Consider the following 113,162-nt stretch of genomic DNA (forward strand, 5'->3'; position numbering starts at 1 on the left):
CGCCGCTTGGCGCCGGAAGCCGCTGTCGCGGCTTCATGCAATCTCAGTCGTCGAAGTCGCCGATGCCGGGATCGGGCATCTCGTCGATGAAGCCCTCGGTCCAGTCGCCGGTATCCTCGAAGGTGGGGCCGCCGGGGACCGGGCCGGCCGGCGTCGGCGCCTCCGGCTCGTCGCCGAACTTGACGTCGACGATCTCGGCGCCGGGAAACAGGCGGAAGATGGCGGCGACCACCGGATCGGCCAGCGCGTCGTCCACCGCTTCGCGGCGACGCGCCTCGCGCGTCTCGTAGAGCGTCGGCCGCCCCTCGTCGCGCGACACGGCGACGATCCAGCGGCGGCCGGTCCAGGCGGAGAGCTTGCGGCCAAGCTCGCCGGCGAGGCCCGGATTGGCGCCGTCGACCGGCGAGAACTCGATGCGCCCGTCCTCGAAGCGGACCAGGCGAACGTGCCGCTCCAGCGCGAACTTCAGGCCGATGTCGCGATTGCTCTCGGCCAGCGCCACCACCGCCTCGAAGCTGTCGAGGCGCGGGCCGGCCGCCGCCTCGGGCTCGGCGCGGCGCAGGGCGGCGCCGGAAAAGCCATTGGCGGCGCGGGCGCGCGGACCATCGCCGCCCGGCGACGGACCGCCGACCGGTGGGGTCAATCCGGGAAACGTGCCGTCCTTCAGCATCCTGAGGGCTTCGTCGGGCGTCGGCAGGTCGGCGGCATAGGCGAGGCGCACCAGCACCATCTCGGCGGCAGGCAGCGGCCGCGGCGCCGTCTGCACCTCCTGGATGCCTTTCAGGAGCAGCTGCCAGGCGCGGCTGAGCACGCGCACCGACAGCCTGTCGGCGAAGTCGCGGCCGCGCGTCCGCTCGGCCTCGGTCAGCGACGGATCGGCCGCGCCCTCCGGCATATGCTTGAGGCGCGTCACCAGATGCACGAAGGCGGCGAGGTCGGTCAGCACCGCCGCCGGGTCGGCGCCGGTGTCGTACTGATCGGCAAGGATGGCCAGCGCGCCGGCGACGTCGCCCTTCATCGCCGCCTCGAACAGGTCAACGACGCGCACGCGATCGGCAAGGCCGAGCATCGTCCGGACGGCGGCAGCAGCGACGTGGCCGCCGCCATGGGCGATCGCCTGGTCGAAGATGGTCAGGCTGTCGCGCACCGAGCCCTCGGCGGCGCGGGCGACCAGGGCGATGGCTTCCTCGTCGGCGGTAACCTGCTCGGCGGCGGCGATCTTCGTCAGATGGGCGGCCAGTTCGCCGGTCGGCACGCGGCGCAGGTCGAACCGCTGGCAGCGCGACAGCACGGTGATCGGCACCTTGCGGATCTCGGTGGTGGCGAAGACGAACTTGACGTGCTCGGGCGGCTCTTCCAGCGTCTTCAGGAGCGCGTTGAAAGCCTGCGTCGACAGCATGTGCACTTCGTCGATGATGTAGACCTTGTAGCGGGCCGACACCGGCTTGTAGCGGGCCGCCTCGATGATGTCGCGCACGTCGTCGACGCCGGTGTGCGAGGCGGCGTCCATCTCGATGACGTCGACGTGCCGGCCCTCCATGATGGCGCGGCAGTGCGTGCCCTCGCGGTCCATGTGCACGGTGGGGCGGTCGACCTCGCCGGGAATCTCGTAGTTGAGGGCGCGGGCGAGGATGCGGGCGGTGGTGGTCTTGCCGACGCCGCGCACGCCGGTCAGCATCCAGCCTTGGGCGATGCGTCCGGTGTCGAAGGCGTTTTCGAGCGTGCGCACCATGGCGCCGTGGCCGATCAGGTCGGCGAAGCTCTCGGGGCGGTATTTGCGGGCGAGGACCCGATAGGGCGAGGCTGCCGTCTGATCGGCGGGCGTCAGAGTGTCCGGCATGCTCGCAAACCTGGGAAACGGAGGGTGGGAGGTCGACAGATGACCCGAGCCGAAACTCGTTGGGGCTGCTTCCTTCCGGACCTGACCCGGTTGGCGAGTGGTTCGTCCACCGCCAACCTCCCGCGCCACATATCGCGGTGTTGCCGGCAAAATGCAAGGGGTGGTTTTTGCAGGGCGCGACCTTGGAAGGCGGCTTCGGGAACCGCTTTCGCGCGAAGCCATTGCCTTCGCGCCGCAATGATGGAAATTTCGGGGAAATGCCGTTCGAGCGGGGATACGCGATGATTCGACCTTCCGGCCTCTGGACGCGGCGCCTCGTCGCCGCCTGCCTCGCCGCCCTGCCGCTCGTCCTCGGGGCGCCGGCCCTAGCCGACGAGCCGGCCTGGCGGACGGCGACGGCGCTCGGCGGCGAGCCGCGCTATTCGCAGGGCTTTACCCATTTCGACTACGTCAACCCCGACGCCCCCAAGGGCGGCGAGGCGCGCTTCGGCGCCGAGGGCAGCTTCGACAGCACCAATGTCTTCCTCGGCATCAAGGGCACGCCGACCGGCGCCGTGGCCCTCGCCTACGAGACGCTGTTCACCGCCTCGCTCGACGAGCTGGACATCTCCGCCTCCTATCCGCTTGTCGCCGACGCCATGCGCTACCCGGACGATTTCGCCTGGGCGGAATACCGGATCGATCCGGCCGCCCGCTGGCAGGATGGCCAGCCGGTGACCGTCGACGACGTCGTCTGGTCGTTCGACACGCTGAAGGAGATCTATCCGACCTTCACCAGCTACTACGCCCATGTCGTCAAGGCCGAGCCGGCCGGCGAACGCATCGTGCGCTTCACCTTCGACGCGCCGGGCAACCGCGAGCTGCCGCACATCCTCAGCCAGCTCTACGTGCTGCCCAAGCACTGGTGGCAGGGCACCGACGCCGCCGGCAAGCCGCGCAACATCCGCGAGACGACGCTGGAACCGCCGCTCGGCTCCGGCCCCTACAAGGTGACCGCCGTCGATCCCGGCAAGCGGGTGGTGCTCAGCCGCGATCCCGCCTATTGGGGGGCGAAGCTGCCGGTCAATGCCGGCGCCAACAACTTCGACCGGCTCTCCTACGAGTATTATCTCGATCCGACGGTGATGATGGAGGCCTTCAAGGGCGACAAATACGACTTCCGCGCCGAGCGCTCGGCCAAGATGTGGGCGACCGGCTACGATTTCCCGGCCAGGGCCGACGGCCGCGTCGTCACCCTGACCTTCCCGCGCTCGGCCACCGGCGTGATGCAAGCGCTGGCGCTGAACCTCCGGCTGCCGAAATATCAGGACCCGCGTATCCGGCGGGCCCTCAACTTCACCTTCGACTACGAGACGCTGAGGCGGACGGTATTCTTCGACCTCTACGACCGCATCGACAGCTATTTCTTCGGCACCGACCTCGCCTCGAAGGGCCTGCCGGGACCGGACGAACTCGCCCTGCTCGAACCACTGCGCGACAAGCTGCCGGCGTCGGTGTTCACCACCCCCTATGCCAACCCGGTCGGCGGCACGCCCGAGGCGGTGCGCGACAATCTCCGCCAGGCGGTGGCGCTGTTCGCCGAGGCCGGCTGGACCATCCGCGACGGCAAGATGCGCAACGGGAGCGGCGAGCCGTTCCGGATCGAGTTCCTGACCAACGACCAGCTCAACGAGCGCTACATGTCGCCCTACGCCAAGGCGCTCGCCCGCATCGGCATCGACCTCGACTACCGGCTCGTCGACGACGCGCAATACCAGAACCTCATGCGCGACTTCCGCTTCGACATGACGACGGCCATCTGGGCGGAGTCGCTGTCGCCGGGCAACGAGCAGCGCGAATACTGGGGATCGCAGGCGGCCGACCGGCCCGGCTCGCGCAACACGGCCGGCATCAAGGACGCGGCCATCGATGCGCTGATCGACAAGGTGGTGTTTGCCACCGACCGCGAGGCGCTGGTCACCGCGACGCACGCCCTCGACCGGGCGCTGCTGGCCGGCGACTACGTCATTCCGCTGTTCTACTCGCGCAACAACTTCTACGCCTACTGGAACCGCTTCGGCCATCCGGCAGACCTGCCGAAATATTCGGTCGGCTTCCCCGACATCTGGTGGTACGACGCGGCCAAGGCGGCGGCGACCGGCCTCTCCCGCTGATCGCACCCACACGAGGGCTCCCCGCTTCATGGCAGGCTACATCCTCCGCCGCCTCCTCCTGATGATCCCGACGCTGATCGGCATCATGGCCATCAACTTCGCCGTGGTGCAGTTCGCGCCCGGCGGGCCGGTGGAGAAGGTGATCGCCAAGCTGCAGGGCACCGACGTCGGCGCCACCGATCGCTTCACCGGCGCCGGCTCCGACCTCGGCGGCCACAACGCGGCCCCCGACCAGATGGCCGGCGAGGCGGTGACCTCGAAATACCGCGGCGCCCAGGGGCTCGACCCGGAGTTCATCAAGAAGCTGGAAAAGGAATTCGGCTTCGACAAGCCGCCGCTCGAACGCTTCGGCCTGATGCTGTGGAACTATGCCCGCTTCGACTTCGGCCAGAGCTATTTCCGCTCCATCTCGGTGATCGACCTGATCAAGGAGAAGCTGCCGGTCTCCATTTCGCTCGGCCTGTGGATGACGCTGATCTCCTACGGCATCTCCATCCCGCTCGGCATCGCCAAGGCGGTGCGCGACGGCTCGCGCTTCGACGTCTGGACCTCGTTCGTCATCGCCGTCGGCTACGCCGTGCCGAGCTTCCTGTTCGGCATCCTGCTGATCGTGCTGTTCGCCGGCGGCTCCTTCTGGTCGATCTTCCCCTTGCGCGGCCTCACCTCCGACGGCTGGGCGCTGATGAGCTGGCCCGAGCGCATCGCCGACTACCTCTGGCACATGGCGCTGCCGCTCGCCGCCATGGCGACGCACGCCTTCGCCACCACGACGCTGCTGGTCAAGAACTCCTTCCTCGACGAGATCCGCAAGCAATACGTGCTGACCGCCCGCATGAAGGGGCTGTCCGAGCGCCGCGTGCTCTACGGCCACGTGTTCCGCAACGCCATGCTGATCGTCATCGCCGGCTTTCCCGGCGCCTTCATCGCCTCCTTCTTCGCCGGCTCGCTGCTGATCGAGACCATCTTCTCGCTCGACGGCCTCGGCCTCCTGTCCTTCGAATCGGTGATCAACCGCGACTATGCCGTGGTGTTCGCGACGCTCTATGTCTTCTCGCTGATGGGCCTTTTCATCAACATCCTCTCAGACCTCACCTACATGTGGATCGATCCGCGCATCGACTTCGAAAGCCGGGAGGTCTGACGATGGCCGCATCCCCTGCCCGGCGCCCCTGGCTGTCGCCCGTCAACCGCCGCAGATGGCAGAACTTCAAGGCCAACCGGCGCGGCTGGTGGTCGTTCTGGATCTTCATGGTGCTGTTCGTGGCGACGCTGCTCTCCAACGTCCTCGCCAACGACCGGCCGCTGATCGTCTCCTACAAAGGCGAACTGCTGTTTCCGGTGCTGGTCGATTATCCGGAGGAGAAATTCGGCGGCTTCCTGGCGATCACCAACTATCGCGACCCCTATAATCGCGACGAGATCGAGAGCAACGGCTGGATGATCTGGCCGCCGGTGCGCTACTCCTTCGATACGCCCAACACCGAGGCGCCGACGCCGGCCCCGTCGCCGCCGGCCTTCCTGCTGACGCCCGCGCAGCGTTGTTCGGCCTATCCGCAAGGGTTGGGCGACCGCGACTGCGTGTTCGGCAACATGAACTGGCTCGGCACCGACGACCAGGGCCGCGACGTCATCGCCCGCGCCCTCTACGGCTTCCGCATCTCGGTGCTGTTCGGCCTGACGCTGGCCGTCGTCTCGTCGGTGGTCGGCGTCGCCATCGGCGCCGTGCAGGGCTATTACGGCGGCCTGACCGATCTCCTGATGCAGCGCTTCATCGAGATCTGGAACGCCGTGCCGACGCTCTACCTGTTGATCATCGTGTCGTCGGTGATCGCGCCGTCCTTCCTGGTGCTGCTGTTGATCCTGCTCGCCTTCTCGTGGACGCATCTGGTCGGCGTCGTGCGCGCCGAATTCCTCAGGGCGCGCAACTTCGAGTTCGTGCGGGCGGCGCGGGCGCTCGGCGTCGGCAACCTGACCATCATGCGCCGGCATCTGCTGCCCAACGCCATGGTGGCGACGCTGACCTTCCTGCCGTTCATCCTCAACGGCTCGATCACCACGCTGACCTCGCTCGACTATCTCGGCTTCGGCCTGCCGGCCGGCTACCCGTCGCTGGGCGAGCTGCTGCGGCAGGGCAAGACCAACGTCTTCGCGCCCTGGCTGGGCATCACCGGCTTCATGGTGGTGGCCGTCATGCTGAGCCTGCTGATCTTCATCGGCGAGGCGGTGCGCGACGCCTTCGACCCGCGCAAGACCTTCCAATGAGGCCCGCCATGCCTGATGCCGCCGGCGGCGCCCGCCTGCTCTCCGTCCGCAACCTTTCGGTCGCCTTCCACCGGGAGGGAGGCGAGACGCTGGCCGCCCGCGGCGTGTCCTTCGACCTCGACAAGGGCCGCACGCTGGCGGTGGTCGGCGAAAGCGGCTCGGGCAAGTCGGTGACGGCGCTGTCGGTGGTCCGCCTGCTGCCCTATCCGGCCGCCCGCCATCCCGGCGGCGAAATCCTGTTCAAGGGTCGTGATCTCCTCAAGGCCGACGAGGCGGAATTGAGAAAGATCCGCGGCGCCGAGATCACCATGGTGTTCCAGGAGCCGATGACCTCGCTCAATCCGCTGCACTCGATCGAGCGGCAGATCGGCGAGATCCTGAAGCTGCACGGCATGAGCGGCGAGGCGGCCGTGCGGCGGCGGGTGGTCGAACTATTGACCGAGGTCGGCATCCCCGACCCCGAGAGCCGGCTGTCCGCCTATCCGCACCAGCTCTCGGGCGGCCAGCGGCAGCGGGTGATGATCGCCATGGCGCTTGCCAACGCGCCGGACCTCCTCATCGCCGACGAGCCGACCACCGCCCTCGACGTCACCGTGCAGGCGCAGATCCTGACGCTGCTCAAGACATTGCAGGCCCGGCACGGCATGGCCATCCTGTTCATCACCCACGATCTCGGCATCGTCGAGCGCTTCGCCGACGACGTGGTGGTGATGACCGGGGGGGAAGTGGTGGAGGCCGGCCCGACGGCCGAGGTGTTCGCGGCGCCGAAGCACGCCTACACGCGCCACCTGATGGCGGCGGCGCCGAAGGGCGAGCCGCCGGCCGAGCAGCCGGGGGCGCCGGTGGTGGTCGAGGCCGACGATCTGCGCATCTGGTTCCCGATCAAGGCCGGCTTCCTCCGCCGCACCGTCGGCCACGTCAAGGCGGTCGACGGCGTGTCGCTGACGCTCAAGGCCGGCGAGACGCTGGGCGTGGTCGGCGAAAGCGGCTCGGGCAAGACGACGCTCGGCCTCGCCCTCCTCCGCCTCATCTCCTCGGAGGGGCCGATCGTCGTGCTCGGCCGCCGCATCGACGGTCTCGACTCCAGGGGAATGCGGCCGCTCCGGCGCGACATCCAGGCGGTGTTCCAGGACCCCTACGGCTCGCTCAGCCCGCGCATGACGGTGGCCGAGATCGTCGGCGAGGGCCTCGCCGTGCACGAGCCCCGGCTGTCCGCCGAGGCGCGCGACGGCCGCGTCGTCGAGGCGCTCATCGAGGTGGGTCTCGATCCCGAGACGCGCCATCGCTATCCGCACGAATTCTCCGGCGGCCAGCGCCAGCGCATCGCCATCGCCCGCGCCATGGTGCTGAAGCCGAAGTTCGTCATGCTCGACGAGCCGACCTCGGCGCTCGACATGAGCGTGCAGGCGCAGGTGGTCGACCTGCTGCGCGATCTTCAGGCCCGGCACGGCCTCGCCTACCTGTTCATCTCGCACGACCTCAAGGTGGTCAGGGCGCTCGCCAACCATCTGATCGTCATGAAGTCGGGCAAGGTGGTGGAGGCGGGGCCGGCCGCCGAGGTGTTCGCGGCGCCGAGGGAGCCCTACACGCGGGCGCTGATGGCCGCCGCCTTCCGCCTCGAGAGCATCAGCGGGGCGACGTGACGGCGGCAGCCGCGTGGAACAGCGTTTCCCTATAGCCGCCGGCGGCGATATCGCGGCAGAGCGGCTGCCACTCGCAGAGGGCGCAGGCCGGCGCGAAGGCACCGGCCGCATAGGCGGCGCGCAGCCGGGCGCGGATATTCTCATCGAGAACAAGGCGGTCGCCGGTACCGAGCGGCCGGCCGAGCGCCGCGGCGACCAGGGTCAGCGCCTGGCGGTCACGTTCCGGCACCGTCGCCTCGTGGCAATGGGGATGCTGTTGTTCGGCGCAGAGCGGCGCGCAGATGTCGTCGGCTCCCTCGACGATCTCGGCCGTGGCGCCGGCGGCCAGCCGGGCGGCGATCGCCGTCATGCCCCGGACGAAGGCCGGCGAATAGCCAAGGCCCCTGTAGGTCAGGAGGCAGAGGAGGTGATGCCCCCTCAGCCTCACCGTGCCGTCGCCGGCCATGCCGGCAGTCAGCCGGCCGCCTTGCGGTCGCGCTCGCGGCGACGCTCGGCCGACGGCTGGTAGGCGATGCGGGCGTGGAAGGCGCAATAGGGAATGCCGACGTCCGACTTGCGGCCGCAGAAGAAGAAGTCCGGCTTGCCGGGGTCGCCGACCGGCCATTTGCAGGTGCTTTCGGTCAGCGACAGGATGGTCACCTTCTCGAAGGCCGGCGGCTCGTTCTCGGCGACGGTGGCCACCGCCAGCGCTTCATCAGCCTGGGCGTCCGCCTTGAGGGCGGTGGCGCCGATGGTGATCGGCCGGGCCGGGCTCACCGGCCGGCCGACGGTCGGCTGGCCCTGCGCGACCGGACGGCTGGCGGCAGACTTGACGCGCGGCGGGGCGGCGACCGTCGGCCTCGACGGCTGCACCTGCGGCTTCGACCGGCCGGACAGGCCGAGCCGGTGCACCTTGCCGATCACCGCGTTGCGGGTCACCGCGCCGAGTTCGGCCGCGATCTGGCTGGCGCTCAACCCTTCAGACCAGAGCGTCTTGAGACGTTCGACGCGTTCGTCGGTCCAGGACATCTTGTCATCCTCTCTTCACCGCCCGCCCGAGCATTCCGCCGCGGAATCCTTCGGGCCACGCCCGGTCCATCTATCGGTCCGGCAACGCAAAACACATGCGATTGTATCGCTGGAGCGTCCCGCCACGACATCTCGTGGCGACGACTGCTAGGCTACAATGGCCGCTCTGCCGCGCGCAATGACTGCGGAGTCACGCCTTACGGCCGTTCACGACTTTTCAACACATATCGTGGCAGCGGCGCCACGCTTCAACGGGCGCCGCGCCGGCTGATTCGCAGGCGTCCGGAAGACGCGTCCGCCTGCCGCCAATTCGGGCGACAGATCCGCAAAAACCTTGACAGTTCCGGCTTTTTTCATGTTATAGAGCCGCTTCGTGAGAGGCCGCGCCGCTGGATACGAACGGGGGCGCGGCCTGCTTTTTTCGTCCCGCGCCTCACGACAGCGGCGGGCCGCCCGCGACGATCCCGTCGCCTTACCGACAAGGAAAACCCGTCATGACCGCCCCCGGTTCCACTTCTCCGCTCTATGCGACCTTCGCACGCGCGGACGTGGCCTTCGAGCGAGGCGAGGGGGCATGGCTCATCGACACCCGAGGCAATCGCTGGCTCGATTTCGGCTCCGGCATCGCCGTCAACGCCCTCGGCCACGCCCATCCGCATCTCGTCGCGGCGCTGACGGCGCAGGCCGGCAAGGTCTGGCACGTCTCCAACGCCTTCCGCATTCCCGAGCAGGAGAAGCTGGCCGAGCGGCTGGTCGCCAACAGCTTCGCCGACCGCTGCTTCTTCACCAACTCCGGCGCCGAGGCGCTGGAATGCGCCTTCAAGACGGTGCGCCGCTATCACTGGGCCAAGGGCCATCCCGAGCGCTACCGGCTGATCACCATGGAAGGCGCCTTCCACGGCCGGACGCTGGCCACCATCGCCGCCGGCGGCCAGGAGAAATACCTCGAAGGCTTCGGCCCCAGGGTCGACGGCTTCGACCAGGTGCCGTTCGGCGACATCGCCGCGGTGAAGGCGGCCATCACCGAGGAGACGGCCGGCATCCTCGTCGAGCCGATCCAGGGCGAGGGCGGCGTTCGCGTGCTGCCGCCGGAGAGCCTGCGCGCCCTCAGGCAGATCTGCGACGACAACGGCCTGTTGCTGGTGTTCGACGAGGTCCAGTGCGGCTACGGCCGTACCGGCCGCTTCTTCGCCCACGAGTGGGCCGGCGTGACGCCGGACGTGATGGCGGTGGCCAAGGGCATCGGCGGCGGCTTCCCGCTCGGCGCCTGCCTCGCCACCGAGGAGGCGGCGTCGGCGATGACGGCCGGCGTGCACGGCACCACCTATGGCGGCAATCCGCTGGCCATGGCGGTGGGCAACGCCGTGCTCGACGTGCTGCTGGAAGACGGCTTCCTCGACCGGGTGCGCGCTGCCAGCCTGCGCTTCAAGCAGGCGCTGGCCGGCGTCGTCGACCGCCATCCCGACGTGTTCGAGGAGGTGCGGGGCGAGGGCCTGCTGATCGGCCTCAAGTGCCGCCGGCCGGTGGCCGAGATGAACGCCGCCTTCCGCGACCAGCTTCTCTTGACCATGGCGGCCGGCGACGGCGTGGTGCGCCTGCTGCCGCCGCTGATCGTTGGCGACGACGATATCCTCGAAGCCGTGAAGCGCATCGATGCCGCCGCCACCGCCCTTTCCGCCGCGCCGCACGCGGCCGCCGCCAAGTCGGCCTGAGCGAGACCCATAGAGATGACCGAGACCACTCCCAAGCATTTCCTCGACCTCACCCAGCTCTCCGGCGACGACCTCCGGGCCATCCTCGCTCGCGCCAAGGACCTCAAGTCCAAGGTCGACGGCTGCCGCCCCGGCGTCGGCCCGCTCGCCGGCAAGGTGCTGGCGATGATCTTCGAGCGGCCGTCCACCCGCACCCGCGTCTCCTTCGACGTCGGCATGCGCCAGCTCGGCGGCGAGACCGTCATGCTGACCGGCGCCGAGATGCAGATCGGCCGCGGCGAGACCATCGCCGACACCGCCCGCGTCATGTCGCGCTACGTCGATGCCATGATGATCCGCATCCTCGACGTCAACGCGCTGCACGAGCTGGCCGAATACGCCACGGTACCGGTGATCAACGGCCTGACCAAGGTCAGCCACCCGACGCAGGTGATGGCCGACATCATGACCTACGAGGAGCACCGCGGCCCGGTGGCCGGCAAGACCTTCGCCTGGACCGGCGACGGCAACAACGTCTTGAACTCGCTGGTGCACGCCGCCGCCCGCTTCAACTACACCATGCGCATCGCCACGCCGAGGGAGCTGGCACCGGCCGAGGGGCCGATCGAATGGGCACGCGCCAACGGCGGCCGCATCGAGGTGACCAGCGATCCCTTCGAGGCGGTGGACGGCGCCGACGCGGTGTTCACGGACACCTGGGTGTCGATGGGCGACGAGGAGGGCGAGCGCCGCCGCCACAACCTCCTCAGCCCCTATCAGGTCAACGACCGGCTGATGGCCGCCGCCGACAAGGACGCGGTGTTCATGCATTGCCTGCCGGCCCATCGCGGCGACGAGGTGACCTCGTCTGTTATGGACGGGCCGCGCTCGATCGTCTTCGACGAGGCCGAGAACCGGCTGCACGCCCACAAGGGCATCCTCGCCTGGTGCTTCGGAGCGATGGCAGACTGATGAGCAGCATCGACCACTCCTCCGCGCCGATACCGGGCGACGACAGCGTGCTGCCGTTCGCCGTCGAGGCGCTCGACCTGCGCGGCCGCCTGGTGCGGCTCGGGCCGGCGGTCGATGCCATTCTCGGCCGCCACGACTATCCCCCTTGCGTGTCGCGCCTCCTCGCCGAGGCGGTGGCGCTGACGGCGCTGATCGGCACGTCGATGAAATTCGACGGCCGTTTCATCCTGCAGACGCAGTCGGACGGGCCGGTGGGAATGCTGGTGGTCGATTTCTCGGCCCCCGATGCGTTGCGTGCCTGCGCCCGCTTCGACGCCGCCGCCGTGGCGGCCGCCGTCGAGGCCGGCCGCGACCGGCCGGAGGACCTCCTGGGCCGCGGCCATCTCGCCATGACGGTCGACCAGGGCGCCGAGATGAGCCGCTACCAGGGCATCGTCGAGCTGGACGGCCGGTCGCTGGAGGAAGCGGCGCACGGCTATTTCCTGCAATCGGAGCAGATCCCGACCCGCGTCCGCCTGGCCGTCGCCGAGGTGCTGACGCGCGATCCCGGCCGCGAGCCGCGCCGCGCCTGGCGGGTCGGCGGCCTGTTCCTGCAATTCCTGCCGGCGTCGGCGGAGCGGGTCGGTCATCGCGACCTGCATCCCGGTGACGCGCCGGGCACAGCGGCGACGCCCGACGAGGACGACGCCTGGGTGGAGGCGCAGAGCCTTGCCGGCACCGTCGAGGACGTCGAGCTGACCGATCCCGCCGTTTCCGCCGAGACGCTGCTCTACCGGCTGTTCCACGAGCGCGGCGCCCGTGTGTTCGAGCCGCAACCGCTCGTCGAGCGCTGCCGCTGCTCGCGCGACGCCGTGCGGGCGATGATCGCTTCGTTCTCGCCGGCCGAGCGGGTGGACATGGTGGAGAACGGTCGCATCGGCGTCACCTGCGAGTTCTGCTCGACGCGCTACGACTTCGATCCCAAGGAATTCGAGACGCCCGAGGAAGGCTGACCGTCGCCGAAGCCTTTGCCTCTTCAGGCCCGGTATGGTCCTTCCCACGCGGACCATGACGGCGGATTTCTTATATAAATCAATTGAATAACTGTCATCCTCCGCCAAGGCGGAGGACCTCGCCGAAACGACATGCGACGCGGATATCGAGCGTTCTTGCGGCGTGACACCAGCCGACCCGATGGCCCGTCAGGCGCCGGGGCCGCGCAGCGCCAGCGTCTCCGGCCCTTCCGGCGGCCGCTGCCGCTCCACCTCGGCCTTGAGGCGGGCCGCCTCGCGGCGGCTCTGGCGGGCGGCGCGGCGCACATGGCCCTGGCCGAACCACGAGCCGACGCCGCCGACCAGCACGCCGAGCGCCAGGCTGGCGAAGAAGATCACGTAGAGCGGCACGGTCAGCGAGAAGAAGGGCGCCACCGGGTTGAACGGGTCGAGCACCAGCTTTACCGGCTGGTTGTTGACCACGGCCAGCGCCACCACCACGATGGCGATCGGGCCGAGGATGACGATCCGGAGAAAGGTTTTCACGGGGCGGGACTCCTCGGGCGGCGGCCGCCCGGAGGATCGGCCTCACCCTCACTCACTGTTGCCGGCCTGTCCGGCGGACCGGAACAACGCGCATCCTCGGGATGCGTTCCGTTGCGTCCTCTTCCTGCCAGACCACGCACCCGTTCGGGGCCCGATCGGGCCGGTGCGTTCCCTCGCGCATCGGCTTGTCCGAAAAGCGCCTGCACTTCCCGGCCTGAAGCGTCAGCTCACCTTGCCGTCGTTGAGACGCTCGCGCATTTCCTTGCCGGTCTTGAAGAAGGGCACGAACTTCTCGGACACCGGCACCTTCTCGCCGGTGCGCGGGTTGCGGCCGGTGCGGGCCGGGCGGCTCTTCACCGAAAAGGCGCCGAAACCGCGGAGTTCGACGCGGTCGCCGTTCTTCATGGCGTCGACCACGGTGCCGAGGATGGTGTTGACGATATTCTCGATGTCACGCTGGTAGAGGTGCGGATTTTGCGCCGCAATACGCGCAACCAGTTCAGACTTGATCATGGACGCATGCTCCCAGCCGGCCGGCCAAAGGAAAAAATCATGGAAGGTCCGAGCCTTGAGGGTGCCAAACCGACACGAGGCCGTCAAGCCGACCTTCGCTGTTCCATGCTGAAAGATCGAGCCCGACGAGGCGGCCGGCCGCTGCCATGGCGCGATCGGCGAGGCTGAAGCCGCCGTAGGGCCTCTCCGGCTTCCAGTCGACCACCTGAAGGTCCTTGGCGACGCCCTTCTCCTTCTCCAGCCAGGCGACGGCGGCGTCCTCGCCGCCGATCTCGTCGACCAGCTTCAGGCCGAGCGCCTGCCGGCCGGAGTAGATCGAACCGTCGGCGACCTTCAGCGCGTCGGGCCGCGACAGGCCGCGCCGCTCGGCGACGATGTCGACGAACCAGGCGTAGGTGTCGTCGACCAGGCGCTGGATCATGGCGGCGGCGCCCGGCTGCTCGGGATAGGTGAAGGGCGACGGCTCTGCCTTCAGCGGCGCCGACTTCACCGTCTTCACCTCGACGCCGATCTTCTGCATCAGTTCGCCAACCGAGCCGTACTGGAACAGCACGCCGATCGAGCCGGTGATGGAGGTGCGCTCGGCGAAGATGCGGTCGGTGGCGATCGCCGTCATGTAGCCGGCCGAGGTGGCCAGCGTGCCCATGGTGGCCGCCACCGGCTTCTTGCCGGCGATGGCCCTGAGGCCGTCGTAGAGTTCCTCGCCGCCGACGGTGGTGCCGCCGGGGCTGTCGATGGCGACGATCACCGCCTTGACGGCGTCGGACTCGGCGATGTCCTTCAGCATCTTGCGCTGGGCGGGGTCGGCGAGGATCATGCCGGAGACGGTGACGCGGGCGATGTGGGGGGCGCCCTTGCCGCCAAACCGGTCGCCGCCGGCGTAGAAGCCCAGCGCCGCCACCAGCACCAGCGCCAGCAGGAGGGTGAGACCGCGCCAGAGATAGAGCCGGCGCCTCAGGCGCCGCCGCTCGACGATGGCATCCGCATCCAGGATCATGGGCGCCGCTCCGCTAATCGGTTTCGATCGCCCTGAGGTAGCAGTCCGGCAACCGGCCGGCAAGTCGCAAGCCGCGTTCCGGCCTCAAATGCGTCAAGCCGCCACCGGGAGTTGAGACGAAGTCTAGTCGAGCAGGGAAACAATCAAGAAAAGAAAAAGGGCGTCGTGTTCGGCGACGCCCTCTGTTCTGACCTTGCGATGCCAAGCATCGTTTCAGGTCGGCAAGCCTCGAAGGTTGAGGCCCGTCTTAACGTCCGGACTCGGATCGAGTGGACAGTTACTAATATTGTCCCGATGCTTGCCGCCGTCAAGGATACCTTGGGCGCAATGGTAATATTTCGTACCAAGAAAAAAGGCCCGCGCGGGCGGGCCTCTTCTCGTATGCGGAAAGCCTTGCGGCACCGGCGCTTAGCCGGCGCCGGCCGGGGCTTATTCGCCGTCCTGGCGGGCCTTGAGGGCGGCACCGAGGATGTCGCCGAGCGAGGCGCCCGAATCGGAGGAGCCGAACTGAGCGACGGCTTCCTTCTCTTCGGCGATCTCCAGCGCCTTGATCGACAGGCCGACCTTGCGGGTCTTCTTGTCGAACTGGGTGACGCGGGCATCGAACTTCTCGCCGACGGCGAAGCGATCGGCGCGCTGGTCATTGCGGTCGCGGGCAAGGTCGCCGCGGCGGATGAAGGCGGTGATGTCGGTGTCGACGATGCGCACCTCCAGACCGGCTTCCTTGACCTCGACCACCTCGCAGGTGACGACGGAGTTGCGGCGGATCTCGCCGGCCGATTCCATCGGGTCGCCACCGAGCTGCTTCATGCCGAGGCTGATGCGCTCCTTCTCGACGTCGACGTCGAGGACGACGGCCTTGACGACGTCACCCTTGTTGAACTCCTCGATGACCTGCTCGCCCGGACGGTTCCAGTCGAGGTCGGAGAGGTGGACCATGCCGTCCACGTCGCCGTCGAGGCCGATGAACAGACCGAACTCGGTCTTGTTCTTGACCTCGCCCTCGACCACCGAATTGACGGGATACTTCTCGAGGAAGGCTTCCCAGGGGTTCTGCAGCGTCTGCTTGAGGCCGAGCGAGATGCGGCGCTTGACCGAATCCACCTCGAGAACCATGACGTCGACTTCCTGGCTGGTCGAGACGATCTTGCCGGGATGGACGTTCTTCTTGGTCCAGCTCATTTCGGAGACGTGGATCAGGCCCTCGATGCCCGGCTCCAGCTCCACGAAGGCGCCGTAGTCGGTGATGTTGGTGACGCGGCCGGTGAACTTGGCGCCGACCGGGTACTTGGCCTCGATGGCATCCCACGGATCGCTCTCGAGCTGCTTCATGCCGAGGCTGATGCGGTGGGTTTCCTGGTTGACGCGGACGATCTGCACCTTGACCTGCTGGCCGATCGACAGCACCTCGGACGGGTGGTTGATGCGGCGCCAGGCGATGTCGGTGACGTGCAGCAGGCCGTCGATGCCGCCGAGGTCGACGAACGCACCGTAATCGGTGATGTTCTTGACGACGCCGTCGACGATCTGGCCTTCCTCGAGGCTCGACACCAGCTCGGAGCGCTGCTCGGCGCGGGTCTCTTCGAGCACGACGCGGCGCGACACGACGATGTTGCCGCGGCGCTTGTCCATCTTGAGGATCTGGAACGGCTGCGGCGTGTGCATCAGCGGGGCGACGTCGCGCACCGGGCGGATGTCGACCTGCGAGCGCGGCAGGAAGGCCATGGCGCCGTCGAGATCGACGGTGAAGCCGCCCTTGACCTGGTTGGAGATCTGGCCGACCACCTTCTCGCCCTTCTCGAAGGCGACCTCGAGGCGGACCCAGCTCTCTTCACGGCGGGCCTTGTCGCGGGAAAGCACGGCCTCGCCGAGCGCGTTCTCGACGCGCTCCAGGTAGACTTCCACCGTGTCGCCGACCTTCATCTCGCCGTCGCGGGCCCTGGCGCCGAATTCCTTCAGCGGCACGCGCCCCTCGACCTTCAGGCCGACGTCGATGACGGCGAGGTCCTTCTCGATGGCGACGATGGTGCCCTTGACGACGGTGCCTTCGGCCACGTCCGAAGCGGTCAGGCTCTCGGCGAGCAGGGCGGCGAAGTCCTCACGGGTGGGATTGAGTTGAGACATTGAAACTCCTGGGGTGCCGGCTCGGCCGGCGGCGTCGGCGGTAAGAGTTGCCCCGTCCCTCCGACCCGGTGAACCACCTGACCCCGCATTGCGGGTGCCGACGCGACTTCGACCGGACGAACGAGGATGAACAGCTTCACGGGCGGAACCGGAGGCTCCTCCCGAAAGTCGCGCTTCTATAGCGGAGGACGACCGCCGCTTCAAGGCACAAAAGGGCTGAAACGGGCGATTCCGCCAGCCTGCAACCCGGCTCAGCCGGCGCGGCGCGCCATCACCACGGCAAGGGCGCGGGCGAACACCTCATCAGGGGTGAGCGCCGAGGTGTCGATGACCACGGCGTCGTCGGCCGGCCTGAGCGGCGCCTCGGTGCGGCCGCTGTCGCGGGCGTCGCGCGCCCTCACCTCGTCGAGGATCGCCTCGAAGGCGACGTCGCGGCCCTTGGCGAGGAGTTCGTCGGTGCGGCGGCGGGCGCGCACCTCGGCGCTGGCGGTCACGTAGAGCTTCACGTCGGCATCGGGGCAGATCACCGTGCCGATGTCGCGGCCGTCGAGCACGGCGCCGGCCGGGCCGGCGGCGAAATCGCGCTGGAAGGCGACGAGCGCGGCGCGGACGCCGGGATGGATGGCGACGCGCGAGGCCAGTTCGCCGGCCTCGCGCCCCCGGAGGTCGGGCCGGCCGAGATCGGCCGGCGCCAGCCGCTCGGCAACAGCGGTCGCCGCCTGGGGGTCGTCGAGATCGAGGCCGGCAACCTGCGCCAGCTTGCCGATCGCCCGGTAGAGCAGGCCGGTGTCGAGATAGGGCAGGCCGAGATGGTCGGCCAGCCGCTTGGCCAGCGTGCCCTTGCCGGCGGCGGCCGGACCGTCGATGGCGACGACGAGCGGTTTCCGCGTCTCAGGCATCGGCCGCCTCCGCCGCCTCGAAGGACGCACCGAGGCCGGCCATCAGCGCCTCGAAGGTCGGGAAGGAGGTGGCGATCGGCGCGGCGTCGTCGACGGTCACCGGATTGCCGGACACCAGGCCGAGCACCAGGAAGCTCATGGCGATGCGGTGGTCGAGATGCGTCGTGACGCGACCGCCGCCGGCGATGCGGCCGCCGCGCACCGACAGCCAGTCGGGACCGTCGGCGCAGGCGACGCCGTTGGCCCGGAGGCCGGCGACGACGGCGGCGATGCGGTCGGATTCCTTCACCCGCATCTCGCCGATGCCGAGCATGCGCGTCTCGCCGCTGGCCGCGGCGGCGGCGACGGCGAGGATCGGATATTCGTCGATCATCGACGGCGCCCTTTCGGCCGGCACCGTCACGCCGGCAAGCTCGGCGTGGCGGACGCGCAGGTCGGCAAGGCGCTCGCCGCCGGTCTCTCGCTCGGCCGTCACCTCGATGTCGGCGCCCATGTCGAGAAGCGTGTCGATCAGGCCGATGCGGGCGGGGTTCATCAGCACGCCCTCGACGGTGACGTCGGAGCCCGGAACAAGCGTCGCGGCGACGATCGGGAAGGCGGCCGACGACGGATCGGCCGGCACGTCGATCGCCTGCGGCTTCAGCTCGGGCCGGCCGGCCAGCGCGATGCGGCGGCCGCCGCCCGGCTCGTCGACGATCTCGATGTCGGCGCCGAAGCCCCGGAGCATGCGCTCGGTGTGATCGCGGGTGAACACCGGCTCGATCACCGTGGTGACGCCGGGCGTGCCGAGGCCGGCCAAGAGCACCGCCGATTTCACCTGCGCCGACGGCACCGGCAGCCGGTAGGTGATCGGTAGCGGCAGGCGGGACCCGCGCATGGTCAGCGGCAGGCGGCCGCCGGAGCGGGCGATGACCTCGACGCCCATCTCGGACAGCGGCTCCAGCACCCGGCCCATCGGCCGTTTGACCAGCGAGGCGTCGCCGGTGAAGGTGACGGCGATCGGCTGGGCGGCGGCGAGGCCCATGGTCAGGCGGACACCGGTGCCGGCATTGCCGAAGTCGATGATGCCGGTCGGCTCCATGAGGCCGCCGACGCCGAGGCCGCGCACGCGGAAGGTGCCGTCGTCGTCGCGGATCACCGTGGCACCGAAGGCGCGCATGGCCGCCGCCGTGTTCATGACGTCCTCGGCTTCGAGAAGGCCGGTGACGACGGTCTCGCCGACGGCCAGCGCGCCGAGCATCAGCGCCCGGTGCGAGATCGACTTGTCGCCGGGAACGCGGACACGGCCGCGGAGCGGGCCGGACTTCAGGGCGGTCAGCGGACGGGCGGCGGGACTGGCCATGGAGCGGAACACCTGACACGTCTGCCCCGGCGGGCTGCCGCGGGCTCGCCGGCCCCTCTAGCACAGTCGGACGGCCACGTCACTTGCCCGGCATCGCCGGCAAAGCCCGGCATCCCGGGACCGCCGCAACCAATTCACCTTTGACAGGCGCCGGGATTTGCCTATATGTGCCACCCCGATTTACCTGACACACGCGAGGCCGACCGTGGCGAAACCTGAACTTGGGCTGAAGCGTCTTTGCCCCAGCTGTGGCGCGAAGTATTACGATCTGAACCGCACCCCCATCCTCTGCCCGAAATGCGGCGCCCAGTTCGATGCCGGGCTGGCGGCGCGGGCGCGGCCGGCGACCGCCATCGACGACGAGGACGACACCGAGGAGGAGGTCGTCGAGGTCGGCGCGCTCACTCCGGAGTTCGTCAGCCTCGAGGATGCCGAGGACGCCGACGGCGACGACGTGCCCGATATCGAGGATGCCGACATCGAGGACGAGACGCCGGAGGACGACGTCTTCCTCGAGGAGGAAGACGAGGACGGCGGCGACATGTCCGACCTGATCGGCGGCGTCGGCGACGAGGAAGAGCACTGAGGCTCTTTCGCCCTCGACCTGAGGACATTCGGCCGGCTGGCGCTCCCAGCCGGCCTTTCTTTTTGCGGCTGCCGCGCAAGTCCTTCAAAAACATCGGAAATCCGCCATTCTGCCAAAAAGATGACGGAAAAATCGCCGCGGCCCGAAAAACCTCTTGATCAACGCGGGAATGCTGAGTATATCCCGCCTCGTCGAGCCGGAACCCATGCCGGCGACGCCCGAAAGCGAAAGCCGGACGGCCTCTTCCGAAGACGGAAACGACACCTGATGGGGCTATAGCTCAGCTGGGAGAGCGCCTGCATGGCATGCAGGAGGTCAGCGGTTCGATCCCGCTTAGCTCCACCAAATCCTCTCCGGACATCCCGTATTCCTGTCGCCATCGGCACGCTGCATTGATGCGCGCCCTGGTCGCCATCAGCCGCCGATGATCGCCCTCAGCGTCTCGACGAGCGAAGTCCGGTCGTCGCCCTCGCCGGCGACGACGTCGTCGATCACCGGCGTGCCCTCCTCCTCGATCACCCGGAAGTGTACCTCGGATACGGCGTTGCGTTCGGCGTCGGAGCTGCCCTCGAAGCAGGTGAAGCGCCTGAAGCGGGCGACGACGTCGGTGCCGGCGGCGGTCGCCGTTCCCTCGTCGATGGTCAGATCCTCCAGCGGGCAGCCGTCCTGCCCGGAAATGATCGGATCGTAATCGAAGGGGCTGCCGGTCTCCTCGTCGGTGTCGTAGGCCGGATGCCGGGACGCCTCGGCGTAGAGGGCGCGCAGTCCGGCGCTGAAGTTGCCGATGTGGTCCTCGTCGAAATAGTCGACGGGATCGTTGTCCTCGCCCGACCAGATCGACACCGCCACGTCCATGATGGCGCGCACCGGCGTCGTCGCTTCGGCGGCATGGGCGGGAGCGGCGAGGGCGAAGGCGGCAACCGCCAGCAGGGTCTTCAGCATCGGAGGCATCCTCGGAAAGGCAAGCGGGACTTAAGCATCGGCAGGACGGCAGGACAAGCGCCGCACGGGCACTCCCCTGTCGTCTTTTCGGAGCATAGGCATTTGCCGGAGGTTGTGGCGGCGCTCCCGCCGGTGCGCCTCAGAGGAAGAACACGACGGTGGTCAGCAGGAACAGCGGCAGCAGGATGGCGCCCGACCAGGCCATGTAGCCGAAGAAGCTGGGCATGCGGATACCGGCGCCTTCGGCGATCGACTTCACCATGAAATTGGGGGCGTTGCCGATATAGGTGTTGGCGCCCATGAACACGGCGCCGGCCGAGATGGCGACCAGCGTCGTCGCCATGTCGCCCATCAGGTGGACCGGATCGCCGCCGGCCAGGTTGAAGAAGACGAGATAGGTCGGCGCGTTGTCGAGGAAGGACGACAGCAGGCCGGTCGCCCAGAAATACATGGCGTCGACCGGCGTGCCGTCGGCGGCCGTCACCAGGCCGATCAGCGGCGCGAAGGCGCCGTCGTGGGCGGCGCGCAGCATGGCCAGCACCGGAATGATGGTGACGAAGATGCCGGCGAACAGCTTTGCGACTTCGACGATCGGTGCCCACTCGAAGCCGTTGCGCGCGCGCAGGCCGGCCGGCGTCAGGAGAAGCGAGGCCAGCGCGGCGGCGACCAGCAGGCCGTCGCGCAGGAGGTTCTGCAACTCCACCGCCACGCCGGCGACCTGGAACGCGATGCCCGGCTTCCAGGCGCCCGACATCAGCACCGCGCCGACCACCACGGCCAGCAGGACGAGGTTGACGCGGCCCTCGACGCCGAGGCGGCCGGTATCGGGCGTCGGATCGGCGCGGCCGCGGAAGTCGTCGTCGCCCGCGTAGAGGCGGCGGTCGATCAGGTAGAACAGGCCGAGCAGGATCAGCGCGACGAAGCCGGTCTCCTTCAGCATGTGGAGCGTCGTCCAGAAGAAGCCGACGCCGCGCAGGTAGCCGAGGAACAGCGGCGGGTCGCCGATCGGCGTCAGCGAGCCGCCGATGTTCGACACCAGGAAGATGAAGAAGACGATGACGTGAACATTATGGCGGCGGCCGTCGTTGGCGCGGATCAGCGGCCGGATCAGCACCATGGAGGCACCGGTGGTGCCGATCAGCGAGGCGAGCAGCGTGCCGATGGCAAGGAGCGCGAGATTGGTGCCGGGCGAGCCGTGCAGGTTGCCGGTGATGAGGATGCCGCCGGCGATGGTGAAGAGGGCCCCGAGCAGGATCACGAAGGGCAGGTAGTCGTGCAGCATCGCCTCGGCCAGCGGCTCGACCACGGCCCCTGGTCCGGCAGCGACGGCGAAGGGCAGCACGAAGGCCAGCGCCCAGGCGGCGGCGATCTTGCCGAAGTGATGGTGCCAGAGGCGCGGCATGAGCAGCGGCCCGAGGGCGATCGACAGCAGGATGCCGACGAAGGGCAGCGCCCAGGCGACGCCGAGCGCGGCGCCGTCGAGGCCATGGCCGGCCTCGGCGGCCCGTGCCGGGGGCGAAGCCAGCAGGAGGGCGGCAGCGGCAAGGCCGGCCGTCCGTCTGGCGAGGACAATCCGGTCGGTCACGGCGCGCCTCCCGGTCGGTGATTCAGTTCCTGCCGCGCCGCACGCCGGCGGCGAGATCGGCGACGAGTCCGGCGACCGCCTGGACCGTGCCGGCCGTCGCCTTGCCGCCGTCGAGCGAATCGCGCACCGCGTTGACCAGCGCCGAGCCGACCACCACGCCGTCGGCATGGGCGGCGATGGCCGCCGCCTGCTCGCCGGTCCTGACGCCGAAGCCGACCATCACCGGCAGCGGCGTATGCGCCTTGATGCGGGCGACCGCCGCCGCGACGTCGCCGGCCGCCGCCGACTTTACGCCGGTGACGCCGAGCACCGAGACGTAGTAGACGAAGCCCGAGGAATTCCTGAGCAGCACCGGCAGGCGGGCGTCGTCGGAGGTCGGCGTCGCCAGGCGGATGAAGCTGATGCCGGCGTCGATGGCCGGCAGGCACAGCTCCTCGTCCTCCTCGGGCGGCAGGTCGACGACGATCAGGCCGTCGACGCCGGCCGCCTTGGTGTCGCGGACGAAGCGGTCGACGCCATAGGCGTAGATCGGATTGTAGTAGCCCATCAGCACGATCGGCGTTTCGTCGTCGCCCTCGCGGAAGGCGCGCACCTGCCGAAGCGTCTTCGCCAGGGTCTGGCCGGCGGCAAGCGCCCGGATGTCGGCGGCCTGGATCGGCGGCCCCTCGGCCATCGGGTCGGAGAAGGGCATGCCGAATTCGATGATGTCGGCGCCGGCGCCGGGCAGCGCCTTCAGGATGGCCAGCGATGTCTCGGGATCGGGGTCGCCGGCGGTGACGAAGGTGACCAGCGCCGCCCGGCCCTCCTCCCTGAGCTTGCCGAGGCGGGCGTCGATGCGGGTGACGGGAAGGGAATTCAAAGCTCGACTCCCAGGATCTTGCCGACGGTGAACACGTCCTTGTCGCCGCGGCCGCTGAGGTTGACGACGATGATCTCGTCCTTGCCCATCTTCGGCGCCTGCTTGATCGCCTCGGCGACGGCATGGGCGCTTTCCAGCGCCGGGATGATGCCCTCGACACGGGTCAGCATCTGGAAGGCGTCGAGCGCCTCCCGGTCGGTGGCCGGCACGTAGGCGACGCGGCCCTGGTCGTTCAGCCAGGAATGCTCGGGGCCGATGCCCGGATAGTCGAGGCCGGCCGAGATCGAGTGGCCTTCGAGGATCTGGCCGTCTTCGTCCTGCAGGAGATAGGTGCGGTTGCCGTGCAGCACGCCCGGCTTGCCGCCGTTCAGCGAGGCGGCGTGGCCGTTGTGGACGTCCATGCCGTGGCCGCCGGCCTCGACGCCGACGATGCGCACGTCGCGGTCGTCGAGGAAGGAATGGAAGATGCCGATGGCGTTGGAGCCGCCGCCCACCGCCGCGATGACCAGATCGGGCAGCCGCCCCTCGGCGGCGAGGATCTGCGCCCGCGTCTCCTCGCCGATCACCGACTGGAAGTCGCGCACCATGGCCGGATAGGGATGCGGGCCGGCCGCCGTGCCGATCATGTAATAGGTGCTCTCGACGTTGGTCACCCAGTCGCGCAGCGCCTCGTTCATGGCGTCCTTCAGCGTGCCGTTGCCGGCGGTGACCGGATGCACCTTGGCGCCCAGAAGCTCCATGCGGAAGACGTTGGGCTTCTGCCGCTCGACGTCGGTAGCGCCCATGTAGACCTCGCACGGGTAGCCGAAGCGGGCGCAGACGGTGGCCGAGGCGACGCCGTGCTGGCCGGCGCCGGTCTCGGCGATGATCCGCGTCTTGCCCATGCGGCGGGCCAGGAGGATCTGGCCGAGGCAGTTGTTGATCTTGTGGCTGCCGGTGTGGTTCAGTTCCTCGCGCTTCAGGTAGATCCTGGCGCCGCCGAGATGGGCGGTCAGCCGCTCGGCGAAATAGAGCGGCGAGGGGCGGCCGGTGTAGGTGGCGTGAAGCGCCTGAAGCTCGGCCTGGAAGGCCGGATCGGCCTTGGCCTCGCGATAGGCGCGGTCGAGTTCGAGGATCAGCGGCATCAGCGTCTCGGCGACGTAGCGGCCGCCGAAGATGCCGAAATGGCCGCGCTCGTCCGGACCGGTCCGGAAGGAATTGGGCGTCTGCGCGTCAGTCATCGTTTCCCTGTTCCCCTGCGGCGCGGGCCGCCGTCACGAAGGCGTCGATGCGGACGGCGTCCTTGACGCCCGGCGCGCTTTCGACGCCCGAGGATACGTCGACGCCCGACGGCCGCACCCGCCGCACCGCCTCTCCGACGTTGGTAGGGTCAAGGCCGCCGGAAAGCAAGAAGGGCGTCGGCGCGCCGACCAGGAGCGACCAGTCGAAGGCGACGCCGAGGCCGCCGGGGCGGCTGGCGTCCTTGGGCGGCTTGGCGTCGTAGAGGAGGAGATCGGCGGCGCCGGCGAAGGCGCCGGCGGCGGCGACGTCCTCGGCCGAGCCGATGCCGAGCGCCTTGATCACCGGCCGGCCATGGCGGGCGCGGACCCCGGACACCCGCTCGTGGCTCTCGCGGCCGTGCAACTGGAGAAAATCGGGCGCCACCGTCGCGACGAGGGCATCGAGAAGATCGTCAGGCGCATCGACGGTCAGCAGCACCGTCTTCGCCCGTCCCCTCGCCTGACGGCTGAGCGCGGCGGCAACCTCCGCCGCGACGTGGCGCGGGCTTTTCGGGAAATGCACGAAGCCGACGAGGTCGGCGCCGGCGGCGATCGCCCATTCCAGGCTGTCCGGCGTGGAGAGGCCGCAGATCTTGACGAGGAAACCGGACATCGGGACGCACTCGCGGGCGGCGGCCGGGGGCCGCCGCCGTCTCTCCAGGAAAGGCCGCCGTCAGGCGCCGGTGAAGGCGCGCGGCGCCGCCGAGACCAGCGACGGCGTCGACCCCGTCACCTCGTAGACGGCGAGGCCGCGGTCGTTGGTGCCGAAGGCGTTGAAGCGGAACAGGCCGTTCACCGACGACAGGAAGCCCTCGGGGTTGGTGATCACCGAGAGCTGGAAGCGCTGGCTGCCGGCGGTGCGGGCGAGGCCGGCGGCCAGCACCACCGCGTCATAGGCCAGCGAGGCGGTGAGCGGCGGCTCGCCGCCGTAGGCCGAGCGGTAGTGGCTGGCGAAGGCCGAGAAGCCGGAAATCTCCGGCGACGGGAACCAGCCGCCGACCAATGAGGGGTCGGTGTAGACGGCCGGATCGTTCCAGACGCCGGTGCCCAGGAGCTTGATGCGGCCGAGGTCGACGCCGGCCGTCTTGAGCGACCGGGCGATGGCCGGCGCCACGCCGGCGCCCTCGGGCACCAGCAGGCAGTCGATCTGCGAGGCGACGGCGGCGATGGCCGATGCCGCCTGCGCCTCGCCACCGGCCGGGAAGCGCTGGACGGCGACGACGCGCATGCCGGACCGGCCGGCCTCCTGGCGCAGCGCCGCCTCGGCGAGGTTGCCGAAGGCGCTCTGCGACATGATGGCGGCAATCGACTTGCGGCCGGACCTCGCCGCCTCGGCGACGACGCGGCGCACCTGACCGTCGACCAGGAAGCCGAGGATGTAGACGCCGGCCGCCGCCACCGACGGGTCGGAGGAGAAGGCGATCACCGGCACGGACGCAGCGCGCGCCACCGGTCCGGCGCCACCCACCTCGGCGGCGAACACCGGGCCGAGGATCAGCTCGGCGCCCTCGGCGATGGCCTGCCGCGCCGCGTCGGCGGCGCCCTCGGCGGTGCCGCGGGTATCCTTGACCAGAAGGGTGAGGTCGTTGCCGGAGAAGTCGTTGAGGCCGAGCTGGGCGGCGTTCTGCATGGCCATCGCCAGCGACGCGCCGTTGCCGGGCGCCGTCTTCGGCAAGAGCAGCGCCACGCGCACCGAGCCGGTGCCGAGCACGTCGCCCGACACGGCCGGCCCGGTCGGGGCGGGCAGCAGCGTGTCGCCGCCGCCCTGCCGGATCGTCGGCGAACAGGCGGCCAGCGCCGCGCCGCCCATCAGCAGCAGCACCAGGCGCCGGCTCACCGGCCCCGCCATGCGCGCCGCGCCACCCTTTTCCGAAGACGCGATTCTGCCGGTCGCGCCGCTCGCAACCTTGCCATCGTCACGGGTCATCGTTCCAACCTTCCGCCGCAAAAGCATCCGTTCCATTTCAATGACAAACGGCGGCCGATGCAACTCCTCAAGCGGCATTTACCGGTGGAGAGGCCGCGAATCGGCAGCAGTCACTCGATTTTCCGGTCAAAGTGTGGTTTTGGAGCAGGCAAGCATTGCGCCGGCCCGCCTTTTCCGCGCCCGACCGGCCGAGGGAATCCCATGATCAGGCACGTCGTCTATTTCTCCGTCCGTTCCGAGGCCGACCGCGACAAGGTGCTCGGCGGCCTCCGCCTGCTCGAAGCCAATCCGCACGCCCTCCATCTCGAAGTCGGCGAAAACCTGAAGCTCGACAGCCTCGGCAACGACGTCGACTTCGTGGTCTACGGCGAGTTCGAGGACGAGGCGGCGCTGGAGGCGTTCAAGGCGCATCCGGTCTACCAGGCATCGGTCGCCGCGGTGCGGCCGATCCGGGACCTGCGCATCGCCGCCGACATCGTGGCCCGGTCGCGGCCATGAGCGAGGCGGCCGGCCGGCCGGCGACGACGGGCTTTTCCATCGACGGCACCGCCTTTGCCGGCAGGCCGGTCGAGCCCGGCCTCTATGCGGTGGCGACGCCGATCGGCAACCTCCAGGACATCTCGCTGCGGGCGCTGGAGGTACTGGCCGGCGCCGACCTCGTGGTCTGCGAGGACAGCCGCGTCACCGCCGTGCTGCTCGACCGCTACGCCATCCGCAAGCCGCTCGCCATCTACCACGAGCACAACGCCGCCCGCGAGCGGCCGCGCCTCCTCGCCATGCTGCGCGGCGGCCTGCGCCTCGCCCTGGTGTCCGACGCCGGCACGCCGCTGATCTCCGATCCCGGCTACAAGCTGGTGGAGGCGGCGCTCGCCGAGGGGCTGAAGGTGATCCCCATCCCCGGCGCCTCGGCCATCCTGTCGGCGCTGGTCGCGGCGGGCCTGCCCACCGACACCTTCCTGTTTCTCGGCTTCCCGCCGCACCGCTCGGGCGCCCGGCGCAACCGGCTCGCCGCCTTCCGCGCCGTGCCGGCGACGCTCGTCGCCTACGAATCGCCGCACCGGGCGGCCGAGACGCTGCGCGACATGGCCGACGTGCTCGGCGCCGACCGGCCGGCCGCCCTCTGCCGCGAGCTGACCAAACGCTTCGAGGAGGTGCGGCGCGGCACGCTGTCCGAGCTGGCGGCCGGCGCCGAGGCCGATCCGCCGCGCGGCGAGATCGTGCTGGTGGTCGGCCCGCCGGGCGAGGAGACGGCCGGCGAGGCCGATCTCGAAGCGCTGCTCGCCGCCGCGCTGCAAACGCAGGGCGCCGGACAGGCGGCGGCCGAGGTGGCGAAAGCCACGGGACGGCCGCGCAAGGAGGTCTACGCGCTGGCCGTCAGGCTCAAGGCGGCGCTCGATGCCGGCGGCGACGACACCCCGGACGCCTGACCCGAACGGAGACGTCCGATGCCGCCGACCGACCTCCTGATCACCTTCTTCCTGTCGACGGCGCTGTTCGCCTTCGTGCCGGGGCCGGCGATGCTCTATGCCGCCGCCCGGACGCTGGCCGGCGGCCGGCGGGCCGGCCTGATGGCCGCCTTCGGCGTGCATGTCGGCGGCTATGCCCACGTGCTCGCGGCGGCCATGGGCCTGTCGGCGCTGTTTCACGCGGTTCCCGTCCTCTACACGGTGGTGAAGCTCGCCGGCGCCGCCTACCTCGTCTTCCAGGGCTGGCGGCTGGTCGCCGGCCGCGACGCCGCCACCGAAGCGAGCGCCGGCGCGGGCGAACCCCGGCGCGCCTTCGTCCAGAGCATCGTCGTCGAACTGCTCAACCCCAAGACGGCGATTTTCTTCCTGGCCTTCCTGCCGCAATTCGTCCGCGCCGACGCCGGCGCGCCGTTGTGGCTGCAGTTTCTCGTCCTCGGCGCCATCACCAACCTGATGTTCTCCATCGCCGACATCGTCGCCGTCGTCGGCGCCGGCGGCATCCTGTCCGGCCTGCGCGCCTCGCCTTCGCTCGGCCGGTGGTCGCGGCGGGCGGCGGGGTCGCTGCTGATCGGCCTCGGCGCGCGCCTCGCCTGCGAGCGGAGCTGATGAGCGCCGACCGCCGGGCGCGGGAGGCGCGCGGCCGCGTTGCCGAGGCCATGGCCGCCTGGGCCCTGCGCCTTAAGGGCTATCGCATCCTCGCCGCCCGCTACCGCACGCCGCTCGGCGAGATCGACCTCGTCGCCCGGCGGGGCGGCGTCGTCGCCTTCGTCGAGGTCAAGGCGCGAGCCACCCTCGACGCCGGCCTCGAAGCGGTGGATGCGGGCGGCTGGCGGCGCATCGAGGCGGCGGCCGACCTCTATCTCGCCCGTCACCCGCAACTGGCCGGCCTGACGCTGCGCTTCGACCTCATGGTGATCAGCCCGCGCCGCTGGCCGCGCCACGTCGAGAACGCATCTTCGTGAAGCGCTTTCCCGTTGCGCGGCGGCCGGAAGCCGCCCATAAACGGCGGCACCCCCTCCCGAAGACGAGTTTGCCATGAGCCTTTCCGTCGCCGTCCAGATGGACCACATCGCCTCGATCCGCCTTGCCGGCGATTCCACCTTCGCGCTGATGATGGAGGCCGAACGGCGCGGCCACAGCCTCTTCCACTACACGCCCGACCGGCTGACGCTGCGCGACGGCAAGGTGACGGCGGCGATCGAGCCGGTGGCGGTGCGCGACGAGCCCGGCAACCACTTCACGCTCGGCGTGGCCGAAAAGACCGATCTTTCGACGCTCGACGTGGTGCTGCTGCGCCAGGACCCGCCGTTCGACATGGCCTATCTCTCCACCACCTATCTGCTCGAACGCATCCATCCGGCGACGCTGGTGGTCAACGATCCGGCCGAGGTGCGCGACGCGCCGGAAAAGCTCCTGGTGATGAACTATCCCGAGCTGATGCCGGAGACGATCATCACCCGCGATCCCGACGAGATCCGCGCCTTCCGCGCCGAGTTCGGCGACATCGTGCTGAAGCCGCTCTACGGGGCCGGCGGCCAGGGCGTCTACCGCGTCCGGCCGGACGACGACAATTTCAGCGCCTTCCTCGAACTGTTCCTGACCCAGTCGCGCGATCCGTTCATCGCCCAGCGCTACCTGCCGGCCGTGCGGGCCGGCGACAAGCGCATCATCCTCGTCGACGGCAAGTTCGCCGGCCTCGTCAACCGCGTGCCGGCGGAAGGCGACCTCCGCTCCAACATGGTGCGCGGCGGCGCGGCGGCCGGCGCCGAGCCGACGGCGCGCGACCTCGAGATCTGCGAGGCGATCGGCCCGGAACTCCGCGACCGCGGCCTGATCTTCGTCGGCATCGATGTGATCGGCGACAAGCTGACCGAGATCAACGTGACGTCGCCGACCGGCATCCGCGCCATCCGCCGGCTCGGCGGCCCCGATGTCGCGGCGCTCGTCTGGGATGCCATCGAGGCGCAGTTCTAGAGGATCAGAACTTCTCGTCCGGATAGACGCCCCACAGCGATCCCTGGGCGATCCAGCCGGAGAAGCCCCTGCCGTCGAGACGGCACCAGCTGCCGTCGCATTTCTCGACCGGGGCCTGCACCTTCGGCTCGACGCGGGCGGTGACCCGGCTGGTGTCGTCCGGGCCGGCGTGCAGGTCGATCAGCGTCTTGTCGGCCGCCCAGGGGGCGACGATGGCGGTGCGGGTACCCGACAGCAGCGAGTGGAACACCCAGCCCTCGCCGCCCTCGAAGTCGCGGATGCGCCGCCAGTTCTCGAATTCCTGGGTGATCTCCACCGGCATGCCGGCGCGCACGTAGCGCCAGATCACCGCCTGGTCGCGCGACGGCCCCTGGCGGACGTTGACCGAATCCGACTTGAGGCTGACGAAGCGCGGCACCGGCAGGCCGGAGCTGCCGACCGCCACGTTCTGGGCGACAACCGGTCCGGCAAGCATCAGCCATGCGGAGAGAACCGCCGCCCATCGCCTCGCCGCCCGCATCGTCGTCCCTTCCGCCGCAAAAGATCGCCGCCGCCGCACGCGGCGCAGCCATCATGGTTGCCGGTCGAAGTTAACGTCGCGTCAACGCCGCCACACCCATGTTGCAGGACAGTATCGGACCTCAGCCGGATTGACGCCCGGAGACGGCTGTCCGACACTCACCGCGATGAGGCCGCCCCCGCCGGCGGCCTTCAGGCAAGGACGGAAACGAAAAATGGCCGGCAAGAAGCCCCTGGTGGTGGTGACGCGCAAGCTGCCCGAGGTCGTCGAGGCGCGCATGGGCGAGCTGTTCGACGTCCGCCTCAATCCCGCCGACCGGCCGATGAGCCAGGCCGAACTGGTGGAAGCCAGCCGGGTCGCCGACGTGCTGGTGCCCACCGTCACCGACCGCGTCGACGGCGGCGTCATCGCCCAGGCCGGCCCCGGCCTGAAGCTGATCGCCAACTTCGGCAACGGCGTCGACAACATCGACGTCATCAAGGCCACCGAGCGCGGCATCGCCGTCACCAACACGCCGGGCGTGCTGACCGAGGACACCGCCGACATGACCATGGCGCTGATCCTCGCCGTGCCGCGCCACATGGCCGAGGGCATGCGGGCGCTGCAGGCCGGCGAGTGGCAGGGCTGGTCGCCCACCGGCATGCTCGGCAGCCGCCTGCGCGGCAAGAAGCTCGGCATCGTCGGCATGGGCCGCATCGGCCAGGCGGTCGCCCGCCGCGCCGCCGCCTTCGGCCTTTCCGTCCACTACCACAACCGTCACCGCCTGCCGATCGAGGTGGAGGAGAGGCTTTCCGCCACCTGGTGCGAGAGCCTCGACCAGATGCTGAACCGCATGGACATCGTCACCGTCCACTGTCCGCACACGCCGGCCACCTATCATCTCCTGTCGGCGCGGCGGCTGAAGCTGATGCGGCCGGATGCCTATCTGATCAACACCGCCCGCGGCGAGATCATCGACGAAGCGGCGCTGACCCGCATGCTGGTGGCCGGCGAACTGGCCGGCGCCGGCCTCGACGTCTATGAGCAGGAGCCGTCGATCAGCCCCAAGCTCGTCAAGTGCGGCCGGGCGCTGCTGCTGCCGCACATGGGCTCGGCAACCATCGAAAGCCGCATCGAGATGGGCGAGAAGGTGATCGTCAACATCCGCGCCTTCATGGACGAGCATCACCTGCCCGACCGCGTGCTGCCGTCGATGCTTTGATTCTGGCCTCAGGCGCCGGCGGGCCTCCGGCCCTTGGCTTCCGCTCCGCTTTGCGTCTTTCGGGGCTTCGTCCCGAAAGACCCGCTGCGCGCGGCGCCGCTTGGCGCCGGAAGCCGCCTGAGGCGGCTTCAGCGTTATTTCCGGCCTCAGGCGCCGGCGGGCCTCCGGCCCTTGGCTTACGCTCCGCTTTGCGTCTTTCGGGGCTTCGTCCCGAAAGACCCGCCGCGCGCGGCGCCGCTTGGCGCCGGAAGCCGCCTGAGGCGGCTTCAGTTTCATTTCGGCGGCGGGAAGGCTTTCGATCTCAGGCCGGCAGCTTCAGGCCGCTGTCGCGGGCGAGCTGGGCGAGGCTGACGGCCGGGCGCGGGCCGATGTGGCCGACGCACTCGCCGCCGGCCATGCAGCCGAGCCGCACCGCCTCGTCCAATGACAGGCCCCGGGCGCGGGCAAAGAGGAAGCCGGCCGCAAACTGGTCGCCGGCGCCGGTCATGTCGACCAGTTCGTCGACCGCCACGGCCGGCGCCGAGGCCATCTCGTCGCCCTCGAAGGCCAGCGCGCCGTCGCCGCCCAGCGTCACCACGCCGGCCTTGCAGTCGCGTTTCAGGCACTCGACGGCCGTGTCGAGGTCGTGCGTCTCGTAGAGCGCCTTCGCCTCCTCCTTGTTGGCGAACACCAGGTCGACGGTGCCCGAGCGCATCAGGTCGAGGAACTCGGCCCGGAAGCGGTCGACGCAGAAGCTGTCGGAGAGGGTGATCGACGCCAGCCGGCCGTGGGCGTGGGCGATCTTCGCCGCCTTGCGGAACGCCTCCTTGGCGGCCGGCGGGTCCCACAGGAAGCCTTCGAGATAGGTGTAGCGGGCGGCGGCCACCGTCGCCTCGTCGATGTCGTCGACGGTGAGGTGATGGCAGGCGCCGAGATAGGTGTTCATCGTCCGCTCGCTGTCGGGCGTGATCAGGATCATGCAGCGGGCGGTGGGGGCGCCGTCGAACAGCGGCCGGGTCTCGAAATGCACGCCCTGCGAACGGATGTCATGGGTGAACACCTCGCCGAAGGCGTCGATCGCCACCTTGCCGATATAGGCGGCGCGGCCGCCCAGCGAGGCGACGCCGGCCGCCGTGTTGGCGGCCGAACCGCCGGAGGCTTCCACCGCCGGCCCCATCATGTCGTAGATGCGGCCCGCCTCCTCGGCGTCGATCAGCCGCATCATGCCCTTGGTGACGCCGAGCCGCACCAGGATGTCCTCCTCGGCGGGGGAAAGAATGTCGACGATGGCATTGCCGATGGTCAGCACGTCGAAATCGAGGCTCATCGCGGAAACTCTCCCAAGGGTCGGCCGCGTCGCGGCTGCCGTCTGGCGTGTGCGGCTTTGCAAATGCCGTTTTCAGGTTTGCAAATGGCCTAGACCATTCCCAACTGACCGGCAAGCCGCACTTCCACGGCATGGGACGGGGATTTTTTCCACAATGCTGAACGCCGTGCTGACCGCCCTCCGCGACATCCCGACGCCGCCCTTCCGGACGGTTTTGTGGAAGTCGGTCGGCCTGACGCTGGGGCTGCTCGCCGTCGTCTGGATCGGCACCTGGGCGGCGGCCGACCACTTCGCCGCCGCGCTGCCGGACGGCTGGCGCACCGCCGTCGAATGGCTCGCCGGCATCCTGCTGTTCGTCGGCCTCGGCTTCCTGGTGGCGCCGGTCGCCGCGCTGTTCGCCGGCCTCTACGCCGACGAGGTGGCCGAGGTGGTGGAGCGGACGCGCTATCCCGCCGACCCGCCGGGCACGGCGCAGCCGCTTGTCGCCGGCCTCCTGACGGCCCTGCGCTTCACCGCCTTCGTCGTGCTGGTCAACATCCTCATGCTGCCGCTGCTGTTCTTCCCCGGCGTCAACGTGCCGATCTTCCTGATCGTCAACGCCTATCTGCTCGGCCGGGAGTATTTCGAGCAGGCGGCGATGCGCTTCCGGCCACCCGAGGCGGCGCGGGCGCTGAGGGCCGCCCATTCCGGCAAGGTGATGCTTGGCGGCCTGACGATCGCCGCGTTGCTGGCCATTCCCATCGTCAACATCCTGACGCCGCTCTACGCCACGGCGCTGATGGTGCACGTGGTGAAGCTCGCCGAACGCAAGGAACGGGCCTGACCTCAGGCCGGCGGCGTGCCGTTGTCGGCGAGCACCTCGCCGGCGAGGTAAAGCGAGCCGCAGATCAGGATGCGCGGCGGCGGCCCCGACCAGGTGTCGCGGAGATGGGCGAGCGCCGCCGCGACGCCAGAGGTCGCCATGGCCGTGACGCCGGCGCCGCGCGCCTCGGCGGCCAGCGCCTGCGGTTCGCGTGCCGCGTCGGAGCCACGGATCGGCACGGTGTAGACGCGGCGGGCAAGGCCGGCAAAAGCCTCGAAGAAGCCGGCGGGATCCTTGGTCGACAGCATGCCGACGACCAGCACCAGCGGCCGGGCGACGCGCTCCTCGAGATCGGCCATGGCCGAGGCGATCACCTCGCCGGCGCCGGGATTGTGGCCGCCGTCCAGCCAGACCTCCGCGCCGCCGGGAGCGGCGTCGACGATGGCACCGGCCGTCAGCCGCTGCAGCCGGGCCGGCCACTCGACGCGCTCCATGCCGCGCTCGAAGGCGTCGTGGCCGACGCGGAAGCCGGCTGCCCGCACCGCGGCGATGGCCGTGCCGGCATTGGCGATCTGGTGGCCGCCGGGAAGGCGCGGCCGCGGCAGGTCGTAGAGGGCGTCGCCGTCCTGGAACACCAGGCGACCGCGCTCCTCGAAGGCGGTCCAGTCCTGGCCGCCGATCATCAGCGGGCCGGCGCCGACCTCGGCCGCCACGCGCTCGACCACCGCCCGTACGCCGTCCGGGTTGGGCGACAGCACCACCGGACAACCGCGCTTGACGATGCCGGCCTTCTCGAAGGCGATCTTCTCGACGGTATCGCCGAGATAGGCCTGATGGTCGAGGGAGATGGAGGTGATCACCGACACGGCCGACCGGTCGATGACGTTGGTGGAATCGAAGCGGCCGCCCAGCCCGACCTCCAGCAGCACCGCGTCGGCCGGACGCTCGGCGAACAGCAGGAAGCCGGCGGCGGTCAGCAGTTCGAACAGGGTGATCGCCTCATCGCCATTGGCCGCCTCGACGCGGCGAAGCGCGTCGGCGAAGTCGTCGTCGCCGACGGTGCTGGAGACGCCCGGCCCGTCGGCGAGGCGGAAGCGCTCGTTGTAGCGGACGAGATGCGGCGAGGTGTCGGCGTGGACGCGATAGCCCTCGGCCTCGAGGATCGCCCTCAGGAAGGCCACCGTCGAGCCCTTGCCGTTGGTGCCGGCGACGTGGAACACCGGCGGCAGGCGATCCTGCGGGTTGCCGAGCGCGGCGAGCAGCCGGCGGATGCGGCCGAGCGTCAGGTCAAAACCCTTCGGCCAGCGCTGCAGCAGGCGGTCGATGATGTCGAGCGGCGTTTCCATGGCAAGGTCCGGATGGGCGAAGCGCCCGAAAGAAACGCGCCGCCCTGACGGCGGCGCGGCGGGTCGGCAGGCCGGGCGCGGCGGATCAGGCCGGCAGAAGCGCGGTGCCGCTCGCGTGGGTGAGCAGACGGACGAGGCGGCCGATGGTGGCGCGCAGCTCGTGCCGGTGCACCACCATGTCGATCATGCCGTGGTCGAACAGGTATTCGGAGCGCTGGAAGCCCTCCGGCAGCTTCTCGCGGATGGTCTGCTCGATGACGCGCGGGCCGGCGAAGCCGATCAGCGCGCCGGGCTCGGCGATATGCACGTCGCCCAGCATGGCGTAGGAGGCGGTGACGCCGCCGAGCGTCGGGTTGGTCAGCACGACGATATAGGGCAGGCCGGCCTCGCGCAGCATCTCGACGGCCACCGTGGTGCGCGGCATCTGCATCAGCGACAGGATGCCCTCCTGCATGCGGGCGCCGCCCGAGGCGGTGAACATCACGAAGGCCGCCGAGCGGGCGACCGCCTCCTCGACGCCGCGAATGATCGCCTCGCCGGCCGCCGTGCCGAGCGAGCCGCCCATGAAGTCGAAATCCTGGACGGCGGCGACCACGGCGTTGCCCTCGACGCGGCCGGCGCCGACCAGCACGGCATCGTCGTTGCCGGTCTTGGCGCGCGAATCGCGCAGGCGATCGACGTAGCGCTTCTCGTCGCGGAACTTCAGCGGGTCCTGCGTCACGGCCGGCGTGGCGATCTCCTCGAACTCGCCGCCGTCGAACAGCTTCACGAAGCGCTCCCTGGGCGGCATGCGCATGTGGTAGCCGGAATTGGGGATCACCCACTGGTTGGCTTCGAGGTCGCGGTGGAAAACCATCTCGCCGGTCTCGGGGCACTTCACCCAGAGGTTTTCCGGCACGTCGCGCTTGGCGGACCAGAGGGAACGGATTTTCGGGCGGACGACGTTGTTGATCCAGTTCACGGGGCGTTTCGACCTTATGCTCTGTCGCGCCGGCCGGCCTGGCCGCACCCGGCGCCGGACCGGTCGCCGGTCCTTCGTCGTGGCTCTCATAGCACAACGGTCCCGAGGACCAAAGCCGTTTCGCCGTCCGCCCGATCGCCTCAAAGCGGCCGTACCGACGGCTTTTCCGCCTCAGGCGCCGACGGGTCTCCGGAGCGGCGCGATTGAACGGAACATCGCTTTCCGGCGGCCGGCATTCGGTCTAGCCTCGGGCAATCAGAGGAGAAGCGCCATGCCGATGCCCATCATCGAACGCCGCCGCATTGAGGCGGAGATCGTCGGCCACATCTATCGCGAGCTGGTCGAGCGGATCGGCCGCGAGGCGGCGCGCGCCGCCATCGACGCCGCCATCCGCAAGGCGGCGGTCGCCCATGGCGAGGCATGCCGCGCCGAACTCGGCCGCCCGCCCGACTGCCGGGATCTCGCGGCCATACTGCCCGCCTGGACCGCCGGGGAGGCGCTGGAGATCGAGGTGAAGGAGGCGGCGCCCGACCGCCTCGCCTACGACGTTACCCGCTGCCGCTATGCCGAGACCTACCGCGAGATGGGGCTGGCCGACATCGGCGCCCTGCTGTCCTGCAACCGCGACGCCGCGTTCTCGGCCGGCTACAATCCCGCCATGACGCTCGAACGCACGGAAACCCTGATGGAAGGCGGCCGGCGCTGCGACTTCCGCTATCGCCTGGACACGCCCGGCGGGCAATAGGCCTGCGGCCCCTTTACGGCCGGCTTCGCCCCGAACGCCGCCGGCTGCCGAAATCGTCTCCACCTGTCGCCCAAAGCCTTGCATCCACCCGCCAAATCGGTTGATGAATGGGTGCCCAGAAACGAAAGTTACAAAAGGTCCGCTCGCAAAGGTCGATCTTGGCCCTTGCCGGCTGGCCCTTTTGCCACCGTCATTGGCGTGCGCATCGTCCCGTGGTCCGGATGGTTCATTCCGGGTCGGATATGCGCCGATGCCGGTCGGCATCCGCGGAAAGAGTAGGATGAAAGTCGGGGTTCGCGACATTGCCAGGGAGGCGGGCGTTGCCGTCAGCACCGTGTCGCACGTCCTCAACGGCACCGCCTCGATCAGCAGGGAGGTGCGCGACCGCGTGCTGGCCGTGGCGCGCGACCTCGGCTACCTCGACCAGCGGCGCGCCAAGGCGACCATCGCCACCATGGAGCAGGTGCTGGTGGTGTTCGGCCGCGGCTTCGTCGCCGCCGGCGAGGCCGGCTTCCGTCACCGGGTCGTCTACGAGGGTTTGCGGCGCGAATGCGAGCGGCGGTCGCTGAAGATTGTTCCCGTCATACCCGAGGACGAGGAGATCGACGTCGGCATGATCGTCGGCACGGCGCGGGCGGAGAAAGCCGACGGCGTCATCGTCATCGGCGGCGGCGGCGTGCTCGATCTCGGCGACCTCGTCGACAGCGGCCTGTCGCTGGTGGTGATGAACGGCGAGGAGCGGTTGCGCCGGGCCGACGCGGTGGTGCCGGCCAACGCCTTTGCCGCCGGCGTGGCGGTGCGCCACCTCAAGGATGCCGGCCACCGCCGCGTGGCGATGCTCTCGGCCGCCGGCTGCGATCATCTCGCCGGCCGGCGCGCCGGCTTCGCCGCGACGGTGATCGAGACCGGACTTTCCGCCGCCGAGACGATCGTCGCCGCCGAGGACGGTACCGACGCCGGCGCGGCGGCGCTCGCCCGGCGCCTTGCGGCGCCCGGCGGTCTCGACGGCGCGACCGCGCTGTTCTGCCTCACCGATCCGCTCGCCGAGGGCGCGCTGCGAGCGCTCGCGGCGGCCGGCCTCGATGTGCCGGCCGACATATCGGTGATCGGCTGCGACGGCCTCGGCGAGGTGCGGCCGACGACGCTCGCCACGGTGAACGTCGGCTACGGGCAGCTCGGCGGCCCGGCGCTGGCCATCATAGAATCGCGGCTGACGGTGCCCAAGCCCGTCCGCGCCTGCCTCCATGTCGAATGCGGCACCGAGCTGATTGCCGGCGCCACCGTCGGCCCGCCGCCCGACGCCCGTTCGGGCCGCGACGGCGGCGGAGCGGCAGGGATGCGGCGCCGGCGATACCGTCACGGCAGCATCGGCATGGGAGGGCCGCATGCACGTCTCGTTCCTGATCGATTCCACTGATCTCCGCCGCTGGCAGGGTGAGGCGATCGCTGCCGTGCTCGCCGCCGCCCGCGCCACCGGCGCCGTTGTCCCGGCGGCCGGCGCGGCGCCGTCGTCGCTGCTCGACCTCTGCCTCGCCTTCGAGGCGCTGGCCTTCCGCCGGCCGCGCGGCGGCCCGCTCGACCGTCTGCCGGCCGCCGCCCTGGACCTGCCGGTCGGCGGCGACGGCGCCGATCTGGTCATCGACCTCGCCGCCGCGCCGGATACCGCCGGCGACCGGCTGCTGGTCACCGTGGGCGGCACCGGCCTGGTGGCCGGCGCCGCCGATGCCATCATGGCCGGCAACGAACCCTTTCTCGACCTCGTCGCCGTGACCGATGGAACGCGCCGGCTGATCGGCCGCTGGCACGTCGCCGTCGAGGACCGGCGGCAACTCGGAGTGGGGCTCGGCTCGGCGGCCGGGCGGGCGGTGGAAATGCTGGCGCTGGCCGCCGGCCTGATCGCCGCCGGCACGCCGCTCACGGAGCTGACGCTGCCGCGCGTCGAGGTGGAGCCGCCACCGCGCCGCGCCGGCTGGCCGGCCGGCTTCACCGCCGCCGCCTTCGCCCGCAGCCTCACCGCCCGCCTCGAACGCCTGGTACGGACGCCACCGACCTGGGCGGTCGCCTGGCGCGCCGACGAGACCGGTGACGGGACATTGCCGGCGATCGCCGGCCGACCGTGGCGTCGCCTCCCCGACGACGGCCACCGCTTCTATGCCGATCCTTTCCCGGTGCGTCACGACGGCCGGACCGTTCTACTCGTCGAGGAGTTTCCCTTCGCGACGGAGAAAGGCATCATTTCGGTGGTGAACCTCGACCCCGACGGTCCGGCCGGCACGCCGCGGCCGGTGATCGAGGCCGACTGCCACCTTTCCTATCCCTTCGTCTTCGCCGAGGATGGCGCGCTCTACATGATCCCCGAGACGTCGGGCAGCCGCCGGGTGGAGCTGTGGCGCGCCGTGGATTTCCCGGATCGCTGGGAGCGGACGGCGGTGCTGATCGACGACATCGACCTCGGCGACGCCACGCTGCACCGGGCGGACGACGGCCGCTGGTACCTGTTCGGCACCGTCCGTCCGCAACAGGGCGCCAACTGGGGATCGAGTTGGGACGGCCTTGCCATCTTCACCGCCGAGCGACCGGCGGGACCGTGGGTGCCGCTGTTCTCCGGCCCGGCCAAGGTGGACGTCGCCACGGCGCGGCCGGCCGGCCGGATGTTTGAGGCCGGCGGCGCCGTCATCCGGCCATTCCAGGACAGCGTCGGCGGCTACGGCGCCGGCCTCGGCTTTGCCCGCGTCGACCGGCTCGATGCCGGCGGCTACGCCGAAACGACGCTGCTGGCGCTGAGGCCGGCGCCGCCGCTCTCCGGCCTGCATACCTACAACCGCGGCGGCGGCTTCGAGATGATCGACGTCATCGCCGGTGCCGATGCCGACGTGGTCGTGCCTTGATGATCACCAGCGCGGACGATGGCGGGGCGGACCGCAGTCGACGACCTCCATCCGCTCGTAGCGGATGACGCGACCCCAGGGATCGACCACCGGCCGGTCGACCCAGCGCGAGCGGCACAATGGCGGCGGACCCCAACCTTGACGGGGCGGCGGCGGTCCCCAGCCCCAGCGCGGCGGTGGCGGGCCCCAGCCCGGTCCGGGCGGGGGCGGCGGGCCCCAGCCCCAGCGCGGCGGCGGCGGGCCGTGCGGACCGTCGTTGAAACCGAAGCCGAAGTAGACGCCGTCGGCCGCCGCGCTCGACGCGGTGCCGGCCAGGCCGGCGGCGGCGACGAGCGCCACGGCAAGCGAACCGGCGAGGGTGGCGAGTAGACGCCTGTGGAGCATGGCACGATCCTCCTTGAAACCGGAGCCGGCCAGGCGCTGCCGCCGGGCCGTCCATGTCCCCGTTCTAGGCCGCCGCCGTTGAACCGACCCTGAGGTCGGCGTTCATCGGCCATTCAGCTTTTCGGCCGACAGTCCGGGCAGGAAAGGCCCGACAACAGGCGAGAGACCGATGACCGAACCCGCGCCGCTTCTCACCAGGGCGCCCGACCTTGCCGCCGCCATTGCCGACTGGCAGGACTGGCTGGCCGCCGTCCGCCGCCTCAGCCCGCGCACCGCCCTCGCCTATGGCCGCGACGCCGACGATTTCCTGCGCTTCCTGACCGGCCATCTCGGCGCGCCTCCTGGCGTCGCCGACCTCGGCCGCTTGACCCCGGCCGACTTCCGCGCCTTCCTGGCCCGCCGCCGCCAGGCCGGCCTCGCGGCGCCCAGCCTCGCCCGATCTCTCTCCGGCATCCGCTCGCTGATCCGCTTTCTCGAAAAGCGGGGCAAGGTGGAGAGCGCCGCCGTCACCGCCGTCGCCGCCCCCAAGGCGCCGCGCCGGCTGCCGCGGCCGCTCGGCGTCGCCGACGCGCTGGCCGTGGTGTCCGGCGCCGATCTCGCAGCCGAGGAGCCCTGGGTGGCCGCCCGCGACGGCGCGGTGCTGGCGCTGCTCTACGGCTCCGGCCTGCGCATCTCCGAAGCGCTGGCGCTGACCGCCGCCGGCGCGCCGCCGGAGACCGGCGGGGCGTTGCGCGTCACCGGCAAGGGCGGCAAGACGCGCCTCGTGCCGGTGCTGCCAGCGGTCGGCCGGGCGGTCGCCACGTATGTCCGGCTCTGTCCGTTCCGCCTGGCGCCCGACGGGCCGCTGTTCCGCGGCGTCAAGGGCGGGCCGCTGTCGCCGCGCATCGTCCAGCTCGCCATGCAGCGGCTGCGCGGCGCTCTCGGCCTGCCGCCCACCGCGACGCCGCACGCGCTCCGGCATTCGTTCGCCACCCATCTCCTGGGCTCGGGCGGCGATCTCCGCACCATCCAGGAGCTGCTGGGCCACGCCAACCTGTCGACAACGCAGGTCTACACCTCGGTCGATGCCGAGCGGCTGGTCGCCGCCTGGAAGGGCGCCCATCCGCGCGCCTGAGCCTGCACGCGCGCCGGATCCTTGCGGAAAGCGGGTTTTACCGCCGATCCGATGCCCCGGCCGGCTTTCCAGCGGCCGGCCGATGGCTTATGGCTTGCCTTCCCGCCCTCCCAAGGGAAGCCCATCCGGGCCGCCGCCTCTTGAGTACCCCCTCCCCCGCCGGTCCGCCCTGGCTCGGCTACGCCTTCGCCGCCATCGGCGCCGTGCTGTTCGCCGCCAAGGGCATCCTGATCAAGCTCGCCTTCGCCGAGGGCGTCGACACGCTGACGCTGCTGGCGCTCCGCATGGGCCTCTCGGTGCCGATCTACGTCGCGGTCGGCCTGATCACCTATGGCCGCGGCCGCGACCGCCGCGCGGCGGTGCCGGGCTCGGCCTATCTCAAGGCACTGGCCATCGGGGTGATCGGCTACTGGTTCTCGTCCTATGCCGACTTCAAGGGCCTGGAGACGCTGACGCCGCAGTTCGAGCGGCTGATTCTCTTCACCTATCCGCTGTTCGTGCTGCTGTTCGGGGCGGCGCTGTTCCACGAGCCGCTGCGCGCCAAGCCGCTGGTCGCCTTCGCCGTCGCCTATCTCGGCCTCGCCGTCATCTTCCTGGCCGACTTCCAGACCGGCGGCGGCGACATCGTCGTCGGCGCGCTGTGGGTGCTCGCCGCCGCTGTCACCTTCGCGCTCTACCAGCTGCTCGCCCGCGGCGGCATCGCGGCCATGGGTGCACCGCTGTTCACCTCGGTCGCCATGACCGGCGCGGCGGTGGTGGTGCTGGCGCTGTTCCTCGTCACGCACCCGCTGTCGGCGCTCGCCGTGTCCGGCCGGGCGCTGGCGCTTGCCGTTGCGCTGGCCATCGGCGCCACGGTGCTGCCGAGCTTCTTCATGAGCGCGGCGCTGTCGCGCATCTCGGCGGCCGCCAATTCCACCATCGGCACGCTGTCGCCGGTGGTGACGCTCGTCCTCGCCGTGCTGTTCCTCGGCGAGCCCTTGCGCGGCGTCGACCTCCTGGGCACGGCGATGGTGGTCGGCGGCGTCGGCCTGTTCACCGTCTTCGACCGGCGCCGCCGCTGATCCTCACGAATGGATGGCCCGGCCGTCGACGGCCAGCGCCGCCTCGCGCAGCGCCTCCGACAGCGTCGGATGGGCGTGGCAGGTGCGGGCGAGGTCCTCGGCCGAGCCGGAGAACTCCATCAGCACCGCCGCCTCGGCGATCGCCTCGCCGGCGCCGGCGCCGAGGATGTGCACGCCGAGCACCCGGTCGGTCTTGGCATGGGCCAGCACCTTGACGAAGCCGTCGGTCTTCAGGATCGACTTGGCGCGGCCGTTGGCGAGGAAGCTGAACTTGCCGACCTTGTAGGGCACGTTCGCCGCCTTCAGCTCCTCCTCGGTGCGGCCGACGGCGGCGACCTCCGGCGAGGTGTAGACCACGGCCGGGATGACGTCGTAGTTGACGTGCCCGGCCTTGCCGGCCAGCAGCTCGGCGACGGCGATGCCCTCGTCCTCGGCCTTGTGGGCGAGCATCGGCCCGGCCACCACGTCGCCGATGGCGTAGATGCCCGGCACGCTGGTGGCATAATGGCCGTCGATCTCGACGCGGCCCCTGCCGTCGAGCTTGACGCCGACCTCGGCCAGACCGAGACCCTCGGTGTAGGGCTTGCGGCCCACGGCGACCAGCACGACATCGGCCGCAACCGTCTCGGCGTCGCCGCCGGCCGCCGGCTCGAAGGTCACCTTGCCGTCCGCGACGCCGGTCACCTTGCGGCCGAGGCGGAAGGCGAAACCCTGCTTTTCCAGCAGCTTCTGGAAGGCCCTGGCCACCTCGCCGTCCAGCCCCGGCAGGATGCGGTCGAGATATTCGATCACCGTCACCTCGGCGCCGAGCCGCCGCCACACCGAGCCCAGTTCGAGGCCGATGACGCCGGCGCCGATCACCACCAGATGCTGCGGCACCTTTTCGAGCGACAGCGCGCCGGTCGAGGACACCACCGCCGTCTCGTCGATCTCGATGCCGGGGAGGCCCGCCACCTCGGAGCCGGTGGCGATCAGGATGCTCTTCGCCTCGACGACCGTCTTCTCTCCGCCCTCGGCGGTGACCTCGACCTTGCCCGGCCCGAGGATGCGGCCGGCGCCGCGATGGACGGCCACCTTGTTCTTCTTGAACAGGAAGTCGATGCCCTGGACGTTGCCGCGGATGGTGGCGTCCTTGTGGGCCATCATCGCTTTCAGGTCGAGTTCCGGCCCGCCGACCTTGACGCCGAGCCGGGCGAAGACGTGGCCGGCCTCGTGGAACATCTCGGAGGCATGCAGCAGCGCCTTCGAGGGAATGCAGCCGACGTTGAGGCAGGTGCCGCCGTGGGTGGGCCGCTTCTCGACGACGGCGACGCTCATGCCGAGCTGGGCGGCGCGGATGGCCGCCACGTAGCCGCCGGGGCCGGTTCCGATGACGACGAGATCGTAGGACATGGAAGCACTCCTTGGGGGCTGCGGCGGCTTGTGGCTCGGTATGTCAGTCGGCCCGCGACAGGGCGAGGCGGACGCCGAAGGCGATGAACACCGCGCCGGTGATGCGGCTGATCCACAGGCCGGCGCGCGAGAAGGCGGTCCTGATCCTCGGCATGGTCAGGAAGCAGGAGACCGCCGAGAACCAGGCGATCAGGCAGGCGGCCATCACCAGGCCGTAGCCTCCCTTGACCAGCGCCGGCGTCTGGTGGCTGACCAGCGCCGAGAACAGCGACAGGAAGAACAGGATCGGCTTGGGATTGAGGGCGTTGGTCAGGAAGCCGAGGCCGAAGGCGCGGGCATCGCTCATCGGCGCGGCGCCGACCGGGCCGGCGCCGGGCTCGGGCAGGACCGGCGCCGGCGCCCGCAAGGCCATGATCCCCATGTAGGTGAGATAGGCGGCGCCCGCCCACTTGATCGCCGAAAACAGCAGTAGCGACTGCGAGACGATCAGCCCCAGGCCGAGGATCGTGTAGGAGAGATGGAACAGCAGCGACGTGCCGACGCCGAAGGCGGTGAGGATGCCGGCCCGCCGCCCGTGCGTCAGGCTCTGCCGCATCACCATGGCGGTGTCGGCCCCCGGCGCCACGATGGCGAAGGAGAACACCGCCATGACGCCGGCGAGTTCGACGAGATAGGGAGACATCCGGCTTCCTTTCGCGCGCCGCGCTGCGGGTCAGAGGTCGAGCACGAGGCGCTGCGGCTCCTCGAGGTTCTCCTTGACGCGGACGAGGAAGGTCACCGCCTCCTTGCCGTCGACGACGCGATGGTCGTAGGAGAGCGCCAGATACATCATCGGCCGGATCTCGATCTTGCCGCCGACCACCATCGGCCGCTCCTGGATCTTGTGCATGCCGAGGATGCCCGACTGCGGCGCGTTGAGGATCGGCGTCGACATCAGCGAGCCGTAGACGCCGCCGTTGGAGATGGTGAAGGTGCCGCCCTGCATCTCCTCGATCCGGAGAAGGCCGTCGCGGGCGCGCTTGCCGTATTCGCCGATCTTCTTCTCGATGCCGGCGATGGAGAGCTGGTCGGCGTCGCGCACCACCGGCACCACGAGGCCCTTGTCGGTGCCGACGGCGACGCCGATGTGGTAGTAGTTCTTGAAGACCATCTCGTCGCCGTCGATCTCGGCGTTGACGGCCGGGATCTCTTTGAGCGCCTGCACCACCGCCTTGACGAAGAAGCCCATGAAGCCGAGCTTGACGCCGTGCTTCTTCTCAAAGAGGTCCTTGTAGGACGCCCGGAGCGCCATGACGCCGGTCATGTCCACCTCGTTGAAGGTGGTCAGCATGGCGGCGGTGTTCTGCGCCTCCTTGAGGCGGCGGGCGATGGTCTGGCGGAGCTTGGTCATCCGCACCCGCTCCTCGCGGCCGGCGTCGGCAGCGGCGACCGGCGGCCGCGGCGCGGCGGGGGCAGCCGGTGCGGCGGGCGCGCTCGGGGTCGCGGTCTGGGCGGCGGCGACGGCATCCTCCTTCAGCACCTGGCCGCGCTTGCCCGAACCGCTCTCCACGGCGACGCCGGTCTCGGCGATGACGCGGGCGGCGGCCGGCGACGGCGGCGGCACCGGCGCGGAGGTCTTGGCGGGCTCGGCGACCTTGGCCGGTTCCGCGGCCTTGGCCGGGGCGGCGGGCGCGGCGGTCTTCGCAGGCTCGGGCTTCTTCGCCGCCGCCGTCGCCTCGCCGAGCGAACCCAAGAGAGCGCCGACGCCGACCGTCTCGCCGGCCTCGACCAGGATTTCCGAGAGCGTGCCGTCAGTGGGGGCCGGCACCTCGATGGTCACCTTGTCGGTCTCCAGCTCGACCAGCGGCTCGTCGGCCTTGACGGCATCGCCGACCTTCTTGAACCAGCGGCCGATGGTCGCCTCCGTAACCGATTCGCCGAGCGTCGGAACGCGGATCTCGTTGGCCATTTCAGCGTCTCTCCAGATGGAAGGGGGAGGGAACGGCCGGCGGCCGCCCCCGAGGGCGTCAGCCGAGCGCTTCGTCGAGGAAGGCGGCAAGCTGGGCGAGGTGCTTGGACATCAGGCCGGTGGCGGTGGCCGCCGACGGCGCCCGGCCGGCATAGCGGGCACGCGGTACCCTGGCGCCGATCTGCTTCAGGACCCATTCGAGATAGGGGTCGATGAAGGTCCAGGCGCCCATGTTCTTGGGCTCCTCCTGGCACCAGACATGCTCGGCGTTGGGGAAGCGGGACAATTCGCTGACCAGCGCCTTGGCCGGGAAGGGATAGAGCTGCTCGACGCGCAACAGGTAGACGTCGTCGACGCCCCGCTTCTCGCGCTCCTCCAGGAGGTCGTAGTAGACCTTGCCGGAGCACAGCACGACGCGGCGGATCTCGGCGTCGGGCTTGAGGCGCACCGTCACCGTCTCCGGGTCGGACTGGGCGTGATCCCACAGCAGGCGATGGAACGAGGTCTCGGCCCCGAAATGGGCGAGCTTCGACACCGCCCGCTTGTGGCGCAACAGCGACTTGGGCGTCATCAGGATCAGCGGCTTGCGGAAGTCGCGCGTCAACTGCCGGCGCAGGATGTGGAAGTAGTTGGCCGGCGTCGTGCAGTTGGCGACCTGCATGTTGTCCTCGGCGCAGAGTTGCAGCCAGCGTTCGAGGCGGCCGGACGAATGCTCCGGCCCCTGGCCCTCGTAGCCGTGCGGCAGCAGGCAGACGAGGCCGGACATCCTCAGCCACTTGCGTTCGCCGCCGGAGAGGAACTGGTCGAACACCACCTGGGCGCCGTTGGCGAAGTCGCCGAACTGCGCTTCCCAGAGCGTCAGCGCGTTGGGCCGGGCCAGCGAGTAGCCGTACTCGAAGCCGAGCACCGCCTCCTCCGACAGCATCGAGTTGATCACCTCGAACGGCGCCTGCTCCGGGGAGAGGTTGGCGAGCGGGATGTAGCGCGCCTCGGTCTCCTGATCGTAGAGCACGCTGTGGCGCTGGCTGAAGGTGCCGCGCTCGCAGTCCTGGCCGGACAGGCGGATCTTGTGGCCGCCGAGGGCCAGCGAGCCGAAGGCCAGGGATTCGCCCAGCGCCCAGTCGATGCCCTCGCCGGTGTCGATCGCCTTCTTGCGGGCGTCGAGGAAGCGCTGGATGGTGCGGTGGACGTTGAAGGTCGGCGGCACCGTGTTGATCTTGAGGCCGATCTCCCGGAGCGTCTCGACGTTGACGCCGGACTGGCCGCGCCGCTGCTCGTCGAAGCTGTCGGCCACCTTCAGGCCGGCCCAGGCGCCGTCCAGCCAGTCGGCCTTGTTCGGCTTGTAGGCCTGGCCGGCATCGTATTCCTGGTCGAGCTTCTGGCGGAAGGCCGCCTGCATGCCGATCACCTCGTCCTGGGTGACCACGCCCTCGTTGATCAGCTTGCGGGCATAGATCTGCAACGTCGTCGCGTGCCCACGGATCTTGGAATACATGATCGGCTGGGTGAAGCCGGGCTCGTCGCCCTCGTTGTGGCCGTAGCGGCGGTAGCAGATCATGTCGATCACGACGGGCTTGTGGAACTTCTGCCGGTATTCGATGGCCACCTTGGCGGCGTAGACCACCGCTTCCGGGTCGTCGCCGTTGACGTGCAGGATCGGCGCCTCGACCATCTTGGCGACGTCGGACGGATAGGGCGACGAACGCGAGAAATGCGGGTTGGTGGTAAAGCCGATCTGGTTGTTGACGATGAAGTGGATCGAGCCGCCGACGCGGTGGCCGCGCAGCTGCGAAAGGCCGAAGCACTCGGCGACGACGCCCTGGCCGGCAAAGGCCGCGTCGCCGTGGAGGAGCAGCGGCAGCACCTTGACGCGCTCGCGCAAGGGGATGATGTCGCCTTCCCAGACGGTGGCCGACACGTCCTGCTTGGCGCGCACCTTGCCGAGCACCACCGGGTTGACGATTTCAAGATGCGACGGGTTGGGCGTCAGGCTGAGATGCACCTTGTTGCCGTCGAACTCGCGGTCCGAGGAGGCGCCGAGGTGGTACTTGACGTCGCCCGAGCCCTCGACGTCGTCGGGGGCGTAGGAGCCGCCCTTGAACTCGTGGAACAGCGCCCGGTGCGGCTTGGCCATTACCTGGGTCAAGACGTTGAGGCGGCCGCGGTGCGGCATGCCGAGCACGATCTCCTTGACGCCGAGATTGCCGCCGCGCTTGATGATCTGCTCCAGCGCCGGGATCAGGCTCTCGCCGCCGTCGAGGCCGAAGCGCTTGGTGCCGGTGTATTTCACGTCGAGGAACTTCTCGAAGCCCTCGGCCTCCACCAGCTTGTTGAGGATGGCCCGCTTGCCCCTCTCGGTGAACTCGATCAGCTTGTCCGGCCCCTCGATGCGCTCCTGAACCCAGGCCTTCTCCTCGGGCGAGGAGATGTGCATGAACTCGTAGCCGATGGTACCGCAGTAGGTGCGCCTGAGTATGTCGATCATCTGGCGCACGGTGGCGTATTCGAGGCCGAGCACGTGGTCGATGAAGATCGGCCGGTCCATGTCGGCCTCGGTGAAGCCGTAGCTGGCCGGATGCAGCTCCTCGTGGTCGAGCTGCTTGGCAACGCCGATCGGGTCGAGGTCGGCGTGCAGGTGGCCGCGCATGCGGTAGGCGCGGATCATCATGATGGCGCGCACCGAATCGAGCGTCGCCTGGCGGAGTTCCTGGGCGGTGATGCCGGCCGGCTGCGCCTTGGCCTCGATCTTCTTCTCGAGGATCTTCGAGGCTTCCGGCCAGTTGCCGTCGAGCGCCGATACCAGCTCGCCGTTGACCTTGGGCGGCCAGTCGGGCCGCGACCAGCTCGCGCCGCGCGCCGCCTCACCGGCCGCCCCACCGGAATGGGCGCCGAAGAAGTCGCGCCACTCGGGATCGACCGAGCCGGGGTCGGCGAGATAGCGGGCCTCCATCGCCTCGATGTAGGCGGCGTTGCCGCCGTTGAGGAACGAGGTTGCGGCGAGAGCGTCGTTGTCGGTCTGCGATGCCATCTTGCGTTTCGGAGCCGTCCGCTCCGTCCTCGCGTTCCGGCGGCCGCAGGATGCGCCGCCGTGGATGTAGTCACTCGCGGAGGCGGCTGGCCGGCCTCCGCATTCGGCTGAAAAGCGCGGCGCCTCAGCCCTTGAGGCGCCTGGCGAGCGTGCGGCCGAGCTGGGCCGGCGACGGCGACACGACGATGCCGGCCGCCTCCATGGCGGCGATCTTGTCCTCGGCGCCGCCCTTGCCGCCGGAGATCACCGCGCCGGCGTGGCCCATGGTGCGGCCCGGCGGCGCCGTGCGGCCGGCGATGAAGCCGACCACCGGCTTCATGCGGCCGCGCTTTGCCTCGTCGCGCAGGAACTCTGCCGCCGCTTCCTCGGCCGAGCCGCCGATCTCGCCGATCATGACGATCGACGTGGTCTCGGGATCGGCCAGGAACAGCTCCAGCACGTCGATGAACTCGGTGCCCTTCACCGGATCGCCGCCGATGCCGACGGCCGTCGTCTGGCCGAGGCCTTCGTTGGTCGTCTGGAACACCGCTTCATAGGTCAGGGTTCCCGAGCGCGACACGATGCCGACCGAACCCTTGCGGAAGATCGAGCCGGGCATGATGCCGATCTTGCACTCGCCGGGGGTCAGCACGCCGGGGCAGTTGGGGCCAAGCAGGCGCGAGGTCGAGCGGTCGAGCCGCGCCTTGACCTTGACCATGTCCAGCACCGGGATGCCCTCGGTGATGGCGACGATCAGCGGCACCTCGGCGTCGATCGCCTCGACGATCGAGGCGCCGGCGAACTTCGGCGGTACGTAGACGACGGAGGCGTTGGCGCCGGTCGCTTCCCGCGCCTCGGCGACGGTGTCGAACACCGGCAGTTGCGCCTTGCGGCCGTCGGGCAGCGTGCCTTCCCAGGTGGAGCCGCCCTTGCCCGGCGTGACGCCGGCCACCATCTGCGTGGCGCCGTAGCCGAGCGCCTGCTCGGTGTGGAAGGTGCCGGTCTTGCCGGTCAGGCCCTGGACGATGACCTTGGTGTCCTTGTTGACGAGGATGGACATCGCGTCAGGCTCCCTTCACGGCGGCGACGATCTTCTTTGCGGCGTCGTCGAGGTCGTCGGCGGCGATGACGTCGAGGCCGCTTTCGGAAATGATCTTCTTGCCGAGGGCGACGTTGGTGCCTTCGAGGCGGACGACCAGCGGCACCTGCAGCCCGACCTCGCGCACGGCGGCGATGACGCCCTCGGCGATGACGTCGCACTTCATGATGCCGCCGAAGATGTTGATCAGGATGCCCTTCACGGCCGGATCGGCGGTGATGATCTTGAAGGCGGCCGTCACCTTCTCGCGGGAGGCGCCGCCGCCGACGTCGAGGAAGTTGGCCGGCTCGGCGCCGTAGAGCTTGATGATGTCCATGGTGGCCATGGCGAGGCCGGCGCCGTTGACCATGCAGCCGATGTTGCCGGAGAGCGCCACGTAGGCGAGATCGTGCTTGTGCGCCTCGATCTCCTTGTCGTCCTCCTCGGAGAGGTCGCGCAGCGCCTCGACGTCCGGGTGGCGGAACAGGGCGTTGCCGTCGAAGGACACCTTGGCGTCGAGAAGGCGCAGGTGGCCGTCCTTCAGGACGATCAGCGGGTTGACCTCGAGGAGGCTCATGTCCTTATCCACGAAGGCGCGGTAGAGCGTCGGGAACAGCGTCTTGGCGTCTTCGGCCGCCGGCCCGTCGAGCTTCAGGGCCGACACGATGGCCGCGACGTCGGCGGCGGTGACGCCGGCCTCGGGATCGATGGCGACGGAGACGATCTTCTCGGGGGTATCGTGGGCGACAGTCTCGATGTCCATGCCGCCCTCGGTCGACACGACGAAGGCGACGCGGCCGACGGCGCGGTCGACCAGCAGCGAGCAGTAGAGTTCGCGGGCGATATCGGCGCCGTCCTCGATATAGAGGCGGTTCACCTGCTTGCCGGCCGGGCCGGTCTGCTTGGTGACCAGCGTCGATCCCAGCATCTCGCTCGCGAAGGTCACCACCTCATCCACCGAACGGGCCAGGCGGACGCCGCCCTTCTCTCCGGCCGATGCCTCCTTGAACCGGCCCTTGCCGCGGCCGCCGGCATGGATCTGGCTCTTCACGACCCAGAGCGGGCCGGGGAGGGAACGGGCGGCCGCCTCTGCCTCGCCGGCGGAAAAGACCGGCACGCCGGCGGCGACGGGCGCGCCGAACCCCTTGAGCAGGGCCTTGGCCTGGTATTCGTGAATGTTCATCCGAACGTCCTTGGCTGAGGATTGAGGCTGGAGGATGGGGAGCTGAGTGAAAATGCGGATGGACGCGGCGGAGACGAAAAGGCCGGGTCGCCGTCGGGCGGCCCGGCCAATGTCGTCAAGCGATCAGGCCAGCGCCGGAGCGATGGTCTTGCAGGCGTCGATCAGACCCTTCACCGAGGCGACCGACTTCTCGAAGCCGGCCTTCTCCTCGGACGACAGTTCGAGGTCGACGATCTTCTCGACGCCGCCGGCGCCGATCATGGCGGGCACGCCGACATAGGTGTCGGTGACGCCGAACTCGCCCTTGAGGTAGGCGGCGGCCGGCAGGATGCGCTTCTTGTCCTTGAGGTAGGACTCGGCCATGGCGATGGCCGAGGCGGCCGGCGCGTAGAAGGCCGAGCCGGTCTTCAGCAGGGCGACGATCTCGCCGCCGCCCTTGCGGGTACGGTCGACGATGGCATCGAGCTTCTCCTGGCTGATCCAGCCCATCTTGACCAGCTCGGGCAGCGGCACGCCGCCGACCGTCGAATAGCGGATCAGCGGCACCATGTCGTCGCCGTGGCCGCCGAGGGTCATGGCATGGACGTCCTCGACCGACACGCCGAACTCGTCCGACAGGAAGTAGCGGAAGCGGGCCGAGTCGAGCACGCCGGCCATGCCGACGACCATGTGGGCCGGCAGGCCGGAGAACTTCTGCAGCGCCCAGACCATGGCGTCGAGCGGATTGGTGATGCAGATCACGAAGGCCTTCGGGGCGTACTTGGCGATGCCGGCGCCGACCTGCTCCATGACCTTGAGGTTGATGCCGAGAAGGTCGTCGCGGCTCATGCCGGGCTTGCGCGGCACGCCGGCGGTGACGATCACCACGTCGGCGCCTTCGAGCGCCTCATAGCTGTTGGTGCCCGAGAGCTTGGCGTTGAAGCCTTCGACCGGGGCGGTCTCCGCGAGATCCAGGGCCTTGCCCTGCGGCACGCCGTCCATGATGTCGAACAGGACGACGTCGCCGAGTTCCTTCTGACCGGCCAGGAGAGCCAGCGTGCCGCCGATCTGGCCAGCACCAACGAGAGCGATCTTTTTCCGCGCCATTGATTATTACCTTTCCCTTTACGTAAAGGTTAGTTAGATCGAAATCGATCGGCACCGAATTACAATGATCACCGATCCGGTGCAAGCGAGACTATCGGGGAAAGTCAACTTTTCACGAAGATGAGACCGCCGCCGCACCCGATTGCCGGGCGGCCTCTTCATGGGGTGGGTGACGCGTGCGTCATGCAGTTATCGGTTGTTGAATCGACCGTTGCCGCCCGGCGCAACCAGGCGGTCGAGCGCATCTCCATCAGCCGCGAGGCGGTGCGGGCGAAAGCGAAGGCTTCCTCGCCCTCGGTCGCCCGATAGAGTTCGCCCGGCTCGCCGTCGGCGGTCATCACCAGCATCCGGCCGGCGTCGTAGAGCACGTCGATCAGCGTCACGAAGCGGCGGGCGGCGTTACGCTCGCCAGCGGCAAGACGCGGCACGCCCGTCACCATGACGAGATCGAAATGGCGGGCGATCGCCCGGTAGTCGGCGGCACCGAGCGGCCGGTCGCAGAGTTCGGCAAAGGTGAAGCGGGCGCGCCGGCCGGCGGTGCGCGCCACATGGATCAGCCGGCCCTTGACGCGCAGATCGCAAGGGCCCTCGCCGCCGGCCGCCATCTCCTGCCAGAGGCGTTCGGCGGCGGCCTCGGTAGCCGGCCCAAGCGGCGACAGATAGACGTCGGCCGCCGACAGTCCCTCCAGCCGGTGGTCGGCGCCGGCCAAGAGATGCACCACCTTGCAGCGGGCCTTCAGCAGTTCGACGAAGGGCAGGAAGCTCTGTCGGTTGAGGCCGTTCCAGTAGAGGCGGTCGGGCGCGGCGTTGGATGTGGCGACCAGCGTCAGCCCAAGCTCGAACAGCCGGCCGAACAACCGGCCGAGCAGCATGGCGTCGGCGATGTCGGTGACGAAGAACTCGTCGAAACAGAGCAGGCGCACCTCGGCGGAGAGCGACCGCGCCACGATCTCCACGGGATCGCGCGGATCGCCGGCCGCCATCGCCCGCCGCGCCGCCGCGATGGCCTCGTGCATGTCGGCCATGAAGGCATGGAAATGCTGCCGCCGCTTCTTCTCCACCGGCGCCGCTGCGTAGAAATGGTCCATCAGCAGCGTCTTGCCGCGACCGACGCCGCCCCAGAGATAGAGACCGCGCGGCCCCGGCGCCGGCCCGACCGGGATGAGGCCGAGAAGCCGGCGCCGCGGCGGCGGCGCGGCCAGCCGCTCCAGCAGCCGGTCGAAGGCGAGCGCCGCCAGCCGCTGGGCGGCGTCAGGCGCCAGACTGCCGGCGGCGACCTCGCCGTCGAGCCACAGGGTGACCGCGCCGGCGGCCGGCGCCTCGGCCATCATGCCGGGGATCAGCCGCGGAAGAACTGCACGCCGCGCTTGCTGACGTCGGTCTGGCCGGAGAAGCGCGTCGGGCCCGAACCATAGAGGCGGGCGACCACCGAGCCGGAGGCATCCTTCAGGAGAACCGCCTTGTCCGCCAGGTCCCAGGCGTTGATGGACTTGAGTTCGTCGGAGGCGCAGCCGCGCGTCGAGGCGCGGAGGCCACCGGTCCAGTTGGTGGACGACAGCGACAGCTGGCAGGTTTCACCGGCCGAGGCCAGCGTCCAGCCGCCGACCAGATCCGGCTTGCGGATCTCCGGCGCCGCCGCCGGATTGGCCGGCTGCACCATGGCCATGTCGGTGGTGGGCTGTGCGACACCCGGCGTCGTGGGTGGCGGCAGGGCCTGGCTCGCCACGGGATTGACCGGCTGCGGCGCCAGCGGGACGATACGCTGGGGCGGCGGCGGCGCATAGCTGGCGCAGGCGGCCAGCGCGAGGGCGGAAAGGACGGAGGCGGCGGCGATGATGCGCATCAGGTGGGCTCCCGGAGCGAAGAGACGGCGCCGTGGCTCCCGGCGTGATTCTCTTCAAACAGACGACAAATCATAGCCGCGCCGGCCGGCAAGTGAAACCGCAGGCTGGAAAAAGTTCAATATCAACGAATAGGCAAGGCGGCGGCGTTGCACGGCGGGCGCGAAGGCCGCAAGATGCCGGCGGATGCCCTTTTTGCCAAGGGGTTTCGGGCTGGGGGGAGCGCGGAGGATGCTGTCCTTTGTGGCGCGGATACTGGGACTGGTGCTGTTCGCCATCGGCGTGGTGTCGCTGATCTCCGACGGCATCGCGTCGATCGCCGCCGACAAGCTGGTGATGACGCCGCTGTCGGCCAGCCTGACGCTGATCGCCCCCGACATCGTCGATCGGCTGAAGGCGGCCGCGGTGCCGCTGATCGGCGAGACTGCCTGGGCCGATTGGGGGCCGGCGGTGCTCGCCTGGCCGACGCTGGCCGTCTCCGGCCTCTCCGGCATCTTTCTGATGCTGGCCGGCGCCCGCCGCTCGCCACGCACCGCGAAAAAGCATGCCGGCCTCTCCTCCTGAAGGCGTCGTTCTCGGCATCGACGCCGCCTGGACGGCCAAGAACCCCAGCGGCGTGGCGCTGGCGGCCAAGGCCGGCGGCGTCTGGCGCCTCGTCGTCGCCGCCGCCTCCTTCGAGGGCTTCGTCGGGCCGTCCGACAGGGCCGACCCCACGGCGGTGATCGCCGCCGCCAGCCGTCTCGCCGGCCGCAAGCCCGATCTCGTCGCCGTGGACATGCCGATGATGAATGCGCCGATCGTCGGGCGCCGCGCCGCCGACGACGCCGTCAACCGCGCCTACGCCGGCCGCGGCGCCGGCACGCATTCGCCGACGCCGGAGCGGCCCGGCGCCGCCGGCCGGGCGCTGGAGGCGGCGCTCGCGGCGGCCGGCTATCCGCTGGCGACGCTCGACCTCACGCCGCCCTGCCGCATCGAGATCTACCCGCATCCGGCGCTGATCGAGCTGACCGGCGCTGCAAGGCGGCTCGAATACAAGATCGGCCGCACCGGCCGCTACTGGCCGGGCCTGCCGCTGGCCGAGCGGCGGCAGCGCCTCTACGCGGTATGGACGACCATCGTCGCCGCCCTCGAGGGCGTTCTCGCCGGCAGCGCCGACCTCCTCCGCCTGCCGCCGCTGGAGACGCGCGGCAAGACCCTCAAGGCGTTCGAGGATCGCCTCGACGCGGCGGTCGCCGCCTACGCCGGCGCCATGGCGCTCGACGGCCGGGCGCGCGCGTTCGGTGACGCCGACTCGGCGGTGTGGGTGCCGTTGCGTGGCGGTTGCGGCACCGGCAGTCGTCCACTATAGTATCACGATGACCCCCGCCGACGATATCGACGCGCGCATCGGCGCCCGCATCCGCCTCGAACGGGAGAGCCGCGGCTGGTCGCTGACCGAGCTGGCCGGCCGCGCCTCGGTGTCGCGCGCCATGATCCACAAGGTGGAGCGCGGCGACAGCAGCCCGACCGCCAAGCTGCTCGGCCGGCTGTCCGGCGCCCTTGGCCTCAGCCTGTCGACACTGATGGCGCGCGCCGAGATCGGCGAGGGCCGCCTCTCGCGCCGCGCCGACCAGCCGACCTGGACCGATCCGGACAGCGGCTATCTCCGCCGCCACGTATCGCCGGCCTCCGACCTGCCGCTCGACCTCGTTGAGGTCAGCCTGCCGGCCGGCGCGGCGGTGCCGATGCCGGCCGCCGCCTATGCCTTCGTCAACCAGCTGATCTGGATGCTGGAGGGCGAGCTGGTGTTCATGGAAGGCAACACGCGGCACGAGATGGCGGCCGGCGACTGCCTGGAACTGGGACCGCCCGCCGACTGTGTGTTCCGCAACGACGGCGATCAACCCTGCCGCTATGCCGTGGCAGTGTTGCGCCGCGCTCCGCCGGCTTGACCGTCATCATCCACCATATTAGACAAAGACGGCAAGACTCTCCGGAGACCGGCATGCATATCCGCGACGCGGCACAGGGCGACATCGCCGGCATCACGGCGATCTACAACGACGCCGTCGCCCACTCGACGGCGATCTGGAACGAGGCGACGGTCGACGCGGCCAACCGCCTCGCCTGGCTGGCCGACCGGCAGCGGGCCGGCTATCCGGTGCTGGTCGCCGTGGAGCCCGACGGCGAGGTGCTGGGCTATGCCTCGTTCGGCGACTGGCGGGCCTTCGACGGTTACCGCCATACCGTCGAGCATTCGGTCTACGTCCGCGCCGACCGGCGCGGCCATGGCATCGGCCGGGCGCTGCTCGCCGCGCTGATCGAGCGGGCGCGCGGCCTCGGCAAGCACGTGATGGTGGCCGGCATCGAGGCGGGCAATGCGCCGTCGATCCGGCTGCACGAGAGCCTCGGCTTCGAACGCGTCGGGCATCTCGGGCAGGTCGGCGCCAAGTTCGGCGCCTGGCTCGACCTCGCCTTCCTGCAACTGACGCTCGACGATCGCCCGGTTCCGCCGCCGAGGCCCTGACATCCACCGTCAACCGCCTCGCGACGATGCCGGCGCATCCGGGCATCGAGCCACGGCCGATGCCCCGCCCGCATCAGCGGAGACATCGGCAGGCAGCCCACCAGCCGGCATTTCAATGCTGGCCGGCCTCACACGTCGAGGTTGGCGACCGACAGGGCGTTGGCCTGGATGAACTCGCGGCGCGGCTCCACCTCGTCGCCCATCAGCCGTTCGAAGATGTCGTCGGCCTCCACCGCCTCGTGCACCTGCACGCGCAACAGCGAGCGGGCGTTGGGGTCGAGCGTCGTTTCCCACAGCTGCTCGGCGTTCATCTCGCCGAGGCCCTTGTAGCGCTGCATGGTGATGCCCTTGCGGCCGGCGGCATAGACGGCGTCGAGCAGTGCCCGCGGCCCTCGCACCACCGTCTCGGGGTCGCGCCGGCGCAGCGTCGCCGCCGCGCCGTAGATGGCGGCGAGATGCTCGTGATGGCCGCTGAGCTTGCGCGCATCGGCCGACGACAGCAGCGCCGCGTCGAGGATGCTGGTCTCGGTGACGCCGCGCACCACGCGGCGGAAAGCGAGACTGCCGTTCGGCAGCGCCTCGCCGGTCCAGCCCTTCTCGAACTCGTCGGCCAGGGTGTCGAGGCGGAGCGCCACGCTGTCGGCGGCGTTCTGCGCCGCCTCGGGGTTGTCGAGGAGGCGGGCGTCGAGCGCGCCGGCGATCGCCGCCTGCTCGACCACGTCGTGGCTGTAGCGATGGTGCAGGCCCTCGATCAGGCCGCGCACCGAACGCGCCCGGTCGACGATGGCCCGGAGATCCTGGCCGGCCCGCGCCTCGCCGTCGGCGAGCCGCAGCACCGCCTCGTCGAGCCCCTGCGTCACCAGGAAGTCCTCGAGCGCCCGCTCGTCCTTCAGGTACTGCTCGGACTTGCCGCGCGTCACCTTGTAGAGCGGCGGCTGGGCGATGTAGATGTGGCCGCGCTCGATCAGCGCCGGCATCTGGCGGAAGAAGAAGGTCAGGAGCAGCGTGCGGATATGGGCGCCGTCGACGTCGGCGTCGGTCATGATGATGATCTTGTGGTAGCGCAGCTTGTCCGGGTCGAACTCGTCGGTGCCGATCGACGTGCCGAGCGCGGTGATCAGCGTGCCGATCTCCGCCGACGACAGCATCTTGTCGAAGCGCGCCCGCTCGACGTTGAGGATCTTGCCCCGGAGCGGCAGCACGGCCTGGAACTCGCGATTGCGGCCCTGCTTGGCCGAGCCGCCGGCCGAATCGCCCTCGACCAGGAACAGTTCGGTGTTGGCGGCGTCGCGGTCCTGGCACTCGGCGAGCTTGCCGGGCAAGGACGCCATGTCGAGCGCGCCCTTGCGGCGGGTCAGCTCGCGCGCCTTCCTCGCCGCCTCGCGGGCGGCGGCGGCCTCGACCACCTTGCCGACCACGGTGCGCGCTTCCTGGGGGTGTTCCTCGAACCAGGTGGAGAAGGCTTCGTTGAGCGCGCCCTCGACCACCGGCCGCACCTCCGACGACACCAGCTTGTCCTTGGTCTGGCTGGAGAACTTCGGGTCGGGCACCTTTACCGACAGGACCGAGGTCAGGCCCTCGCGACAGTCGTCGCCGGTCAGCGTCACCTTCTCGCGCTTGGAGATGCCGGCGCTCTCGGCGTAGTTGGTCACCTGACGGGTCAGCGCGGCGCGGAAGCCGGCGAGATGGGTGCCGCCGTCACGTTGGGGGATGTTGTTGGTGAAGCAGAGCACGTTCTCGTGGTAGCTGTCGTTCCACCAGAGAGCCACCTCGACGGTGATGCCGTCCTTCTCGGTCGACACCAGGATCGGCCTGGATATGGCCGGCTTCTTGGAGCGGTCGAGATAGCGCACGAAGGCTTCGAGGCCGCCCTCGTAGTGCAGCTCCTCGACGCGCGGCTCGATGCCGCGGTTGTCCTCGAGCAGGATGCGGACACCGGAATTGAGGAAGGCCAGCTCGCGCAGGCGGCGCTCCAGCGTGGCGAAGTCGAAGTCGGTGACGCCCCTGAAGGTCTCGTGGCTCGGCATGAAGGTCACCTCGGTGCCCTTCTCGCCAACCGAGGTGCCGGTGACCGTCAGCGGGCCGTCGGGCACGCCGTTCGAGAAGCTCATCTCGTGCACCTGGTCGTGGCGCCAGATCCTGAGCTTCAGCCACACCGACAGCGCGTTGACCACCGAGACGCCGACGCCGTGCAGGCCGCCCGACACCTTGTAGGAGTTCTGGTCGAACTTGCCGCCGGCGTGCAGCTGCGTCATGATCACTTCCGCCGCCGACACGCCCTCTTCCTTGTGGATGTCGGTGGGGATGCCGCGGCCGTTGTCGCGCACCGTGCAGGAACCGTCGGCGTTGAGGCGCACCATGACGATGTCGGCATGGCCGGCCAGCGCCTCGTCGATGGCGTTGTCCACCACCTCGTAGACCATGTGATGCAGGCCCGAGCCGTCGTCGGTGTCGCCGATGTACATGCCGGGGCGCTTGCGCACCGCGTCGAGCCCCTTCAGCACCTTGATGGATTCGGCGCCGTAGTCGTCGGGGTCGTAGGCTGTGGTGTCGGTCATGGATGCCTTCGTCTCTCTCTCGGGTCCCGTCCCGCGAACCCTGTCATAGAGGCTGGCGGGGGCGGCTTCAACCACCCGCCGAGGGAGGCCGAAAGCCATTTTCTTTCAATAGCTTGCCGGCAATGTTGCGACGCCGGGACCATGGTGCCCGCACCCTAGACCGCCAATCGGGCGGCAAAGCGGCGAATCAGGCCGGAAAATCCCCGGAAAACAGGGCGCCGGCGTCGGGAACGGCGATGATCCCGGCCTCGTTTCCGAGCCCCTCGAAGGGGGCGGCTTCGGTGCCGGTCATGAAGGCCTGAACGCCGAGCGCCGCCACCAGCTCGACGAGCGCCCGCCGGCGGCGGGCGTCGAGATGGGCGGCCACCTCGTCGAGCAGCAGCACCGGCGGCTGGCCGGTTAGCTCGGTGACCAGCGCCGCCTGGGCGAGCACCAGGCCGGTGAGCAGCGCCTTCTGCTCGCCGGTCGAGGAGGCCGAGGCCGGCATGTCCTTCACCGCGTGGCGGACGGCGAGGTCGGAGCGGTGCGGACCGGCGAGCGTGCGGCCGGCCGCCCGGTCGCGCGAGCGGCCGGCCTTGAGGTCGGCCCTCAGCCAGTCCTCGACGTCGGCGGCGGCCGCGCCGTCGAGCGCCGCGTCGACGTCGCCGGACAGTTGCACCGCGGCGCGCGGGAAGGCGCCGCCGCCGTCCGGCCGCGTCTCGATCAGCCGGGCGAGGCAATGCACGGTCTCGCGGCGGGCGGCGGCGACGGCGACGCCGGTGGCGGCGATCTCGGCTTCCAGCGCGTCGAGCCAGGCGGCGTCGGCCTCGCGCGCTTCGAGGAGGCGGTTACGGCCGGCCACCGCCGCCTCGTAGGACGAGACGCGGCGGCCGTGGCCCGGATCGACGGCCAGCACCAGACGGTCGAGGAAGCGGCGGCGGTCGCCGGCCGGGCCGGTGAACAGGCCGTCCATGGCCGGCACCAGCCAGATGAGGCGCAGGTGGTCGGAGAGGCGCTCGCTGCCCTTCTGCGGCTCGCCGTCGACCAGCAGGCGCCGGCCGGGCTCGCCGGCGACGGCGCCGGTGCCGATGCGCACCGGGCCAAAGGCGCCCTCCACCTCGGCCATCACCGAGAAGCCGCCGGGGCCGCCTTGCCGCGCCATCTCGGCCAGCGTCGCCCGGCGGAAGCCGCGGCCGGGGGCGAGCAGCGACAGCGCTTCCAAGACGTTGGTCTTGCCGGCGCCGTTGGGGCCGACCAGCACCACCGACCGGCCCGGAAAATCGAGCGCGAGGTCGGCGTGGTTGCGGAAGTCGGTGAGGCGAAGGCGGCTGACGCGCACCTTCGCTTCGGGACGGGGCGCCTCAGGACGGGGATCGGTCATAATGCTCCGGCAGGTCACACCCGCATCGGCATCAGCACATAGAGCGTGGCGCCGTCGCCGGCATCCTGGATCAGCGTCGGCGAGCCGGCGTCGGCGAGGTGGAACACCGCCGTCTCCGAGGTGAGCTGGCCGGCGATGTCGAGGAGGTAGCGGGCGTTGAAGCCGATCTCCAGCGGCGCGTCCTCGTAGTCGACCATCACCTCCTCGGTGGCGGTGCCCGAATCGGGGTTGACGACGGTCAGCACCAGCCGGCCGTCGGCCAGCGCCAGCTTGACGGCGCGGCCGCGCTCCGAGGAGATGGTGGAGACGCGGTCGACCGCCTCGGCGAACTCGGCCTTGTCGACGCGCAGCTCCTTGTCGTTGCCCTGCGGAATCACCCGGCCGTAGTCGGGGAAGGTGCCGTCGATCAGCTTGGAGGTCAGCACGACGTTGCCGACGGTGAGGCGGATCTTGGCGTCCGACAGCTCGACCTTCAACTCGGCCTTGGGGTCCTCGATCAGCCGCTGGATCTCGCCCACCGTCTTCCTCGGCACGATGATGCCGGGCATGCCCTCGGCGCCCTTCGGCGCGGCGATGTCGGCGCGGGCGAGGCGGTGGCCGTCGGTGGCGACGGCGCGGAACAGCGGCCCGTCGGGGCCGTCGACGGCATGCAGGAAGATGCCGTTCAGGTAGTAGCGGATCTCCTCGTTGGAGATGGCGAACTGCGTGCGGTCGATGAGACGCTTGAGATCGCCGGCCTCCAGCGTGAAGGCGTGGCTGAGTTCGCCGACGGTGATGTCGGGGAAGTCGCTCTCCGGCAGCATCTGCAACGCAAAGCGCGAGCGGCCCGAGGAGATGGCCAGCGTGGCGCCGTCGGCCGACGCCTCCAGCGACACCTGCGCCCCCTCCGGCAGCTTGCGCACGATGTCGTAGAACATGTGCGCCGGCACGGTGGTGGCGCCCGGCCGCTCGACGACGGCCGGCACCGCCTCCTGCGCCTCAAGGTCGAGGTCGGTCGCCTTCAGCTTCAGCTCGTCGCCGTCGGTGCGGATCAGCACGTTGGAGAGGATCGGAATGGTGTTCCGACGCTCGACGACGCGGTGGACGTGGGTGAGGGAGGCGAGGAGGTGCGACCGCTCCAGCGTAACGCGCATGGAAAAACCCGTCTGTCGTGGCGGCCGCGCCGATCGGCCGCACGGGGTGCGACCGGCGCGGCCTTCCGGAAAATCTGGTGCCCGAGGCCGTTTCTCCCCGTGCCGCCAAGGCGGCCGCGGGGAACAGCACATTACGGCAACTGCCGATTTGCGCAAGCCGGCAGGCCGGCGGCAAATGCGGTTTTCGCCGGCGTTTTGGTATCCGGCCGGCCGTCAGGCCTCCAGCATGCGCTTCAGCACCTCGATCTCCTGCACCAGCGCCTCGTCGGAGCCCAGCATCTCCTCCACCTTGCGCACGGCATGCAGCACGGTGGTGTGGTCGCGACCGCCGAAGCGGCGGCCGATTTCCGGCAGCGAGCGCAGCGTCAGCGACTTCGCCAGATACATGGCGATCTGGCGCGGCCAGACGATCGAGCGGGTGCGGCGCGACGACAGGAGGTCCTGCTTGGAGACGTTGTAGTGCTTGGAGACGACGCGCTGGATGTCCTCGATCTTGACGCGGCGGGTGTCGGTGACGCGGATCAGGTCCTTCAGCGTCGTCTCGGCCATGGAAAGCGACAGCGTCAGGCCGGTCAGCTGGTTGTGGCCGGCGAGGCGCGTCACCGCGCCCTCGAGGTCGCGGCCGGAGGTGGTGACGTTGCGGACGATGAAGTCGATGACGTCGTCGGGCACGGCGAAGCCCGGCATGTGGCGGGCGGTGAGCGCGATGCGGCGCTCGACGATCGCCCGGCGCAGCGCCGCGTCGGGGGCGCCGATCTCGATGAGGAGGCCGCCCGAGAGGCGCGAGCGGACGCGCTCGTCCATGGTCTCCAGCTCGACCGGCGGCCGGTCGGCGGCGACGATCACCTGGCGGGCGCCGTCGATCAGCGTGTTGACCGTGTGACAGAACTCCTGCTGGATCTGCTTGCCGTGCAGGAACTGCATGTCGTCGATCACCAGGAGGTCGATGGTGCGCAGCGCTTCCTTGAAGGCCATCGCCGACTGGGTCTGCAACGACTGGACGAAACGGTACATGAAATGCTCGGCGGTGAGGTAGAGCGCCCGCATCTCCGGGTGCCCGGCCTTCAGGCTGTGCACGAGGCCCTGCAACAGATGCGTCTTGCCCTGGCCGACCGAGGAATGGATGTAGAGCGGGTTGAACTTGACGCCGGAGGCCGAGCCGTCGGCCACCTGACGGGCGGCGGCCAGCGCCAGCCGGTTGGAAGCGCCCTCGACGAAATTGTCGAAGGTGTAGCGCGGATCGAGCGGCGAGGAGATGTCGTCGAACAGGCGCGCCGAGGCGGCGTCGGCCACCGGACGCAGCGGCAGGGCGGCGGCGCGCGGCGGCGGCGCGCTGGCCGGGCGGGCGGCTTCCGGCGTCGCGAAGCGGGCCGGCGCCTCGACCTTGGCGCGCATGGCGGTGCGTACCGATACCTCGACCTTGCGATAGGCCGGGCCTTCGGCCTGCCAGAGGGCGGCCAGCTTGTCGCGGTAATGGGTGGAGATCCAGGTCTTCAGGAAGCGGCTCGGCACCGAGAGCCAGACGGTGCCGCCCTCGATCTGCTCGACGTTCATGCCGGCGAACCAGCAGGAGAACACCTCGTCGCCGAGATCAGCCTTGAGGCGGCCGCAAACGCGCGCCCAGGCCTCGCCGTGACCAGGTGCTGCCCCGGCGATGCCGCCGGTTTCCGCTTCCAACATGTTTCGGCCTCCATCAAACTCGTCTCTTACGCCAAACTCGCGCCGGATGCTTCCGCCAGGAACATCCGCCGCGCGGCCCGGAGGATCCCCCGAACCGCTTGCTCAGCCTTCCGCCCGCGGCCGGAAGGTCCATCATGCCCTCCTTTCGGGGAGGGGGAACAGGCGACCGTCTCCTTTCGGAAAACGCGCCCTCCGGCTGTTCCGATGCCGGCCGCAGTCGCCCTGACGGGTCTCAGCTCTGGATCCAGGGCAGGCCGCCGGCCTTCCAGCCGTCGACGCAGCCCCGGTGTCGGTCCGGGCCGAGCGCGCCCTCGAAGCCGCCCGCCACGTTGAAGGCCCGCTTGATGCCGGCGGCGGTCGCCGCGATCGCTGCCGACCGGCTGCGGGCGCCCGAGCGGCAGATGAAATAGAGCGACGCCTCGTCGCCGACCCCAAGGTCGGCCAGCGCCTCGCCCAGCTCATCGGCAAAGGCGGAGTTGACGGTCATGTCGGGAAAGCGCTGCCATTCGACGAGCAGCACCCGCTTGCCGAGGGCGCCGAGATCGGGCAGGCCGACGAAGTTCCATTCGGCCACCGTGCGGACGTCGACCAGATGCGCCGACGGGTCGGCGGCCAGCGCCGCCCACGTCTCGCGCACGCCGACGTCTCCCGCATGACCCGGATTCTCGTCGAAAGACCCCGTATTCAAGATCGCCCCACCACCCAAAGATAAACCCTGAAGAAAAGACAAAACAAAATCGCGCGCCAAAAGCGCACTTGCAACGATCTGCCTTTCCCGGATTGAGTTGGCTACTTTGCCTCGGCTATCGTATTCGAAGAACTACCGACGGCTAGCCCCCTGCTTTAACTTACATTGGCAGACGAGTGCTTGGCTCGCCGGCGACAACAGGGGTGACCATACACAGCCCCCAAGGGACGGGCAAGAGCCGAATCTCCCTAGGGCGTTAACCCGCTTTTTACCCGGCCGGACACCCTCCGAAAGTCGAACGGCGAAGCCTAGGCGATTCAAAGATTTGCAGCTTTCCATCCGGCGGAACCGCATTTGGTCGTAAGCCGCCGGCTCCGCCATTCCTTAGCCGTGTTTTGGTTTCCATTGCGCCGGAATCGATACCGCCCGGAGCCGACGTATGGCCAACATATTGTTTTTTAACAAGAAAATCTGACACCCGACTCTCGCCCCGCCAGTGCGGCAAACCGCGTCCGCCCAAGCCGGAAAAGCAAAAAGGGCCCAGCGCGACGCCGGGCCCCGAAGGGTCGTCAAAAGCAGGTGCGGGCGTCGGCCCGCGCCCGAAGACAGACAATCAGACGCTGATCGCCTTGAGGCGGGCGGCAAGCCGCGACACCTTGCGCGAGGCGGTGTTCTTGTGAACGATGCCCTTGGTCGCCGCGCGCATGATCTCCGGCTCGACCGCCTTGAAGGCTTCGGCAGCGGCGGCCTTGTCGCCAGCGGCGGCGGCCTCCTCGAACTTGCGCACGAAGGACCGCATGCGGCTGCGACGGGCCTTGTTGACTTCGGTGCGAGCCGCGATCTTGCGGGCCGCCTTCTTGGCCGACGACGTATTGGCCATGCTCCAGCCTTTCTCTCTCCCGGCGACGCCGGGCCTTGTTGTTGGATCGTCGCGGCTGCCGGACCCGGCCACGCGGACGACATAAATCCTGTCGGAGGCCGACGACCGCCGGCCACCGTCCTTGGGGCGGGCTTATAGACGCTGGCGCGGCCGCCGTCAACGCCGTCAGCGCTGGCAGGACGGACAAAAGAAGGTCGAGCGTCCGGCCTGACGCAGGCGCGTCACCGTGCCGCCGCAGCCCGGACGTCGGCATGGCTCGCCTTCCCGGTCGTAGACGGCGAAGCGGTGCTGGAAATAGCCGAGCGTGCCGTCGGTGCGCATGTGGTCGCGCAAGGAGGAGCCGCCGGCCTCGACCGCCTCGGCGATGACGGCGCGGATCGCCGCCGCGAGGGCTTCGGCGACGGCGGCATCGGCCAAGACGGCGGCCGGCCGGCGCGGGTCGAGGCCGGCCCGCCACAGCGCTTCGGCGACGTAGATGTTGCCGAGGCCGGTGACCACCGTCTGGTCGAGAAGGGCCGCCTTCAGCGGCGTGCGGCGGTCCGCGAAAGCAGCGAGCGTCGCCGCCGAAAAGAGGTTGGAGGTCGGCTCGACGCCGAGGTCCCTGAGGCGCGGGTTACGCTCGAGCCCCTCGCGCGACAACAGGTCCATGAAGCCGAAGCGGCGGGGATCGTTGTAGACGACGGCCGCCCCGCCCCGCAGATCGAAACGGACGTGGTCGTGGCGGGGATCGCGCGAGCGGGCGAGCGCGAAACCGCCGGGCGTGCCGGTGGCGTCGCCGGCCGCCTCGATGCGGAAGGAGCCTGACATGCCCAGGTGGGCGAGCAGCGTCTCGTCGCCTTCAAGCTCGAACAGCAGGTATTTCGACCGCCGGCCGAGCCCGAGGACGCGCCGGCCTCCCAGGCGCTCGGCAAAGCGCTCGGGAAAGGGGTAGCGCAGGGCCTGCCGGGCGAGCGTCACCCGCTCGATGACCGCTCCCTCGAACAGCGGCGACAGGCCGCGCCGCACCGTCTCGACTTCCGGCAGTTCGGGCATGTCGTGAAGACCTCCGCATTCTGGCAGCCACGTCGCCGTCCGAGGCCAACATAGCGTCCGTCGTATCGTTGGGCTATGGTCGCTGGCAAGGCCGGCGGCGCGCTTTCGGGCGGCCGGCCGGCACGACTCACGGCGGGACGGGACGGACGATGACGGACAACAGCACTTCCTTCGGCTTTCGCGAGGTCGATCCGCACGACAAGCAGGGCCTGGTCGATCGCGTCTTCCATTCGGTGGCCGGCCGCTACGACCTGATGAATGACCTGATGTCGGGCGGCCTGCACCGGCTCTGGAAGGACGCCATGGTCTCCCGTCTGGCGCCGCCGCGTTCGGGCAAGCGGCCGTTCAAGGTGCTCGACATGGCTGGAGGCACCGGCGACATCGCCTTCCGCATCGCCGAGCGCTCGAACCGCACCGCCGAGATCACCGTTGCCGACATCAACTCCTCGATGCTGGAGGTCGGCCGCGAGCGGGCCAGGGCGCGCGGGCTCGACAGGCTGGAGTTCGTCGAGGCCAACGCCGAGGATCTGCCCTGGCCGGACCAGAGCTTCGACGCCTACACCATCGCCTTCGGCATCCGCAACGTGCCGAAGATCGACAAGGCGCTTGCCGAGGCCTACCGGGTGCTGAAGCCGGGCGGCCGCTTCCTCTGCCTGGAATTCTCGCGCGTCGACGCGCCGCTGGCCGACAAGGTCTACGACCTCTATTCCTTCCATCTGGTGCCGAAGATCGGCCGCGTGGTGGCGAAGGACGAGGACAGCTACCGCTATCTCGTCGAATCGATCCGCCGCTTCCCCGATCAGGAGCGCTTCAAGGCGACGATCGAGGCGGCCGGCTTCCGCCGCGTCGGCTACACCAACATGACGCTCGGCGTGGTGGCGCTGCATGTCGGCGTGAAGATCTGACCGCCCTCCCGCCTTGCCGAACCGGATCGGCCGATCCGGACCGGAGATGGGCGATCCATTGACTCTCAGGCATTGCCCTGCCGATCGGCTCGAGCGGTCCGGTCGGGAAATGCTCCAGGAACCTGCCGGATGCTTCTCGTCGATCTCGCCCGCCTCGTCCGCGCCGCCTACGTGCTCGCCCGCGAGGGAGTGATCAACGCCCTGCCGCTGCCCGAGCCGCGCCCCTTTGCCGTGTCGGCGGCGCTGGTGCTCGCCGGGGCGATCCGCCGGCGCAGCGCCGCCAGCCGGGCGGAACGCCTCTCCATCGCCTTCTCGCGGCTCGGCCCGTCCTACGTCAAGCTCGGCCAGTTCCTCGCCACCCGGCCGGACGTGGTGGGCGCGGCGCTCGCCGCCGACCTCAGCGAGTTGCAGGACGCCATGCCCGACTTCGGTCTCGCCGGCGCCCGGGCGGTGATCGGCGACAGCTTCGGCCTTGACGCCGAGCGGCTGTTTCCCGAGCTGTCGGCGCCGATCGCCGCCGCCTCGATCGCCCAGGTGCACAAGGCGACGGTCATCGAGCGCGACGGCACGCGCCGCGACGTGGCGGTGAAGGTGCTGCGGCCCGGCGTCGCGGGACGCATTGCCTCCGACCTCGCCGGCTTCTACCTGGCCGCCCGGCTGATCGAGAGGGTGGCGCCGCGCGCCCGCCGCCTCAGGCCGGTGGCCATCGTCGACACGCTCGCCCGCTCGCTGACGCTGGAGATGGATTTCCGCCTGGAGGCGGCCGCCCTGTCGGAAATGGCGCAGAACACGGCCGACGATGCCGATTTCCGCGTGCCTACGGTTGACTGGCGGCGCACCAGCCGCGCCGTGCTGACCATGGAATGGATCGACGGCCTGAAGCTGTCCGACCTCGGTGCCATCCGCGCCGCCGGCCACGACCCGCGGAAGCTCGCGGCGACGCTGCTGCAGTCGTTCCTGCGGCACGCGCTGCGCGACGGCTTCTTCCACGCCGACATGCACCAGGGCAACCTGTTCGTCGATGCCGCCGGCCGCATCGTCGCCGTCGATTTCGGCATCGTCGGCCGCCTCGGCCCGCGCGAGCGCCGCTATCTCGCCGAGATCCTGCACGGCTTCATCACCCGCAACTACCGGCGGGTGGCCGAGGTGCATTTCGAGGCCGGCTACGTGCCGGCCGAGCAGGAACTCGAAACCTTCGCCCAGGCGCTGCGGGCCGTCGGCGAGCCGCTGCACGGCGTGCCGGCCTCGGAGATCGCCATGTCGCGGCTGCTCAACCAGCTGTTCGAGACCACCGAGCTGTTCGCCATGCAGACGCGGCCCGAGCTGATCCTCCTTCAGAAGACCATGGTGGTGGTGGAGGGCGTCGCCCGCTCCCTCGATCCCCACCTCGACATGTGGAAGGTGTCCGAGCCGGTGGTCGGCGGCTGGATCGCCCGCAATCTCGGGCCGATCGGCCGGCTGGAGACGGCGGCGACGGCGCTCGGCAATCTCGCCGCCCTCGCCCCGCGCCTGCCGCGCCTGTTCGATGCCGTCGAACTGCTCGCCACCCGCGCCGCGATGGCCGACGGTCGCCGGCGCCGGCGTTTCACCGCCCTGCCGCTCTGGATCGGCGCGCTGGCGCTGGTGGTGATCGCCGCGTCAAGCCTCGGCTGGATTTGAGCCTCAGCCGCGGGCGAGCGCCGCGAGCCGCGCCTCGTCGGTGACGGCGATCTTGCGGCGGGCGCTCTTGACGATGCCCTGCGCCTCCCAGGCGCTGAGCAGCCGGCTCACCGTGTGCAGCGTGGTACCGGTCATCTCGGCGATGTCCTGACGGGTGAGCGGGAAGTCGATGCGGATGCCGCCCTCCTCCGGACGGCCGGCCCGGCGGACGAGCCGCAGCAGCGCGTGGGCGACGCGGCGCTCCACTTCCTCGGTCGACAGTTCGCGGATGCGGGTATGCGCCTCCTGCAGCCGTTCGCCCACCGCTTCGAGGGCGTTGACGGCCAGCACCGGGTTGAGCGCCACGAAATCCGGCCACTGGGTCGACATCCAGGCGAGGACGATGCTCTCGGTCACCGCCTCGGCGGTGGCCGGATAATCGGTGCGGCGGATGGCGCGGGCGATGCCGAACACCTCGCCCGGCAGCACGTGGCGCACCACCACCTGCTCGCCCGACGGCGTCACCTGCACCACCTTGAGATGGCCGTGCAGCAGCAGGAAGAACTCGTCGGCCGCCGCGCCCTGGCTGAACACCGGCTCGCCCGGCTCGACGGTGCGCACCTGCACGGTGGCCAGCACGGCATCGAGGTTGTCCTCGGTCATGTCGCGGAACAGGTCGAAGCCGCGGATCAGCGATCGGTCGAGCTTGCGGGGCGCCATCAGCATAGGTCTCCTCTGCCGCCCCTTATAACAAAGCGTCGGCGAGACACCAGCGCGGTTCGGCTCGGACGTCCGCCCGATCCGCTCCGTCGGCCCGGCTTGCAAAGCGGCGGCGGCGGTTCCATCTTGAAGGACCGATCCGGGGGATGGGAGAGAAGGAGACGCCATGGCCCTCTTCGAGACATTCCGCAAGCCGGCCGTCCTGCCGACGCCGGAGACGGCGCTGCCCGGCCGCCGCGAACCTGTCGCCACCGCCGAACGGCATTTCGTCAACAGCCGGCCGCTCAACGGGCCGCACCCCGAGGGATGCGCCGTCGCCACCTTCGCCCTCGGCTGCTTCTGGGGCGCCGAGCGGCTGTTCTGGCAGTTGCCGGGCGTTTCTGTGACGTCGGTCGGCTACACCGGCGGCATCACCGAAAATCCCACCTACGAGGAGGTCTGCTCGGGCCGCACCGGCCATGCCGAGGCGGTGGAGGTGGTGTTCGATCCCGATGTCGTCTCCTACGCCGACCTCGTGCGGGTGTTCTTCGAGAGCCACGATCCGACGCAGGGCATGCGCCAGGGCAATGATGTCGGCACCCAGTACCGATCGGCGATCTACGTGCACGACGCGGCGCAACGCGCCGTCGCCGAGGCGGCGCGGGCGGCCTATGGCGAGGCGCTGGCCCTCGCCGGATATTCCGAACCGGTCACCACGGCGATCGAGCCGGCCGGCCCTTATTACTTCGCCGAGGACTACCATCAGCAGTATCTCGCCAAAAATCCCGGCGGCTACTGCGGCCTCGGCGGCACGGGCGTCGCCTGCCCGGCGCCGGGACCGGCGGCGCGGCCGTGATCGGCCGGCGGCCGGTCATCCTGCTGTTCGCCGGCTCGACGCGCGGCGGCAGTTGCAACGGCCGCCTGGCGGCGCTGGTGGCGCGGGAGATCGCGCTGCGCGACGCCGAGGCGCGGCTCCTGTCGCTCGCCGACTATCCGATGCCGCTCTACGACGGCGACGACGAGATGGCGCGCGGCGTGCCCGAGGCGGCGCTGAAGCTCGCCGACCAGATGCTGGCCGCCGACGGCGTGTTCATCGCCTCGCCCGAATACAATCATTCGCTGACTCCGCTTCTGAAAAACAGCATCGACTGGCTGAGCCGCGTCCAGGGCGACCGCCGCCGCGGCCTGTGGACCCAACGCGTCTTTGCCATCGGCGCCGCCTCGGTCGACGCGTTCGCCGGCATAAGGTCGCTGATGCAGCTGAGACTGATCCTGGAGAACGCCCTCGGCGCCCGCGTCCTCGTCGAGCAGGTGGCCGTGCCGCACGCCGACGCGGCCTTCGACGCGCGCGGCAATCTCGCGGGCGAGCCGGCGGCGCAAGTGGAGCGGCTGGTCGCCGCGCTGATCGCCGAGGCGGCCCGGCGCTAGCTCCCGCCCCTGGAGCGCCGTTTGGCCGCAGATCTTGGTGGTGCAACTCCCTTGCGGGAAGGAGGGATGCGCCATGGGCCGGTTCTACCCGGCAAGGCCATGTCGATGACCGGCGCAGGCATCGTCCATGCAATCGGGACCGGCCTGCAGCGGAAGAACGCGCCGTCTGGCCACGGTTCCGCACAGGACACTCTATAACCTATAACCGCTTCATCCGCCGGGGCCGGCGGGGTTTCGACCGCATCCGCGCCAGGGGCAGGCGGGCCGGCGTCTCGTGGATCGCCGGACCGAGGCGGCCGGGGCGTGTCCGGCGGAATGCCCCATGAACCGGACCGATCGATTGAGACGGGCAGACTGCGTTCTGTCGAGCATGAAACACTTATTTCATACGTTAGTATGACCGAAGTCGACCTCTCGTTTCGCAGGCAGCAGCGAACCACTCTTATTAGCTGGCGCATTTCAACATTTTGAGCGACTTTTGACCGGCTCGGCGATGGCCATCGGTGGACCGCGGCGGACGGCCGTCCATCGGAAGGGGGCTTGACGGCACAGACCGGATATGGAACTAATCTTCCATTCTAAGCGGGAAAACAGTCGCTTCATTCTTGATTGTGCGGAGCTTGGGAGGAGACCGATCCGGGAGGAGCCGCTCGGTCGATCATGGGGGAGAACCGTCAGGCAGCGACGCCAGTTCCCGGGCGGCGCGGCGACCGGTTGCTCGGCACTGCAATTGAGGTATCGGAAATGGTCGCCGATGGAATCCTGCTGAGAGTCAAGGGCCTGACCAAGAAGTTTCCCGGCGTCGTCGCGCTGGACGGGGTCGACATCGAGGCGCGCGCCGGCGAAATCCACGGCATCTGCGGCGAAAACGGCGCCGGCAAGTCGACGCTGATCAAGATGCTGACCGGCGCCTATACCCCGGATTCCGGCACCATCGAGTTCGACGGCGTCACCTATACCTCCCTCGACCCGCGCCGGGCGATGGGCATCGGCATCGGCTGCATCTACCAGGAACTGAACCTCATTCCGCATCTCTCCGTCGCCGAGAACATCTTCCTCGGCCGCGAGATGTATCTGGCGCCGTCGTTCAACCTGCTCGACCGGGCCCAGATGAACGCCAAGGCGGCCGAACTGCTCGCCGACCTCGGCCTGGCCGTGTCGCCCACCGCGAGGCTCGGCACGCTCGGCGTCGGCCATCAGCAGATGGTCGAGATCTGCCGCGCCGTGTGGTCGAACGCCAAGCTGATCATCATGGACGAGCCGACCTCCAGCCTCAGCGAGAAGGAGGCCCATGACCTCTTCCGGGTGATGGCGCAGATGAAGGAGCGCGGCGTCGCCATCCTGTTCATCTCGCACCGCCTCGACGAGGTGCGCGAGAACTGCGACACCGTCACCGTGATGCGCGATGGCCGCACCATCGAGTCCTTCGTCATGAAGGAGCGCTCCGTCGCCGACATCATCCAGCTGATGGTCGGCCGCAGCATCCAGAACAAGTATCCCAAGGAACGGGCACCGCACGGCGACGTCGTGCTGTCGGTCAGGAACCTCAACCGGAAGGGCGTGCTGCACGACGTCTCCTTCGAGCTGAGGGCCGGAGAGGTGCTCGGCTTCGCCGGCCTGGTCGGCGCCGGACGCACCGAGACGGCGCGCGCCATCACCGGCGCCGATCCCTACGACAGCGGCACGATCGAGGTGTTCGGCAAACAGGTGAAGATCCGCCAGCCGATCGACTCGATCAACGCCGGCATCGCCTTCCTGACCGAGAACCGCAAGGAACAGGGCCTCATCCTGATCCAGAGCGTCGCCTTCAACGCCACCATCGTCAAGATGCACAAGTACGGCAAGGCCGGCTGGCTGAGTCTCAAGCGACTCCGGGACATCGCCCGCAAGATCTGCTCGGAGATGCGCCTCAAGACGTCGGGCATGGACATGCTGGTCGGCAAGCTTTCGGGCGGCAACCAGCAGAAGGTGGTCATCGCCAAGTGGCTGCTGTCCAACGCCAGGATCTTCATCTTCGACGAGCCGACGCGCGGCATCGACGTCGGCGCCAAGGTCGAAGTCTACAAGCTGATCAACCAGCTGGTCGCCGGCGGCGCCGGCGTCATCATCATCTGCTCGGAAATGGAGGAGGTGATGGGCATGGCCGACCGCATCCTCGTCATGCACGAGGGCGAGATCACCGGCGAGATGACGCAGGAGGAAGCGACGCAGGAAAAGATCATGTACGCCGCGTCCGGCTTCAAGCAGGCGTCCTGATCCCAAGCGTCCCGACCAGCCTTTCCCGGCCCCGCGCGGCCGGACCGAATTCCGTGGGAGGAATTTTCCAATGTCCAACGAGGCCCTGACCAACGACAAGCTGCCGGGCGAGAAAACGATCGCCAAGAGCGCGGCCATGACGGAGAAGCTCTACCAGCTCGGCGTCCTCCTCAGCCTGATCCTGCTCTGCGCGGTGATGAGCGTGCTGTCGCCGCGCTTCATGACCATGGACAACCTGATGAACGTCGCCTCGCAGGCGGCGGTCAGCGCCATCGTGTCGATCGGCATGTTCCTCGCCATCCTGACGGCCGGCATCGATCTTTCCGTCGGCTCGGTGCTGGCGCTGTCGACCATGATGATGGGCATCGCCTCCGACCGCTGGGGCTGGGGGCCCTATCCGGCCATCCTGGTGTGCCTCGGCTCGGGCGCTCTCCTCGGCCTCGCCAACGGCCTCCTGCTCACCAAGCTGCGGCTGCCGCATCCGTTCATCTCGACGCTCGGCATGCAGAAGATGGCCCGCGGCATCGCGCTGTTCGTCACCGCCGCCGCGCCGATCAGCATGTTCCCCGAGGAAATCCAGTTCCTCGGCAACAACTCCATCGGTCAGGTGCCGGTGAGCTTCATTCTCGTCGCCATCCTCTACATCGGCATGTATTTCTTCCTGACCCGCACCTCGACCGGCCGCTACATCTACGCCGTCGGCGGCAACAAGGAAGCGGCGCGTCTGTCCGGCATCAAGGTCAACGGCATCCTGAACCTCGTCTATACGATGTCCGGCCTCACGGCGGCGCTGGCCGGCCTGGTGCTGGCCGGCCGCGTCAACGCCGTCTATCCGCTGGCCGGCCTCGACTACGAGACCGACGCCATCGCCGCCGTCATCATCGGCGGCGCCAGCTTCTTCGGCGGCGTCGGCTCGATCGGCAACACGATCATCGGCGTGCTGCTGATCGCCGTGCTGCGCAACGGCCTCAATCTTCTGAATGTCGACAGCGCCTTCCAGACCTTCGCCATCGGCGCGGTGATCGTGGTTGCCGTCGCCGTCGACGTTCTGCGCCAGAATGTCATGAAGTCCGCCCGCTGAAGATAACTCTCGGAGCGGACCACCTGACTAGTTACGCCCGGAAGATGTTCTCGAATATCGAAATGGACGTAATGGGGTTTCGTAGTGAGGAAATGCGAAACCTGCAACAGACCTGCTTAATTGGGAGTGAGACCATGAATCGGAGAACTTTCGTTGCCGCCCTGATGGCCGGTGCATTCGCCGTCGCAGCTCTCCCGGCGATCACCGCCGTCAGCAGCCCGGCCGCCGCCGCCGACAAGGTCAAGATCGCCGTCGTCCTGAAGACGCTGTCGAGCCAGTACTGGAAGATCGTGGCGGCCGGCGCCCAGGCCGCCGCCGAGAAGAACAACGTCGACCTGATCCTGCTTGGCCCCCCGACCGAGGACGCCGTCGAGCAGCAGATCAACATGGTGCAGGACGTGCTCGCCCAGAAGCCCGACGCCCTGATCTTCTCGCCGTCGCAGCCCGGCACCGCCATCAACATCCTGACCAAGGTCCGCGCGGCCGGCGTTCCGGTCCTGCTGGTCGACACCGGCATGCCCGAGGCGTTCACCGACTACTCGACCTTCATCGGCACCGACAACGTGGCGGCCGGCAAGGCGGGTGGCGCGGCGCTCGCCAAGCTGCTCAAGGCGGGCGACAAGGTGCTGCTGCTCGATGGTGCCCCCGGCAACCCGTCGATGACCGACCGTTGCGACGGCGCCAAGGAAGTGCTCGAAGCGGCCGGCATGGTGATCGGCGCCCGTCAGCCGGCCTATTCCGATCGCGAGAAGGCCTATACGGTGACGCAGAACGTGCTGCAGTCGACGCCCGACATCGCCGGCGTGTTCGCCGGCAACGACGAGGAAGCCCTCGGCGCCCTGCGCGCGCTGAAGCAGGCCGGCAAGGAAGTGCCGGTGCTCGGCGTCGACGCCAACACCGACAACCTCAAGGCCATCCTGGCCGGCGACCTCTACGGCTCGATCGCCCAGGGCAACTACGACATGGGCCGCCTCGGCGTCGAGAAGGCGCTCGAAGTGATCGCCGGCAAGACCATCGAGAAGCGCATCGATTCCGGCGCCGCCCTGATCACCAAGGACAACGCCCAGGAACTCCTGGACTTCCGCGCCTCGATCAAGTGATCCGAGGTCCGGAGCGGACCGGCCGTCTCGCGACCATCGCCGGCCCGCTCCAGCCCGCGTTTCGGGCGCAATCCCCGACGGCGGAGCGATGCTCCCGCTTTCCCCGGCATTGCTCCGGCGTCCGACAGGTGCCTCCACCGGCCATCGGGACCAATCCGGGAGGCGGCAACTCGCCCTCCCGCAAGCCCGACGTGCGCCGGCCGATATCCGGCGATCTCTCCGGCAACGGACGGTCGCCGGCCGCCATCCTCCACCGGTACCGCGCATGCGGCCGGGGCGGTTTCGGCCGGTTGCGTCGGCGGGGATTTTGAATCGTTTCTGCCGCCCTTCAGTCCTGGCATCGCATCCATGAACCGCAGGCGCCGGCCGCGCCGGTCCGCCAGGGGACCGGTGCTTCGGCGGTCACATTCCGAGGTATGTCCTTCATGTCCGCTTCCGTCCGCATCGGCATCGTGGGTCTCGGCCGGCTCGGCCGCCGCCACGCCGAAAACCTGGCTCTCCGCGTTCCCGGCGCGTCGCTCGTGGCCGCCGCCAGTCCAATCCCCGAGGAGCGGGCCTGGGCCGAGGCGACGCTGCCCGGCGTCGTTGCCTATGCCGGCCTTGCCGAACTCCTCGCCCATCCCGGCCTCGACGCCGTCTGGCTGGTGACGCCGACCTCGCTGCACGCCGACCAGGTGATCGTCGCCCTCGAGGCCGGCAAGCACGTGTTCTGCGAGAAGCCGCTCGCCCTGGAACCCGCCGACTGCGACCGGGTGATCGCCGTGGCGGACAAGCGCCCCGGCCAACTGGTGATGATCGGCTTCATGCGCCGCTTCGATCCGGCCTATGCCGATGCGAGGCGGCTGATCGCCGCCGGCGATCTCGGCGAGGTGTTCGCCATCAGCTGCCGGTCGGAGGACCCGGTCGATCCCGACGGCTTCTTCGTGCGCTTCGCCCCCACCTCGGGCGGCATCTTCCTCGACTGCTGCATCCACGACATCGACCTCGTCCGCTGGATGCTGGACGGCGCCGAGGTGTCCCAGGTGAGCGCGGCCGGCAGCCGCGTCATGTATCCGGCGCTCGGCGGCTGCGGCGACGTCGACAACGGTTTTGCCACCGTCACCTTCAAGGGCGGACAGGTGGCGACCTTCCACGTCTCCCGCACCTCGCACCGCGGCTACGAGGCGGCGATGACCATTTCCGGCACCAGGGGCGGCCTGGAGATCGGCCGCAACGTACCGCGCCGCCCGGTCACGCTGGAGAGCGGCGGCGGCCGGACGACCGAAGGCCAGGTCGATTTCTTCGAGCGGTTCGGCGACGCCTTCCTGCACGAGGCGCGCGCCTTCGTCGAGGCCGTGCGGAGCGGCGGGCCGACGCCGAGCGGCATCGCCGACGCCCGCGAGGCGACCCGCCTCGCCTGCGCCATGCGCGAGGCGCTGGTGGTCGGCTGACGGATGGAGGGCGGGAGCGCGGACGGGGCGCTCCCTGCTCCTCCCTGAGAAAGCAATCCCCGAGACGGCGACCGTTTCCGGGGTTTCCTTCGTTCCGACGCGAAGACGGTCAGGCCGGCGGGATCATCGCGTCGCGCACGATCGCCGTCAGGTCGCGGTAGGCCTTGATGAAGGCGCGCAGCGTGCGGCGGGTGGCGCCGTAGCCGTCGAAATCCGCAACGGTGAGGCCATCCTCGTCGTAGGCGGCGCGGAAGTCGGGGAACTTGCGGTGGAGTTCGTCGACGATGGCCGGATCGACGCGATCGTCGATGCGCGGCTTCACCGCGATATCGCAGCCGCCGAACAGCACCTGCCAGTCGTAGGGGATGGTCAGGATCAGGTCGCCGCCGATCAGCTCCGACCAGTGCATGTGGTTGCGGTAGGCGGCGGAGAGGAGGCGCGTGCGGTAGCCGCGCGCGTTGAAGATGGCGTAGGCCTTCTTGATGACGGCGAGGCCCGCCCATTCGAGATGCCCCGGATCGACGACGATGCCGTCGCGCCTGGCCACCGCCTTGATCCAGTCGTCGGTGCGGCCGATCATGATGGTGCAGGCCGGCGTCATGCCGGAAACGTCGTGCCCCTCGGCCGCCCGGCGCGTCAGGCCGCGCTCGACCGCCTTGGCGACGGCGACCGCCTGCGGCAGGGTGAAGCTTACGGTGGCGTTGATCACCACGCCGCGTCTGGTCGCCTCCTCGATGGCGGCCATGCCGGCGGCGGTGACCGGGATCTTGACCTGGATGTTGGGCGCGAGGCCGGCGAAGCGCACCGCCTGCTCGACGAGGCGTTCGCTGCCCATGGAGTGGGCCGGCTGGTCTGCATCGACAGCCGGCCCTTCAGCCCCTTCTCGCGCTCGAACACCGGCAGCAGCAGCTTGGCGCCCCTGAGACCCATGGCCTCGATCAGCCGCCAGGCGATCTCGTCTTCGCTGTCCGCCGGATGCTGCGTCACCATCTGCCGCAGCGGCTCCTTTCAGGCGTCGTAGTCCTTCCTGAGGACGGCGAGGACGATCGACGGGTTGGTGGTGGCGACGACCGCGCCGTTGGCGAGCGAGTATCGCAACTCGCCGATCGAGCAGGAGTCGTTCCAGACGTCGGTCGGCGTCGTGGCGACGGTCCTCGCCAGCGGCATGTCGGATCGCAGTTCAGCGCGGGGCATGATGCACGCCTCCTCGGGCCGTTCGTCGGGCGGCCGGGCGCGACAATCGTCAGGACAAGGCAATCCCTTGGCGGAAAATCGAAATTTTTCGTCGCTCGGCCTTGTCGAACAAGGGAAAGGCAAGGATGCGCCCCAGGGGGAAAGCCCCCTGGGGATGCTCGTTCGGGCGCGCGCCGGCCGGGCGGGCGCGCGGCAGCCGTCAGCGGAGGCCGGCCTCGGCCAGATAGCGCTTCAGGTTGGCGACGCCCATGGTGACGTATGTCTTCGGGTTGGCCTTCTCGGGATCCTGCTCGGCCTCGAGCACCACCCAGCCCGAATAGTTCGGCAGCGCCTTGAACAGGCCGACATAGTCGACCGCGCCGTCGCCCGGCACGGTGTAGACGCCTTCCAGCACCGAATCGAGAAACGACCAGTCCTCGGCGAGCGCCCTGCCGGCGACCGCGGTGCGAACGTCCTTGGTGTGGACGTGGCCGATGCGATCGGCGTATTTCCGGGCCATGGCCACGGCATCGCCGCCGCCCCAGGTCATGTGGCCGGTGTCGAGCAGCAGCTTTACCGCCGGGCCGGTGCCGGCCATGAAGCGGTCGACCTCGTCCGGCGTCTGCACCACCGTGCCCATGTGGTGGTGGTAGACCAGTTGCAGGCCGTAGCCCTTCACCAGCTCGGCAAAACGGGTCATGCGCGGCAGGAACACCGCCCATTCGGCGTCGGTCAGCACCGGGCGCGTCGACAGCGGCGCCGACCGGGTGCCGTGGACGGTGCGAGTGCATTCGCAGACCACCAGCACCTCGGCGCCGGCTTCCTTGCGCCACTTCAGCTCATCCTGGGCGGCGGCGAACTCGGCGTCGGCGTCGCGCTCGAGCAGGAAGGTCGAGTACCAGCCGGAGACGAAGACCATGCCGTAGCCGGCAAGCAGGGCCTTCAGCTCAGGGCCGTCGGCCGGCATCTTGTGCCCCTTCTCCATGCCCTCGATGCCGGCGTCGCGCGCTTCGGTGAGGCACTGTTCGAGGCTGATGTCACCGCCGATGTCCCACAGGTCGTCGTTCGACCAGCAGATGGGATTGGCACCAATGCGAATCATGTCTTCTCTCCCAATAGGCGCACCGGCTGGAGCTGTCCGCCCGCCGGGCCGTTCCTCGAAAATGCATCGTCCGGACCTGACGCGAGATCTTCGCGGGCGCCGGCCCCTCTCCGACCGGCGGCAGCACGATGGAACGACCGTTCCGGGCTGGACGCGCTCCGGGACAAGCTTCCCCATTCCCGGACCGCGGCGCAGTCGATCCGGGATGAACGGACGGTATGGCGAATGACCTTCAGGGGCGCAGCCGGTAGCCCGGCCGCGTCGATCCAGTTATTCTTTATTTCATTTTATACGGTATGTAAATTCTGTTTCTCGCGGCTGCGACGAAGGTCGGCAACCGACACCGTCAGCGCCATGGCGACGGTCAGCGTGGCGGCGAGCGAGCGGAAGCCCTCGAAATCGGCCTCGACGATCTCGAACCAGACGCCGTTTTCCGGCACCAGAGGGCTGAATGGACTGTCGGTGATCACCACCAGGGGCGTGCCTTGCGCGGCGACCTGGCGCATGTATTCCACGGTGCCCGAGGCATAGGGCGTGAAACTGATCGCGAAGGCCGCATCCTTGGGGCCGGCGAAATTCAGCATTTCCCGGTCGATGCCGAGCGGCGAGCCGATCAGCGTCGTGCGGATTCCGAGCTTTCCGAAGGCATAGGCCATGTAGGCGGTGATCGGATAGGAGCGGCGCTGGGCGATCAGGTAGACGGTGTCGGCCTCGGAGAGAATCTGCGTCGCCCTGTCCATCACCGCCGGATCGATTCGCTCGCACGCTCGCTCGACCGAGCGGATCGCCGCCTTGCCGAAGCCATCGAGCATCGCGGTGGTTACCGGACGGCCGGACGAATGGGTGTCGAAGGCGTCCAGCCGCTCGTCGTAATTGGACGGACGGTCGCGAAGCCGCTCCTGGAACACCGCCTGAAGCTCAGAAAATCCCTTGTATCCCATTGCTTTGGCAAAGCGCACCAGCGTCGAGGGCTGCACCTTGGCCGCCGAGGCGATGCTGGCGACGGTGCCGAAGGCGATCTCGTCGGGCGATTCGACGGCGTAGGCCGCGACCTGGGCGAGACGGCGCGGCAGCTTGTCGCGACGCCCGATGATGAGGTCGCGCAGGGCGCGAAACTCCTGCGGCGGCGGCCCGCTCCTGTCGATGTCGTCAAATTCCATCGGCTCGCTGTCGTCAGCCATCCCCAACCTCGCTTCAAATCGAATTGGACGTTTCAAGTCTATTCCATCGTTCCGCCCAATGCCAACCCCGGCGAAACTGTAGGCATCGGCAACGAGAAGCCCGATATTTCAACGCCTTGCTTCGACGTCCGGATCATGGGGACAGCCGCCGTGGCCGACAGGCGGCGCTGCCCAGCCATTTCGTCTTCGAGCTTATCCCCTGATAACGATTTGATAAATAACCAATAATCCCAAGCCCACCCGGCGAGGGCCAGCGACGCCCGGCCGGCCGGCGACCACGACATCGACCAAAGGCGGGGGATCGCCCGTCCACGTGCGCCCCTTCATCCGGACAGGAAGGCCTTGACGGAGCGGGATAATGGAACTTAAATTCCATCACAGAAAAAGACTGTTCCATACCGTTCAACTCCCGCGGCCGCCGATCCGGAACCACGGCAAGCGGAACGGACCATGCGACGGTCGATCGCGAGAGCGATCCTGAATCGTTTTTCAACTTTTGGCGCGGCGACGGTCTGAAGCATTTGATCCGCCGGGGTCATCCGCGACGCCGCCCGCGGGAGCAGTCGAGGGAGAGAGATCAATCATGACGCTGAAATTCGGATTGCTGGGCGCCGGACGCATCGGCAAGGTGCACGCCGGTGCTGTCGCCGCCACGCCGGGCGCGAAGCTGGTCGCCGTCGCCGACGCGCTGCCCGAGGCGGCCGCCTTCATCTCGAAGGCGTCGGGCGCCGAAGTGCGGACGATCGACGAGATCATGAACGCCAAAGACATTGACGCGGTGCTGATCACCACGCCAACCGACATGCACGCCGACATGATCGAGCAGGCGGCGCGGGCCGGCAAGGCGATCTTCTGCGAGAAGCCGATCGATCTCGACACCGCCCGGGTGCGCAAGTGCCTCGACACCGTCGCCCGCGAGAAGGCGGCGCTGATGATCGGCTTCAACCGCCGCTTCGACCCCAATTTCATGGAGGTGCGCGCCCGCATCGACGCCGGCCAGATCGGCGCGGTGGAGATGGTGTCGATCACCTCGCGCGATCCGTCGCCGCCGCCGGCCACCTATGTTGCGCGCTCGGGCGGCATGTTCCGCGACATGACCATCCACGACTTCGACATGGCCGCCTTCCTGCTCGGCGAGGATCCGGTCAAGGTGTTCGCGGTCGGTTCGAGCCTGGTCGATCCGGAGATCGGCAAGGCCGGCGATATCGACAGCGGCTCGGTGATCCTGACCACCAGGAGCGGCAAGATCGCCCAGATCTCCAATTCGCGCCGCGCCACCTACGGCTACGACCAGCGGATCGAGGTGCACGGCTCGAAGGGCATGGTGCACGCCGAGAACCTGCGCGCCACCACCGTCGAGGTGGCGGACGCCGAGGGCTACCGCCGCGAGCCGCTGCTCAACTTCTTCATGACGCGCTACACGGAGGCTTATGCCAACGAGATCGCCGCCTTCATCAAGGCGATCGAGGCCGGCACGCCGATGCAGCCGTCCGGCGAAGACGGCCTCAAGGCACTCGCCATGGCCGACGCCGCCGTGACGTCGCTGAAGGAAGGCCGGCAGGTGGACATCGCCTACTGAGGCGAGCCGGCGGCCGGCGCGCCCCGCCGGCCGCCTTTCCGGCAAGGGCCTTGCTGAAAAGTGATGACGCGATGCGCAGCTCCGCAGACCAGCCTGACGACCGGACACCCGAAAAAGCGGCGTTCTCCGGCTATCAGCCCCTCAAGGAGGAGATCGTCCGGCGGCAGAAGGCGCTGCCCAAGCGGCTGTTTCAGATCGCCGCCTTCGCGCTCGACCAGCCCGACGAGATCGCCTTCGGCACGGTGTCCTCGATCTCCAAGAGCATCGGCGTGCCGCCGTCGGCAGTGATCCGCTTCGCCCAGCATTTCGGCTTCGACGGCTTCATCGAGATGCAGCGCCTGTTCCGCGACCGGATGCGCGAGCGCAGCTCGGAATACGCGGAGCGCCTCCAGACGCTGGGCCGCGGCGCCGACCCTCTGGACGGCACCGGCAAGACCCTCGAAGGCTTCCTGGCCGCGGGCCGGCAGTCGATGGAGAGCGCGCTCCGTTCGGTCAGCCGCGAGGTGTTTTCCTCGGCCGTCTCGGTGCTTTCCGGCGGCGAGACGATCTATCTCCTGGCGCGGCGGCGGTCGTTCCCGATCGTCGGCTACATGGCCTACGCCTTCGGCAAGCTCGGCCTGCGCTGCGAGCTGGCCAGTTCGTCGATGGGAACCGACGGCGACCTGTTGCAGTTCGCCGGCCCGAGGGACGCCGCCTTTGCCGTCAGCTTCTCGCCCTACGCACCGGAAACCGTGGCGCAGGCCAAGGCCCTCAGGGAACGCGGCGTGCCGCTGGTGTCGCTGACCGATTCGCCCTTCTCGCCGATCGCGGCGATTTCGAACGTTTGGTTCGAAGTTGTGGAAACTGACTACAGCGGCTTCCGCCCCCTTTCGGCCTCCATGGTGCTTGCCCTGGCGTTGAGTGTCGCCGTTGCCGAGAGAAAACAGTGGAGTTGACCGGGCGGAACGCGCTCGAGCCGCCGGGCGGCGCCTTCCGGGATACTACAGTGGACGCAGAATAATAATTTCATCGATCTTTTCTGTCAGAACATATATTCTTGCAGCCAATGCGCGGCACCGCGCCACGAAGGAAAGCTCAGCGAGGAAAGAATGACAGACGACGCCAGCCCGGCCAAAACGCTCGATCTCATCGCCATCGGCCGGTCGTCGGTGGATCTCTACGGGCAGCAGATCGGCACCCGCCTTGAGGATATCGGCAGCTTCGCGAAGTCGGTCGGCGGCTGCCCCGCCAACATTTCCGTCGGCACCGCCCGCCTCGGCCTCAGGTCGGCGCTGATCACCCGCGTCGGCAACGAGCAGATGGGCCGTTTCATCCTGGAGCAGCTCGGACGCGAGAAGGTCGACACCGCCGGCATCGCCGTCGACAAGGACCGCCTGACGGCGCTGGTGCTGCTCGCCGTGGAGGACGAGGGCGTGTCGCCGATGATCTTCTACCGCTCCGACTGCGCCGACATGGCGCTGTCGGAGGACGATATCAACGAAGCGCTGATCGCCCGGAGCCGGTCGATCGTGGTCAGCGGCACCCATTTCTCGCGCCCCAACACCGAGGCGGCGCAGCGCAAGGCGATCGCGCTTGCCAAGAAGCACGGCGCCAGGGTGGTGATCGACATCGACTACCGGCCGAACCTCTGGGGCCTCGCCGGCCACGACGCCGGCTTCGAGCGCTACGTCAAGTCGGATCGCGTCTCCGGCCTCCTCCGCAGCGTCCTCGCCGACTGCGACCTGATCGTCGGCACCGAAGAGGAGATCATGATCGCCACCGGCGCCGACGGCGTGCTGCCGTCGCTGAAAGCCATCCGGGCGCTCAACCCCTCGGCGGTCATCGTGCTGAAGCGCGGCGCCATGGGCTGCATCGTCTACGACGGGCCGATCTCCGACGATCTTGAGGCCGGCATCGTCGGCAGGGGCTTTCCGATCGAGGTGTTCAACGTGCTGGGGGCCGGCGACGCCTTCATGTCGGGCTTCCTGCGGGGCTGGCTCGCGGGCGAGCCGCTCGCCACCTCGGCCACCTGGGCCAACGCCTGCGGCGCCTTCGCGGTGTCGCGCCTCCTGTGCTCGCCGGAATACCCGACCTGGGACGAGCTGACCTCATTCCTCGCCCACGGCAGCAGCGAGCGCGCCCTGCGCAAGGACGCCAGGCTCAACCACATCCACTGGTCGACGACCCGCCGGCGGGCCCATCCGACCATGATGGCGCTGGCCATCGACCACCGCAGCCAGGTGGAGGATCTCGCCGAGGATGAGGCGACGCTGAAGCGCATCCCCGACTTCAAGGTTCTGGCGGTGAAGGCGGCGCGGCGGGTGGCGGCCGGCCGGCCCGGCTTCGGCATGCTGCTCGACGACAAATACGGCCACAAGGCGCTGTTCGCGGCCGGCGCCGGCAAGGACCTCTGGGTGGCCAAGCCGATCGAGCTGCCCGGCTCGCGGCCGTTGCAGTTCGAGTTCAGCCAGGATCTCGGCAGCCGGCTGATCGAATGGCCGCTCGAACATTGCATCAAGGTGCTGTGCTTCTACCATCCCGACGACCCGGCCGACCTCAAGGCGGTGCAGACGGCCAAGCTCGCCACCGCCTACGAGGCGGCGCGCAAGGTGGGCCGGGAGATCCTGATCGAGATCATCGCCTCCAAGGCCGGGCCGCTCGCCGACGACACGGTGGCCCGGGCGTTGTCCGAACTCTACGCGGCCGGCCTCAAGCCCGACTGGTGGAAGCTGGAACCGCAGGCGTCGGTAGCGGCCTGGCGGGCGATCGACCGGGTGATCGGCGACAACGATCCCTATTGCCGCGGCGTGGTGCTGCTCGGCCTCGAAGCGCCGATCGAGACGCTGAAACAGGGCTTTGCCGCCGCCAGGTCGGCGCCCTGCGTCAAGGGCTTCGCCGTCGGCCGCACCATCTTCGCCGATGCGGCGCGGCGCTGGCTCGGCGGCGAGATCGACGATGAGGCGGCCATCGCCGACATGGCCGCCAAGTTCGGCACGCTGGTTGACGTCTGGCTGTCGCTGGACGCTTCCGCGGCGGCCTGAGCTTCGGCAAGCTGCAGCGGCCGGCCATGACCGGCGACCGGATGAGGACCCAGTCTAGAGCGGCGCATCCCCGCGTGACGAGGGAGCCCGTTTCGGGAGGATGAATATGGTTGGCAAGACAGTGCGACTGACCGTGGCGCAGGCGACGGTGCGGTTCCTCGTGAACCAGAAGACGATCATCGACGGGGAGAAGCTGCCGATCTTCGCCGGCTGCTGGGCGATCTTCGGCCACGGCAACGTCGCCGGCCTCGGCGAGGCGCTCTATCAGGTCCGCGACGCGTTTCCGACGCTGCGCGCCCACAACGAGCAGGCGATGGCCCTGTCGGCGATCGCCTTCGCCAAGGCAAGCTTCCGCCGCCGCTTCATGGCCTGCACCACCTCGATCGGCCCCGGCGCCCTCAACATGGTGACCGCCGCCGCCGTCGCCCACGTCAACCGGCTGCCGCTGCTCCTGCTGCCCGGTGACGTGTTCGCCAACCGCCAGCCCGATCCGGTTTTGCAACAGGTCGAGGACTTCCAGGACGGCACCGTGTCGGCCAACGACTGCTTCCGCCCGGTGTCGCGCTATTTCGACCGCATCCAGCGGCCCGAACAGTTGATCCTGGCCTTGCAGCGGACCATGCACGTGCTGACCGATCCGGCCGAATGCGGGCCGGTGACGCTCGCCATGTGCCAGGACGTGCAGGCCGAGGCCTTCGACTGGCCGGAGAGCCTGTTCGACGAAAAGGTCTGGACGCCCCGGCGCATCCGCCCGGACGAGACCGAGCTTTCGACGGTCATCGGCCTCATCAAGGCGGCGAAGAACCCGATGATCATCGCCGGCGGCGGCGTGCTCTATTCGGAGGCGGCGGCCGACCTCGTCGCCTTCGCCGAGACGCACCGCATCCCCGTCGCCGTGACGCAGGCCGGCAAGTCGGCGATCGACGAGACGCACGAGCTGGCGCTCGGCGCCGTCGGCGTCACCGGCACCTCGGCCGCCAATGCGCTCGCCGCCGACGCCGACCTGGTGCTGGCCGTCGGCACCCGCTTCCAGGATTTCACCACCGGCTCGTGGGCGCTGTTCAAGACCGGCGGCATGAGGATCGTCGCCCTCAACGTCGCCAGCTACGACACCACCAAGCATAATGCCGTGCCGCTGGTGGCCGACGCCAAGGTCGGGCTGACGCTCCTGTCGCAGGGCCTCGGCGGCTGGAAGGCGGCCGGCGTCGCCGACCGCGCCGGAGAGGAGAAAGCTGCGTGGCTCGAAGCCGCCGCCAAGGTGCTGGCGCCCACCAACGCCGAGAAGCCGTCGGACGCCCAGGTGATCGGCGCCGTGGCGCGGACGCTCGGCGGCCCCGGAACGGTGGTGGTCTGCGCCGCCGGCGGCCTGCCGGGCGAACTCGACAAGCTCTGGGTGCCCACGGTGCCGGGCAGCTATCACATGGAATACGGCTTCTCCTGCATGGGCTACGAGATCGCCGGCGGCATCGGCGTCAAGCTGGCCAACCCGGACAAGGAGGTCGTCGTCATGGTCGGCGACGGCTCCTACATGATGATGAACTCGGAGATCGCCACGTCCGTCAGCCTCGGCCAGAAGCTGACCGTCGTGCTGCTCGACAACCACGGCTTCGGCTGCATCAACCGCTTGCAGATGGCCACCGGCGGCGCCAACTTCAACAATCTCTGGCAGAATTGCGCCATGGAAGTGCAGCCGGAGATCGACTTCCGCGCCCACGCCGAGAGCCTGGGAGCGCTCGCCGTCAAGGTGGCGTCGATCGGCGAGCTGGAAAACGCCCTCGAAGCGTCGCGCAACAACGATCGCACCACGGTGATCGTCATCGACACCGATCCGCTCGCCGCCACCGAGGCCGGCGGCCACTGGTGGGACGTGGCGGTGCCCGAGGTGTCGGTGCGCGAGGAAGTGGGCAAGGCGCGCGCGGATTACGAGGCCGCCCGGCAGCTCCAGCGCATCTTCGACTGACGATCCTCGACGAGAAGGAGAACAGCATGTCCAACTCCCGTCTTCGCGTGCAGCCGAAGGCCGCCCGCGGCCTCGTCACCGAGGTGACGCCGGAAAGCGCCGGCTGGTCGCATGTCGGCTTCGCTCTCCATCGCCTCGCGGCGGGCGACAGCCTCGCGGCCGAAACCGGCGGCCGCGAGGTCTGCCTGGTGCTGGTGTCCGGCAAGGCGCGCCTCGCCATCGACGGCAAGGACCACGGCGAGATCGGCCAGCGGATGAGCCCGTTCGACGGCGCGCCTTGGGCGGCCTATGTGCCGGCCGGCGGCCGCTACGCGCTGACCGCCGCCACCGCCGCCGAGGTCGCCGTCTGCTCGGCGCCCGGCGCCGCCGGCTTGCCGGCCAGGCTGATCCCGCCGGGCAGCCATCCGCAGATCACCCGCGGCAAGGGCTCCAACACGCGGCTCGTCACCAACATCATGCCGGAGGACGACGGCGCCGCCCATCAGCTGCTGGTGGTCGAGGTGATCACGCCGGGCGGCAACACGTCGAGCTATCCGCCGCACAAGCACGACCGGGACGACATTCCGGCCGAGAGCTATCTCGAAGAGACCTATTACTACCGCTTCAACCCGCCGCAGGGCTACGGCTTCCAGCGCGTCTACACCGACGACCGCAGCCTCGACGAACTGGTGCTGCTGGAAGACGGCGACGTCGTCATGGTGCCCAAGGGCTATCATCCCGTCGCCACCATCCACGGCTATGACAGCTACTATCTCAACGTCATGGCCGGGCCGAAGCGGATCTGGAAGTTCCACAACGAGCCGGCCCACGAGTGGCTGTTCACCGGCCTCGGCGCGCCGGCCGCCGCGCGCTGAGGGCCCCGCCATGAGGCGGTGACTCCATCCGCCACGGCCCGGCGCCCGTTCCTCCTCCCGCCGGCGCCGGCGGCATCCGCCGCTACCGCCCGTGGCGTCCCCGCCCCGGCGCCGCCTTCGGGCGGCGCGCCAGAGCCCATCCGGCGACCCGGAGCATGCCGGGACCGCCGGATGGGCCTGTTCTTTCGGGGGCCTGCGCCGGCCGCAGGGCGCATCCGCCGGACATGGCCTATCCTGCGCGCCGGACCGCCGCGGCGGTCCGTGCCGACAGGACGATCGCCGGCCGTAAAACGTTTCGTTCGCGCATCCCGAACCGGCGCCCGGAACCCTTCGCCCCTCGCGAAGACCGCCGGCGGCGCGGCCGGTCCGTCGTCCCGACCACTGCGAAACCGAGAATCGGACGATCTTCCAGCGGCTTAATTCCAGACATCCGCGACGGCGCCCCGAGCGCGCCGGCAAAGGGGCATGACGCAATCGTTTTTCCGGCCGGGAGCAGCGGCATGGAACGTTTCGTATCAAGATTGGGTATTGGCGTTCCAAAAGAAATGATATAGGGAATGAATATTCTAATTGCTTTGCGCCTTTGGCCGGCGAATGCTGGCGGCTTCCAGGGACACCCAAAAGGGAGAAGACGATGAACGTGGAAATCCTCAAGCACCAGTCCGGCAAGATCGCCCGCCTCAAGTACCTGGTGAACAACGAGTGGCGCGAGTCCAGGACGACGAAGTACATGCCGGTGATGGACCCCTCGACCGGCCGCCAGATCGCCGAGGCGCCCTGTTGCACGCAGGACGAGGTCGATGCCGCCGTCGCCGCCGCCGCCGCCGCCTTTCCCGGCTGGCGCGACACGCCGATCCCGACCCGCATCCAGCTGATGTTCCGCTTCAAGCAACTGCTCGACGCCCATCTCGACGAGCTGACCGAGCTGGTCGCCACCGAGAACGGCAAGGTGCTGGCCGAGGCCAAGGGCGACGTGCTCAAGGCGATCGAGGTGGTCGAGTGCGCCTGCTCGACCCACTACCTGATGCAGGGCGACACCTGCATGAACGTCTCCACCGGCTACGACACGGTCAGCTACCGCGAACCGCTCGGCGTGTTCGCCGCCATCGCCCCCTACAACTTCCCGGCGATGATCCCGATGGGCTGGATGATCCCGTTCGCCATCACCACCGGCAACACCGTGGTGCTCAAGGCGGCGTCGATGGTGCCGCAGACGGCCATGCGCATGCTGGAGCTGCTGATCGAGGCCGGCCTGCCGAAGGGCGTCGTCAACATGGTGACCTGCTCGCGCGTCGAGGCCGACACGCTGCTCACCCACCCGGCCATCCGCGGCGTCACCTTCGTCGGCTCGACCGGCGTCGGCATGCACATCTACAAGACGGCCGCCGGCGCCGGCAAGCGCGTCCAGGCGCTGACCGAGGCCAAGAACCACGCGCTGGTGCTCAAGGACTGCGTGCTGGAGCGCACGGTGCGCGGCATCATCAACTCGACCTACGGCTGCGCCGGCCAGCGCTGCATGGCGCTGCCCGTCGTCTGCGTCGAGGAGAGCATCGCCGACGAATTCGTGGCGCTGCTGAAGAAGATCGCCGGGGAGCTGAGGATCGGCCCGGCCTACCTGCCGGACAGCCAGCTCGGGCCGGTGATCTCGGCGGCGCAGAAGGAGTCGATCGAGAAGGCCATCCAGCGGGGCGTCGACGACGGCGCGACGCTGGTGCTCGACGGCCGCGGCGTCGCGGTGCCGGGCTACGAGGGCGGCTATTTCGTCGGCCCGACCATCCTCGACCACGTCAAGCCCGGCTCCTATGTTGGCGAGGAGGAAATCTTCGGCCCGGTGACCTCGATCAAGCGCGTCAAGGATTTCGAGGAAGGCCTCGCCATCATGAACGCCAACCGCTTCGCCAACGGCTCGTGCATCTACACGACATCCGGCCGCCACGCCCGCGAGTTCGCCAAGCGCACCGACGGCGGCATGGTCGGCATCAACGTCGGTATTCCCGTGCCCTTCTCGATCTTCCCGTTCTCGGGCCACAAGCAGTCGTTCTTCGGCGACCTGCACACCATGGGCAAGGACGGCGTCGCTTTCTTCACCGAGACCAAGTCGGTCACCTCGGTCTGGTTCTCGGAAGAAGACGCCAAGACGGCGGTCAGCACCTGGGACGGCACGCTGACCCGCAGCTGAGGCGCCGGAGCGCCGGCGGCCTTAGCCGGCGCGAAGGGCTCATCCGACGACTGCAATTCCTCCTCCCGACCGCACTTGGCCGGCCCTCGGGCCGGCCGCAGTCCGCTCAGGCGGCCATGACGCGGTTGATGAAGCCCTCCACCGTCTCGCGCAAGCGGCCGGCCTGCTCGTTCATGTCGTTGGAGGCGGCGGAGACCGCCGACGCCGACCGCGACGTTTCCCCGACGACGCGGGTCAGCGCTTCCGTCTCCTCGGTCGCCGCGCGGGTGCCGGAGGCCGCCCGCCGGGCGTTGCTGGAAATCTCCGCCGTGGCGGTGCCCTGCTCGCTGACAACGCTCGAGATGGTCATCGCCCTGCGGTCGACGTCGACCATGATGTCGGAAATCGAGCGGATGGCGGCGATCTGGGTGGCGGTCGCCTTGATCAGCGTGATGACGTCGCCGATCCGCTCCGCCGCCTCGGCGAGGCTGCCGACGGTGGCGTCGGTGCGTCGCGCCCCCTCCGAGGCCCGGCGGGCGACCTGCGTGGCGTTCTCGGTCTGGCGGACGATCTCGGCGATCGAGGCGGACAGCTCCTCGGCGTGTGTTTCTTCAACACGCTCAAGCGCTTCCGACGCATTGCCTTGCGTTGCGAAAAGACGCTCGCGGCCTCGACGGTTCGTTCATCTCGCCGGCAAGGTGCCTTAGCCGAGATGACTGCGATTGACCGCCCAGGATTTGGTCTCGCATCGCCGTTTCGCCCCGGCCGGATGATGCTCTATTCCAGCCGGGCGATGGCGTGGAAGAAGCTGCCGCTGACCAGGCCGCGCCGCGAGCCGTCGGGCACCGGCGCGCCGCCATGCGCATCCCTGACCTCGGCCAGCGGATCGTCGCCGCCGGTGGTGATGATCGACGCATAGTGGAACTCGTGGCCGGAGAGCACCGCTTCGGCCGGCCCGAGAGGACCGGCGGCAAGGAGGCGCGCCCGACGATAGCCGAGATGCAGCTTGCGCTTCTCATAGGAGGTCTCCAGGCCAATGAGGCCGGCCATGGCGTGGCGGTTGCCGCCGGCGTCGACGAGGCCGGCCCCCAGCACCATGTAGCCGCCACATTCACCATGCACCGGCCGCCTCAGGGCGAAGGCGCGGAGGCCGTCGAGGAAATTCCCCGCCGCCGCCAGCAAGCCGGCCGACAGTTCCGGATAGCCGCCCGGCAGCCAGCAGACGTCGGCGCTCGGGTCGGGCGCCTCGTCGGCGAGCGGCGAGAACGGCACGATCTCGGCGCCGGCCGCCCGCCAGGCGGCGAGATGGTGCGGATAAACGAAGCTGAAGGCGGCGTCGCGGCCGAGCGCGATGCGCTGGCCGGGCGGCGGCAGCGGCGCGGCGGCAGCCGGCGGCGGCAGCGCCATGTCACTGGCCAGCACCAGCAGCCTGTCGATATCGATATGGGTCTCGACGAGATTGGCCAGCGCGTCGAGCCGGCGGCCGAGGTCGCCGGTCTCCTCGGCCTGGACGAGGCCGAGATGGCGCTCGGGCAGCTCGATGGTTGCGGCGCGCGGCAGCGCGCCGAGCACGGCAATGCCGAGCGCCTCGATGGCTTCGGCGGCGAGCCGGCGATGACGCTCCGAACCGACGCGGTTGAGCACGACGCCGAGAAGCGTCAGACGCGGATCGAGCAGCTTCGCCCCGAGCGCCGCGGCGGCGGCCGAGATCGACTGACCCGTGACGTCGAGCACCAGGAGCACCCCGAGGCCGAGGGCGGCGGCGATGTCGGCCGACGATCCGGTGCGGCCGGTCTCATGGCCGACGCCGTCGAACAGGCCCATCAGCGCCTCGGCGACCAGCACGTCGGCGCCGTCCGCCTGGCCGGCGGCCAGCGCCGCCACCTGGGACGGCGTCATCGCCCAGCTGTCGAGGTTGACGCTGGCGCGGCCGGCGGCGGCGGCGTGGAAGGCCGGATCGATATAGTCCGGACCGCATTTGACCGGCGCCACCTTGAGGCCGCGGCGGGCGAGCGCCGCCATCAGGCCGAGGCTGACCGTCGTCTTGCCGGCGCCGGAACGCAGGGATGCCACCAGAAAGCCCTTCATCGCCGTCCCCTTTCCGCTTGACCGGATAGCAGACAGCGCCGACCTTGTCGCCCGAAAGGATCGGGCAGCGCCATGGCAGCAGGGACGGAAAACAAGGAAACGCCCAGCCTGAGGCGCGGCTGGACCACCGGCACCTGCGCGACGGCGGCGACCCGCGCCGCCTTCGAGGCGCTGGCCACCGGCCATTTTCCCGATCCGGTGACGGTGACGCTGCCGGGCGGCCAGACGCCCGCCTTCTCGCTGGCGACCACGGCGTCGGGCGACAATTTTACGCGGGCCGGCATCGTCAAGGACGCCGGCGACGATCCCGACGTCACTCACGGCGCGCTGATTCTGTCGACGGTGCGGCCGGCGGCCGCCGGCGCCGGCCTCGTGTTCCGCGCCGGGCCGGGCGTCGGCACGGTGACGCGGCCGGGCCTGCCGCTGGCCGTCGGCGAGCCGGCGATCAACCCGGTGCCGCGCGCCATGATCGCCCGAACGCTTGCCGAGGCGCGCCACATGGTCGGCGGTCCCGAGGACGTCGAGGTGGAGATCGGCATCGACAATGGCGAGAAACTCGCCGAGCGGACGCTGAACGGCAGGCTGGGCATCGTCGGCGGCCTGTCCATCCTCGGCACCACCGGCATCGTCGTGCCCTTCTCCTGCGCCGCCTGGATCGCCTCGATCCAGCGCGGCATCGACGTGGCGCGGGCCTCGGGCTTCGTGCACGTCGCCGCCTCGACCGGCCACACCTCCGAGCAGGCGGTGAAGGCGCTCTACGGCCTCGACGACGTCCAGCTGATCGACATGGGCGACTTCGCCGGCGGCACGCTCAAATATCTGAGGAAGGCGCCGGTGCCCTCGGTGACGCTGGCGCTCGGCTTCGCCAAGGCGGTGAAGCTCGGCCAGGGCCTGTTGGACCTCCATTCCAAGCGCGGCAGCGTCGATCTCGACGCGCTCTCCGCCATCGTCGCCGAACTCGGCGGGGCCGACGATCTCGTTCAGGCGGTGCGCGGCGCCAACAGCGCCCTCGACGCGCTCACCCGCTGCCGCGCCGCCGGCATCCCGGTGGCCGAAGGGGTGGCCGAGCGCGGCCTTGCAACCGCGGTCGGGGTGATCGCCGGCAGCGGCATGGCGCTGGAGGTCGCGGTGTTCGACCGGCAGGGCGGCCTTCTCGCGACGACCGGCTTCCGCAAGGTCTAGAGCAATTCCAGCAAAAGTGGGAACCGGTTTTGCGTCCGGAATTGCGTCTCAACAATGAGATAGAGCCTTTCCGGCGAACCGGATTTCACTGGAAAGGCTCTAGAAATCATCCCGCCCCCGGAAGCGGCGCTGGTAGTCGGCCGAATAGAGGGCGCTCGGCCGGAAGTCGTCGCTGCCGAGCACCCGCCCGACGAGGATCAGCGCCGTCCGTTCCATCGGCATCGCCTGCAACTGTCCGAGGATGCTCGCGAGCGTGCCGCGGACGATGCGCTCGTCCGGCCAGCTCGCCCGGTAGACGACGGCGACCGGACAGTCCGCGCCGTAGAAGGGCGTCAGCTCCTCGACGATCCGCTCGATGACGTGGATCGAGAGGTGGAGGGCGAGCGTCGCGCCGGTGGCGGCGAAGGCGGCGAGCTTTTCCCTCTCCGGCATGGCCGAGGCGCGGCCGGAGGTGCGGGTCAGCACCAGCGACTGGCCGACCTCGGGCAGCGTCAGCTCGCGGCCGAGCGCCGCCGCCGCCGCCGCGAAGGCCGGCACGCCGGGCGTCACGTCATAGGGAATGGCGTGCTTTTCCAAGAGGCGGATCTGCTCGCCGAGGGCGCTCCACACCGAGAGGTCGCCGGAATGGAGCCGCGCCACATCCTCGCCGGCCCGATGCGCCCTCAGATATTCTGCCTCGATCTCGTCGAGCGACAGCGGCGCCGTGTCGACGATGCGGGCGCCCTCGGGGCAATGGGCGAGGATGGCCGGCGGGATCAGCGAACCGGCGTAGAGGCAGACCGGCGAGGCGGCGATCAGGTCGCGGCCGCGCAGCGTCAACAGGTCGGGCGCGCCGGGGCCGGCGCCGATGAAATGCACGGTCATGACAAAAGCTCCTCGGCGACGGCGACGGTGACGCCCTCTCCGGCCCGGCGCGGCACGATGAGGCGCGCCTTGCCAGCGAAGGCGGCCAGCGCGGCGGCCTCGGCCACCGACGGGATGCCGAAACGCGCCGCCGCGGCCGGCGACGGCGTGATGGTCAGGTGAGCGACGGAGGCGAGCGCATCACGCGGCAGGAAGGCGAGCGGCAGGCCGAGCCGTTCGGCCGCTGCGATCAACCCCGCCTCGCCGCGCTTGTCCGCGACGGTGTAGAGGCCGACGGCGGGCGGCAGGCCGGCCGTCGCCGTGGTGATGTGCCGGACAATCGTTTCTCCGGCGGCGCCCTTGCGGCAGCCGACGCCGATGGCAAGCCGGCCGCTCACGGCTTCACCCAGGTCCACTGGACGACGGGCAGCGCCGGCCGCAGCGCATGGAAGCTGCCGATGCGGTCGAGCCGCGCTATGGCGATCTGCGTGAGATCGCCGCCGAGCCGCGTCTGAAGCGCGAAGACCTCGGCCGTCGTCTCCACCGTCACGGCGTTGATCACCAGCCGGCCGCCGGATTTCAGCCGGCCGAGGCAGGCGTCGGCGACGCCGGGGTCGCCCGATCCGCCGCCGATGAACACGGCATCGGGATCGGGCAGCCCGTCGAGGCCGGCCGGCGCCTTGGCTTCGATCACCTGCAGGTCGGGCACGCCGAAGGCGAGCGCATTGCGGGCGATGCGGGCGGCGCGGACGGCGTTCTCCTCGATCGCAAAGGCGCCGAGCGAGGCGTCCGAGAGCATCCACTCGATGGCCACCGAACCCGAGCCGGCACCGACGTCCCACAGCGTCTCGCCGCGCGTCGGCCGCAGCGCCGCGACGGTCAGCGCCCGCACTTCGCGTTTGGAAATCTGGCCGTCGTGCTCGAACCAGTCGTCGGGCAGGCCGGGCGTGAAGGGAATGACGCGGGCGCCGGGCGTCGCCGCCACCTCGACGGCGACGAGGTTGAGCGGGTCGATGTCCTCGATATCGAAGGCGTCGGCGCGCGCCGAGCGCCGCCGCTCGCGCGGCCCGCCCATCGCTTCGAGCACGGTGAGGCGGCTCGGCCCGAGGCCGCGGCTGGTCAGCAGCGCTGCCAGCCTTGTCGGCGTCGTGCCGTCCCAGGACAGCGCGAAGATGCGGGCGCCCGGCTGGGCGTGCGGCAGGATGCGCTCGAGCGCCCGGCCGTGCAGACTGACGCGGACGACCTCCTGCCCCGGCCAGCCGAGCCGGGCGGCGGCCAGCGCGAAGGACGACGGCGCCGGCAGCACCGTCATTTCCTCGGGGTCGATGATCGCGGCGAGGAGCGAGCCGACGCCGTAGAACAAGGGATCGCCCGAGGCGAGCACCACAACCGGACTGCCGCGCCGGGCGACGATCGCCGGAAAGGCGTCCTGTAGCGGCGACGGCCAGGCAAGCGAGATCGCAGGCTCGGCGTGCACGAGGTCAAGATGGCGACGGCCACCTACGATGAAACCCGCTTGTGCGATTGTCGAAACTGCCGCAGGAGAGAGACCGTCGAGGCCATCCTCTCCAAGGCCGACAACGGTGAGCCATGGGGCAAGGGAGGCTTCAGCCATGGGGGACTCCGGGAAACCGATGCGCATTCTCGTGCTGGGCGGCACCACCGAGGCGTCGCGCCTCTCCGAGCGGCTGGAAAAGCGGACGGACGTCTGGGCCTTGCTGTCGCTGGCCGGCCGTACCCACGAGCCGGCGGCGCAGGCACTCAACACCCGGGTCGGCGGCTTCGGCGGCATCGACGGCCTTGCCGCCTTTCTGAAGGACCAGCGCATCGACCTCTTGGTCGACGCCACTCATCCCTTCGCCGCCCGCATCTCGGCCAACGCCGTGGCGGCCAGCGAGATGACCGGCGTGCCGCTTCTCCGCTACACCCGCGAGCCGTGGAAGCCGGTGCCGGGCGACCGCTGGATCGAGGTGCCCGACCTCGACGCCGCCTGCGCGGCGCTGGGGCCGGAGCCGAAATGCGTCTTTCTCACCGTCGGCCGGCTCGGCCTGTCGGCCTTCGAGGCGGCGCCGCAGCACCATTATGTCGTCCGCTCGATCGACCCGCCGCGCGAACTCAACCTGCCGGACTACCGGCTGCTCCTGGAACGCGGACCGTTCGACGAGGAATCGCAGGCGCGGCTGATGCAGGCCGAGCGCGTCGAGATCATGGTGACCAAGAATGCCGGCGGCGACGCCACCTACGGCAAGGTGGCCGCTGCCCGCCGCCTCGGCCTGCCGGTGATCATGGTGGCGCCGCCCGAGCCTGTCACGGTGACCACCTATCATGAACTCGACGACCTGATGGCCGACATCGAGGCGCGACTCGCTCACGGCGCCCCTCCCGCCGCCTGACGCGGGCTGAGGATGAAGGGCGCCTGCCCCGGCCGCTCGATCAGCCGGCTGGCCGACGAGCCGATGATCACCAGCGTCGCCATGTCGACGATCGACGGATCGGCGGCGGCGAGCGTGGTGACGACGATCTTCTCGTCGGGCCGGCCGACGGCGCGGGCGAAGGCGACCGGCGTCGAGCCGGCCTTGAGGCGTCCGAGCAGCGCGAAGGCGTCGAAGATGCGGCTGGGCCGCGCCTTGGAGGCGGGATTGTAGAGGGCGATGACGAAGTCGCCGTCGGCCGCCGCCCGAAGCCGCTTCTCGACCAGCGACCAGGGTTTGAGGTTGTCGGACAGCGAGATGACGCAGAAGTCGTGGCCGAGCGGCGCCCCCAGCCGGGCCGCCGCCGCCTGCATGGCCGAGACGCCGGGCATCACCGTCACCGGCAGGGCATGGGCGCTCTCGTCGCCTTCGATCGCCTCGACGACCGCCGCCGCCATGGCGAACACGCCGGGATCGCCGCCGGATACCACGGCGACCACCCGGCCGGCGCGGGCGAGAGCGATGGCGAGCCGCGCCCGGTCGAGTTCGACGCGGTTGTCGCTGCCGTGCCGCCGCTGGCCGGGGCGCTCGGGGCAGCGGGCGAGATAGGGCGCATAGCCCACGAGGTCGGTGGCCCGCTCGAGGGCGGCGCTGGCCTCCGGCGTCCGCCAGTGGTCGGGGCCGGGGCCGAGGCCGACGACAAGAATCTCGCCCGTGGCGCTCATGGCCGCCGGCCCTCGCCGCCGATCAGCACCAGCGAGAAATAGGGCGAGGCGTCGTCGATCTTGTCGGCGAGAGGCAGCACGGCTTCGCCGTCCATCGAGCCGCGCTCGATGTAGACGGCGCGCGCCGTGAGGCCGGCCCGCGCGATGGCCCGCCGGACCTTCGGGAAGTTGGAGCCGAGCTTCATGATCACCGCCGCGTCGGTGCCTTTGAGGCGGGCGACGAGATCGTCCTCGGACAGCGTGCCCGGCAGCACGGCGAGCACGTCGTCGCCCCAGGTCATCGGCAGGCCGGCCGCCGCGGCACAGCCGGAGAAGCCGGTGACGCCGGGCGTGATGCGCACGGCAAAGCGATCCTTCAGACGGATGTAGAGGTGCATGAACGAGCCGTAGAACAACGGGTCGCCCTCGGCGATCAGCACCACGTCGCGGCCGGCCGACAGGCGCTCGGCCAGCGCCTCGGCCGCCGCCTCGTAGAAGCTGCCCACCTCGCGCACGTAGAGCGGATCGGCAAAGCTCATCTCGGTGGTGAGCGGATAGTGGAGCGGCAGTTCCTCGGTGCCCGGCCGCACATAGGGCTCGACGATGGTGCGGGCGTGGCCGCGCCGGCCCTTCTTGGCGAAATAGGCGAGCACCGGCGCCGCGCCGATCAGCCGCGCCGCGCGGATGGTGACCAGCTCGGCATCGCCGGGACCGACGCCGACGCCATGCAGCGTGCCGGGAGAGACGAGGGCGGTCATTCGCGGTCGCTCGCCAGCGCGTTGACGGCGGCGGCGGCCATGGCCGAACCGCCGCGGCGGCCGCGCACCGCGATATAGGGCACGCGGCCGTCCGATATCAGCGCCTCCTTGGACTCGGCCGCGCCGACGAAGCCGACCGGCATGCCGATCACCACGGCCGGCCGGGGAGCGCCGGCATCGAGCATTTCGAGGAGGTGGAACAGGGCGGTCGGCGCGTTGCCGAAGGCGACGACGGCGCCCTTGAGGCGATCGCCCCACAGCATCATCGCGGCGGCGGTGCGGGTGTTGCCGACGGCGAGCGCCAGCGTCGGCACGGACGGGTCGTCGAGGGTGCAGATCACCTCGTTGGCAGCCGGCAGGCGGGCGCGGGTGACGCCGTTGGCCACCATGCGCGAATCGCAGATCACCGGCGCGCCGGCTTCGAGCGCCGTTTTCGCCGCCGCCACGGCGCCGGGGGCAAAGGCGATGTCGGCGGCGACCTCGACCATGCCGGCGGCATGGATGATGCGGACGGCGACCTTCTCCTCGTCGGGCGGGAAGCGGGCGAGGTCGGCCTCGGCGCGGATGATGGCGAAGGAGCGGCGATAGATCTCGGCGCCGTCGCGGATGTAGTCGTAGGTCATCGGATGAGCATTCCCGAACGGAGGACGGCCTCGACCGCCTCGGGGTTGAGGCCGGCGAGGCGCGGGGCGTCCCTTGGCCTGCCCTCTAGCACGAGGTCCAAGGCGCCGTCACGGCCGACCAGCGTCACGGCGTGAGCGGCGGAACTGGCGCAGCCCTTGTCGCAGCCGGAAACGTGCAGCCAGACGTCGCCGGCGGCCGGATTCAGCACCGCGAGGCGGCGGGCGAGATCACGCGTCTCGATCGCCGCCGAGGCGCAGGCCGGCGCGCCGGGGCAGGCGGCGACGAAGCGGAGGGGATCGGCGGGCCGGATGATGAAGCCGGCTTCGGCAAGTCGCGGCAGGATGGCCGCCGGCGCGCCCGGCAGCAGCACCGCCCGGAACGGAGTGAGGCGCAAGTCGATGGCGGCGAGGTCGGCGAGCAGACGCAGTTGATCGGCGGTCAGCCGACCGAAGGGCAGACCGACGCCGACATGGGTCGCGAAGGCGCCGATGAGAGGAGCGGCGTCGCGGGACGGCGGCGGGATTTCGACGGGCGCAAGATCGGCGGCGGCGAAGACGGCGTCGGCGCCGAGACGGGCGACCAGCGCCGCCATGCGGCGCGGTGGCGGATCGAGGCGCGGCGCGAGGTTGAGAAAGGCGCGAGCGAGGCGCAGGCTGGCGGAAACGGCTTCCCCGGCCGGCACCGTCGCCGCACCGGCGTCGCCGTCGAGCGAGATCAGCACCACCTCCCGCGTCAGTCGCAGCCGCACGTCGGCCGGCACCTCGGCGAGGCCGAAGCGGCCGCCATCGTCGACGGAGAAACCGAACTTGGCCGGCAGGACGCGCAGCGCTTCATCGGCAACCAGCGCCCCTTCCAGCGCCCGCGCCAGCGCGAAGGCGTCGCCTGCGGCCGTGTCGTCGCGGTCGGACAGCGGCGAGGCGACGACGTTGCGGATGGCCTCGGCGCCGGCGTCGGCGTCGACAAGGCCGAGGACGGCCAATTCAGCGAGGGTGGCAGCGAGACTGTCGTCGCGGAGCCCGCGCAGTTGCAGACCGCCGCGCCGGCCGAGGTCGATCTCGCCGTTGCCGCAGTTAGCGGCGAGGTCGGCGATGGCACGCGCCCTGTCGGACGACAGGCGGCCGCCGGTGATCCTGAGGCGCAGGATCAGGCCGTCGCCGCTCCGCATCGGACGACGGGCGCCCGGACACCAGCCGCGAACCGCCGAATCGCTCATTTGAGGCGGGCCTCCGTGTCGGCGAGCCGGGCGGCCACCGAGTTGCGGCGGACCACCCAGGCGCCGCGGTCGATCACCGTTCTGAGGCGGAGGAGGGCGTCGCGGGTCGCCGCCGGGTTGGCGTCGATCAGGAAGTCGCGCACCCGATCGTCGGCGAAGGTGGCATCGAACAGCCGGTCGAAATGCCTGGCGTCGACCATGTCGGACAGCGCGGCGAAGGCGCAGAGGTTGGCGATGCCCTCGCAGATCTCGGCGGCGCCGCGATGGCCGTGGCGCATCTGGCCGGCGATCCAGCGCGGGTTGGCGGCGCGGCCGTGGACGATGCGGGCGATCTCCTCCCTGAGAGTGCGGGCTTTCGGCGTCTCGCCGGTGGCATCGACGTGGTAGAGCGCCGCCTTGCCGCCCAGCGCCTCGGCGGCCGCCGCGAAGCCGCCCTCATGGGTCGGGAAGGCATCGTTGGAGAGAAGGTCCTGGCCGTCGAGATCCTGCACGTGGACGAAGGCGTCGGCGGTCCGGACGCGCGCCGCGAAGCCCGGCCGGTCGGGCCGGTCCTCGTCGTTGCCATAGGCATGGCCGGAGGCGGCGAGGTAGGCGCCGGCGAGGCTTGCCCGGTCGGCGGCTAGATCGTCGGGCGTCATCTCGCCGAGGCCGCTGCCGAAGGCGCCGGGCGCCGCGCCGTAGACGCGGGACGGCGTCGCCTCGCCCAGCGCTGCGAGCGGGTTGGTCTCGGCGTCCTCGTCAAGGGCGGCCACCGCCTTCACCGCCTCGGCGAACAGGGCGATCTGGCCGGGAAAGACGTCGCGGTAGAGGCCGGAGACGCGCAGCGTCACATCGACGCGCGGCCGGCCGAGCCGGGCGGCGGCCAGCACGGTGAAGCCGGAGACGCGGCCGGAGGCGGCATCCCAGGTCGGCCGGACGCCGATCAGCGCCAGGGCTTGGGCGATGTCGTCGCCGCCGGTGCGCATCGACGCCGAGGCCCAGACGTCGAGCACGATGGATTTCGGCCAGTCGCCGTGGTCCTCGACATAGCGGGCGACCACCTCCTCGGCGGTGCGGGCGCCGATCTCCATGGCGGTGCGGGTCGGGACAGTGCGCGGGTCGACGGCGTAGAGGTTGCGCCCCGTCGGCAGCACGTCGAGCCGCTTCGGCCCCGGCGCGCCGGATGGGCCGGGCGCCACGCGCCGGCCGTCGAGGGCGGCGAGGAGGCCGGTGCGCTCGGCCTCGGCCGAAGCGAGGAAGGCGCCGGCCGCCGAGACGTCGCCGCCGAGCGCCGCGAGATGGGCGGCGACGCGCGCTTGGTCGGGCGGGCGGCCGAAGACGTGCAGGCCGTCGGCGATGCGCATGTCCTTGACGTCGCAGATCCAGGCGTCCAGCCGGGCCAGCTTGTCGGCCGGATCGAGGTCCGAGGACAGGCCGGCCGCCTCGGCGATGCCGGCCGCCTCGGCCTTGTCGATGAGGAGGGCGGCAAGGTGTTTGGCCCGCCGCGGGTCGAGCGCCTGGGCCGATGCGAATTCGTCGACCAGCATCTCGATGTCGGCGATGTCGCCGTGGGCGCCGGCCCGGGTCAGCGGCGGCGTCAGATGGCCGAGCGTCACGGCGGCGATGCGCCGCCGCGCCTGCGCCGCCTCGCCGGGATTGTTGACGATGAAGGGATAGACGATCGGCAGGCCGTCCGACAGCGCCGCCGGCCCGCAGGCCGGGGACAGGCCGGCCGCCTTGCCCGGCAGCCATTCCAGCGTGCCGTGGGTGCCGAGGTGGATCATCGCGTGGGCGCCGAAGCCGTGGCGCAGCCAGAGATAGAAGGCGGCATAGGCGTGGCGGGGCGGCAGGGCGGGATCGTGGTGGTCGGCGGCGCGGCTGTCCGGCCGGCCGCGATCGGGCTGCACGGCGACGACGAGATTGCCGGCGATCGTCGCGGCGAGGCGAAAAGTGTCGTCCATCAGACATGGATCGGCCTCGGGTTCGCCCCATGCAGCGGTGATCGCGGCGCGCAGCGGCTCCGGCAGGCCGGCGAACCAGCGGCGATAGTCGGCGAGCGGGACGTCGATGACGGTCTCGCCGCTTTCCAGCGCGGCGATCAGCGCCTTTTCATCCGGCAGCGGCCCGACGCCGTAGCCGGCGGCGCGCAGGTCGTCGGCGACGGCGACCAGCGAGGCCGGGCCGTCGAGGCCGACGGCATAGGCAGTGCGGCCGCCCTTGCCGGAATAGTTGGACAAGACGAGGCCGAGCCGCCGTTCGGCGCGCGGCGTCCGCCTGAGCCGCGTCCAGCCGCTGGCCAGGCGGACCAGGCGGGCGATGCCGCCGTCGTCCGGCTGGTGGCGGATCGGCGTATATTCCAGCGCCTCGGCCCGTGCGGCCGGCGCCTTGAAGCTGATCACCGGCCCGTCGAGGCGGCCGTCGACCTCCGGCAGCACGACGCTCATGGCGAGGTCGGCGGCCGACAGGCCGCGCGGCGATGCCGCCCAGGCGTCGCGCGACAGGGTGGACAGCGGCGCCTGGATCACCGGGATGTCGGCGGCGTCGAGCACCGTCGAGCCGTCGTCACGGCGGGCCGAGAAGGCGGTGCAGTTGACGATCACCTCCGGCTGGAAGGAGGCGATCGCCTCGGCCAGCGGACCGGCCGCCGCCGGGTCCTTCAGCGAGGTGACCCAGACCGTCAGTACGGAAAAGCCGCTGGCGGCCAGCGCCCCGGACACTGCCTCGAGCGGCGCCGCGTCGCCGGCGTTGACCAAGGCACGGTAGCCGACGACCAGCGCCCGCCGGTCGCCGTCGCCGGCCTCGGACAGCACGCCGAAGGCCGGCTGCGGCGCCGGCTCGGCCCAGGTCGCGGCGTGGCCCAGCCGGGCGGCGATATAGGCGAGTGCCGAAGCGACATTGTCAGGACCGCCGAAGCCGAACCAGCGCGTCAGGCGGTCGAGGTCGGCGGCCGGCAGCGTCGAGGCTTCGACAAGGCGCGGATCGGGACTGGTATCGCCGGGGATCAGCGCCAGATCGATGCCCTTCGATCGCGCCAGCATGGACAATTCGTCGACGCCGTAGCGCCAGTAGTCGGCGCCGCCGAGGAGCCGCACCAGCACGAAGCGGGCCTTGGCCGCCACCTTCTCGAGATAGAGATCAACCGAATAGGGGTGGCGCAGCGCGGCCAGCGAGGCAAGCCGCAGGCTCGGCGCGTCGGGGCCGAGCCGGTCGTGCACGGCGGCGACGAGGCCGAGGTCGCTGTCGGAGAAGGACAGCACCACCACCTCGGCCGGGCTCTGGCCGAGATCGACTGCCGCGACCGAATCGTCGAGGGAACGGATCTGTTCGGCCAGGATGTGCAAGCCATCCTCCCCGTTTCGAGGATCAGGCGAGGGCGGCGCGGACGGCTGCCTCGTCGACGCCCTTCTCGGCGATCACCACCAGCTTGCCACGGCGCGGCGCGCCGGCCGGCCAGGGCCGGTCGAAGGCATGGCGGAAGCGGTTGCCCACCCCCTGCACCAGGAGGCGCATCGGCTTGCCGGCGATCTCGACGAAACCCTTGACGCGCAGGATGTCGTGCGCCTCGACCACCGCCCGCAGGCGGTCGACCAGGCTGTCGGGATCGGTCGCCGCGCCGATGTCGACGGCGAAGGTGGAGAAATCGTCGTGGTCGTGCTCGCCCAGGCCGTCGTGGTGGCTCGGGCGGGCGGCGAGGTCGTCCTCGGCGGCGGCGGCAATGCCGAGCAGCACCTCCGGCGCGATCACCCCTTCCGAGGTCGGCAACAGGCGCACCGCTCTCGGCAACGCCGTGGCGATGCCGCCGGCCACCCGGTCGAGTTCGTCGGGCGTCAACAGGTCGGCCTTGTTGAGCACCACCAGGTCGGCGGCCAGCAACTGGTCCTCGTAGACCTCCTCCAGCGGGTTGTCGTGGTCGACGGACGGGTCGTCCCGCCGCGCGGCCAGCACCGCCTCGGGGTCGTCGGCGAAACGGCCGGCCGCCACGGCGGCGGCGTCGACCACCGCCACCACGCCGTCAACGGTGAGGCGGGCGCGCACGTCCGGCCAGTCGAAGGCCTTGATCAGCGGCTTGGGGAGGGCAAGGCCGGAGGTCTCGACGATGATGTGGTCGGGCTGGCGGGCACCGGCCGTCAGCGCCTCGATGGCCGGCAGGAAATCGTCGGCGACGGTGCAGCAGAGGCAGCCGTTGGCCAGCTCGACGATCGCCTCCTCCGGGCAGTCGGCGGCGCCGCAGGATTTCAGGATGTCACCGTCGACGCCGACGTCGCCGAACTCGTTGACGATCAGGGCGAGGCGGCGGCCGGTGGCCCGCTCGATCACATGGCGGATCAGCGTCGTCTTGCCCGAGCCCAGGAAGCCGGTGACGATGGTGACGGGAATCTTCGAGCGGCCGGCAGCGGCCGGGGGAAACGTCATGATCGGGTCCTTTCCCGCCCCACCGGCGGTGTCGACGTTGGCGCGGCGGCAGGTCTCCTGGCTCGCGGTTCGCCGCCGGATACGGCCTTCCCGGTCTTCCGACCAGTGGCGCGGAGGCATCCGGCTCGCCGCTGACAGTTGCGGGGGCAGCCGCGGCTCGCCGGGCTCTCCCCGGTTCCCGCGTTCCCTCTTTCGCCCTCCTCCTCGGGAGGAAGGACCGTCGCGCCCGGCCATTTGCAGCGCGTTGCAAGTCAAAGTCAACCGAGGGATGGACTTGCCGCCTCGGGCGCCGGCGGGCATCCCGTCTTTTTTCAAGACAGCCGGAGGTCCGGAGGTGGAACCTCCGGATGGGTCCGGGCGATAGCCCGGCTTGCGACGCCGGGGCGAACGCTCAACGGCTTCGGGCTGGCAGCCGTCATCCTTTACGCCCCCTTAAACCGCCGCATTTAGGGTGGATCGGATGTTCCACGGGCCGATGGGCGAAGGTGACGGCGGACGATGCGGAGCGACAGGCGGAACCAGAAGCGCGAGCGGGCCGAACCGACATTCGAGGCGCCGTCGCGCGAGGGCGACCTCTCGGCACGCGACGGCGACCGCTTCACGCCACCGAGGAGCCTGCCCAATTCGCGCAGCGGCCGGCCGCGCTCCGAACGGGTCGAGCCGCGCTTCACCGGCGAAGAGGGCGAGGAGGCGGAGATGACCGACGAGCCGCAGCGCCGCCGCAAATCCTCCGGCCGCCGGCGCAAGGCGAGCCGCCGCTCGGGCATGGGCCTTGTCGGCCGCCTCGTCTACTGGGGCGCCGTGCTTTGCATCTGGGGGCTGATCGGCGTTGCCGGCGTCATCGGCTACACCGTCGCCACCATGCCGCAGATCGACGACTGGAAGGTGCCGGCCCGGCCGCCCAACGTCGAGATCGTCGACGCCTCCGGCACGATCATCGCCAACCGCGGCGACACCGGCGGCGAGGAGGTGGCGCTCAGGGACATGTCGCCCTTCCTGCCCGAGGCGGTGATCGCCGTCGAGGACCGCCGCTTCCGCTACCACTTCGGCGTCGACCCGATCGGCCTGTCGCGGGCGCTCGTCACCAACCTCCTGTCGCATTCGGTGGTGCAGGGCGGCTCGACGCTGACCCAGCAATTGGCCAAGAACCTGTTCCTGCAACCCAACCGCACGCTGGAACGCAAGCTGCAGGAGGCGGTGCTCGCCCTGTGGCTGGAATGGCGCTTCTCCAAGGACCAGATCCTTGAGATGTATCTCAACCGCGTCTACCTCGGCGCCGGCGCCTATGGCGTCGACGCGGCGTCGCGGCGCTATTTCGGCAAGTCGGCGCGCGAGGTGAACCTCGCCGAGGCCGCCACCATCGCCGGGCTCCTCAAGGCGCCGTCGCGCTACGCGCCGACCAACTCGCCGGAGCTGGCCGCCGAGCGCGCCAAGGTGGTGCTGGCCGCCATGGTCGACGAAGGCTATGTCAGCGCCGCCGAGGCGGCCAAGGCGACCGCCGTCGGCGCGCCGCCCTCGCCGGCCCGCAACGGCTCGGCCGCCAACTATGTCGCCGACTGGGTGATGGACCTCCTGCCCGGCTACGTTGCCCGCTACCGCCAAGACATCGTGGTGACCACCACCATCGACGCCCGCCTGCAGGCGGCGGCGGAAACGGCGGTGCGCACGACGCTCGACAAGGAAGGCGTCAAGTACAAGGCGAGCCAGGGCGCGCTGGTTGCCGTCGACAACGACGGCGCCGTCAAGGCGCTGGTCGGCGGCCGCGACTACGCGACGAGCCAGTTCGACCGGGCGATCGAGGCGCGACGCCAGCCCGGTTCGGCCTTCAAGCCCTTCGTCTATCTCACCGCCGTCGAGCACGGCTACACGCCCGATTCGATCGTCGTCGACGAGCCGGTCAGCATCAACGGCTGGTCGCCCAGGAATTACGAGAACGAGTATCTCGGTCCGGTGACGCTGACCACGGCGCTCGCCCGCTCGCTCAACACGGTGGCCGCCCGCCTCACCGCCCTGCTCGGGCCGGCCAACGTGGTGCAGACCGCCCGCCGGGTCGGCATCGTCAGCCAGCTCCACGACAACCCGTCGATCGCCCTCGGTACCGGCGAGGTGACCCCGCTGGAGATCACCGCCGCCTACGTGCCGTTCGCCAACGGCGGCTGGGGCATCATCCCCTATCTCGTCGAGGACATCCGCACCAAGGACGGCAAGGTGCTGTTCCACCGCCAGGGCTCCGGTCCGGGGCGGGTGATCTCCGACGTCGCCGTCGGCACCATGAACCGCATGCTGTCGGCGGTGGTCACCGACGGCACCGGGCAGAAGGCGCTGCTTTCCGACCGGCCGGCGGCCGGCAAGACCGGCACCAGCCAGGATTTCCGCGACGCCTGGTTCATCGGCTACGTCAACGGCCTGACCGCCGGCGTCTGGCTCGGCAACGACGACAATTCGCCCACGAAGAAGGCGACCGGCGGCGCGCTGACGGCGCTGACCTGGAACCGCTTCATGATCGAGGCGGTGCGCGGCCTGCCGGCCCGGCCGCTGCCGGGCGTCGAGCTGGTGCCGCCGCCGCAGAATGTCGGCACCAGCTTCGCCGACACGGACGGCCTGCCGATGCAGGGACCGCAATTGCCGGGCGCCCAGCCGATGCCGCCGGCCGACATCCCGGTGACCGAGGCCAGCCCCGAGGAAAAGGGGCTGCTGCAAAGACTGTTCGGCAACTGAGGCTTTCTTCCGCGCTGGGCATTCCGCCCTGTCGGACGGAATTGCCGGCGGCTGTGCCCCGACCGGCCGTCGCCCGTCCGGGCTCGCCTTGGCCGAGGAGATTCCGGGAGGCCGGACCTCTGTCGGCTCGTGGCTTACGGCACGCGATGCAGGGCGTTGCCATTCGCCTTCAGCCAGGCCTTGGCGGCGGCGGTCGCCGGGCACAGCCTTTCGCAGAGCGCCCAGAAGCGGTCGGAATGGTTCATCTCGCGGAGATGGGCCACCTCGTGGGCGGCGACATAGTCGAGCACGAAGGGCGGCGCCATGACGAGCCGCCAGGAGAAGGCCAGCTCGCCCTTCGGCGACGCCGAGCCCCAGCGCGAGGCGGTGTCCTTCAGGCGGATCGCCGTCGGCCTGACGCCGAGCGTGCCCGCGTGCGCGGCAACGGCGGCGGCAAGGTCGGCGCGCGCCTCCCTTTTCAGGAAATCGGCGAGGCGGCGGCGGACGTGCGGCGCCTCGCCGGGCACCTCGATCGCCGGCCCGTCGTCCTCGACGAGCAGGCGGACGCGGCCACGCGGCGAACCGGTGGAGACGACGCGATGCACGACGCCGCGGATCGCCAGTTCGGCCGGCACCTCCGGCACCGCGGCCCGGGCGGCCAGCCGCTCGGCGATCCAGGCGGCATGGCCGGCGACGAAGGCCTTGGCGGCGGCGAGCGAGCCGCGCCGGGGTATGGTGACGACGGCCCCGTCGCCCTTGCGGTCGAGGCGCAGCACGTAGCGGCGGGCGCGGACGTTCCGCCGCACCGTTACCTCCACCATGCGGTCGCCGGCGAGGATCGGGAAGCTCGACGGCGCCGAGCGCTGGCGCTCGGGCGGCCGCAGGAAAGGCAGGCGAATCGGCATGGGGGAAGTCTAGCGGCGCCGCCGGGCACGAAAAAGCCCCCGCGCCTCAGAGCGCGGGGGCCTCATGGCCTGCCGGTCGTGGAGGGACCCGGATCAGACCCCGATCGGGACGCCGGGTCAGCTGGCCGGGTTGCGGCTCGCCTTGAAGCGGTCGAACTCTTCCTGATCCTTAGCGCGGCGCAGGTTGGCGAGGAACTCGTCGAACTCGTCGCGCATCCGGTCAAGCGCGGCGCGCTCTTCCTCGAGGCGCTTCAGCTCGGCCTCGCGATAGGCGTCGAAGGCGGTGTTGCCGGTGGCGCCGGCGCGGTAGTTACGGAAACCGCCGCGCTCGAAGCCGGCCCGGCGGGCGGCGCGCTCGAGGTCAGGGCGAAGGTCGTTCCAGCGGGCGCGCATGCGATCCCCCCAAAGTATATAGGCAAGTACAGCGAGGCCGATCGGCCAGAAGATCACGAAGCCGACGATCATCGCTGCGATGGACAGCGGATGAAAGCCGGGCCTCATCACGCAGCTTCTCATTCTTCTTCCCTTTCCGAGTGTTCCTTCGAGGTTCCGGGCAACGATATCGAAGTGGCCCCGTCCTCCCCCGCCTTCAAGGGCGGTGGAGGACTTTTTTGGACAGCTGTCCGGAAAGGTTCTAATCTTGCGGCGGAGCGCCGCGCCGCGGCTCCGGCGATTCGATCAGCCGGCCGGCCGCCGCCCGGCGGTGCCGGATGTCTTGCTGTCCGGCCGGCGTAGCGCCGGCCCGGTCGATTCGATGTGTAGTCGCGACTTTTGGCGGCGCACAGGGTGCGTCAAGCACGTAAAAAAACGCAAAAAATGACCGTCGGGGCGCCTTCGGCGCGATTTTCAAGCAGCAAAAACCCCAATATCTGTGATAAGACTGGGGGCGGAGCGGTTCTGAAGTGCGGGCGGGCTGGCAAGTCGTTGCCGAGGCGAAGGCGCGGCATGCCGGATAAACGACGAATTCTGCGGTGGAATAGCTCTCTAGAAACAAACTGGCTCGATGCAGCTCTCCGCGGGCATCGGTCTGGAGCTATATTTTGGCGGAGATGAGAAGACAGAATGGGTAAGGGTAAGGACTTCCGCCCGCCGCGGCGGCGTGGCGGATTTGATGACGACATGATGCCGTCGTTCGACATTCGTCCCGAACGGCCGGCGCGCAGCTTCGGCGGCCCGTCGCCGTATGATAGCGCCCCGCCGTCCGGCCCGGTGGTCGAGGCGACGGTATCCTGGTTCAACCCGGAAAAGGGTTTCGGCTTCACCGCGCTCACCGACGGTTCGGGCGACGCCTTCCTGCACATCGGCCAGTTGCAGGCAGTCGGCCGCGACAGCGTGCCGCCCGGCGCCACGCTGAAGGTGCAGGTGGCGCAGGGCGCCAAGGGCAAGCAGGTCGTCAAGGTGCTTGAGGTCGATGAGACGACCGCGACGCCGCAGGCGCCGCGCGGGCCCCGTCCCGGCGCTCCTCGTCCCGGCGGCTTCGGCGATCGTGGCGGCTTCGGCGGTGATCGTGGCGGCTTCGGCGGCGGCGATCGCGGCGGCTTTGGTGGTGGCGGCGGTGGCTTCGGCGCCCCGCGCCCGCCGCGCCGGTCGGTCGACACGTCGTCGGCGACGCCGCTCGACGGCACCGTCAAGTGGTTCAATCCCGAGAAGGGCTTCGGCTTCGTGGCCGGCGAGGATGGCGGCAAGGACGTGTTCGTCCACATCTCCGTCCTGCAGTCGGCCGGCATGGGTCCGCTGACCGACGGCCAGCGCGTCGCCATGAAGATCGTCGAGACCCCCAAGGGACGCGAAGCGGTCGAGATCAGCCTGCTCGACTGATTATCGCGAGCAGCGACAGCATAAGGGCGGCGGCATCGAGCCGCCGCCCGGTTTCCATTTGTGCAAGATGTCAGGCGCCGGCCGGCGGATCGTCCCGGTGCCGGCCGCCCGAGAGCGCCGCTTGCGGCTCAATGCCGGCTCCGATCACGGCATGCGCACCACGAACAGCTTGCGCGTCGTCTCCACCACCTCCCAGATGCCCGAGAAGCCCGGCCGCAGGATGAAGCTGTCGCCGGTCCTCAGCACGCGCGGCGCTTCCTTGCCGGTCTCGTGGACGATGGAGATGCCGGAGACGATGGAGCAGTACTCCCATTCGTCATAGGCGACGCGCCAGGCGCCGGGCGTCGATTCCCAGACGCCGGCATAAAGCTTCTCCGCCGCCCGCTCCTCGACCAGCCAGGTCCGGCTGCGCGGATTGCCCTTGATGACGCGATCGGGGTCGGGGCCGCCATCCTCCGGCTCGATGGCAGCGAGATCGAAGCCCAGGAACAGTGCATCGTCTTCCATGGCGGATCTCTCCCTGTTCGGTGCGATCCCGGCGGCGGCTGCCGGCCCCGCCAAGACTAGCGGAAAACGGCGGAGGCAGGACCCAGACGAAGGTTGCATAACATCACAATCTCCCGCCTCGCCGCGGCCCAGAAGGCGGTCCCGCCGGGCGACGATGCGCATCGGCAGCAAGCCCGTCCCGTTGCCCGGGCGGAAAAGGCTCACCCTTTGCCGGAAATTGCCGTAGAAACGGACATCGCTTCTTTCCGGGACGCTTCTCATGAAACTGATCCGCCATGGCGCCGCCGGCGCCGAAAAGCCGGGCCTCGTCGATGCCGCCGGCCGCTGCCGCGACCTGTCGGCTCATGTCACCGACTTCGCCGGGCCGGCGCTGTCGAAGACCGCGCTGGCGACGCTTGCCGGTATCGACCCCCAAACCCTGCCGCTGGTGCCGGAGGGCACGCGGCTCGGGCCGCCGGTGGCCGGCACGCGCAACTTCATCGCCGTCGGCATGAACTACGCCGACCACGCCGCCGAGACCGGCGGCACGGTGCCGCGCGAGCCGCTGCTGTTCAGCAAGGCACCCAACTGCATTTCGGGGCCTTATGACGACATCCTGATCCCGCCGGGCGCCGCCAAGCTCGACTGGGAGGTGGAACTCGCCGTGGTGATCGGCGACACCGCCTGGCAGGTCGACGAGGCGCATGCCTTCGACCACGTCGCCGGCTTCGTGCTGTGCAACGACGTCTCCGAGCGGGCCTTCCAGATGGAGGGCACGGGGCAGTGGCTGAAGGGCAAGAGCGCCCCCACCTTCGGGCCGCTCGGCCCCTGGCTGGTGACGCCGGACGAGATCGCCGATGTGCAGAAGCTTTCCATGGAACTCGACCTCAACGGCGCGCCGCGCCAGCGCGGCAACACCGCCACCATGGTGTTCGGCGTCCGCATGCTGGTCGCCTACATATCGCGCTTCCTGCGGCTCGATCCGGGCGACGTCATCACCACCGGCACGCCGCCGGGCGTCGGCATGGGCCGCAAGCCGCCGGAATTCCTGAAGGCCGGCGACCTCATGCGCCTCAGCGTCGAGGGGCTCGGAGAGCAGCGCTGCCGCGTTTCCGCCGGCTGACGTTGCTCACGGCTCCGCCGGCATCGACCGCACGAGCCACGCCCGCGCCGTGGCGAGATGGCGCCGGCAGGCGGCCTCCGCCGCCTCCGGCCGGCGCGCCTCCAGCGCCTCGATGAGTTCGAGATGCTCGCGGAGCGCCGCCCGGCGCTGGCCGACATCGGCGCTCTCGCCGCAACGGCGGAGGACCACGGCGACGACTTCATGGAAATCGGCGACGAAGCGGTTGCCCGAGGCGCCGGCGATCAGCCGGTGCAGCCGGTCGTCGAGCGCCGGGAATTCGGCATGGCGGCCGTCGAGATCGGCGAGCAGTTGCTGATGGTCCCGGCGCAGCGCCGTGAGGTCGGCCCAGGCTGGATCGCCGACCGGCCGGCCGGCAAAGGCGGCGACCGATCGCGGCTCGAACAGCTCGCGCACCGCGCAGACTTCCTCGGCGAAGCGGCGGGTGAAGCCGCGGAGCTGCCAATGGCTGTTCGGCCGCTTCTCGATCAGGCCGGTGCGGCTGAAGCGGATCAGGAACTCCCGCAGCGAGGTGGTGCCGATGCCGATCTCGCGGGCAAGCTCCAGCTCGTTGATCGGCGTGCCCGGCCGGCCGGCCAGCACGCGCTTCATGACGGCGCGCTCGATCACCTCGGGCAGCGGACTGGTCTCGTGCTCGGGAAAGAAATCCGCCGCGAGCGGCGGCCGCCGCACCGTCTTGGAGCGGCGGTTCCAGTCGACGAGGCCGGCCTCCACCATCTCGAACAGGATGGTGCGCACGGTGGTGCGCGACACGCCCAGGAGATCGCCGAGTTCCGGCTCGGACGGCAGGCTCTCGCCCGGCACCAGCAGCTTGAGGCAGCGGTTGTAGGCGTCCTTGAAGACGGTGTTCTGCTTGGGCATGTCCGCGTCCTCGCCCGGAAGGTCCGGAAAGACTGCAACAATCCGGGCCACGGCGCCAGGGGAGCCGAAGAGCCGCCTCAGGAGGCGTGGGCGATGTCGCCGCTGGCGCTCGCCGCCAGCAGCGTCTCGAGGTCGGCCGGCCGCAGCGGCTTCGCCAGCCAGGCGTCGAACAGGCCGTCCTCGCAGCGCGCCCGCGTCTCGGGCAGTGCGTCGGCGGTCAGCGCGGCAATTACCGGCTGGCGGCCGTCGCGATCGGCAATCATCGCCCGCATGCGCCGCGCCGCCTCGATGCCGTCCATCTCGGGCATGTGCAGGTCCATCAGCACCACGTCGAAACCGCCGCCGCCAGCCAGCAGGGCGGCAGCGGCGCCGAGCGCCTTCTGGCCGTCGGCGCTGAGCGTGACGGCGTGGCCGGCCCGCTCGACAAGCGCCCGGCCGAGCAGCAGGTTGATCTCGTTATCGTCGCACAGCAGCACCGACAGGCGGTGCGTCGGCGCCGGCGGCTCGGCGATGACCGGCTCCACGGCGGCCGCGAACTGGCCGTGGCCGAGCAGCGTTTCGACGACGGCGGCCAGCGAGCGCGCCCTGACCGGCTTGACCAGATAGGCGCCGTAGCCGGCCGCCTGCAATTCGGGCAGCATCGGCCGCTCGGCGGCGGTGATCAGCACGCCGACCGGCGTCGCCGAGAAGGCACGGATGCGCTCGATGACCGCCAGCGGGTCGCCGGCGGCGGCGTCGATCAGCACGGCGTCCGGCCGCCAGGAGCCGACCACCTCCTGCTCGATGTCCTTCTGGGTGGCAAGCGTCACGTCGGCGCCGGCGTCGAACAGGCGGCGGATCAGGAACGGCCCCTCGATGAGAGCGTGCGACACCACCAGGATGCGGCGACCGGCAAAGGGGCGCTCGCTGACGGGCGGCGGCGCCGGCGGCTCGCCGGCCCGCGACGCGAAACTGGCGGCCAGCAGCGCCAGGGCGGCGCGGGCGCCGAAAGCGTCGCCCTCCGGTTCGTCCGGACCGGAAGCCACCGGGACGGCTGGCGCGTCGGGCAGGGGCACCGCCCGGGAGGCGGCCAGCGGGAAGCGCAGCGCGAAGCTGAAGCTGGCGCCTTCGCCGGGCGCCGAGTCCAGCCGGATATCGCCGCCCATCAGCCGCGTCAGCTCCCGGGCAATGGCAAGGCCGAGGCCGGTGCCGCCGTGGGCGCGGGCCGGACCGGGGTCGGCCTGCTCGAACTCGCCGAAGATGCGCTGCTGGTCGGCCTCGGCGATGCCGATACCGGTGTCGCGCACCAGGAAGGCGACGCCAATGCCGCCCTCCGTCTCGTCGGTCATCTGCACCTCGATGGCGACGCCGCCCTCGGCGGTGAACTTGATGCCGTTGCCGGCGAGGTTGAACAGCACCTGACGGACGCGGATCGGGTCGGCGTAGACCATCAGGTCGAGCCGCGGATCGATGTAGGCGGCCAGCTCGATGCCCTTCATCTCGGCGCGCGGCGCCATCAACTCGACGAGGTCCTCGACGACGGCGACGAGCGAGGTCGGCTCGGGTTGCAGCGTCAGCCGGCCGGCCTCGATCTTGGAGAAGTCGAGGAGGTCCTCGATCAGCGTCAGCAGCGCCTCGCCGGAGGTCTCGATGGCGCGGGCGTAGCTCCGCTGCTCGGCGGAGAGCTGGGTCTTCTGCATCAGCCCGGTCATGCCGAGGATGCCGTTGAGCGGCGTGCGGATCTCGTGGCTGACCATGGCGAGAAAGCGGCTCTTGGCGGCGCTCGCCGCCTCGGCCTGATCGCGGGTCTTCTCCAGTGCCGCCTCGATGGCCTTGCGGTCGGTGATGTCGCGGCCGAGCGTGCGGGTGCCGGTCACCACCCCGTTCTCGACGATCGGCGTTTCCGAGAAGGAGAACCAGCGCGGCCCGTCGACGGTCTCGACGCGGAGGTCGCCGGCAAGCCGGCTCGGGCCTTCGCGCAGCAGGGCGTGGCCGGGCAACGCGGCCAGCGCCATGAGACGGCGGCGGAGCTGCCGCCAGGGGTCGGCGCGCTGGGTGTCGCGCGCCGCGACGTCGGAGGCGGCGAACAGCTCGCCGGCGGCGAGATCGGCGGCAAAGGCCGAGAAGTCGAGGCCGATGAAGGCGCCGGGCGGCTGGCCGAGCCGGGCGGTGGCGGCGGCATTGGTGGAGGTGATACGACCGGCCGTGTCGCGGCTGATGACCAGATCGCCATCGGC

The 113,162-nt window shown here is 69.8% G+C and carries 101 protein-coding genes, 1 tRNA gene, 1 other RNA gene and 1 riboswitch (1 of these 104 cut by a window edge); of the genes, 45 read left to right on the forward strand and 58 right to left on the reverse strand.

Annotation, left to right across the window (positions count from 1 at the left end; genetic code table 11):
- Positions 1-43: 43 nt before the first annotated feature.
- Both H512_RS25360 and ffs read right to left on the reverse strand, forming a co-directional pair.
- Positions 44-1,840 (reverse strand): DNA polymerase III subunit gamma/tau, encoded by a 1,797-nt coding sequence (locus H512_RS25360; protein ID WP_084798674.1) that lies wholly within the window; start codon positions 1,838-1,840, stop codon positions 44-46.
- Positions 1,841-1,864: 24 nt separating this feature from the next.
- Positions 1,865-1,961, reverse strand: an RNA gene (gene ffs, locus H512_RS26780) — signal recognition particle sRNA small type.
- Between the two features lie 160 nt (positions 1,962-2,121).
- Here ffs and H512_RS0120695 point away from each other — a divergent pair.
- The 4 genes from H512_RS0120695 to H512_RS0120710 are packed head-to-tail and all read left to right on the forward strand — an operon-like array spanning position 2,122 to position 7,898.
- Positions 2,122-3,993, forward strand: coding sequence for an extracellular solute-binding protein (locus H512_RS0120695; protein ID WP_026785014.1), 1,872 nt, complete (start codon positions 2,122-2,124; stop codon positions 3,991-3,993).
- Between the two features lie 28 nt (positions 3,994-4,021).
- Complete coding sequence (locus H512_RS0120700; RefSeq protein ID WP_026785015.1) at positions 4,022-5,134, forward strand: microcin C ABC transporter permease YejB; 1,113 nt, start codon at positions 4,022-4,024, stop codon at positions 5,132-5,134.
- Positions 5,135-5,136: 2 nt separating this feature from the next.
- Entirely contained in the window at positions 5,137-6,255 is a 1,119-nt protein-coding gene (locus tag H512_RS0120705) for an ABC transporter permease (protein WP_026785016.1), read from the forward strand.
- Between the two features lie 8 nt (positions 6,256-6,263).
- Complete coding sequence (locus H512_RS0120710; protein ID WP_026785017.1) at positions 6,264-7,898, forward strand: ABC transporter ATP-binding protein; 1,635 nt, start codon at positions 6,264-6,266, stop codon at positions 7,896-7,898.
- Here H512_RS0120710 and H512_RS0120715 read toward each other — a convergent pair.
- Both H512_RS0120715 and H512_RS0120720 read right to left on the reverse strand, forming a co-directional pair.
- The gene (locus H512_RS0120715) at positions 7,882-8,343 is read right to left on the reverse strand and encodes a DUF1284 domain-containing protein (protein ID WP_036793068.1); all 462 of its coding nucleotides are present in this window, start codon (positions 8,341-8,343) and stop codon (positions 7,882-7,884) included. The two genes, H512_RS0120710 and H512_RS0120715, sit on opposite strands and share 17 nt — an antisense overlap.
- A gap of 8 nt (positions 8,344-8,351) precedes the next feature.
- Positions 8,352-8,906, reverse strand: coding sequence for a GcrA family cell cycle regulator (locus tag H512_RS0120720; protein ID WP_026785019.1), 555 nt, complete (start codon positions 8,904-8,906; stop codon positions 8,352-8,354).
- A 494-nt stretch (positions 8,907-9,400) separates the two neighbouring features.
- Between H512_RS0120720 and H512_RS0120725 the strand changes: the two genes are divergently transcribed.
- Genes H512_RS0120725 through H512_RS0120735 form a run of 3 tightly spaced genes read left to right on the forward strand, consistent with a single transcriptional unit; the run spans position 9,401 to position 12,561 of the window.
- Positions 9,401-10,618 (forward strand): aspartate aminotransferase family protein, encoded by a 1,218-nt coding sequence (locus H512_RS0120725; RefSeq protein WP_026785020.1) that lies wholly within the window; start codon positions 9,401-9,403, stop codon positions 10,616-10,618.
- A 15-nt stretch (positions 10,619-10,633) separates the two neighbouring features.
- Complete coding sequence (argF, locus tag H512_RS0120730) at positions 10,634-11,569, forward strand: ornithine carbamoyltransferase (RefSeq protein ID WP_026785021.1); 936 nt, start codon at positions 10,634-10,636, stop codon at positions 11,567-11,569.
- On the forward strand, positions 11,569-12,561 hold the full coding sequence (locus tag H512_RS0120735; RefSeq protein WP_026785022.1) for an Hsp33 family molecular chaperone: 993 nt from the start codon (positions 11,569-11,571) through the stop codon (positions 12,559-12,561). The genes argF and H512_RS0120735 overlap by 1 nt, the downstream gene beginning before the upstream one ends.
- Before the next feature lie 189 nt (positions 12,562-12,750).
- Here the strand turns inward: H512_RS0120735 and H512_RS0120740 are convergent, their stop codons facing one another.
- The 6 genes from H512_RS0120740 to aroA all read right to left on the reverse strand — a co-directional run bounded on the left by H512_RS0120740 (position 12,751) and on the right by aroA (position 18,961).
- Positions 12,751-13,086 (reverse strand): LapA family protein, encoded by a 336-nt coding sequence (locus H512_RS0120740; protein ID WP_026785023.1) that lies wholly within the window; start codon positions 13,084-13,086, stop codon positions 12,751-12,753.
- A 222-nt stretch (positions 13,087-13,308) separates the two neighbouring features.
- Entirely contained in the window at positions 13,309-13,599 is a 291-nt protein-coding gene (locus tag H512_RS0120745; RefSeq protein ID WP_026785024.1) for an integration host factor subunit beta, read from the reverse strand.
- 37 nt (positions 13,600-13,636) lie between these two features.
- A complete protein-coding gene (sppA, locus tag H512_RS0120750) occupies positions 13,637-14,596 on the reverse strand; it encodes a signal peptide peptidase SppA (RefSeq protein WP_026785025.1) in 960 nt (319 codons plus the stop codon).
- Positions 14,597-15,025: 429 nt separating this feature from the next.
- Entirely contained in the window at positions 15,026-16,720 is a 1,695-nt protein-coding gene (gene rpsA / locus H512_RS0120755; protein ID WP_026785026.1) for a 30S ribosomal protein S1, read from the reverse strand.
- Between the two features lie 251 nt (positions 16,721-16,971).
- Complete coding sequence (gene cmk / locus H512_RS0120760) at positions 16,972-17,619, reverse strand: (d)CMP kinase (RefSeq protein WP_026785027.1); 648 nt, start codon at positions 17,617-17,619, stop codon at positions 16,972-16,974.
- A complete protein-coding gene (aroA, locus tag H512_RS0120765) occupies positions 17,612-18,961 on the reverse strand; it encodes a 3-phosphoshikimate 1-carboxyvinyltransferase (protein WP_053240115.1) in 1,350 nt (449 codons plus the stop codon). The genes cmk and aroA overlap by 8 nt, the downstream gene beginning before the upstream one ends.
- A 205-nt stretch (positions 18,962-19,166) precedes the next feature.
- On the opposite strand from aroA, the gene H512_RS0120770 reads away from it, so the two are divergent.
- Both H512_RS0120770 and H512_RS0120775 read left to right on the forward strand, forming a co-directional pair.
- Positions 19,167-19,547 (forward strand): TIGR02300 family protein, encoded by a 381-nt coding sequence (locus H512_RS0120770; protein WP_026785029.1) that lies wholly within the window; start codon positions 19,167-19,169, stop codon positions 19,545-19,547.
- 269 nt (positions 19,548-19,816) lie between these two features.
- Positions 19,817-19,892, forward strand: a tRNA-Ala gene (locus tag H512_RS0120775).
- A 69-nt stretch (positions 19,893-19,961) separates the two neighbouring features.
- Here H512_RS0120775 and H512_RS0120780 read toward each other — a convergent pair.
- The 6 genes from H512_RS0120780 to H512_RS0120805 all read right to left on the reverse strand — a co-directional run bounded on the left by H512_RS0120780 (position 19,962) and on the right by H512_RS0120805 (position 26,119).
- Entirely contained in the window at positions 19,962-20,489 is a 528-nt protein-coding gene (locus H512_RS0120780) for a hypothetical protein (RefSeq protein ID WP_026785030.1), read from the reverse strand.
- Positions 20,490-20,628: 139 nt separating this feature from the next.
- Entirely contained in the window at positions 20,629-22,074 is a 1,446-nt protein-coding gene (locus tag H512_RS0120785) for a sodium:proton antiporter (protein ID WP_245585472.1), read from the reverse strand.
- 22 nt (positions 22,075-22,096) lie between these two features.
- On the reverse strand, positions 22,097-22,933 hold the full coding sequence (gene trpA, locus H512_RS0120790; RefSeq protein ID WP_036793069.1) for a tryptophan synthase subunit alpha: 837 nt from the start codon (positions 22,931-22,933) through the stop codon (positions 22,097-22,099).
- Positions 22,930-24,153: a tryptophan synthase subunit beta gene (trpB, locus tag H512_RS0120795; protein WP_026785033.1), complete on the reverse strand. Its 1,224-nt coding sequence runs from the start codon at positions 24,151-24,153 to the stop codon at positions 22,930-22,932. Before trpB ends, trpA begins: the two co-directional genes overlap by 4 nt.
- A complete protein-coding gene (locus H512_RS0120800) occupies positions 24,146-24,805 on the reverse strand; it encodes a phosphoribosylanthranilate isomerase (RefSeq protein ID WP_026785034.1) in 660 nt (219 codons plus the stop codon). The genes trpB and H512_RS0120800 overlap by 8 nt, the downstream gene beginning before the upstream one ends.
- A gap of 60 nt (positions 24,806-24,865) precedes the next feature.
- A complete protein-coding gene (locus tag H512_RS0120805) occupies positions 24,866-26,119 on the reverse strand; it encodes a penicillin-binding protein activator (RefSeq protein ID WP_169507203.1) in 1,254 nt (417 codons plus the stop codon).
- A 201-nt stretch (positions 26,120-26,320) separates the two neighbouring features.
- Here H512_RS0120805 and H512_RS0120810 point away from each other — a divergent pair, with 201 nt between their 5' ends.
- The 5 genes from H512_RS0120810 to gshB all read left to right on the forward strand — a co-directional run bounded on the left by H512_RS0120810 (position 26,321) and on the right by gshB (position 29,559).
- Positions 26,321-26,617 carry a Dabb family protein gene (locus H512_RS0120810; protein ID WP_026785036.1) on the forward strand — a complete coding sequence of 99 codons (297 nt, stop codon included), beginning with the start codon at positions 26,321-26,323 and terminating at the stop codon, positions 26,615-26,617.
- Positions 26,614-27,546, forward strand: a complete 933-nt coding sequence (gene rsmI, locus H512_RS0120815; RefSeq protein ID WP_026785037.1) for a 16S rRNA (cytidine(1402)-2'-O)-methyltransferase — start codon at positions 26,614-26,616, stop codon at positions 27,544-27,546. The genes H512_RS0120810 and rsmI overlap by 4 nt, the downstream gene beginning before the upstream one ends.
- An 18-nt stretch (positions 27,547-27,564) precedes the next feature.
- Positions 27,565-28,191 carry a LysE family translocator gene (locus tag H512_RS0120820; protein ID WP_026785038.1) on the forward strand — a complete coding sequence of 209 codons (627 nt, stop codon included), beginning with the start codon at positions 27,565-27,567 and terminating at the stop codon, positions 28,189-28,191.
- Complete coding sequence (locus tag H512_RS0120825; RefSeq protein WP_026785039.1) at positions 28,191-28,547, forward strand: YraN family protein; 357 nt, start codon at positions 28,191-28,193, stop codon at positions 28,545-28,547. The genes H512_RS0120820 and H512_RS0120825 overlap by 1 nt, the downstream gene beginning before the upstream one ends.
- A gap of 73 nt (positions 28,548-28,620) precedes the next feature.
- Entirely contained in the window at positions 28,621-29,559 is a 939-nt protein-coding gene (gshB, locus tag H512_RS0120830; protein WP_026785040.1) for a glutathione synthase, read from the forward strand.
- 4 nt (positions 29,560-29,563) lie between these two features.
- Here the strand turns inward: gshB and H512_RS0120835 are convergent, their stop codons facing one another.
- Positions 29,564-30,034 (reverse strand): SH3 domain-containing protein, encoded by a 471-nt coding sequence (locus tag H512_RS0120835; RefSeq protein ID WP_245585473.1) that lies wholly within the window; start codon positions 30,032-30,034, stop codon positions 29,564-29,566.
- A 259-nt stretch (positions 30,035-30,293) separates the two neighbouring features.
- On the opposite strand from H512_RS0120835, the gene H512_RS0120840 reads away from it, so the two are divergent.
- The gene (locus H512_RS0120840) at positions 30,294-31,280 is read left to right on the forward strand and encodes a 2-hydroxyacid dehydrogenase (protein WP_026785042.1); all 987 of its coding nucleotides are present in this window, start codon (positions 30,294-30,296) and stop codon (positions 31,278-31,280) included.
- A 301-nt stretch (positions 31,281-31,581) separates the two neighbouring features.
- On the opposite strand, the gene H512_RS0120845 is transcribed toward H512_RS0120840, so the two are convergent.
- Positions 31,582-32,586 (reverse strand): adenosine kinase, encoded by a 1,005-nt coding sequence (locus H512_RS0120845; protein WP_026785043.1) that lies wholly within the window; start codon positions 32,584-32,586, stop codon positions 31,582-31,584.
- A 154-nt stretch (positions 32,587-32,740) separates the two neighbouring features.
- Here H512_RS0120845 and H512_RS0120850 point away from each other — a divergent pair, with 154 nt between their 5' ends.
- Complete coding sequence (locus H512_RS0120850; protein ID WP_026785044.1) at positions 32,741-33,409, forward strand: sulfate transporter family protein; 669 nt, start codon at positions 32,741-32,743, stop codon at positions 33,407-33,409.
- 2 nt (positions 33,410-33,411) lie between these two features.
- On the opposite strand, the gene H512_RS0120855 is transcribed toward H512_RS0120850, so the two are convergent.
- Positions 33,412-34,734 carry a bifunctional folylpolyglutamate synthase/dihydrofolate synthase gene (locus tag H512_RS0120855; protein WP_026785045.1) on the reverse strand — a complete coding sequence of 441 codons (1,323 nt, stop codon included), beginning with the start codon at positions 34,732-34,734 and terminating at the stop codon, positions 33,412-33,414.
- Between the two features lie 85 nt (positions 34,735-34,819).
- Positions 34,820-35,695 (reverse strand): acetyl-CoA carboxylase, carboxyltransferase subunit beta, encoded by an 876-nt coding sequence (accD, locus tag H512_RS25365; protein WP_036793070.1) that lies wholly within the window; start codon positions 35,693-35,695, stop codon positions 34,820-34,822.
- 271 nt (positions 35,696-35,966) lie between these two features.
- On the opposite strand from accD, the gene H512_RS0120865 reads away from it, so the two are divergent.
- From H512_RS0120865 to H512_RS0120875, 3 genes are all read left to right on the forward strand, one after another.
- Positions 35,967-36,440: an L-2-amino-thiazoline-4-carboxylic acid hydrolase gene (locus H512_RS0120865; RefSeq protein ID WP_026785046.1), complete on the forward strand. Its 474-nt coding sequence runs from the start codon at positions 35,967-35,969 to the stop codon at positions 36,438-36,440.
- Positions 36,441-36,720: 280 nt separating this feature from the next.
- Positions 36,721-37,857 (forward strand): substrate-binding domain-containing protein, encoded by a 1,137-nt coding sequence (locus tag H512_RS26095; RefSeq protein WP_053240116.1) that lies wholly within the window; start codon positions 36,721-36,723, stop codon positions 37,855-37,857.
- Positions 37,826-39,328, forward strand: coding sequence for a glucosamine inositolphosphorylceramide transferase family protein (locus tag H512_RS0120875; RefSeq protein WP_026785048.1), 1,503 nt, complete (start codon positions 37,826-37,828; stop codon positions 39,326-39,328). Before H512_RS26095 ends, H512_RS0120875 begins: the two co-directional genes overlap by 32 nt.
- 3 nt (positions 39,329-39,331) lie before the next feature.
- Here H512_RS0120875 and H512_RS27270 read toward each other — a convergent pair whose 3' ends face one another.
- Positions 39,332-39,712, reverse strand: coding sequence for a hypothetical protein (locus H512_RS27270; protein ID WP_053240118.1), 381 nt, complete (start codon positions 39,710-39,712; stop codon positions 39,332-39,334).
- Between the two features lie 169 nt (positions 39,713-39,881).
- On the opposite strand from H512_RS27270, the gene H512_RS0120885 reads away from it, so the two are divergent.
- Both H512_RS0120885 and H512_RS0120890 read left to right on the forward strand, forming a co-directional pair.
- Positions 39,882-40,826 (forward strand): tyrosine recombinase XerC, encoded by a 945-nt coding sequence (locus H512_RS0120885; protein WP_026785049.1) that lies wholly within the window; start codon positions 39,882-39,884, stop codon positions 40,824-40,826.
- 140 nt (positions 40,827-40,966) lie between these two features.
- Entirely contained in the window at positions 40,967-41,887 is a 921-nt protein-coding gene (locus tag H512_RS0120890; RefSeq protein ID WP_026785050.1) for a DMT family transporter, read from the forward strand.
- A 3-nt stretch (positions 41,888-41,890) separates the two neighbouring features.
- Here H512_RS0120890 and lpdA read toward each other — a convergent pair whose 3' ends face one another.
- The 9 genes from lpdA to H512_RS25380 all read right to left on the reverse strand — a co-directional run bounded on the left by lpdA (position 41,891) and on the right by H512_RS25380 (position 53,424).
- Positions 41,891-43,279 (reverse strand): dihydrolipoyl dehydrogenase, encoded by a 1,389-nt coding sequence (gene lpdA / locus H512_RS0120895; protein ID WP_026785051.1) that lies wholly within the window; start codon positions 43,277-43,279, stop codon positions 41,891-41,893.
- 43 nt (positions 43,280-43,322) lie between these two features.
- Positions 43,323-43,961 carry a LysE family transporter gene (locus tag H512_RS0120900; RefSeq protein ID WP_026785052.1) on the reverse strand — a complete coding sequence of 213 codons (639 nt, stop codon included), beginning with the start codon at positions 43,959-43,961 and terminating at the stop codon, positions 43,323-43,325.
- A 30-nt stretch (positions 43,962-43,991) separates the two neighbouring features.
- Positions 43,992-45,227, reverse strand: coding sequence for a 2-oxoglutarate dehydrogenase complex dihydrolipoyllysine-residue succinyltransferase (gene odhB, locus H512_RS0120905; RefSeq protein WP_026785053.1), 1,236 nt, complete (start codon positions 45,225-45,227; stop codon positions 43,992-43,994).
- Between the two features lie 58 nt (positions 45,228-45,285).
- Positions 45,286-48,255 carry a 2-oxoglutarate dehydrogenase E1 component gene (locus H512_RS0120910; protein ID WP_026785054.1) on the reverse strand — a complete coding sequence of 990 codons (2,970 nt, stop codon included), beginning with the start codon at positions 48,253-48,255 and terminating at the stop codon, positions 45,286-45,288.
- Positions 48,256-48,379: 124 nt separating this feature from the next.
- The gene (gene sucD / locus H512_RS0120915) at positions 48,380-49,294 is read right to left on the reverse strand and encodes a succinate--CoA ligase subunit alpha (protein ID WP_026785055.1); all 915 of its coding nucleotides are present in this window, start codon (positions 49,292-49,294) and stop codon (positions 48,380-48,382) included.
- Positions 49,295-49,298: 4 nt separating this feature from the next.
- Entirely contained in the window at positions 49,299-50,495 is a 1,197-nt protein-coding gene (gene sucC, locus H512_RS0120920) for an ADP-forming succinate--CoA ligase subunit beta (RefSeq protein ID WP_026785056.1), read from the reverse strand.
- A gap of 123 nt (positions 50,496-50,618) precedes the next feature.
- Positions 50,619-51,581, reverse strand: coding sequence for a malate dehydrogenase (mdh, locus tag H512_RS0120925; protein WP_026785057.1), 963 nt, complete (start codon positions 51,579-51,581; stop codon positions 50,619-50,621).
- A gap of 158 nt (positions 51,582-51,739) precedes the next feature.
- Entirely contained in the window at positions 51,740-52,912 is a 1,173-nt protein-coding gene (gene zapE, locus H512_RS25375) for a cell division protein ZapE (protein ID WP_215905419.1), read from the reverse strand.
- An 8-nt stretch (positions 52,913-52,920) separates the two neighbouring features.
- Positions 52,921-53,424: an AprI/Inh family metalloprotease inhibitor gene (locus tag H512_RS25380; protein WP_053240119.1), complete on the reverse strand. Its 504-nt coding sequence runs from the start codon at positions 53,422-53,424 to the stop codon at positions 52,921-52,923.
- Positions 53,425-53,653: 229 nt separating this feature from the next.
- Between H512_RS25380 and H512_RS0120940 the strand changes: the two genes are divergently transcribed.
- From H512_RS0120940 to H512_RS0120955, 4 genes are read left to right on the forward strand one after another with little or no spacing between them, the layout of a single operon-like run.
- Positions 53,654-53,986 carry a hypothetical protein gene (locus H512_RS0120940; RefSeq protein ID WP_026785058.1) on the forward strand — a complete coding sequence of 111 codons (333 nt, stop codon included), beginning with the start codon at positions 53,654-53,656 and terminating at the stop codon, positions 53,984-53,986.
- A complete protein-coding gene (locus H512_RS0120945) occupies positions 53,967-54,770 on the forward strand; it encodes a DUF429 domain-containing protein (RefSeq protein WP_026785059.1) in 804 nt (267 codons plus the stop codon). Before H512_RS0120940 ends, H512_RS0120945 begins: the two co-directional genes overlap by 20 nt.
- Positions 54,771-54,777: 7 nt before the next feature.
- Positions 54,778-55,353 carry a helix-turn-helix domain-containing protein gene (locus tag H512_RS0120950; RefSeq protein ID WP_026785060.1) on the forward strand — a complete coding sequence of 192 codons (576 nt, stop codon included), beginning with the start codon at positions 54,778-54,780 and terminating at the stop codon, positions 55,351-55,353.
- A gap of 53 nt (positions 55,354-55,406) precedes the next feature.
- Entirely contained in the window at positions 55,407-55,928 is a 522-nt protein-coding gene (locus tag H512_RS0120955) for a GNAT family N-acetyltransferase (RefSeq protein ID WP_026785061.1), read from the forward strand.
- 128 nt (positions 55,929-56,056) lie between these two features.
- On the opposite strand, the gene gyrB is transcribed toward H512_RS0120955, so the two are convergent.
- From gyrB to mutM, 7 genes are all read right to left on the reverse strand, one after another.
- Complete coding sequence (gyrB, locus tag H512_RS0120960; protein WP_026785062.1) at positions 56,057-58,486, reverse strand: DNA topoisomerase (ATP-hydrolyzing) subunit B; 2,430 nt, start codon at positions 58,484-58,486, stop codon at positions 56,057-56,059.
- A gap of 187 nt (positions 58,487-58,673) precedes the next feature.
- A complete protein-coding gene (gene recF, locus H512_RS0120965) occupies positions 58,674-59,846 on the reverse strand; it encodes a DNA replication/repair protein RecF (protein WP_053240120.1) in 1,173 nt (390 codons plus the stop codon).
- Positions 59,847-59,860: 14 nt separating this feature from the next.
- Complete coding sequence (gene dnaN, locus H512_RS0120970; protein WP_026785064.1) at positions 59,861-60,979, reverse strand: DNA polymerase III subunit beta; 1,119 nt, start codon at positions 60,977-60,979, stop codon at positions 59,861-59,863.
- Between the two features lie 213 nt (positions 60,980-61,192).
- Positions 61,193-62,659 (reverse strand): chromosomal replication initiator protein DnaA, encoded by a 1,467-nt coding sequence (gene dnaA, locus H512_RS0120975; RefSeq protein WP_053240121.1) that lies wholly within the window; start codon positions 62,657-62,659, stop codon positions 61,193-61,195.
- Positions 62,660-62,891: 232 nt separating this feature from the next.
- A complete protein-coding gene (locus H512_RS0120980) occupies positions 62,892-63,296 on the reverse strand; it encodes a rhodanese-like domain-containing protein (protein ID WP_245585474.1) in 405 nt (134 codons plus the stop codon).
- A 664-nt stretch (positions 63,297-63,960) separates the two neighbouring features.
- Positions 63,961-64,227: a 30S ribosomal protein S20 gene (rpsT, locus tag H512_RS0120985; RefSeq protein ID WP_026785067.1), complete on the reverse strand. Its 267-nt coding sequence runs from the start codon at positions 64,225-64,227 to the stop codon at positions 63,961-63,963.
- Between the two features lie 165 nt (positions 64,228-64,392).
- Positions 64,393-65,259: a bifunctional DNA-formamidopyrimidine glycosylase/DNA-(apurinic or apyrimidinic site) lyase gene (gene mutM, locus H512_RS0120990; RefSeq protein WP_026785068.1), complete on the reverse strand. Its 867-nt coding sequence runs from the start codon at positions 65,257-65,259 to the stop codon at positions 64,393-64,395.
- A gap of 149 nt (positions 65,260-65,408) precedes the next feature.
- On the opposite strand from mutM, the gene ubiE reads away from it, so the two are divergent.
- Complete coding sequence (gene ubiE / locus H512_RS0120995) at positions 65,409-66,164, forward strand: bifunctional demethylmenaquinone methyltransferase/2-methoxy-6-polyprenyl-1,4-benzoquinol methylase UbiE (RefSeq protein ID WP_026785069.1); 756 nt, start codon at positions 65,409-65,411, stop codon at positions 66,162-66,164.
- Between the two features lie 129 nt (positions 66,165-66,293).
- Positions 66,294-67,823, forward strand: a complete 1,530-nt coding sequence (gene ubiB / locus H512_RS0121000) for a 2-polyprenylphenol 6-hydroxylase (RefSeq protein ID WP_026785070.1) — start codon at positions 66,294-66,296, stop codon at positions 67,821-67,823.
- Between the two features lie 3 nt (positions 67,824-67,826).
- On the opposite strand, the gene H512_RS0121005 is transcribed toward ubiB, so the two are convergent.
- Complete coding sequence (locus H512_RS0121005; RefSeq protein ID WP_036793158.1) at positions 67,827-68,522, reverse strand: Crp/Fnr family transcriptional regulator; 696 nt, start codon at positions 68,520-68,522, stop codon at positions 67,827-67,829.
- A 166-nt stretch (positions 68,523-68,688) separates the two neighbouring features.
- On the opposite strand from H512_RS0121005, the gene msrA reads away from it, so the two are divergent.
- The 6 genes from msrA to H512_RS0121035 all read left to right on the forward strand — a co-directional run bounded on the left by msrA (position 68,689) and on the right by H512_RS0121035 (position 75,796).
- A complete protein-coding gene (gene msrA / locus H512_RS0121010; RefSeq protein WP_036793071.1) occupies positions 68,689-69,357 on the forward strand; it encodes a peptide-methionine (S)-S-oxide reductase MsrA in 669 nt (222 codons plus the stop codon).
- Positions 69,354-69,929 carry an NADPH-dependent FMN reductase gene (locus tag H512_RS0121015; RefSeq protein WP_026785073.1) on the forward strand — a complete coding sequence of 192 codons (576 nt, stop codon included), beginning with the start codon at positions 69,354-69,356 and terminating at the stop codon, positions 69,927-69,929. The genes msrA and H512_RS0121015 overlap by 4 nt, the downstream gene beginning before the upstream one ends.
- A 744-nt stretch (positions 69,930-70,673) precedes the next feature.
- Positions 70,674-72,185 (forward strand): sugar ABC transporter ATP-binding protein, encoded by a 1,512-nt coding sequence (locus tag H512_RS0121020; protein WP_036793072.1) that lies wholly within the window; start codon positions 70,674-70,676, stop codon positions 72,183-72,185.
- Between the two features lie 70 nt (positions 72,186-72,255).
- Positions 72,256-73,266: an ABC transporter permease gene (locus H512_RS0121025; protein ID WP_084798680.1), complete on the forward strand. Its 1,011-nt coding sequence runs from the start codon at positions 72,256-72,258 to the stop codon at positions 73,264-73,266.
- A 134-nt stretch (positions 73,267-73,400) separates the two neighbouring features.
- Complete coding sequence (locus H512_RS0121030) at positions 73,401-74,366, forward strand: sugar ABC transporter substrate-binding protein (protein ID WP_026785076.1); 966 nt, start codon at positions 73,401-73,403, stop codon at positions 74,364-74,366.
- A gap of 425 nt (positions 74,367-74,791) precedes the next feature.
- Positions 74,792-75,796 (forward strand): Gfo/Idh/MocA family oxidoreductase, encoded by a 1,005-nt coding sequence (locus tag H512_RS0121035; RefSeq protein WP_026785077.1) that lies wholly within the window; start codon positions 74,792-74,794, stop codon positions 75,794-75,796.
- A gap of 109 nt (positions 75,797-75,905) precedes the next feature.
- Here the strand turns inward: H512_RS0121035 and H512_RS25385 are convergent, their stop codons facing one another.
- The 4 genes from H512_RS25385 to H512_RS0121050 all read right to left on the reverse strand — a co-directional run bounded on the left by H512_RS25385 (position 75,906) and on the right by H512_RS0121050 (position 79,252).
- Entirely contained in the window at positions 75,906-76,631 is a 726-nt protein-coding gene (locus tag H512_RS25385; protein WP_210162734.1) for a transaldolase family protein, read from the reverse strand.
- A gap of 173 nt (positions 76,632-76,804) precedes the next feature.
- Entirely contained in the window at positions 76,805-76,990 is a 186-nt protein-coding gene (locus tag H512_RS27510) for a hypothetical protein (RefSeq protein WP_210162735.1), read from the reverse strand.
- A 199-nt stretch (positions 76,991-77,189) separates the two neighbouring features.
- Positions 77,190-78,071, reverse strand: coding sequence for a myo-inosose-2 dehydratase (iolE, locus tag H512_RS0121045; RefSeq protein WP_026785078.1), 882 nt, complete (start codon positions 78,069-78,071; stop codon positions 77,190-77,192).
- A gap of 287 nt (positions 78,072-78,358) precedes the next feature.
- Positions 78,359-79,252 (reverse strand): MurR/RpiR family transcriptional regulator, encoded by an 894-nt coding sequence (locus H512_RS0121050; RefSeq protein WP_245585475.1) that lies wholly within the window; start codon positions 79,250-79,252, stop codon positions 78,359-78,361.
- A 583-nt stretch (positions 79,253-79,835) separates the two neighbouring features.
- Here H512_RS0121050 and iolG point away from each other — a divergent pair.
- The 6 genes from iolG to H512_RS0121080 all read left to right on the forward strand — a co-directional run bounded on the left by iolG (position 79,836) and on the right by H512_RS0121080 (position 88,844).
- On the forward strand, positions 79,836-80,831 hold the full coding sequence (gene iolG, locus H512_RS0121055) for an inositol 2-dehydrogenase (protein WP_026785080.1): 996 nt from the start codon (positions 79,836-79,838) through the stop codon (positions 80,829-80,831).
- Between the two features lie 71 nt (positions 80,832-80,902).
- A complete protein-coding gene (locus H512_RS25390) occupies positions 80,903-81,766 on the forward strand; it encodes a MurR/RpiR family transcriptional regulator (protein WP_053240122.1) in 864 nt (287 codons plus the stop codon).
- A gap of 153 nt (positions 81,767-81,919) precedes the next feature.
- Positions 81,920-83,851 (forward strand): bifunctional 5-dehydro-2-deoxygluconokinase/5-dehydro-2-deoxyphosphogluconate aldolase, encoded by a 1,932-nt coding sequence (locus H512_RS0121065; protein ID WP_026785081.1) that lies wholly within the window; start codon positions 81,920-81,922, stop codon positions 83,849-83,851.
- Between the two features lie 106 nt (positions 83,852-83,957).
- On the forward strand, positions 83,958-85,811 hold the full coding sequence (gene iolD, locus H512_RS0121070; protein ID WP_036793073.1) for a 3D-(3,5/4)-trihydroxycyclohexane-1,2-dione acylhydrolase (decyclizing): 1,854 nt from the start codon (positions 83,958-83,960) through the stop codon (positions 85,809-85,811).
- A 26-nt stretch (positions 85,812-85,837) separates the two neighbouring features.
- Positions 85,838-86,665, forward strand: coding sequence for a 5-deoxy-glucuronate isomerase (iolB, locus tag H512_RS0121075; protein WP_026785083.1), 828 nt, complete (start codon positions 85,838-85,840; stop codon positions 86,663-86,665).
- Positions 86,666-87,299: 634 nt separating this feature from the next.
- On the forward strand, positions 87,300-88,844 hold the full coding sequence (locus H512_RS0121080; RefSeq protein ID WP_053240123.1) for a CoA-acylating methylmalonate-semialdehyde dehydrogenase: 1,545 nt from the start codon (positions 87,300-87,302) through the stop codon (positions 88,842-88,844).
- Positions 88,845-88,950: 106 nt separating this feature from the next.
- Here H512_RS0121080 and H512_RS0121085 read toward each other — a convergent pair whose 3' ends face one another.
- Positions 88,951-89,217, reverse strand: a complete 267-nt coding sequence (locus tag H512_RS0121085; RefSeq protein ID WP_026785085.1) for a hypothetical protein — start codon at positions 89,215-89,217, stop codon at positions 88,951-88,953.
- Between H512_RS0121085 and H512_RS27410 the strand changes: the two genes are divergently transcribed.
- Positions 89,216-89,530, forward strand: a complete 315-nt coding sequence (locus H512_RS27410; RefSeq protein ID WP_026785086.1) for a hypothetical protein — start codon at positions 89,216-89,218, stop codon at positions 89,528-89,530. The two genes, H512_RS0121085 and H512_RS27410, sit on opposite strands and share 2 nt — an antisense overlap.
- Before the next feature lie 70 nt (positions 89,531-89,600).
- Here the strand turns inward: H512_RS27410 and H512_RS0121095 are convergent, their stop codons facing one another.
- Positions 89,601-90,911, reverse strand: coding sequence for a cobyrinic acid a,c-diamide synthase CobB (locus H512_RS0121095; RefSeq protein ID WP_026785087.1), 1,311 nt, complete (start codon positions 90,909-90,911; stop codon positions 89,601-89,603).
- Between the two features lie 72 nt (positions 90,912-90,983).
- Here H512_RS0121095 and H512_RS0121100 point away from each other — a divergent pair, with 72 nt between their 5' ends.
- Positions 90,984-92,093 (forward strand): cobalt-precorrin-5B (C(1))-methyltransferase, encoded by a 1,110-nt coding sequence (locus H512_RS0121100; protein WP_026785088.1) that lies wholly within the window; start codon positions 90,984-90,986, stop codon positions 92,091-92,093.
- 99 nt (positions 92,094-92,192) lie between these two features.
- Here H512_RS0121100 and cobM read toward each other — a convergent pair whose 3' ends face one another.
- Genes cobM through cbiE form a run of 3 tightly spaced genes read right to left on the reverse strand, consistent with a single transcriptional unit; the run spans position 92,193 to position 94,551 of the window.
- A complete protein-coding gene (cobM, locus tag H512_RS0121105) occupies positions 92,193-92,957 on the reverse strand; it encodes a precorrin-4 C(11)-methyltransferase (protein ID WP_026785089.1) in 765 nt (254 codons plus the stop codon).
- The gene (locus H512_RS0121110; RefSeq protein WP_026785090.1) at positions 92,954-93,334 is read right to left on the reverse strand and encodes a cobalamin biosynthesis protein; all 381 of its coding nucleotides are present in this window, start codon (positions 93,332-93,334) and stop codon (positions 92,954-92,956) included. Before H512_RS0121110 ends, cobM begins: the two co-directional genes overlap by 4 nt.
- Positions 93,331-94,551 carry a precorrin-6y C5,15-methyltransferase (decarboxylating) subunit CbiE gene (gene cbiE, locus H512_RS0121115; protein ID WP_026785091.1) on the reverse strand — a complete coding sequence of 407 codons (1,221 nt, stop codon included), beginning with the start codon at positions 94,549-94,551 and terminating at the stop codon, positions 93,331-93,333. The genes H512_RS0121110 and cbiE overlap by 4 nt, the downstream gene beginning before the upstream one ends.
- 19 nt (positions 94,552-94,570) lie before the next feature.
- On the opposite strand from cbiE, the gene H512_RS0121120 reads away from it, so the two are divergent.
- Positions 94,571-95,329: a cobalt-precorrin-6A reductase gene (locus tag H512_RS0121120; protein WP_026785092.1), complete on the forward strand. Its 759-nt coding sequence runs from the start codon at positions 94,571-94,573 to the stop codon at positions 95,327-95,329.
- Here H512_RS0121120 and cobJ read toward each other — a convergent pair.
- From cobJ to cobW, 6 genes are read right to left on the reverse strand one after another with little or no spacing between them, the layout of a single operon-like run.
- Positions 95,305-96,072, reverse strand: coding sequence for a precorrin-3B C(17)-methyltransferase (cobJ, locus tag H512_RS0121125; RefSeq protein ID WP_026785093.1), 768 nt, complete (start codon positions 96,070-96,072; stop codon positions 95,305-95,307). The two genes, H512_RS0121120 and cobJ, sit on opposite strands and share 25 nt — an antisense overlap.
- Entirely contained in the window at positions 96,069-96,809 is a 741-nt protein-coding gene (locus H512_RS0121130) for a precorrin-2 C(20)-methyltransferase (RefSeq protein ID WP_026785094.1), read from the reverse strand. Before H512_RS0121130 ends, cobJ begins: the two co-directional genes overlap by 4 nt.
- Positions 96,806-97,432: a precorrin-8X methylmutase gene (locus H512_RS0121135; RefSeq protein WP_026785095.1), complete on the reverse strand. Its 627-nt coding sequence runs from the start codon at positions 97,430-97,432 to the stop codon at positions 96,806-96,808. The genes H512_RS0121130 and H512_RS0121135 overlap by 4 nt, the downstream gene beginning before the upstream one ends.
- Entirely contained in the window at positions 97,429-98,646 is a 1,218-nt protein-coding gene (cobG, locus tag H512_RS0121140) for a precorrin-3B synthase (RefSeq protein WP_026785096.1), read from the reverse strand. The genes H512_RS0121135 and cobG overlap by 4 nt, the downstream gene beginning before the upstream one ends.
- Positions 98,643-101,966 (reverse strand): cobaltochelatase subunit CobN, encoded by a 3,324-nt coding sequence (gene cobN, locus H512_RS0121145; RefSeq protein ID WP_026785097.1) that lies wholly within the window; start codon positions 101,964-101,966, stop codon positions 98,643-98,645. The genes cobG and cobN overlap by 4 nt, the downstream gene beginning before the upstream one ends.
- A gap of 22 nt (positions 101,967-101,988) precedes the next feature.
- Positions 101,989-103,038, reverse strand: coding sequence for a cobalamin biosynthesis protein CobW (gene cobW, locus H512_RS0121150; RefSeq protein ID WP_026785098.1), 1,050 nt, complete (start codon positions 103,036-103,038; stop codon positions 101,989-101,991).
- A gap of 30 nt (positions 103,039-103,068) precedes the next feature.
- Positions 103,069-103,275, reverse strand: a riboswitch (cobalamin riboswitch).
- A 261-nt stretch (positions 103,276-103,536) separates the two neighbouring features.
- Between cobW and H512_RS25395 the strand changes: the two genes are divergently transcribed.
- The gene (locus H512_RS25395) at positions 103,537-105,756 is read left to right on the forward strand and encodes a transglycosylase domain-containing protein (protein ID WP_036793076.1); all 2,220 of its coding nucleotides are present in this window, start codon (positions 103,537-103,539) and stop codon (positions 105,754-105,756) included.
- 134 nt (positions 105,757-105,890) lie between these two features.
- On the opposite strand, the gene H512_RS0121160 is transcribed toward H512_RS25395, so the two are convergent.
- Positions 105,891-106,640 carry a M48 family metallopeptidase gene (locus H512_RS0121160; RefSeq protein ID WP_026785099.1) on the reverse strand — a complete coding sequence of 250 codons (750 nt, stop codon included), beginning with the start codon at positions 106,638-106,640 and terminating at the stop codon, positions 105,891-105,893.
- A gap of 117 nt (positions 106,641-106,757) precedes the next feature.
- Positions 106,758-107,141: a DUF2852 domain-containing protein gene (locus tag H512_RS0121165; RefSeq protein WP_245585476.1), complete on the reverse strand. Its 384-nt coding sequence runs from the start codon at positions 107,139-107,141 to the stop codon at positions 106,758-106,760.
- 561 nt (positions 107,142-107,702) lie between these two features.
- On the opposite strand from H512_RS0121165, the gene H512_RS27795 reads away from it, so the two are divergent.
- The gene (locus tag H512_RS27795; RefSeq protein ID WP_026785101.1) at positions 107,703-108,458 is read left to right on the forward strand and encodes a cold-shock protein; all 756 of its coding nucleotides are present in this window, start codon (positions 107,703-107,705) and stop codon (positions 108,456-108,458) included.
- Between the two features lie 144 nt (positions 108,459-108,602).
- On the opposite strand, the gene H512_RS0121175 is transcribed toward H512_RS27795, so the two are convergent.
- Positions 108,603-108,965: a cupin domain-containing protein gene (locus tag H512_RS0121175; RefSeq protein WP_036793078.1), complete on the reverse strand. Its 363-nt coding sequence runs from the start codon at positions 108,963-108,965 to the stop codon at positions 108,603-108,605.
- A 259-nt stretch (positions 108,966-109,224) separates the two neighbouring features.
- Between H512_RS0121175 and H512_RS0121180 the strand changes: the two genes are divergently transcribed.
- Positions 109,225-110,067, forward strand: a complete 843-nt coding sequence (locus tag H512_RS0121180; protein ID WP_026785103.1) for a fumarylacetoacetate hydrolase family protein — start codon at positions 109,225-109,227, stop codon at positions 110,065-110,067.
- 6 nt (positions 110,068-110,073) lie between these two features.
- Here H512_RS0121180 and H512_RS0121185 read toward each other — a convergent pair whose 3' ends face one another.
- Positions 110,074-110,946 carry a GntR family transcriptional regulator gene (locus H512_RS0121185; protein WP_026785104.1) on the reverse strand — a complete coding sequence of 291 codons (873 nt, stop codon included), beginning with the start codon at positions 110,944-110,946 and terminating at the stop codon, positions 110,074-110,076.
- Between the two features lie 77 nt (positions 110,947-111,023).
- A protein-coding gene (locus H512_RS25400; RefSeq protein WP_156899601.1) for an ATP-binding protein crosses the window boundary here: on the reverse strand, positions 111,024-113,162 show its 3' portion. Its footprint extends 198 nt past the window's final position; only the last 2,139 of its 2,337 coding nucleotides appear in the window; its start codon lies beyond the right edge, outside the window; it ends in the stop codon at positions 111,024-111,026.

The organism is Pleomorphomonas koreensis DSM 23070 (assembly GCF_000425185.1).
GTDB lineage: Bacteria > Pseudomonadota > Alphaproteobacteria > Rhizobiales > Pleomorphomonadaceae > Pleomorphomonas > Pleomorphomonas koreensis.

Coding starts and splice junctions, on each gene's coding strand:
- mutM (WP_026785068.1), bottom strand. CDS start 65,259: ATGCCCGAACTGCCGGAAGTCGAGACGGTGCGGCGCGGCCTGTCGCCG.
- H512_RS0121085 (WP_026785085.1), bottom strand. CDS start 89,217: ATGGTCGACGTCGACCGCAGGGCGATGACCATCTCGAGCGTTGTCAGC.
- H512_RS0120955 (WP_026785061.1), top strand. CDS start 55,407: ATGCATATCCGCGACGCGGCACAGGGCGACATCGCCGGCATCACGGCG.
- H512_RS0121095 (WP_026785087.1), bottom strand. CDS start 90,911: ATGAAGGGCTTTCTGGTGGCATCCCTGCGTTCCGGCGCCGGCAAGACG.
- H512_RS0120900 (WP_026785052.1), bottom strand. CDS start 43,961: ATGTCTCCCTATCTCGTCGAACTCGCCGGCGTCATGGCGGTGTTCTCC.
- H512_RS0120705 (WP_026785016.1), top strand. CDS start 5,137: ATGGCCGCATCCCCTGCCCGGCGCCCCTGGCTGTCGCCCGTCAACCGC.
- H512_RS0121120 (WP_026785092.1), top strand. CDS start 94,571: ATGCGCATTCTCGTGCTGGGCGGCACCACCGAGGCGTCGCGCCTCTCC.
- H512_RS25360 (WP_084798674.1), bottom strand. CDS start 1,840: ATGCCGGACACTCTGACGCCCGCCGATCAGACGGCAGCCTCGCCCTAT.
- H512_RS0120780 (WP_026785030.1), bottom strand. CDS start 20,489: ATGCTGAAGACCCTGCTGGCGGTTGCCGCCTTCGCCCTCGCCGCTCCC.
- H512_RS0120695 (WP_026785014.1), top strand. CDS start 2,122: ATGATTCGACCTTCCGGCCTCTGGACGCGGCGCCTCGTCGCCGCCTGC.
- H512_RS0120720 (WP_026785019.1), bottom strand. CDS start 8,906: ATGTCCTGGACCGACGAACGCGTCGAACGTCTCAAGACGCTCTGGTCT.
- H512_RS0120800 (WP_026785034.1), bottom strand. CDS start 24,805: ATGTCCGGTTTCCTCGTCAAGATCTGCGGCCTCTCCACGCCGGACAGC.
- rpsA (WP_026785026.1), bottom strand. CDS start 16,720: ATGTCTCAACTCAATCCCACCCGTGAGGACTTCGCCGCCCTGCTCGCC.
- argF (WP_026785021.1), top strand. CDS start 10,634: ATGACCGAGACCACTCCCAAGCATTTCCTCGACCTCACCCAGCTCTCC.
- sppA (WP_026785025.1), bottom strand. CDS start 14,596: ATGATCCTGGATGCGGATGCCATCGTCGAGCGGCGGCGCCTGAGGCGC.
- H512_RS0120710 (WP_026785017.1), top strand. CDS start 6,264: ATGCCTGATGCCGCCGGCGGCGCCCGCCTGCTCTCCGTCCGCAACCTT.
- H512_RS0121080 (WP_053240123.1), top strand. CDS start 87,300: ATGAACGTGGAAATCCTCAAGCACCAGTCCGGCAAGATCGCCCGCCTC.
- cbiE (WP_026785091.1), bottom strand. CDS start 94,551: ATGGCTGAAGCCTCCCTTGCCCCATGGCTCACCGTTGTCGGCCTTGGA.
- H512_RS0120840 (WP_026785042.1), top strand. CDS start 30,294: ATGGCCGGCAAGAAGCCCCTGGTGGTGGTGACGCGCAAGCTGCCCGAG.
- H512_RS0120725 (WP_026785020.1), top strand. CDS start 9,401: ATGACCGCCCCCGGTTCCACTTCTCCGCTCTATGCGACCTTCGCACGC.
- H512_RS0121165 (WP_245585476.1), bottom strand. CDS start 107,141: ATGAGGCCCGGCTTTCATCCGCTGTCCATCGCAGCGATGATCGTCGGC.
- H512_RS0120875 (WP_026785048.1), top strand. CDS start 37,826: ATGCACGTCTCGTTCCTGATCGATTCCACTGATCTCCGCCGCTGGCAG.
- lpdA (WP_026785051.1), bottom strand. CDS start 43,279: ATGTCCTACGATCTCGTCGTCATCGGAACCGGCCCCGGCGGCTACGTG.
- cobG (WP_026785096.1), bottom strand. CDS start 98,646: ATGAGCGATTCGGCGGTTCGCGGCTGGTGTCCGGGCGCCCGTCGTCCG.
- recF (WP_053240120.1), bottom strand. CDS start 59,846: ATGACCGATCCCCGTCCTGAGGCGCCCCGTCCCGAAGCGAAGGTGCGC.
- cobJ (WP_026785093.1), bottom strand. CDS start 96,072: ATGAGCGCCACGGGCGAGATTCTTGTCGTCGGCCTCGGCCCCGGCCCC.
- H512_RS0120700 (WP_026785015.1), top strand. CDS start 4,022: ATGGCAGGCTACATCCTCCGCCGCCTCCTCCTGATGATCCCGACGCTG.
- H512_RS0120845 (WP_026785043.1), bottom strand. CDS start 32,586: ATGAGCCTCGATTTCGACGTGCTGACCATCGGCAATGCCATCGTCGAC.
- H512_RS26095 (WP_053240116.1), top strand. CDS start 36,721: ATGAAAGTCGGGGTTCGCGACATTGCCAGGGAGGCGGGCGTTGCCGTC.
- H512_RS0120820 (WP_026785038.1), top strand. CDS start 27,565: ATGCCGCCGACCGACCTCCTGATCACCTTCTTCCTGTCGACGGCGCTG.
- H512_RS0121035 (WP_026785077.1), top strand. CDS start 74,792: ATGTCCGCTTCCGTCCGCATCGGCATCGTGGGTCTCGGCCGGCTCGGC.
- H512_RS0121160 (WP_026785099.1), bottom strand. CDS start 106,640: ATGCCGATTCGCCTGCCTTTCCTGCGGCCGCCCGAGCGCCAGCGCTCG.
- H512_RS0120940 (WP_026785058.1), top strand. CDS start 53,654: ATGCTGTCCTTTGTGGCGCGGATACTGGGACTGGTGCTGTTCGCCATC.
- H512_RS0120945 (WP_026785059.1), top strand. CDS start 53,967: ATGCCGGCCTCTCCTCCTGAAGGCGTCGTTCTCGGCATCGACGCCGCC.
- iolE (WP_026785078.1), bottom strand. CDS start 78,071: ATGATTCGCATTGGTGCCAATCCCATCTGCTGGTCGAACGACGACCTG.
- odhB (WP_026785053.1), bottom strand. CDS start 45,227: ATGGCCAACGAGATCCGCGTTCCGACGCTCGGCGAATCGGTTACGGAG.
- rpsT (WP_026785067.1), bottom strand. CDS start 64,227: ATGGCCAATACGTCGTCGGCCAAGAAGGCGGCCCGCAAGATCGCGGCT.
- H512_RS25385 (WP_210162734.1), bottom strand. CDS start 76,631: ATGGGCAGCGAACGCCTCGTCGAGCAGGCGGTGCGCTTCGCCGGCCTC.
- H512_RS0121030 (WP_026785076.1), top strand. CDS start 73,401: ATGAATCGGAGAACTTTCGTTGCCGCCCTGATGGCCGGTGCATTCGCC.
- ubiB (WP_026785070.1), top strand. CDS start 66,294: ATGCTTCTCGTCGATCTCGCCCGCCTCGTCCGCGCCGCCTACGTGCTC.
- iolD (WP_036793073.1), top strand. CDS start 83,958: ATGGTTGGCAAGACAGTGCGACTGACCGTGGCGCAGGCGACGGTGCGG.
- H512_RS0121020 (WP_036793072.1), top strand. CDS start 70,674: ATGGTCGCCGATGGAATCCTGCTGAGAGTCAAGGGCCTGACCAAGAAG.
- H512_RS27795 (WP_026785101.1), top strand. CDS start 107,703: ATGGGTAAGGGTAAGGACTTCCGCCCGCCGCGGCGGCGTGGCGGATTT.
- H512_RS0120950 (WP_026785060.1), top strand. CDS start 54,778: ATGACCCCCGCCGACGATATCGACGCGCGCATCGGCGCCCGCATCCGC.
- H512_RS0120805 (WP_169507203.1), bottom strand. CDS start 26,119: ATGACCCGTGACGATGGCAAGGTTGCGAGCGGCGCGACCGGCAGAATC.
- H512_RS0120885 (WP_026785049.1), top strand. CDS start 39,882: ATGACCGAACCCGCGCCGCTTCTCACCAGGGCGCCCGACCTTGCCGCC.
- H512_RS0121130 (WP_026785094.1), bottom strand. CDS start 96,809: ATGACCGCCCTCGTCTCTCCCGGCACGCTGCATGGCGTCGGCGTCGGT.
- cobM (WP_026785089.1), bottom strand. CDS start 92,957: ATGACCGTGCATTTCATCGGCGCCGGCCCCGGCGCGCCCGACCTGTTG.
- H512_RS0120825 (WP_026785039.1), top strand. CDS start 28,191: ATGAGCGCCGACCGCCGGGCGCGGGAGGCGCGCGGCCGCGTTGCCGAG.
- dnaN (WP_026785064.1), bottom strand. CDS start 60,979: ATGCGCGTTACGCTGGAGCGGTCGCACCTCCTCGCCTCCCTCACCCAC.
- H512_RS0120850 (WP_026785044.1), top strand. CDS start 32,741: ATGCTGAACGCCGTGCTGACCGCCCTCCGCGACATCCCGACGCCGCCC.
- H512_RS27410 (WP_026785086.1), top strand. CDS start 89,216: ATGATGTCGGAAATCGAGCGGATGGCGGCGATCTGGGTGGCGGTCGCC.
- H512_RS27510 (WP_210162735.1), bottom strand. CDS start 76,990: ATGCCCCGCGCTGAACTGCGATCCGACATGCCGCTGGCGAGGACCGTC.
- H512_RS0120835 (WP_245585473.1), bottom strand. CDS start 30,034: ATGCTTGCCGGACCGGTTGTCGCCCAGAACGTGGCGGTCGGCAGCTCC.
- H512_RS0121180 (WP_026785103.1), top strand. CDS start 109,225: ATGAAACTGATCCGCCATGGCGCCGCCGGCGCCGAAAAGCCGGGCCTC.
- H512_RS0120735 (WP_026785022.1), top strand. CDS start 11,569: ATGAGCAGCATCGACCACTCCTCCGCGCCGATACCGGGCGACGACAGC.
- mdh (WP_026785057.1), bottom strand. CDS start 51,581: ATGGCGCGGAAAAAGATCGCTCTCGTTGGTGCTGGCCAGATCGGCGGC.
- iolB (WP_026785083.1), top strand. CDS start 85,838: ATGTCCAACTCCCGTCTTCGCGTGCAGCCGAAGGCCGCCCGCGGCCTC.
- cmk (WP_026785027.1), bottom strand. CDS start 17,619: ATGCCTGAGACGCGGAAACCGCTCGTCGTCGCCATCGACGGTCCGGCC.
- zapE (WP_215905419.1), bottom strand. CDS start 52,912: ATGATGGCCGAGGCGCCGGCCGCCGGCGCGGTCACCCTGTGGCTCGAC.
- H512_RS25395 (WP_036793076.1), top strand. CDS start 103,537: ATGCGGAGCGACAGGCGGAACCAGAAGCGCGAGCGGGCCGAACCGACA.
- H512_RS0121100 (WP_026785088.1), top strand. CDS start 90,984: ATGGCAGCAGGGACGGAAAACAAGGAAACGCCCAGCCTGAGGCGCGGC.
- gyrB (WP_026785062.1), bottom strand. CDS start 58,486: ATGACCGACACCACAGCCTACGACCCCGACGACTACGGCGCCGAATCC.
- H512_RS0121065 (WP_026785081.1), top strand. CDS start 81,920: ATGACAGACGACGCCAGCCCGGCCAAAACGCTCGATCTCATCGCCATC.
- H512_RS0121005 (WP_036793158.1), bottom strand. CDS start 68,522: ATGGCGCCCCGCAAGCTCGACCGATCGCTGATCCGCGGCTTCGACCTG.
- H512_RS0121050 (WP_245585475.1), bottom strand. CDS start 79,252: ATGGCTGACGACAGCGAGCCGATGGAATTTGACGACATCGACAGGAGC.
- H512_RS0121185 (WP_026785104.1), bottom strand. CDS start 110,946: ATGCCCAAGCAGAACACCGTCTTCAAGGACGCCTACAACCGCTGCCTC.
- rsmI (WP_026785037.1), top strand. CDS start 26,614: ATGAGCGAGGCGGCCGGCCGGCCGGCGACGACGGGCTTTTCCATCGAC.
- H512_RS27270 (WP_053240118.1), bottom strand. CDS start 39,712: ATGCTCCACAGGCGTCTACTCGCCACCCTCGCCGGTTCGCTTGCCGTG.
- H512_RS25380 (WP_053240119.1), bottom strand. CDS start 53,424: ATGCGCATCATCGCCGCCGCCTCCGTCCTTTCCGCCCTCGCGCTGGCC.
- cobW (WP_026785098.1), bottom strand. CDS start 103,038: ATGACGTTTCCCCCGGCCGCTGCCGGCCGCTCGAAGATTCCCGTCACC.
- sucD (WP_026785055.1), bottom strand. CDS start 49,294: ATGTCCATCCTCGTCAACAAGGACACCAAGGTCATCGTCCAGGGCCTG.
- H512_RS0120855 (WP_026785045.1), bottom strand. CDS start 34,734: ATGGAAACGCCGCTCGACATCATCGACCGCCTGCTGCAGCGCTGGCCG.
- msrA (WP_036793071.1), top strand. CDS start 68,689: ATGGCCCTCTTCGAGACATTCCGCAAGCCGGCCGTCCTGCCGACGCCG.
- H512_RS0121135 (WP_026785095.1), bottom strand. CDS start 97,432: ATGACCTACGACTACATCCGCGACGGCGCCGAGATCTATCGCCGCTCC.
- H512_RS0120745 (WP_026785024.1), bottom strand. CDS start 13,599: ATGATCAAGTCTGAACTGGTTGCGCGTATTGCGGCGCAAAATCCGCAC.
- H512_RS0120715 (WP_036793068.1), bottom strand. CDS start 8,343: ATGGCCGGCGACGGCACGGTGAGGCTGAGGGGGCATCACCTCCTCTGC.
- H512_RS0120810 (WP_026785036.1), top strand. CDS start 26,321: ATGATCAGGCACGTCGTCTATTTCTCCGTCCGTTCCGAGGCCGACCGC.
- sucC (WP_026785056.1), bottom strand. CDS start 50,495: ATGAACATTCACGAATACCAGGCCAAGGCCCTGCTCAAGGGGTTCGGC.
- H512_RS0120865 (WP_026785046.1), top strand. CDS start 35,967: ATGCCGATGCCCATCATCGAACGCCGCCGCATTGAGGCGGAGATCGTC.
- H512_RS0121175 (WP_036793078.1), bottom strand. CDS start 108,965: ATGGAAGACGATGCACTGTTCCTGGGCTTCGATCTCGCTGCCATCGAG.
- H512_RS0121025 (WP_084798680.1), top strand. CDS start 72,256: ATGTCCAACGAGGCCCTGACCAACGACAAGCTGCCGGGCGAGAAAACG.
- H512_RS0120910 (WP_026785054.1), bottom strand. CDS start 48,255: ATGGCATCGCAGACCGACAACGACGCTCTCGCCGCAACCTCGTTCCTC.
- trpB (WP_026785033.1), bottom strand. CDS start 24,153: ATGACTGACGCGCAGACGCCCAATTCCTTCCGGACCGGTCCGGACGAG.
- ubiE (WP_026785069.1), top strand. CDS start 65,409: ATGACGGACAACAGCACTTCCTTCGGCTTTCGCGAGGTCGATCCGCAC.
- aroA (WP_053240115.1), bottom strand. CDS start 18,961: ATGGCCAGTCCCGCCGCCCGTCCGCTGACCGCCCTGAAGTCCGGCCCG.
- gshB (WP_026785040.1), top strand. CDS start 28,621: ATGAGCCTTTCCGTCGCCGTCCAGATGGACCACATCGCCTCGATCCGC.
- dnaA (WP_053240121.1), bottom strand. CDS start 62,659: ATGTTGGAAGCGGAAACCGGCGGCATCGCCGGGGCAGCACCTGGTCAC.
- H512_RS25390 (WP_053240122.1), top strand. CDS start 80,903: ATGCGCAGCTCCGCAGACCAGCCTGACGACCGGACACCCGAAAAAGCG.
- iolG (WP_026785080.1), top strand. CDS start 79,836: ATGACGCTGAAATTCGGATTGCTGGGCGCCGGACGCATCGGCAAGGTG.